The organism is Cohnella sp. WQ 127256, from assembly GCF_024519285.1.
Lineage (GTDB): Bacteria > Bacillota > Bacilli > Paenibacillales > Paenibacillaceae > Cohnella.
Genome location: NZ_JAMZCY010000013.1, coordinates 1 through 81,847, shown reverse-complemented (window position 1 = coordinate 81,847; position 81,847 = coordinate 1). Strand labels below are relative to the sequence as shown.

The window sequence follows — 81,847 nt, the reverse complement described above, 5'->3', positions numbered from 1 at the left end:
CGTATTAATTGTGTAATTGTTGGAGCTGGTGGTACCCGTACCTGCATTGCCTGCGAGATCGGCCACACCTCCGTTGTTGAGCGTGATGACATTGGTTGTATCATTGATGCCAGCAGTCGGCGTGAACGTCGCCGTCCATGTAACGCCGCCATCGGACGAACTGACAGCGCTCAGCGTGCCATTCTCGATCGTCAGGTCTGCATTCGTGAAGCCTGTCACCGCTTCCGAGAAGGTGATCGTCACCAGTGAAGTCTCGCCGGTGATCAGTGACGCGTCGGCGACCACAAGTGTGGCCGTTGGCCGAACCGTATCGATTGCATAATTGTTGGAATTAGTGCTACCCGTACCTGCATTGCCTGCGAGATCGGACACACCCGTGTTGTCGAGCGTAATGAGATTAGTCGCATCTGTGATACTAGCAGATGGTGTGAACGTCGCCGTCCACGTAATGCCTCCATCGGACGAACTGACAGCGCTCAGCGTGCCATTCGCGATCGTCAGATCTGCATTGGTGAAGCCCGTTACCGCTTCCGAGAAGGTGATCGTCACCAGTGAAGTCTCACCGATGGTCAGCGACGTATCAGCTACTACAATGGTTGCCGTTGGTCGCGACGTATCGATCGCATAATTATTGGAGTCGGTGGTACCCGCCCCCGTTTTACCTGCGGCATTCTGCACACCCGTGTTATCGAGCGTAATGAGATTGGTCGCATCATTGATGTTATTGGTTGGCGTGAATGTCGCCGTCCACGTGATGCCTCCATCGGATGAACTGACAGCGCTCAGCGTGCCGTTCGCGATCGTTAGGTCAGCATTCGTGAAGCCTGTCACCGCTTCCGAGAAGGTGAACGTTACCAGTGAAGTCTCTCCGATTTTCAGTGCTGAGTCAGCTACCACAATGGTGGCCGTTGGCAAAATCGTATTAATTGTGTAATTGTTGGAGCTGGTGGTACCCGTACCTGCATTGCCTGCGAGATCGGCCACACCTCCGTTGTTGAGCGTGATGACATTGGTTGTATCATTGATGCCAGCAGTCGGCGTGAACGTCGCCGTCCATGTAACGCCGCCATCGGACGAACTGACAGCGCTCAGCGTGCCATTCTCGATCGTCAGGTCTGCATTCGTGAAGCCTGTCACCGCTTCCGAGAAGGTGATCGTCACCAGTGAAGTCTCGCCGGTGATCAGTGACGCGTCGGCGACCACAAGTGTGGCCGTTGGCCGAACCGTATCGATTGCATAATTATTGGAATTAGTGCTACCCGCACCTGCATTGCCTGCGAGATCAGCCACGCCAGTATTGTCGAGCGTAATGAGATTAGTCGCATCTGTGATACTAGCAGACGGCGTAAACGTCGCTGTCCACGTGATGCCTCCATCGGACGAACTGACAGCGCTCAGCGTGCCGTTCGCGATCGTCAGGTCTGCATTAGTGAAGCCCGTTACCGCTTCGGAGAAGGTGATCGTCACCAGTGAAGTCTGACCAATTGCCAACGCCGTGTTGGCTACTACAAGAGTGGCCGTTGGCCGAACCGTATCGATCGCGTAATTGTTGGAGTAGCTGGTACCCACCCCCGCTATGCTATCTGCGGCATTGTGCACCCCCGTGTTATCGAGCATGATGAGATTGGACGCATCATTTATGTTATTGCTTGGCGTGAATGTCGCTGTCCACGTTATGCCTCCATCGGACGAACTGACGGCACTCAGCGTACCGTTCTCGATCGTCAGATCTGCATTTGTGAAGCCCGTCACCGCTTCCAAGAAGGTGATCGTTACCAGTGATGTTTCGCCGATTATCAGCATATTGTCGGAGACCACAATGGTGGCCGTTGGAGACGCAGCATATGCTATACCACTTGGTTTTAAAACCAGCAGCCCTGTCAGGATGGATACAATTAGAAAAAGCTTTCCTATTTTCTTCGTAAAATACAAATGAATCTCCCCTTGTCCTTCTACTATTGAATTGCAAAACAAACTAATAATCTCAAATATTTACTGAATTTACTTAATATAATCTCTCCTCTATTATTGTTCCTTACACATTACGACAAAGATCGACTATCGCATTTCCTCAATGATAGAGCACTCATAGCAAAAGAAACATCCCCCGTTTGGGGGATGTTTCTCACCTCTTGATGAATATACGACCAACTTCCCTTGATAGCTATCCATCGTCAGGTTACTGGCATGAAATGGCCGAGTAACCTATACATCTTTGAGATCGATCAATATTAGCTTCTATGAGATTAATCTGTCCCTTGCATTCTATGAAATAGCGACTCTATGTAGAAAAGTGATTCCCTTAATCGTAATCACCGGTATAGTTAGCAGTCGTTTTATAAGCTATCTTCGTCGATAGCTCTGTTTGGGCAGTTACTTTTACTATCCCAATCGATGTCAGCCTTCAATCCCTCGAGCAACGCCCACATAGGAATTAACGTACTTCCCTGCTCTTCTACTATCGGCACATCTGCCGTGACACTTTCACCGCTTCTATGTTCATCCCGTTACCGCTTTCTATTTTCTTCTTTATTGAAGATCATGAAATCCCATTCCTTGTAGGAGTGAATTGGATTGGATGAGGTGCTTCACCTTCTGTAAGGTATTAGGTCCTTTGGGCGTGTGACCGTTTCGATTCAGCAAAATCCATCTGAGAATAGCTATCGCTTCATAAAGCTCGAGCTCTTCCTGTGGAATAGGGATTGCAGATAGATAAGCAGAGCGAAATAAATCGGCATAACGCTCAGGTATGTATATCTTCTTGAGGATAAGCGACCACGCGAAATCATATCGCGAATCCCCTAATTGCCCGTTCGTCCAATCGATTACGGTATATCGTTCATTTTCTTCTACAAGATTCCCTAGATGGAAATCGCCATGAATCATTCGATCTTGATTGATATTAGTCATTCCTACTAGATGAATTAAGACTTCGTGTAAATCTAGATGCCCACTTATCCCTGGATAAAAGTAATCGACGAAATCAAATTTTGGGAGCTGTAGGTGGCTCAATTCTACAACGTCGAGCAGATGTAATTGTGATAATAAATTCGCGATTTCCTTCATTTTCCTGTCATCTAATTGATTAACAGACGTTCCGTCATAGGATGTCAGTAACACGGTATCTTCGTTCGAATTTATCCCCCATCCGATAGGCTTGGAGACCGATAGTCCTCGTTCATTAAGAGCACTCAATAGACGAAATTGAAAACGAACATCAGGCTTGGACGCTTTACTCCATACCTTGAGAACATAGCTACCGTTTTCCTCATCGTTTAACCTAATCACCTCGGCTTCAAATCCTTGCTCCATGGGGTGTGTGGTTAAGGCGTCTCCGCGACTTAGTAAATCAGCCATCCTATCATTTTGTTCGATCCAATTGATGATTTTCAAAGGGTAACCCAGTTCAATCACTTCCTCCAGTTCGATTTTCATATACAAAATTATACACCACAAATGGAAAATTTTTATAGGCATTAAATCAGCCTGTCTCACGTGCTTATTGGCTGGCATTTGGCTACTTTCGAAGAAATAAGCCTGCCTCACGTGCTTATTGGCCGGCATTTAGCTACTTCCGGCGAAATAAGCCTGTATCACGTGCTTATTGGCCGGCATTTAGCTACTTTCGGCGAAATAAGCCTGTCTCACGTGCTTATTGGCCGGCATTTAGCTACTTTCGAAGAAATAAGCCTGCCTCACGTGCTTATTGACCGGCATTTGGCTACTTTCGGCGAAATAAGCCTCTCTCACGTGCTTTTTGGCTACTGCAAGCCAACCTTTAAAATAAGCAGTCCCTAATCCTCAGAATGATATACATTCTGTTACCTATAAAAAAGGATTATTCCTCAAGCAGCTCCCACTCCGCCGCTTTCAGAATAACCCTAATGTTTACTTACTCATCTGTTCCAACATCTTTAGTAGAACAGTGACTGCTTCTGTTCTTGTTGTTTAGGCATGAGGATTAAAGCGTTCGTGCCTGTTCCTTCTACGATACCAAGCTTCTTCAAGGCAGCCACTGCGCCCTTCGCCTATGACGGAATATCTTTGTCATCCGCGAAACCAGTCGTTTGCGATTCAATCGCTAGCTCGAGTGCACTTGCGATCATCACCGCCATCTCCGTGCGTGTAATCTCTGCATCCGGACGGAAGGTACCGTCCCCATAACCTTTAATAATACCTGCTTGTACCGCTTGAGCGATTGCATCCTTTGCCCAAGCTCGGATTTTCGCAGAATCTATGAAGGTCAGCGTTGCTTTCTCCCATTCACAGACGACAAAAATGGAACAGATTCAAATCGTTTCGTTATATTTTCTAAGCAAAGTGTACCGATTCGGGCGAATATGGTGAGCTTCCCGCAAGCTTCTCTGCAGCAGCTCTTCATCAATCCCTAAATCCTCCGGCAAAATGGGACCGCCAACCTTCTTTAGAAGCGCCCTTATCGTATTCCCATCAGGGATTGCTTCAATCTCATCTATTAGAGTCTGACGATGCTCATCAGGAAACAGATCCGGGGAACGACTAGCTAGCGAATGGTAATGCTCAGCGATCTGCGCACAGGCAATACCGACTTTGGCACCGTGTAAAATTTGTCTTCGACCTAGGCGCAGAAACTCCATCTCCCAATAGTGGGATAAATGATGCTCCGCACCGGAAGCCGGATGCGAGTGTCCAAGTAACAGCATAGCAAAGCCCGATTCCAACAAAGCCCCTGTTAGAATACGAATGCCTTCTGGACTGCGTTGAGCGATTTCATCCACGTTGTCCACGCACTGCTGAAGCGCGTTAGTCGTCATCTCTGCTACGACTGGGGAATAAATTTCGCCCCCAGCTAAGCTACCAAACTTCCAATCGAACAACGAAGTGTATTTGCCAAGCATATCGCCAAAGCCCGCCGCCACAAGAGCTGCTGGCGCCTCAGTCAAGATGTCCAAATCTGCGAAGATAGCTGCAGGACCAATGGCTTGGATCGTGATTTTGTCCCCATGAAGCACAAGTGGCGCACCCTTTGAGTTAAAGCCATCAACCGACGGTGCGGTAGGCACTGAGATGAATGGAATACCGACAGCGTAGGCTGAGAAACGAGAAATATCGTGCAGCGTTCCTGAACCGACTGCAACAACAGCTTCCGCGGAAGTAGCCTTTAGGCTCAGGATCAGCTGGATAAGCGCTGCTTCATCCGCAATGACATCTCCCTGCTTGTCAGGTGAGATCTGTGTATTCTGAACAGCAATTCCCGCTTCCTCGATGAGCCCTTGCAGCTTTAGACCGAGGACAGCATTGGTATGAGCATCCGCTGCTATCGTGATTTTGTTAAATCCAGCTTCTTTCAAGAACGGGGCAACCTGCTGAATAGCACCAGATTCCAGAACTACGGGTCCGATTTCAAACGACTGAAGATCGAATCCCTCAATTCGCGATGCTGCCTCCATGATTTTCGTACGAATCGTTGTCATATGGTTTCCCCATTTCATTCAAGATTAGCTTTCAATTCATAGAGAGACTCCCATATCCAATCCGGCTGATCAGAGGCTTGAGCCACATCATCTAAGCTCGACGAGCCGCTAAGCACAAGGGCGGTTCTCATTCCGGCCTGCTTGCCGAGCTGGATATCCGATGCCATACTGTCACCGATAATGAGGCATTGCTCCGCCGCTAATCCAAGTTGTTGTAAGGCAGCGTTAGCCATATATGCTGAAGGCTTACCCATAACGAGTTCAGCTTCTTTTCCAGTGGTCGCAACAATAGCTCCAATCATGCCGGCAACATCGATACATTCACCATCATCACTGGGAAATGATTTATCCGCATTCGTCGCAATAATCCGGGCTCCGTGACGAACCGCACGAAACGCATGATTAAGCTCTATGTAGGTTAAATTCTCATGCAGAGTAATGACGAGCCAGTCCGATTCCTCTGGCTTCTCTGCCAAAGCTACGCCCACGGAAGACAACTCTTCTCTGAGTCCCTTATCTCCAAGCACCCAAGCGCTGTCTTCTGGATGAGCTGATTTCAAATATTGTGCAGTCACTGTTGAAGTAAGTATGATTTCATCAATAGAAACATCCATGCCCATATCGGTCAGCTTTTTGTAGCAGGTAGCTCTCGAAATGTTTCCCCGATTACTTAAGTAGACAACCCGTTTCCCATTCGCTTTCAACGCAGCGATTGTCTCCCTCGCTCCATCAATAGCTTGATCTCCTCTATATACCGTGCCGTCCAAATCTAGAATAAACCCTTCAATATTGTCTAGCATAGCTGTCGCTCCCCTCGTCTTCCCTCCTCTTTATTTTCTTATCGATTACTTTCACTTGTCAACGATTGTATGCTTTTATTACCGTTTCCATATACCATCAAATGAAGGTTCATTTGTTGTTATATGGTTGCCGCTATTCTAATTTCTGTACCCCTAATTTTCCCCAAAAATTCCTTACTTGCACTAGAGTCCGTAATGAGTGTGTGAATGTCCTTCATCTGGACAGAAGAAGCAATTGATCTTCGACCGAGCTTCGTATGATCTACTAGCGCAATTGTTTGGTGCGCATTAGCTGTCATCAGCTTCTTTAATTCTGCTTCATATAGGCTGAAGTCGGTCATCCCTTCTTCTATACTCAAGCCTTCCGCAGAAGTGAAGAACAAATCCGCATGAATCCCCTCCAGAATGCCCCTCCCAAGTACGCCTTCAATTGTCCGTGACCCCGCTCGAAGCACACCGCCAATCAATATCACATTAATTCTAGGATTCTGATTGAGTACCATCGCTGCTTCAAGTCCATTCGTAACTACTGTTAAATAATCGTGGTGCACCAAGCCCTTGGCAAGCTCCAATACAGTCGTACTAGCATCCAGAAGAATACACTGGCCTCTCGACACTAGACTTACCGCTTGTTGTCCTATCGCTAGCTTTTCCTTATGATTCAACTCACTACGCGTGGAATGATAATACTCCTTGGATGTTACTTTCGATCTTGCTAAGACTGCCCCGCCATGCGTTCTCTCGAGTATCCCTTCTTCTTCGAGCATTCTTAAATCCGTTCGAAGTGTTCCCTCTGATACTTGTAATTGCACGGCTAACTCTTTCACGACGATCTGTTTATGTTGTTGGAGTAACTCCATGATTTTGTCTCTTCTTTGCGAGGCGAACATCTATTTTTCCTCCAGCACTTTTTCTCATAATAGTAACATACATCAACAAACGATGATAAACACTCGAGTTAACTCTCAAAATACACAAAAAAAACAACGGAGTCTCAGCCTGTGAAAGCTGAAATCCGTTGTTTTACACCACACATCACTATATTAATGTGCACCCTTATACTCTTTGAAAGTAGGATTGTGCCCGCACACCATAAGTCCCTGACCCCAATTGACATGTACGTCTTCTGTTGGCGGATCTTCGGGATCGCGATATTGGACCAGCACGTTCCTTCTTGGACGCTTGCTGCGATTGACGTCAGAGCCATGAATCGTAAGGTAATTGAAAAAGAGGACATCGCCCGCGCTTGCCGGACATGGTGTTCCCATCGAAATCGGATATTCCTTGTGGTTCAAATAGTGAGAGCCTACATGGGGGATCGGCCCCTCTAAGTGTGTTTTGGGAATGACACACAGACACCCATTTTCCATATCCGAATCATCCATGTGAATACTGGCGGCCAGCATCGAGTGATTCGCATGCGGGAAGTAAGGATGGTCTTGATGCATGGGGAATGCCGCGCCGTTTTCTGGAGGCTTCACCAGCATCTTGGAATGGTGGACTTGTACATTGGGGCCAATCAGCTTCGTCAAAATAGCAGCCATATTAGGATGACACAATGCTCTCGTAAAGACAGCATCATGATAGTGAACATCATGAAACCCCTTCAGCACCAGCTTCTTCAACTGCTCCGGAGGCAAATAATCCCCTTGCCACGTGGAGCTTTGATCAAATTTCGATTTGGCAGCACGTTCGATAATGGCATCCGTTGCAATCCGCATTTGTTCAATCTCTTCCTTATTGAATACACCCTTCACCAGCAAATACCCGTTCTCGCGATAAAAATCTGCCTGTTGCTGTGTGATCATATTTCGAACCTCCCTATATTGATGGATAACATCCATAATGCTATTGTAGAGTGGAAAATATATCCTGTATTTGGTCTGATCAGTCAGGCTCTTGCACTTTTCGGACATCTAAGCTGATAGCGAGGGAGCAAACCAATGGATTCCGACAATATCGTCAGGAACTATTCTTACTTAAACGACGTCGCTATGCAGATCGACAATTCGTCTGCATCCTTTCAGGTTCACTATTGGGGAATTAACCCTAACCATCGTGACAATCCTGTTCACAAACATTCCTTTTTCGAAATCTGTTATGTGTTAGACGGAGAAGGAACTTATTTGGATCAGGATATGATATACCCTTTACACAAGGATACCCTGTTCATGTCAAGACCTGAAGTCATCCATCAGATCCGTAGTGAAAAGGGGATGTACCTTCTATATGTTGCTTTCGAGCTTGATGAATTTCGATCGGAAGAAACGGTTGTACGGTGTTTCCAGCAGCTTGCGAGCTCGGACCGCATCGTACTACACGATGCGGAGCGTAATTCTTCGGCGCTAGCTTGGAAGTCCTTACTCGAATATTTTAAAGCGCCCGATCCGATGGCTAGACCATATGTTAGAAGCGCTGCGATATCCCTATTACTCTCGTTTTACTCAACCTTTAAATCTCATCTTCCATCTTCGGAAATGCTTCCGACTAGCTATAAGCCTTCGGCGCACATTATGAATCGAGCCATTCGATTTGTTAATGACAACCTGGCCCAATCGCTAACCTTAGCTAAGGTCGCCGATTATCTTCACCTCTCCAGCCGTCACCTTTCTCGCTTGTTTCACAATGAGCTGGGGATCAGTTATATCGAATACGTCCAACAGGAAAAGCTTCGTCGAGCCGTTCACTTCTTGAAGCACTCTACCCTTTCCATTCAAAAGATCGCTGACCAAACGGGTTTCAATAGCGTGCATTTTTTTACAAGATCATTTTCCCGGAGAATAGGAATTCCCCCCGGCAAATTCCGGGAGGAACATTCGAATTAATGAAAGCGCGAATGAGATGGACGGTGCTCGGCTTATTTAAGCATGCTCGGGTCTTTGAGCAAGCCAGTCCACAAGAGTGGCCACTTTCTCGGGGGTTTTATAGCTTCTTGCTAGGAAGCCCGCTCCGTGATTCGGCATCGGATCTTGATCAGTTGGCTGATAGCGTAAATCTACACTCCAACGGACTTCATCCGATAGATTCGGCGTAGACATGTGCAGCGCGCGATCGTTAAAGAGGATGGCGCTTCCTTCTGGAACGGGCAATACGACGGTTTTCGTTTTCCCTAATTGGTCTTCACGCAGTGCCGTATACCCTGTTCCCGTTAACTGCTCTGCATGCCATTCCAACAAACGCTTGCGATGGGTTCTCGGTTTGATATGCAGGCAACCATTGATTTCATTCGCATCTACTAACGGAATCCACACCGTAATGACGGGATTCGAATTGGCGTCCGGCCAATACGATTTGTCCTGGTGCCAAGGCACAGCACCAGCGGCAACCTTTGGAATCTTCGGCCGTACGTTATACACCGGATTCGAGAACAATTCTCCCCCGATCAACGATTCGACGGCATCCAATATTTTGGGTGTGCTCATCAAATGGAAATATCCCGGAATGCGGTCTCTCCAGCTCCTTCCGTACTTCAGGAATTCTTCTGCGGTTAAATCCTTGCACAGCTCCGCCAAGCGATATTTGAAGGGGCGATCCTCAAGCTTGTCGATAATTAATCCTGCGTTAATCAGTTCTTCCGCAATCGCGCTCACCTTTTCGTTCATCGCTTCTCTCGCCGGAGCAAGTTCCTCATGGGAAAGCAAACGAGGCAAGACCAGGTAACCCTCTTCGTTATAAAACTCGACTTGCTCTTTAGTCAAACTTCCGGAATGCGATTGAATAATCACCGTATCATCTCCTGCAATCGAATTTTTTGCTAATTAAAATTTATCACTTATGCGTATTTTCGTATTTGGTTTGTATTTCGGAAATTGATCAATTATTCCGATAAATAGTACACCCAGACGTTAAACGTGATATTCTGAAATCAGCAAAAAAAAACGAGAGGCGCTGACCATGGCCATGCAGCTTTCGCCAGAGTTTCAACCCTCGATCCGAGGTGCTCATTACTATGACTTCCCTAAAGGATCGAATGAAACAGAATCGACAAGATACGGTTATTGCTATGCCTTCCATCTCATTAAGAGCGGTAAAGGCAAGATTGCGATATCCGGCAAAACTTATACGGTTAGAAAAGGCGACCTGCTTTACTTCCCGCCTTCTCTTAGGCATTCCTTCTACTCCGATCCGGAGCTGCCGCTATCCAGCTATAACGTATATTGCGAGTTATGGTTGCCTGCTCCATCGGATACGCATCGCCATCTCGCATGGAACGTTTCGGATTTCGATCCCACTTATCTCACTCGGATGAATCCCGATCCCGCAATCGATCGACTTCCCTTCCATTTCCCACTTCAGAACCATGAACCGATGATTACCTCGTTCGAACACCTCGTCAATCATCATCAGCGATTTCAGCCGCTTTCCTCCGAAATCGCGGGAAGCTTGCTTAAAGCATTCGTATTGGAGTTTATTCAACTCTCGCAAGCTACGTTTCTTACCGATTATCGTATCAAGCCGATTATCGATCTTATTAACCAAGGAGCAAATGAGGAAAGGGATTATGAGACTTGGTTGTCGTTAAGCGGACTTAGAAAAACGCAATTCCATGATTTATTCAAGAAAGCGACAGGACTATCTCCCAAAGCCTTCTGGACAAGGGCAATCATGAAGCAAGCCGCGGTTGCTCTAAGAGAAAGCAATCGTTCCATCACGGAGCTGGCAGACGACTTGGGATATTCGTCAATTCATCACTTCACGAAACAATTCACGGCTTTCTACGGTGTACCGCCTTCGGCCTTCCGATATACGAGTACATAAGGCGAAACCGTAATGACATGAATGGTTACATATCCCATTTGCGATAAGATGGACTCGAGCTTCTAACCTCTTGCATCATATCTGCTAAGCTTTTCCCCTCTTCCCTCATGTCGTCAACGTAGACATCCGCTCTAATGAGTCCCTTGTGGAGAATAATGGCGCGGTCGATCACATTTTCAATCTCATCGATCAGATGCGTGGTAATGAGCAACGTCTCGTTGCCCTTCAAACCGGACATCATATGTTTCAGAGAGTCGCGTCGCGCGAAAATATCCTTCCCTACAAACGGCTCATCCATGAAGAGATACTCTGCCTTCTTGGCTAAGCCTGCGGTAATCTCCAGCTTCATCTTCTGCCCTTTGGAGAACGTTTTGATTTTCCGATCAGAGGGTAGCTCGTATAATTTTATCAATCTATTGAAGTAATCGAGATCAAATCCAGGAAAAAATTCGGCAAGAAACTGAGCATATTTCAAGGGTGTCAGGTCAGGCAGAAAACTACCCTCTTCCGTAATGAAAGCCATGCGTTCAAATTGTTCAATATTCGGCTTACCTTCAATTGTAATTTCACCATTTTGTAGCTCACCGATGCCCATAATCGCCTTAAGCAAGGTCGTTTTCCCGCTACCGTTCTCCCCAAGAATCCCTACGATTTCCCCTTTATTGATCGTCAAACCGTTAATATAGAGCAAAGCGTTGCTCGTCGGAAACCGCTTATCCACATATTTCAACTCGATCATAGACGACCCCTCCGTATCCCAGACCTATTCGATTGCCACATTCGCAATATACCTGTAATCCATCCGCGAGTAACCAAATCCGCTCTGCGTAGCGGGCATGTTATACGCTTGTATGTTATCTTCATTCATATCGGACATTAGCACGCCCTTATAGATCAGTTTCGAATGCTCATACACATAAATGTACAGATGCTTCGGAAGCGCGATATCATACGCCAATCGAGATGATTCAGACGCCGCCTCTCGCAACGATTTGATGACATACAGCTTGCCATTTCGGTAGCTCATATATGAAACCCCGCTGTAGGAATCTTCTTCACCATCATCGAAAACCGTATTCGTCGTATCGACAACCTTAACTCCGTCGGAGAAATCAATGCTTATAATCGTCCTATTCAATCGATTTGGCTCTGAAGAGCCGCGAAGAAAGCTTAACGTTAACATTTTGCGATCAGGGTCGCTATTAGCCACATAGTTTTCCCTATAAGTGACTGCATCCGTAGGCTTCTGAATGTCCTCTCTCGCAGGCAGGTAGAATTTTGGAATAGACGCTTCCCCTAGCAGTTGTCCGCTTTCGTGATCGTAGCTTCTGATGAAGAGCTTGTTGTTTTCCACGGATAGCAGCACCAACTGTTGGTCTACTGCCTCAAGCCCAAGAATTTCAATTCCCGTCTGACCGTCCGGCTTCTCAGCCTTTAGGTTAATATCGACGATTTTACGAGGGGTGTAGGCTTCCTGATCCACGACTGACCTGAACCCCCACTCGTAAAATTTAAGCTCATATATCCCACTTGATCCGGTGAAATAGGGGGATACGGGAACCGTATAATATACTTTGTCCCCAACCTTCGCCAAGCCATACTCCGGTAGGTTCGCTAAAGTAACGGAGTTATTTACTCCTTCAGGATTTTTATAAGCGATTGACGGATTGACCTCAGCATTGCCCATCGGCATCCAGAAACCCTTTATGATTTTACGAGATGTGATGTTGTACGTGGAGGGATAGTTCTCAACGTTATATACCATTCCGTCTCCCGTTTTCTTACCCCCGAACACATTCAGGTAAGCGTCGGTCCATTGTGGTTGGTTGAATATTTCCGTATTTGCGTGGAGCTGTCCCTCTTCCAAGCGAAATAGAGTACGGTGAGCTCCATCTCTCAGTTCTCCGCTGATCGTCACATCTTGAATCGCTTCCTTACTGCCGATCAAATCCTTGATCTCAAAAGCTCCGTTGTCTTTTGACTTATACGTAAATATGACCATTACGGTTAGGATTGCTAATGCCACAACAAGCATGGGAATCGCAGCGTGTGCTTTTAACTTTTCCATATCATCTTCCTCCTTCCCAATGAGATAGCTATGCAACAGCGCCTCTTCTTAAGATGCGTAAACTATGCCAGACGAAAAATCCACTAAGCATGAATAGAGAAGCGCTACTCACGTACAAGCTCTTAAGCTCGTTATAATTAATGTCCTCGTTCATGCGATAACCGATCACATTAATCGTAATCCAGATTGTAGCGATAATGGCGGCGAGCCCGTAAAACTTTCGGCTCCGCTCGCAGAGAGCACCGTAATAGATGCCTGTCGCAGCGACTATAAGTATCCCGAGCGAGGACAACATCCGACTGAAGCTTAACGGTAACAATAGACGGAAATATTCAGAACGAATCATCGCTAGAAAAAAACCGTTATGCATGATGAATGCTCCTTCACCATAGCTACCTACCTTAGCCGCATAGAGCGCATAGCCGAGACGGATACTGATCAACTGGGATGCAAGAAGCAACAAGAGACTAGTCATGAATACGAAGAGCTTGCTTAAATACAATGCTTCTCTCTTCACCGGAAGCGTCAAATACGTATAGATGCTCTTGCTGCCCCAATAGTCCGCGTACACTGTCTTCAAGAAAAAGGCACAAACCAATACAACAAAAAAAGTAAACCACATCGCACTGCCAGAGGTTGCATAGAGATCCTCAAAGCGTGCGTTCACCGTATACTCATTGAAGCTATTCAATTTATCTTGCAAAACAATCAGCGGTGTAATAATGGACGCCAAGCACACAATCGCAATGAATACGATCCACTTAGCGAACTCGATGTTGATCAAGCGGTATAAGCCTTTCATTTGATATCAGCACCTCGATTGTATGATAGGTATAGTACAAGCAATCCAAAAAAAATTATTCCCACTGCTCACTTATCAACTCAACAACAGTCTTGAAAGACAAATTGATTTCTTTAGCTGAATTAATGAAGGATTGGACCAGCTCCCAGGTCAGCTCATCTTCAATTCGACTGAAAATAGCCTCATCGACGTAGAGCACACTTCCTTGCGTACTGCTGGTACGCACATAACCTTCATCTTCCATAAGCTTAAATGCCTTCTGCACCGTGTTCGGGTTTATGCTCAACTGTGCGGCTATTTCCCGCCTGGACGGTAACTTATCGCCGGACACTACCCTACGCAATAGAATTTGCCGCTTCACATATAAGGCTGCCTGCACATAAACAGGGTCCTTATGATTTAGTTTCAGTTCATAAAAGCTCAACACACCATCATCACCCGCCTTATGCCTCAATTGTATTATGATACTAATACAATGTAGTTGTCAATCCTTGGTATATACCCTTAGCATTTCGCCTATGTACATACAACCTTCTATCTCAACGCCAAAAAGCTGGCATCTCTACCAGCTGAGCTAAGAACCTGTATGAGACAATAGGGGTGCTAGTTAACCTTAACGGTATCTATCGGATAGTTCTGCCAGTTTACTAATAATGCTATTTTCATAGTCACCCTCTACAGCTATACTCTCGGCACTATATTTCTCCAGTTCTGAATGGTTACCGATCCTTACTGAATGAAGAGCTTCTTTGAACATACTAATATCATTAGCATCATTCCCAAAAACGATAAATTCTTTTTCTTTAAATCCAACTCTTTGCAGAGCACTCCATTTATGAATGTTTTGAGGACTGACATCCAGAACATCCTCATTGACATGCTGATGAACCACACAATCTAATGAAACCAATTCCTCAAACATCTCCATCCTATTCGTACTGGATAAAATAAGTATTTTCACAATACGTTCCAGGGATTCAATAGGGACCTTGGCAGCTAACTTCAAGGGATCAACATTATTCAAAATAGGATGATCTAGCGCTCCTGTGTAAGCATAGTCCCAATCGCTATCAATTAGGTAGGTAGCTTGATATTTTAGGATAAGCCCCTTAATGGCTTGAATTTGAACGTCTGTAAAAGAATTCACATGTACACTCACACCCTTAGCGGATACAAGTGAACCGTTTCCTCCAATTAAACAGAAGTCGTGGAACTTCTTATCAAGGACAGGGAGCATGTCCCGGATTGGTCGAGCTGAAGCAAAAACAACCTCATGCCCTGCCTCTATAAGTTTTTCTATGCTTTGTACCAATCTATCTGAGATCGGCTTTCCTTGAAAGCAAATCGTTCCATCCAAATCGAAAACAAACTTCATAATCGTTGTCCTCCTGCTATATCAAATTTCAAATTTCATATGTATGATTCCTAGCAAAATAATATCATAATCTGTACACTGCCTTAACTCCCCTTACATGTCAAATTAGCGACAAAAAGGCTTCGAATACACCATATCATACGTTACAAGAAAAGGTTCAGTCGCCGTCACCAAAAAAAATTAACAGCCCTTTCCGAAATATTCATCGGAGAGGGCTGTCTGCAATCTGAAATGATAAGAGCTTATTTCTTCGTTCAAATCCTTGTTAATCTAATCGCCATGAATTGTCTTCCTGGTAGCTCGATCCGGAACGTGCCCTCGTAGCTGCCTGGAAGCTTCTCGATAGTCATATTCCAAGTATCGATCACTTCGACTTGATATCGGGTTCCCATCTTCCGGTTAATCATCCGGAATTTCGGCTGGTTAAATCCGAAATAGTACAAGTAGTATTCATCCTTGATTCCCGCGCAAGGCGTATCCCAGTCTGACGGAAGAGGATTAAGCACGCCTCCCGGGCTCTCTTCGGTAATCTTTCGCAGGAAAGCGATTCGATCTGGACTCGTACCCGTAAGCTTGCCACCCTTGGACCACCAAAGTACTTCTTCTGGATTGAGATACGTTTCCCCGTGTCCTACGTATCCACCGCGAATCGCACCCTCCCAGAAGCGGCGAGTCATCTCTTCTCCGGTAATATTGCCCCAGCCTTGGTCGATATCGCCCTCATATCCGCATTCATCGATCACGATCGGCTTTTGCCATTTTTCCCGCCATTCGTTCGTAGCTTCGGAGGTTTTGTAGACGTCAACACGTTGAATACTGCAATGCGTGACCCATGGTTTGCTGAAATCGTAGAAGTTGAAGCAATTATGATTGGAGATCAAATGTCTAGCTGGATCATTCTCCGTCACTATTGCGGCAAAACGCTCCCAATCCACGTCTTCCTTTGACCACATCAGATCATACTCGTTCGCTAGTGACCACCATACGTTCCGATAAGCAGACAAGCGGGCAACAATATAGCGCAAATAACGGTCGTCAGTCGCCGGACTCATCTCCGAAAAGCCCCAACGATCATAAGGATGGAATAAGATCAAATCTGCTTCGATTCCCAGCTTACCAAGATCAGCAATCCTGTTCTCCAAATGTCTGAAAAACTCTGGGTTGAATTTAGAATAATCCCAGCCCTCGTCCATGGAACCCTCAAACGGGTTGTAGTCAGGCTCATTCAGGTTAAATAGGTAGGATTTCGGAAACACACACATCCTCATCTTATTGAATGGGGAAGCCTTTAGCGTTTCTAATGTCTGCTCTTCCAATTCATCGCCTTGATTTGTCCAAGCGTAACATGTCGTTCCAACGGGAATGTAGGAGGTTCCGTCTTCATAGGCAAAATGAAAAGTATCCTTCACCCGAAGCGGCCCGTGGTTGCCCGAAGAGGGCTCGATGCTGTGGAAAGCACCCTCGATACCGTCGAGTGATCTGGCTGTGCTATAAGTCCGGAATGTCCAAGCTCCCTTGGTATCGGGCATGAAACGAATACGATAAATTCCCTGACCATCGTAGAAGCCCGCCACATGGATAGAACGGTCCTCCAGATAAAACTCGGCGCCAAGAGAAACATCCGTGAATGGATTACCGTGAGCGGGACCCTGTAGCTCAATTTCGTACACACCCCATTGCTCTACCTGAGCAGGTGCATGAACGGTAGCAGAACCTGAGGCGACGCTGTCCAATTCGTATTCGACCGAAGGTATAATGACTGGCTCTGCTTGTTGGACTTGAGGGTCGACCGGCAACAGAGTCAATTCGGCTATTGTTTCCTCCAGCCAGTTCGTTTGCGACAATTCTTCTTGATGGAACTGATAAAACTTTTCCAAAGACAAGCTCTTCATGAGTGACACCATATGCGGAGCCGAAGTGAGCAAGCTTGGAATTCGGCGAAGCAAAATCTCTCCGGTCGCTTCATTTCTCAATAGAATGCCAATACGAGTATGTCTAGTAAATGCCATTAGAATTTATCCCTCCACCTTATCCGTTCAACTGTTTGAGTATTTCATCCAGATCTTCTTCTGTCAGCGCTCCGCCACTGAAACCAACTAGACCTCTAAGCGGCATATCCTTCATCATGGCGGCCATCATTTCAGATCCCTCGCCCTCTTCGGAAGCCATGGCACCAAACGGGGTTTGGCGGATCCAATCTCTTATGATTGCTTCCCCTCTAGGATCAGCGGACAAGTCCCCCACTGTTGAATTGCGCGAATAGATACACTTAACAACTACCGTCGATTGTACTTGGAGTGTACCTTTCAGCACGATGTCCTGCGAGGAGCCTCCGACCCCAATCTCGAAATCTCCCGTCTCAACATGCCAGTCCTTTAGACCAACGTTGTAATAGGCGAAAGAGCGCTTATCCAGCGCAAACGATACCGTCTGCGTCTCTCCGGGCTGAAGATCAACCTTCGCGAAGCCTTTCAGTTCTTTAACCGGCCGGATCACTGAGCTCTGTATGTCATGCACATATAGCTGAACGATTTCCTTGCCTGCGCGGGAGCCCAAATTTTTCACGTTCAAGCTCACTGTAACTTGCTCATCGTCACGAATGCTATTTTTGTCGATAACCAAATTGGAGTATTCAAAGGTCGTGTAACTTAAACCAAATCCAAAAGGGAACAGCGGCTCGATGTGTTTGGCATCGTAATAACGGTAACCGACGAATAAGCCTTCCTTGTACTCGACAAGATCGCCTTCACCCGGGAAGTTAAGCTGAGATGGATTGTGCTCAAGCCGCTGTGGGAATGTCTCCGCCAGCTTGCCGCACGGGTTGGCATCTCCAAATAGCAAATCTGCAATCGCACCGCCCAATGCTTGACCTCCGAGATAGGCTTCTAGAACTGCCTTGACACTTCCGAGCCATGGCATTTCGATTGGAGCTCCATTGCTCAAGACAAGAACAATGTTGCTTTGCATTTCCGCTACAGCCTGGATCAGCTTGATCTGATTGTCTGGAAGACGAAGATGACTCCGGTCGAAGCCTTCCGATTCATAACGATCAGGCAATCCTGCGAAGATCACCGCTATGCCCGCTTGAGCAGCAGCCTGCTTCGCTTCCTCCACAAGCCGTTCGTCCGGTACATCCGATTGCAGATCATATCCCTGTGCGTAAGTAACTTTCGCACCGCTTCCTGCGGATTTCATGATCTCTTCCCGGATATCCTCCAGCTTGGTTGGCTTGATATGGGAGCTTCCTCCACCCTGATAGCGTGGTTTGACCGCAAACTCGCCAATCACGGCAATATGCCCTTCCTTAAGCAGCGGCAGAATATCGCCCTCATTCTTCAGCAGCACCATGCTTTCCCGCGCTACTTCACGAGCGAGCTGGTGATGGGCTTGCATATCATACGATGCACCCGTTTTTTTGTTATCTACGGCCATGAAAATTATGTTCAGCAGACGCTCGACAGCCCGGTCCAGCTTTTCCTCCGAAAGCTTGCCACTGCGAACAGCCTCGACGACTTTGCGATCACCAGCTCCTCCGCTTGACGGCATCTCTAGCTCGAGTCCAGCTGCTAGTCCGTCAGCGCGTTCATTGACCGCACCCCAGTCGGAAACGACGAACCCTTCATGACCCCATTCGTCTTTCAAGATGTCCGTCAGCAAGTATTCATTCTCGGACGCATAAGTTCCGTTCACTTTATTGTAGGAGCACATCACCGTCCAAGGCTGCGCTTCCTTCACGGCAAGCTCGAAGCTGGCTAAATAAATTTCCCGCAATGTCCTCTCATCGACGACCGAATTCCCGGTCATACGGCGATGTTCCTGGTTGTTCGCGGCGAAATGCTTGAGCGAAGTGCCAACTCCCTGGCTTTGAACGCCTTGGATATGGCTAGAAGCCATACCGGAAGACAAGTATGGATCTTCAGAGAAATATTCGAAGTTACGGCCGCAGAGCGGCGAACGTTTGATATTGGCACCTGGTCCAAGTAAGACCGCAACTTCTTCCGCTTGACACTCTTCCCCAAGCGCAACACCGACTTTGCGTGCCAAATCTCGGTCCCAAGAGCTAGCAAGACCTGCAGCCGAAGGAAAACAAGTTGCCGGTACGCTATCGAATAAACCAAGATGATCCCCTGATGCCCGCTGCTTCCGTAGCCCATGAGGACCGTCGGTGAGCATGATCGACGGGATGCCCAGGCGCTCGATCCCTTTCATATGCCAGAAATCCAGACCGGAACACATACCGGCCTTCTCTTCCAATGTCATTTGTGCAATTAAGCCTTTAATGTCCCGTGCCATAGGTGCACCTCCATACTTAATAATTGACTTCGTAACTAAAGCTGCTAGGGTCCGGATAATAAAGTCCCTCCCTCGAAACAGGCGTTTCGAAGAAGGGAGTCTTCATTTGTCAGATTACATTGCGATTATTGGATGTTGTTTTCCTTCGCCCAAGCATCCAACTGCTTCTGTTTCTCAGCAATGATCTTGTCGAGACCCGCAGACCTCAGCTTGCTCAAGAATTCATCCAGCTTGGCCGGATCAATCGTGCCGGATTCTAGCCCTGCTTTGTACTGATTATTTACGTTGGCAACAGCAGCCACTTCTGTTTTCACTGGAGTAGCATCAAACGAGAAACCGAGCGCTTTCGAGAATGTTGACGCTGCGTTGAATGCTTTCGTTTGCTCCCAAATATCCGGCGCCGTTCCTTCCCATACTTTGGTCAGCGCATTGTTGCCCACTTCCCACTGGTTAAAGATGTAGTTGCTACTGCCTTCCGGCGCTTTGATGAGGTTGTCGCCTGCGGATACATAATGTTTACCTTCGATGCCATTGGCGATCAGGTTCGCAATGTCTTTGTCCGTGTAGAGTAGATTCAACAATTGGGCAGCACGATCCGCATCCTGCGTATTCTTCGGAATCGACATCATAAACCCTGTGCTCGAGTCGGAAGTGGATATCGGTGCCACAAACCGGACAGCTACTATTTCATGCCCATTGACTATCGTTTCCTGGGCTTCAAACCCCGGCTTCATGTTAGCAAAATAGCTGAAAGCTTTGCCCGCATTCATCAAGCTGTTGTTCGATTCTTGCGACGTCGCCGCATCCGGCATTATATAGCCAGCCTGATACCATCTTCTAGCTAACTGCAATGCATCCTTGTACATCGGCTGCTCGTAGAGGTTAACAACTTTCAAATCCTGGTTGTTAACCATGATTACTCCTGGTGTATCACCCATCGCGTCAATGTATCCCCGAACGATTTCAGATGCTATCGTGTTCGCTTGAGAACGTTGAACGATCGGGTAGATGCCTGGCTCATTGTCCTTGATCGTCTTGAGGATCGGATCTAAATCTGCGTATGTTTTAACATTGTCGAAGGTCAGGCTGTACTTGTCCATTAAGTCTTTTCTTGCCGCAAAACCGTGGTCGGCTGCCGTATCCCGTACACTCGGTACGCCGTAGCTTTTGCCGCCCACCTTAGTCGCGTTAAAAATATTCGGTTCCATCGTATCTTTAATGGTAGGGCCATATTTCGCAACAAGCTCATCAATTGGAAGTAATTGCCCTTTGGCAACTTGTGAGCTGAAGTTGAAGAAGGAGGAGGTAAGGAGCAGGTCGAGCGGCTCGTTTCCGGCAAGCATCAGGTTCACCTGCTGTACCCATGCACCTATATCGATCGGCATCAATTTAACTGTTGCGTTGATTTTCGCTTTTGTAATTTTACTAATCTCATCTTGTACGAGATTTACGTCCTTCATGTTTCCTAACCCGATAAAAGCAAGCTTTAATTCCAGCTCTTTTTCGTTGTTCGGACCTGAAGCAGTTCCTTCTGACGTAGCAGTGCTGCCACTAGCGGCGGGCGAGGATGACTGACTCGAGTTGTTTGAATTACCGCAAGCAGAAAGCACTAATGACATGATCAGTACAACGGAGAGCAGGAGTATTGAGACTTTCGACTTTCTTGGCATGTGTATTCCCCCTAAGTAAAGTTATTATTTCATCTATACCAACCGGGCCCGAGGACCCGAGAATGGTCTACTATTTAACAGCGCCAATCGTAAGTCCTTTGACAAAATACTTCTGAAAGAACGGGTAAATCAGCAGCAGAGGTAATATCCCGATAACAGCCATGGCCATCCGAACAGAATTCATAGGCATACTCGCTGTCACGTTCTGGCCTCCCAGGTTGTTCTGCTGGAGGAACTGAATGTTGACCAGCATTCGATTCAGCAGGTTCTGAATACTGAACAGGCTCGGTTCCGTGACATAGATAAGACCGTTAAACCAATCGTTCCAGTAGTTGATCGTCAGCATGAGACCGATCGTTGCCAGAATAGGCAAGGAGAGCGGAAGCACCATGCGGTAGAAGATCTTGAATTCAGATGCTCCATCGATATAGGCTGACTCGATAATCTGAACAGGAATGGAGTTGGCGAAGAATGTCCGGATCAGCAGGATGAAAAATCCGTTAGTGAGTAGTCCGGGCACAACTAGAGACATCAACGTGTTCTTCATCTCAAACACTTCCGTGTAGATCAAGTACGTCGGCACGAGTCCTCCATTAAACAGAAGCGTGAAGAACACGAGGAAGGAAAGGCTACGACGCATCGGCAAGTCATTCCGGGATAAGGGATACGCAAGCAAAGCGCTGATCACCAGTCCGACGAATGTACCCACAACAGTGACTACAATGGTAATGCCGTAAGCATTGAACATAGCCGATTTCTGATTCCATAGGTAACTGTAAGCCTCTAAACTGAATACACTCGGCCAAATTGAATATCCGTTGCTAATGATCGAAGCTTCCTCCGTGACCGACGACATGAAGAGTAGAAGGAAAGGGAACAAGCACAAGGCGGCAAGAACGATGAACACCGAGTGGACAAATATCTGATTCATTTGGTTTTTCATAGCATTTCCCCTCTTTCGGTTTAGAACAAGGCATTTTCCTTGTTGCGTTTGCTGACGATGTAGTTGGACAACAAGACCAATATAAATCCGACCATCGATTGGTACAGGCCAGCAGCGGAAGACATTCCGATATCTCCAAGCGTCATCAAGCCTCGGTAAACATAGGTGTCGATTACGTCCGTAACCGGTTGAAGCGGACCAGAGTTAAGTGGAACCTGATAGAACAAGCCGAAATCAGAATAAAAAATTCGTCCGATCGCAAGCAACGTCATGATTGTAATCGTCGGCATAATCAATGGAACCGTAATGCTACGAATCTGATGCCACTTGCTAGCGCCGTCGATCGTGGCTGCCTCGTAGTACTCGTTGTCGATCCCGATAATAGAAGCCAGGAAGATGACGCACAAGTAGCCGGTAGCTTTCCATAATTGGACGATTGTCAGAATATAAGGCCAATATTTCGGTTCAAAGTACCAAGAGATGGGCTCCATACCGAACATCGGGAGAATATTCATGTTCAGATATCCGTTTTCGGAGCTCAGCATCGAGAGAACCAGATATCCGACAACAACCATCGAAATCAAGAACGGAAGTAAAATGACGCTTTGATAGAATCGGGCTGCGAACTTACTTCGTACTTCATTTAGCATAATGGCAACTCCAATTGCCATAACCGTATTAAGGATGATAAACGACCCATTGTAGAGTATCGTGTTCCGGGTAATCGTGAAGGCATCATCCGTCTTGAACAAATACTCGAAATTCTTAAATCCAATCCAATCACTACCGAGAATCCCTTGAGCGTAGTTAATATCCTTAAAGGCGATAATCACGCCGAACATCGGCATGTAATTGTTAATAATTAGGTAGACGATTCCTGGCACCATCATCAAGAATAATGCCCGATAGCGTTTGATTTTCTTTAGTGTTTGAACCCATCCTGTTTTCGCCATATGAAGCTTCCCCCTCTTCCTTGCCTTTCGGTTATGTTCTCATTCTAAGGGAGTACAGAGGAGGACACTTACCAATAATACGACTTCTCATTTGTGAAATTCCGACCTCTTCTAAGTCGTAAGTCGTATAAGCAGGAAAGCCGACTCCGTAAATACGGAATCGGCTTCTTTCCTTAATTGAGCTGAGACCGCTTGCGGTAATCGAGCGGATTCAGTCCCGTTGTTTTCTTGAAAATCGTCGAAAAGTAGGACAAATTCGAGTAACCGGAAGAGATCGCTATATCACTGATCGATTGACCCGTATTGACGAGAAGCTCCTTCGCGTGATCAATTCGACTCTGTTGGAGGAAGTCCGAGAGCGACATCCCCGTTTCCTTCTTGAAAATTCGCGTCAAGTAGTCTGGATTCAAGAATACATGGCTTGCAATATCTTCGCGGGAAAGGTCTTGCTCTCCGATCTTCTCCGCAATGTATCTTTTAACTTTGTCCGCAACAGATAGATTCTCCTCGATAGAATGGATATGGTTCATCGCGACTTCTACGATAAATTTCACCCATTCCTGCAAGGCTGTCAAAGAACGAAGGACGGATTCCGGCTTGTCGGTGAGCAGGTTGTGGGAAAATACCTGATTGGCCTGGAGTCCCTTGGACTGGAGAACGAAGTAAATCATTTGCAGAAAATCCTGAAAGAACGAATGGACGTCCTGCGCATTAACCTTACTCTCGAGCTCCTTCCATGATTCGAGATAGCACGACACTTGCACCCTTAATTTGTCTCGGGCCCCCAGCTTCATCCATTCCGCCCATTCAGATAGCGGAGCCAGTTGAAACTGGAACCCGCTCTTCTTCGAATCACTCAACAGGAATGTACGATTGATCTGTGTCACATTATTCTCTTCCAGCCGTTGCAATGAATGTAGCATTCCGACCAATTCATGGAGCTTTACCGTTTCACCGACATAACAGCTGATATCGCAAAATAAATACTGATTACAATTCCGGATGAAGGAATCGCAGTTCTCACGGAGCTCGACCTTATCCGAAGGCGTATCCACAGGAATGACTATGAGCAGTGAATCATTGTACACAGGGATAATCGCGACTCCGTCCGCCTTTTTCATGACTTCTTCCAGAACATTGCGGAGGGCATACTCCATAATCCGCTGATCCCGCTCCGACAAATCCTTATACCAGCGCTGAACACGTGTGTAAATGGGCAGGAATCTACCATGCTCCGGATAAGAGAACCCGGCACTTTTCATATGCACGCTTATGGACGCGGGATTCGAAGGAATCTTCAGTTGAATCAGATCTTGCCACAGCCTGTCCGCTACAACAGGCTTGTGGGATTCCCATAACTGCCGGTAGTGATGGTGAATTTCCTCAAACGAACGAAGTGTCTGCTGCTGCTTCATTTTGCCTAGTGCTTTATCAATTACGGTTTCCAGCTCTGAATAGTCTACCGGCTTAAGCAGATACTCGAAGCTATTTAATTGAATCGCCTGCTTGGCGAAGGAAAAATCGGAATGGCAGGTCAGGAAAATCGTCTCCGTTTCTGGGTAATTAGCCTTTACCCAAGCCGTTAATTCGAGTCCCGAGCCCTGAGGCATCTCGATATCGCACACCATCAGGTGAATCTTCTGATTACGAAACACCTCTTGGGCTTGCATCAGACTATGCGCCGTATGAACCTCGTCAATAGCCAACTGGTCCCATTGCACCCCAACCTGTAGCCCTCTCACGGCATGAACTTCATCATCCACAATCAAAACATGAAACATCTATCTCACCTCACTTCTTCATCTATAGGAATCCCAATCCTTACGACCGCTCCATGATCAGGCTCATTATAAAAATCAATTGACGCCCTATCCTGATATAGTAGTCTAAGCCTTCTTCTCGCATTCCAAATGCCTATCTGCTCTCCATTCTCGCTGGCCATATCCTCCGTATCCAGCGCCAACCACTGCAGCACCTCATCTGAAAATCCAGGACCGGTATCCTTAATATGAATGAGGAGACGGGAATCTCCTCCAATTTCTTCCACCTTATCTATTTCTACCGAAATATGAATCGGATTGTCCATGTTGACTGCATATTTAATCGTATTTTCCACCATAGTTTGCACAATAAGCGGAGGAACCTCCTGATCCATGAAGGGTTCGGGCTGGTCGATCTGATATTGGAATATGTCTGGGAACCTAAGCTGCTGAATCCGTAAATAATTAGCCGTATGGATCAACTCATCCCTCAGCGGTATGAAATACGAATTGCTACGAAACATAAACCGAAAGTAAGAAACGAGGCATTTGCTCATTTCCTGAATGAGAGCGAAATCTTTAACCGTTGCTAGATTATATATAATATTGAGTGAATTGAGGAAGAAGTGAGGATTGATCTGAAGCTGCAAATGCTTCAGCTCCGCGCGCTGATGATTCAGCTTTTCCTCATACACGTTAATTTTCAGATCATGAATTTCTTCGATCATTCGATTGAACGTCTCATTCACGATCTCGAATTCAGTTGACGTAGGCTTCTGCTCGATCCTCGATTCCCAGTTCCCATCTCGAAGCTTGCGCATGGCCATGACGATTCGTTTGACCGGCTTCAAGAAAACAGTCCTCATCATGAAGAAGAAGATCAGCAAGAATAGCACCGCTGCAAGGGTGATGATGGATGAAATCCGCTGAAGATAGGGCAGTTTCTGCAGGATCGTGTTCTCGGGAACGAGTGCGACCAGATTGAAATTGCCCTGCGTCGAATGCTCACCCATGACGAGGTAGGTGTCCTTCCCTTGTCCCGTCATCGCATAGGATTCGCTGGGAAAGTTCAGGTCGAGTTCCTTGTCATTAATGAGGTCCTCATGGCTGATCGGCTCCGATTTGTCCGTCGTGATGAGAGCGGCGCCAGATTCACCAAGGTCGATGAGATTCAATGGCACCATTAATTGATTACTGTTGATCCAGGCGCCCATGTAGACATTACCGGACTTCAGTAGATGAAACAAATAGTTATCCTGCTCACCTTGCCAGACTTGCCAGTTGGAGTAATCGTTGCCCTCCATCCCTTGCTCCAGCATCTTCATCATCTCTTGGCGCGATGCTTCACGTTCTTCGAAGCTACTCTGATTATTCCGAGTCACAATGAGCTCGTTATTGAGTGCTGAAAAGACGAAAAACGATTCGAGGATGGGGTAATACACCATATCATCCTTCAGGGTATTGAACATGCCAATTTTAGCAATCTGGTATCTGTCTTCGTCACGAGACTTTGCAAATTCCAGATCCAGTACGTTCAGATCACCCTCCAAGGTGTTAAATAAATACTTGTCCACTTCCTCCAAATTACGGTCAATCTGATCTAAATATAGACTAAGCATATTTTTGTTGGACTGCGCTACCTGGTTGCGGACAACTTCAACAGAATAGAAATTATTAATAACCAGCATGGAGACAAGTGGTACGAAAATAACTAGAACAGTAGCAATAAACTTGAAACGTAGCGAATTCAGATAAGGTTTTATCCTGCGCACGACTCGCCCATCCTCCTTTGAATCCACTTTGAATCTTGCACGTCCTAGCATTATATCTCATATTTCTCTTTGTCCACATAGGGTAAAGGTAGTAAAGAAGCTGTCCCATTAGAAAATCTTATGGGCAGCCTCTTTGCATTTCTATGAATCATCGTTTTTACAGGAATGACGTCGTTAGTCGAAATTTAAGAAACGAGAATGAGGAGCACGATTGCTGTGAGCAATGGTACGGACATAGGATCCCTTATTTGCTCAAATCTAGACCTTTTGGGGCATTCTGACCTTAATAACGTCTCTCATGTCCGCACCGCTTATATTTATCTGTGCGAGCATCCTGAATGACGCCGTTCCAATTCAGTCCATATGCAAAATCGTAAGCGTGTCCCCTCGAATCCACATATACTTCCAAGTCATGTGGCACATCTTCCCATTGCTCCTCCACACTCTTCATGTTTGCCGGCATTTGGAATGGAAGCATCCCCTGTGGCTCGAAGGCTCCTGCCAGAATATCGAGAATCGCCTGATCCTGAACGCCGAAATGAGCAACGATCACATCAGCTACGGGCTCAAATTCCGCCACAACCGCCGGGTTCGATAACAATAGGGACACAACGACCGGCTTGTCTTTCATCGAACGCTTTGTTTGCACAACCGTATCCAGATCAGAAGCGTTCGAGACGGTAACTGTTTTGCCTCGATAAGAACGATTCAACACATCGCGCGGATCTCCGGCCAGACTCGTTTCACGAGCATGCTCTGCAGTATAGGGACAGTATTGAAGACTGATTGGCACATAACCGTTGCCTCCTGCCTCCACGTCCGCCTTGCTGTAGCCCTTCGTCGAGCGGGGACTTTCGATACATACCAGTGCAAAATCTGCTTTATCTGGCTGATCGGTCACTTCGAAGTATTTCTTCACGACTTCTAGATTGATCGGATATTGCTCAGAAGGTGGGATCGGCATGCCCATCCAGTCCGTATCGGCAGGTAGTGATCTCTTAGGAATGTAAACCGTTTGCTTCTTCGCTAGCGGTAACACTTGCTCGTTCTTCAGGAGCACGATCGATTTGAGCTGCGCCTGATAACCGGCCTCCATGAAAGCGGGGGAACCGACCTTAGCTACGGTATCTTCAACATGGACATAGGGATTCTCGAACAATCCCAAGCGGAACATATTATTGAGCAGACGTACAGCCGATTGCTCGAACCGCTGTCGCATGAATACTTCGCCATGCTCTTTGACACCGATATTGTAAGCTTCGAGGACAGGACCAACCTCATTATTGCCCCCAAATTGATCAACTCCGGCCATGAGAAGCTTGTAATGGCGTTCAGCAACAGTGAAGCCTTCCTCTACCCCCCAGCAGCGTCCGCCAGGGAACAGCTTTGTAATGTCCCCGCCTTCATCGGCTGTAATCCCCCAGTCCGTGCATACAACTCCGTCGTAGCCGTACTTCTCCCGAAGCAAATCGTTGATAAGATAAGAGTTATAGGAGTTGCCGACATTCTCTCCGTTGTTCGGATCTTGACCTACAGATATCGTGTAATAAGGCATGACGGCTGATGCCTTCCCCGTCTTTCCTGACAGACGGAAAGCTCCTTCCGTAAAAGGAATCAGATGTTCTTCGAAGTTATTGCCCGGGTATACAGCGTATTTGCCATAGCCAAAATGTGCATCGCGGCCAGCTTCACCCGAGCCGCCGCCTGGCCAGTGCTTCACCATCGCATTTACGCTATCATAGCCCCAGCCGTCGGCGATTTCGGCTTCCCCTTCCGAGGTCTGGAAGCCGTCAACATATGCCCGTGCCATATCTGCCGCGAGTTGAGGATCTTCCCCGAAGGTCATGCCGAAACGGAACCATCTCGGATCCGTAGCGATATCCACCTGCGGTGATAGCGCGGTAGCAAGACCAAGCGCGCGGTACTCCAAAGCTGCGATTTCCCCGAATTTCCGAGCAGTTTCTGGATCGAAGGTTGCTGCAAGTCCCATGCTCTCCGGCCACATAGAAATCGTTCCTCCAGCTCCCGCATTGAACTCTTTGGACGTATCTGAGCTATGGCGTGGATCCGAGCTGTTGTTCGCGGGGATGCCTAAACCAATGCTTTCCGCATAAGCTTGAATATTGTTGTTCCAGAGCGCTGCAGTTTCCGGACTCTCCACACGGGTGATCAGAATATGACGAATGTGATCGTCTGCAACCAAAGCAAGCTGTTCATCGGACAGATCGGCTGGAGCAGCCCCACTAGCTGCAAAATCTTTGCCGCCGTAGTGCGCCGGGAACCAGCCCATGTTGCCAGGAATCGCTTGATGACTGCTGTACAGCATCAAGCCTGCGATCTGCTCGATCGTCATTCGTGATGCCAGGTCCTTGGCCCGCTCTTCCGGCGAAAGCCTCCAATCCTCATACGGATCTATTTTACCGTCATGGTTATGTTCCTTGAAAGCCAATCCATCCACATACACAATTCGAACACCCGAGGTTTCGGAGTAGCCCAGCATCGGTCCTTGCTCATTACGGACATATCGCACTTTGATTTGTTTTTTCGTGTCTCGCATAGGTTTCCCCTCCTGTAACGCATCGACAATCTGATTACTCGCGGATCAAGAGTAGTTCTTCAAGCATCGCCTCATACTGTTCTTTCGAAATCACGCTACCCATCGGGCCATTCGCGGCATTACCTAGAGGCCCGTTACTCATAAATCCAAGATTGTCCGCAAATCCTGGAGCATGGCGATCCAAAATTTGCTTTGCCGTCTCCCATTGCACCAATTCCACCAATCTCATTCCCTCATCATAGGTACGATAGGAAAAATTCGGTCTCGCATACGTAAAGCTATAGCAACCTGAGCCTATCTCCACCCGTACGTTATCTAATTCTTGCTCGTAAGACAATATACCATCAGCTATCGCGAGATTAGCTCCTCCGACTTGAACCTTATCTGCTAGCGCTCCGCGAAGCAGGATGGATGCTGTCGTGTTCGCCGGCACCGTCACGTTGACTTCCAATAAATCCTCCTTGAATGCCCAACCGGATTCGACAATCCCATACATCGACTTGAACGACGCCCGGGCATAGCTCAGCTTGCCTCCCGTGAAATCTGGCTCCACCACGATCCGCTTATACCCTGGCTGATCAGATTCTGGCGCAAGTCCGGCGATTCTGCGATACATCCATTCCCCAACAGCCCCATAGGCATAATGATTGAAGGAATTCATATCATCACTCCAGAACGAACCATCGGGCTTTATTCCGTCCCAATGCTCCCAAATGGTTGTAGCCCCTTTAGATACGGAATACAACCAAGAAGGATACTTCTTCTGTAGCAGCAGCTTCACCGCAGTTTCGTGGTAGCCGTTGTCTGACAAAGCAAAGCAGAGATACGGTGTACCTACAAAACCAGTCGACAAATGGTAGCCATTGTCCACGATCATCTCATTCAAATCACTTGCGATCCTCGCACGATCCTTCGGCTCCACCAATTCGAATACAAGTGCGATAATATGCGCAGTCTGCGTCTGAGCGGCAACCCGTCCGTTCGGTGTAATGAATTCATCTCGGAAAGCAGCCGTGATGCGTTCGGCCAGTTGTCCATAATAAGCTGCATCTTCAGTGAGTCCTAACACTTTGGCTGTATCACGGATAATCCGGGTCGATAGTGCAAAATAGGCTGCCGTTACCATAGGGTTAGGAGTGGCCCCCATATAACTACCTTCCTTAGCATCCAATGCGAGCCAGTCGCCGAAGTGGAAGCCTGTGTTCCAAATGTGCTCATGCTCACCTTGGGAGCGGATGTAATCCACCCAGCCTTTCATGCTGTCGTATTGCTCAGCAAGAAGGCGTTTGTCCCCTAGACTGGTGTAAACCGCCCATGGAATCACAGTAGCAGCATCACCCCATGCCGCAGACGAATAACCTTGAATAATATTGGGAACAACGAACGGAACGCTTCCATCCTCCAATTGGTCAGCCTTCAAATCGCGAAGCCATTTCGTGAAAAAGGATCCACCGTTATAGTTGAACAATGCGGTCCCTGCAAATACCTGCGCATCTCCCGTCCAACCAAGGCGCTCATCCCGTTGCGGACAGTCCGTCGGCACATCGAGGAAGTTCCCCCGCTGTCCCCAAACGATATTACGCTGCAGCTGATTGACCATAGGGTCCGAGCATTCAAAATCACCCGCCTGTTCCATGTCGGAATGAAGCACTTCACCGCTGAATGCATCTAAGATCAAACCTTTTTCTTGGGCAGGAAATCCTTCCACCTTTACATAACGGAATCCTTGGAAAGTAAAATGTGGTGCGTACGTTTCCGTGCCTTTTCCTTTGGCAATATAAGTAACCAACTGTTTAGCTGTCCGGATATTTCCCATATAGAAATTGCCGTCCTTGTCGAGCACTTCGGCATGTGTCAGCTTGATCGACGTACCCGCGGGAACTGTAACGGACATGCGGATTCTACCTACCATATTTTGTCCCATATCGAGAATAGTGTCTCCAGCAGGGGTATGAATAACGGCTGTAGGCTTCAATATTTCCGTTACCCGCGTTGGCACGTTTTCTTGAGCCACCAGATTTTGCAGCGGAAGGTCTATCTCAGTGACTGGACTCCAACAATGGTCGTCAAACGCCGCTTCGCTCCAGCCTTGCGACTCACTAAGAGCATCGTACGTTTCACCGTCATAAATCTCGGAAAACAGAATGGGTCCCAGCGCCGCCTTCCAATCTGTATCGGTAGCAACAAGCTGTTCAGTCCCGTCCTTGTAACGAATGTGTAGTTGGATCAGAACGGCTCTCCGGTCACCGTAATGGTTAGATTTGTTATCCCAGCCCAACCGACCTTTGTACCAACCATTCGCCACCATCGCACCAAGCGCATTGCCACCTTCATGAACTAGCGATGTCACATCATAAGTCTGGTATTGAAGACGTTTGTTATAGCTAGTCCAGCCAGGTGAAAGCACCTCATCACCGACCTTATTCCCATTCAAATACAGCTCGTACACGCCTGCCGCAGTCGCATATATACGTGCTGATTGTACTGCCCCGCCACCCGTCTCGAAGGCATGACGCAGCATGTAGACCGGCTCTGCCTTCGGATCAATTGTCTCAGAATCCGGCGTGATCCACTTCGCTTCCCACTCTTGCGGTTGAAAGAACGCTGTCTCCCACCATTCAACCTCACTCCAATCGGACTCGCGACCGAATTGATCCCATGCCTTTACCCGGTAAAAATAGCGGGTTTTTGGCGTCAATTTCGAACCCTCGTAAGGAATCAGTAACGATTCAGCCGACAATACTCGCCCACTGTCCCATAAAGGTAATATAAAATCCGCAGCCTCAGCGGCCACTTGAATTTGATAAGCTTCCTGAAGCGTTGCATTACGGTCCGACTCCAGCTTCCAACTGATTCGTGGACGGGTTACGTCTGTTCCAAGCAGGTTTGTCCGATATTCCGCAGTCAATCCATATACGCAAAGTGAACTCATGTGTTAATCTCCTCTACTCACCATAATAGATGCTCTGTTCCACCATTCTAATTCTATTTTACCGGACGGATTCCGAAGCTAGCTTCCATTATGACGACCAAAGTTTTAGTTTTGCCGACCATTCCTCTAGTGCGTGAGAGGATCGACTTAGTAATGGGCTTCCTATCACCTATAGTCACAACTAAAAAAACTCAAGCCAATAATTCAGCCTGAGTTTCACACTACATCTTCATCTATTTGCTATCGAGGATATCATTGAACACTTGTCCTTCTCCATCTATTTGAATGATTTTAAGGCGACTCGTGTTTTTGATAAATATTGTCTTGTATTGCTCTTTACCGTCTTGATCAATAAGGAGAAGAACACGTTTGCTTTCGTTATCGGTTACCGTTCTGAAGGTATACTCTTTCTTATCGATATACTGAACAATCGTGTCGTATTCAGGCAATGAGGACATTTCCTCATGGAATGTACTTTCTTTCGCAGGCTGTTTGCTCTCCTGTACGACTTCTGTTTGTAAGGATGGCTGATTTTGTGCGTCACTGCTAATATCCGCTTGATTACGATTACAAGCTGTCAGCATTATTGCAGCTGCAACTAAAGTTATTACCGCTTTGTTCATCATTTCTGTCATCTCCAGTTGTATAGCTCCCTTTACCTACATAGAGAGCTGATAACTATTCTTTCACGCTATTCAATACGCTGAGTAATATGAGTTCGCGCTAAGCTGGATTCCCTCACGATCAGTCTTGGCTCGAACTGCACCCTCTCATACAGCCCTTTTTTCTGCTCATGGATTCGCTGCAGTAGTAGCTCCGTCGCCACCTTCGCGACTTCCGCTCCCATGATGGACACTGAGCTGATCTTCGGAGTCGTGATCGTACACAATAAGTTGTTATCGACCCCAACGATAGCGATATCCTCGGGTACACGAATACCCAATTCTTTGAAGCGATTGAGTAGCCCCACCGCGACCATATCATTACCGGCATAGATGGCATCCGGCATATGAGTCAGATTAACAAAATAATCCGCTGCTTTAGCTCCCGTCTGCAATGAGAAATCATCCCCAAAATAGACTAATGATCTGTCGATTTGGTCAAGAGCATCCTCATAGGCATAGAATCTCTCCTCAATGATATCCTTGGGAGCACCCGCATAGCCTATTCTCGTTCTACCAATGCTAATCAAATGCTCCATGACTAGCTGACCCTCTTGCGTGGAAAGGCTAACGATATCTGCCTTAATATCTGTATCTAATTTTTTTCCGTAGTTGATGATGGAGATTGGCAGCCTGGCTTTATTAATTAAATCTTTAAGGGTTTCAGGATACGCCAGTGGTAAAATGATGAGTCCATCCACGTGCAGCTTCTTCATATCACGCAGCAGTTCTAGCTCGGATCTAATATTCCCCAAAGTATTAATTTGAACGACACGATAGCCATAGTGCTTCGCTACCTGTTCGACTGAGTAAGCAATTTCCGGAATAAAAGCATTACGAATATCAGGTACAGCCAAGGCTATTTGTTTGGTTTGACGAAGCTTCAGGTTCTGAGCATAGGAATTAGGAATAAACCCGAGCTCCTCGACAGCTTCCAGCACCTTGGCCTTCGTCTTCGAGCTAATGCCACCCGAATTATTAATCGCTCTTGATACGGTTGCGATCCCAACACCTGCTCGTGCAGCTACGACTTCTATGGTCACTTTTTCATTTTCCAATGCCAGAACTTCCTATCTTTATTGAAATCGTTTCCATATTAGTATACTCAAACCTCATGTTTTTTACAATTCGACTGTCATTCTTGTTGAAGAAGCTTGTATTTTCTGGTCGAAAAAGTTGACTTTTTGTCTATTTCGTGACATAGTAGTTTTCGGAAACGTTTCCCGTATTATTGATCTATTTCCGAAATGAATGAGACTTTTTCGTATTCATACACTTCTAAGGAGCTGACACATATGAAAGCATTAAGATGGCATGGCCTTAAGGATTTGCGTTTAGAGAACATTGAGGAACCAACCGCTCAACCAGGAAAAGTGAAAATCAAAGTCGAATGGTGCGGCATTTGCGGCAGCGACTTGCATGAATACACAGCAGGTCCAATCTTCATTCCAGAAGGTTCTCCGCATCGAATTACTGGAGAAAAAGCACCTATCGTTATGGGCCATGAATTTTCCGGACAAGTCGTAGAAATTGGCGAAGGTGTAACCAAAGTAAATGTTGGTGACCGTGTCGTTGTAGAGCCCATCTATTCCTGCGGTACATGTGATGCTTGTAAAACAGGCTACTATAACCTGTGCTCCACAATGGGCTTCCTTGGTCTTGCGGGTGGCGGCGGTGGTTTCTCTGAATACGTGGCTGCTACAGAAAATATGGTCCACAAAATTCCAGATAGCATCTCCTACGAGCAAGGTGCACTTGTAGAACCTTCTGCAGTTGCGCTCCATGCCGTCCGTCAGAGCAAGCTCAAAGTTGGTGATAAAGCTGTCGTATTCGGTGCCGGTCCAATTGGTCTGCTTGTCATTGAAGCATTGAAAGCCTCCGGCGCAGCAGAGATCTATGCTGTTGAATTGTCCGCAGAGCGGAAGCAAAAGGCAACTGAGCTTGGCGCAATCGTCATTGACCCTAAACAATTCGACGTTGTGGATGAAATCCATAAACGCACGAACGGCGGAGCGGATGTCGCTTATGAAGTTACCGGTGTGCCTCCTGTCCTCACACAGGCGCTCAATTCAACAAAAGTTGGCGGGGAATTGATGATTGTCAGCATTTTCGAGAAAGAAGCGCCTATTCATCCTAATAATGTTGTGATGAAGGAACGCACCATCAAAGGGATTATCGGTTATCGCAACGTATTCCCTGCTGTAATCAGCTTGATGGCTCAAGGCTACTTCTCCGCTGAGAAGCTTGTAACGAAACGAATTAAGCTTGATCAAGTTGTTGAAGAAGGCTTTGAAGCCCTCTTGAAAGAAAAAAATCACGTTAAGATTCTTGTCAAAGCTGAGTAAGAGCAGTTATAAGAAGGCCTCGAACAAACAAAAAAAGGCGACCTCTTCTCGGTATTGAACCGGGGAGAGGTCGCCTTTTTTTGTTAAGGAAGTAGGATATGATGAAAATACTTAGATCCGAAAGGTCGTGATACTAATGAGCGTTAACCGCGAGTTGGCGGGGACCTCAACTTAGTTGTTGACTACCTAAGTAATAATAAAGCAATCAAGTTTAGCGCATATTCCCAATAATTGAACTACGAGATTCCTGCATCTTCTTTACGAAATTAGTCATGGTATCAAAAGCTTCGTTACGTTTGTTCGACAATGACTGTAACCTTAGCATGTCCATTTGCTGACTGTTACCAAGCGCATCAATCGATTGTTTTACAGTGTTAATATGCGTATCTACTTCGCTCTTCGTCTTCGGTAGTTCCGTTAATCCAGCAGCCAAATACAAGGATCTTAGATCACTTTGTTCTTTGCTAGTGATTGCTGTATTAGCTGGTGCACTCGCACCAATCCTGCCTTTTACTTGATATAATCCCGCCAGGACAGAATTCAATTTTGCAACCTGTTCATTTCTCGATTGTACATCAGCAATTTGCGATTTCAGTTGTGATTCTAGTAGCTTTGAGCGTTCCGCTTGTACCGCCATCAAGGCTGATTCAATATCCATTCCTTGAATATTTGCTGACGAGATATTACCTATCGTATTTTGCAAGTCCTCTCCCGTGATCGTTTTCTTCACCGCACTGTACACATCGTTGTTATACAACAGTGCTCCCCCTGCCAATACGCCTATAACAAAAGTGCCTAACGAGGATAAGATAAGCTTTCTGTTCATTATGAAATCTCCTTCTTTATTGTTTATTCGATATATACATCTTATTACATTTAGCTATTTCATTCTGTAACCATGGTTACAAAATGGGGGGGCTTTTTCATTCATTTTTTGACAACATCGGATTTAAGCTTCCATAGGATCGAGAAACGTCCCGCGTATCCTCATTCTAGACGAGGCCACTTCGTCCATCGATGCCCAGACCGAGCGCCTGCTTCAGAAAGGCTTGAATGAATTACTGAAGGGTCGAACCTCGTTCATCATCGCGCACCGACTGTCTACGGTAAAGAACTGCGACCGAATCATGTACGTGTCCGATAAAGGCATCGCCGAAAGTGGCTCGCACGATGAGCTTATGGCTCAGCGTGGTCGGTATTACAAGCTGTATTCAGCTCAGAAAATGGAGGCTTAGGCCTTCAGTGTAAATGGAACAACAAGCCCCCAATCTCAGTTGATTGGGGGCTTGTCCACATGAAATCGTCAAAAATTCGACTGGTTTACTTATACAATCACCTATTACGTTTCTTGTGGCACTACAATCGTTTAACACCTTACATGCTTGCGTTTGAAACCCAGTCGCTCTTTATCTACTGCCTGTTGAATATTATTGGATGCGAGTAGGAACTTGCTTTTTTTCTTATCCTGTTTGACTTCTACTGGGCCTACTGCTTTGGCGGTCTCGACCGCCTTATCATGGAGCGGCAGATAAGATACCCCCACGGTGTAAATAAAACTATTCATCGCGTATTTAGCTCGTTCGGGACTATCGTGAATCGTATTTTCCACAGTATCAAGCAGATTGGCCAACTTACTTTCAGAAAATTCACTATCCGGACGATTACCCAACAGCCAGCAGTAACAACTCCAACCCGCGGACATTCGCAGCTCTTCTCCGCTTGCAATCCATTTGTCGGCCACTTCTTGCGCGATATCGGCTTCCGCCAAGGTTACCGCAACCACAAAATCGGACAGCATATAGAAATAAGCCCCATCAATCCAACGCTCGAAATCCGCTTCAGTCATGGCTTTCGGGTCTGCAATGATGCCGGCAAAGTACATGGCATCGTAGTTGCCTGTAGCGTAAAGCTCTTCAGCCAACGGTTGATTTATTTTTGTTTTTTTGAAAATGGGCTTCATTTGGCCTGTAGCCACACCAAAAAGCGGTTCGTGTGCGCCATTGGATTCGTAGATTTTCTTGGTACGTTCCTTGCCAAGAGCTTCAAGCTCCTGCATCACCATTTCTAAATTCATTGTGTAACACTTCCTTTTTTATGGCAGTTCAATTTTTATATCCCATTATACATCAACATCAATGACATCGCTTGATGCTACTAAGAGAATAGGGTTACCCTTAAGACGTTGGACCTACCGCCTTCAGAATAACCCTTCGTTTATTGCTTTACTAGCTCTTCACAATAAGGGAGCTTAAGAGGAATAAAATAATGATTCTTTTCTTAAGCGTCAGGTAATCGTAGAGAAAGAGCCGAAGCCTCTTCATGTCGTGTCCCCTCTCAGTTTGTTCGGTTGCGATCTCGTATATCAAAATACCCCTTTAAACGCAAAAGACAAGTCTTCGCAGCCTCCCTCTTGGAGAGCCGCAATTTCAGTGGAAATAGGTAACTATCCAGTGATTTTCGGGAAGCTCTCTGGCAGCTTGAATTGCTACAATTAGAAATAAACCAGCTATAGGAGGATTCCTTCATGTTTCCGTCCCTACCTTTTCTTAAAGACCGTCTAGCTCTCATTCTCCGCAACAAATTCACGCAAGGCTGTAATACTTCCGGCTATCTCGAGAAACTGGAACAGCTGCCCGACAGCTATGATGCTTATCTCGCCTTTGCCTCAAGCCTGTCGGACATGCCCATGCGCAAGGATTGGCCCTACATCGAACCCGACACGCTAGAAGAAATCCAGACGGAGTGCCACCCGGACAGGCCCCTGGGATCTGTAGGTTATATCGATTTGAAGGAGAGCGCCTCGCGTGTTGAAACCGCATTTCTAGCATCCGTCTGCGGCTCAATCCTGGGCAAGCCTCTTGAAATAGACCCGACGCTCCATGAAATGCGCGATGCATTTACCAAAGTTGGAGAATGGCCGATTAACGATTACATCACTGAACCGATGCTCCGCTCCCTTGGCAGAAGACATTGGTCCTGGCACGAAACCGAGCTGAGTCGAATTCGTCATGTCGTGCCTGACGACGACATCAACTATACGCTTATGGGCATGCTTGCGCTCGAACAATTCGGAGCCGAATTCACCAAGAGAAATCTTCGAGACCTGTGGATCAATCATATCCCACTCAGCACGACCTGGGGCCCTGAAAGGGTCATGCTACTTCGATCAGGTATAAGCTATTGGGAATATGACAAAAATTCGTTCGATCACAGTGTCATCGAAGCATGGCCCGATTTCCTGACACCGGAAACCGAGCTGTGCGGCGCCGCCATTCGCGCGGACGCCTACGGGTATGCCTGTCCCGGAAGACCGGCGCTAGCCGCGGAGTTGGCTTGGAGGGGTGCCAGCTTCACGCATCGGCGTACTGGCGTATACGCGACAATGTTTATCGCTGCAGCGATTGCGGCCGCCCAGGTTCTTGAGGACAGGCTTGAGATTGTCGATACCGCCTTGCAATTCGTGCCTCAACGCAGCCGCTTCCACGAAGCCGCCCTGGAATGTCGCAACATCGTCGCAGATGCAAGCAATTGGTTAGAGGCGTACGAGCAAATTCACCGTCAATACAACGAATCCCGTCATTGCCAGGTTTATCAAGAAGTCGGCACGTTAATAAACACTCTGCGGTTTGCAGAAGATGTCGGAGACGGGATCTGCAAGCAAGTCATGCAAGGCAACGACACGGACAGCTTCGGCGCGACGGCCGGTTCGCTTCTGGGGGCTTACTTTGGTCCTAAAGGGCTCGACTCGCGATGGATAACGCCGTTTCGGGACACTATTCATACAGGACTGGCTCTATTTCACGAGCAATCGTTATCCCGACTTGCCAAACGAATCGGACAACTGCCGTCCATCCTCCAATACGGTCGCCACAAGGTTCAGCCAAGCGAACTTTATGTTCACGAGAATGAGCAGTAAAAAACGAACATGGGCTTAACTCTGCACCAATCCATAGAGGAAAGCTCATAGAAAGTAAGCGTAAAATAGTCCCCATCTCTGATGAGATGGGGACTATTTTACGTTTACAGAGAAATAAGTTCTTCGTTTAATGGGAGGCCTAACCCTAATTTTACTTACTTTCCTGCATCCGCATTTTCAGGCATAATCAAACGTTGGACCTGATGTTCGGCAACGTGGATGACGACGTATTTGAAATGGCGACCCTTTTCTAAAAAAGCACCCATTCCCGATCGAAATGAGTGCTTCGTCTTATGGTTTCAAGTGCTCTCGCAGCATTTGCAGCTTCCTCGTATGAGCGCTCGAGATAAACTCGTGCCCGTGATAGCGATGGACCGAAATTTCCTTCGGGCATTGAAGATGATTATATGCGGCGAAGACGGTGGACGGCGGCGTCACCGTGTCCACTAAGCCGATGCATATCCAAGTATGGCAGCGAATTCGCGTCCCGATATTCATGATATCGTGGTAGGCGAGCGTCCGCCTCGCTTGCTCATCGACCTTAGGATCGGAGTAGCGCCGGAAAAACTCTCCGAACTCCTGATACGGCGTATCGAACGCGAAGTCGAGTATGCGCTCGAAGTTCGTGAATCCGGGATAGTCCGCGCATGCGACGATCGGAATCGTCGAGAAGGCTGCCACGGCTAGCGCAATAGCACCGCCCTGGCTCGTCCCGGCGACTCCGATCCGGGAGGAGTCCGCCTCCGGCAGCGATGCCAGCACCTCGACGGCACGAACGGCATCCAAGTAGACGGCGCGGAAATAGTACTCCTCCGGACAGAGGATGCCTTTGGTGAGCCAACCGTTCACGTGCCCATGGGAAGGCACGACGTTATCGACGCTTCCGCCCTGCTGGCCGCGGACAAGCATGTGTAGCACGGCATAGCCATGCAGCGCCAGATTGACCGTCTCGTGGATGTCGCCGTCGGGCGACCAATTGTAGCCGTGATAGGTAACCACCCCCGGCAAAGCTCCTTCCGCCGCGGTCGGCAAAGCCAGTAACGCCTCGATCCTCGCACCGCAAAATCCGGCGAAAGCGATTCGAAACACGCGCACCCTATCGCTCGGATACTCGACGGGGACTCGCTCCAACACCTGCAGCGGCGTTCGGCCCAGCTCTTCCAGCCCTCGCTCCCAGAATGCATCGAAATCGTCGGGCTTCGTTAACCGCGGCCGATAATTGCGTAATTCCTCCAAGCTCATATCGAATAGCTGCGCGATGTCCTTCCCCTCCTTGATTTACGCCAATACGACGAGTAGATGCGCCATTTGCTTCGGTCCGAGTTTCACAATCAGACATTGCCCGTCCATCTCTTCGATCCCGGTGCGGAATTGCTCTAGCGCGTCCGTCTGGCAAGCGGCTTCGATCATCCTGCCCGGGAATCCGATCCGGGCTTGCGTTTCGCCATCCGTGCAATTGCCCAATCGGATCACGATTCCAGAGCCTTTCTCGGAAGGTTTGACGTCGAAGATCCGAATACCCTCGTCCCCAACCAGCTCGATGAACCTCCCTGCTTCCTCCTGCGAGCATACAACCGCCGGAATCGAAATCACCGGCGTGACGGCCTGCATGGACTTCGCCATCGTCGCTGCCGGATCGAACTCTCGGAACGTCGACAACACATACGTAAAGGTGTTAAAGCCCGGTTGGCGAGCACGGAAATTCGTGTCCCAATAGTTGTTCATCGGCCACGCCAGCAACAGCGGATTGTCGCGGCGTTCCACCTGCTTCTGCTCTTTGCCGAAATGAAAGTCACCAACCTGCACGAGCGGCGCGTCGACGCAGACGAGCGTGACCCCATGCTCTTCGTCCGCGACGGAGACGCTCTTATCCACCGTCAAATAATCCCTGCATACTCCCGGTAGCTGCTGCGCATCCATTTCCGCGAATTGTCCCGCCGTATCATAATGGCAGCGCCACTTCTTCAGGTTCAGCGGGAACGCGAAATACGTACCTTCCGGGGTCGTAATATCTTCTTTAAGGAAACTAGCTTTCAGTTCAATATCGCCTCGGTCGCCGAATAACGTGATTCGCTGCTCCAGCTCCTCGACGCCCGGCGCCTCCCACTTTAGGAATAGCGAAGCACAATTCGCTCCTCGCTCAACCCGGCAAGAGATCAGCCGCGAATACGTCTGCCTTCTCGCTTTCCAATCGTGATTCCACACGCTGATTCCTTCGTTCCCCTTCGCCACGTCCCGCGGGAAAATGGCGTTGCGATCGTTCGGGTGGAACGTTGGATCTACGGTTTCCTGAACATATTGAAACAAGCTCCACGGACTGGAGAGATCGAGCGATTCCCAGTCGTTGTTCTTATCGAACAGGCTCGTGATCCGTCCGGTTATCGGATTGAAACGCAAACGGTGAAAAGGCGTCTCGATCCGGCCTTCCTCTACGACGACTTCACGTTCCCAAGGTCCTTCTCCGTTGATCTCGGTTTGGCCCGGGAACGCTTCAATCAAATCCGACGGTTCGGCCGGCTTCAAATCGCGAAAAGGGATTTTACGCCAACTGAACGGTGGCAGCTCGACGATCCCATAGCTTGTATGCAGCGGATTCCGTTCGTTGTTCATCAAGACATGTCGCATGCGATCCGCTGCCAAATGCCGTCCGGTTACCCTGAAGCTAGACGGGATTTGAATGTCATACTCGATCGGAACGGAAGAAGGGTTCGCCAGTAACAGCCCTTCGGGCTCTTCCGATTGCAGCGGATTGCCGGCCAGACGTTCCATTTGGGTGCCGAGCAGAAAGCCGGTCAAGCTGTTCGCCTGGTAAGCGTAATGCGCTTTATGCATCCATTGAATGTCGGTATTCGTATGATTCGGCTCGCTGATCGAATGAAACACGCCCCAGGTGTGCTCGTCGTACAGCATGATCTGCTCCCATGCTTGCTTCTTGATCCGATCATACGAAACATCGTCGATTCTCTCGAACGAATCCAGCAAGTCGACGGCTTTCATGCCTTGTTTCGTTCTGCGGTTCAGCTTCGTTTCCTTGGCCGCGCTTCCCGAACCGAAATTCCAGTAGTCAGTCCAATCTCCCGCGTGCTCCTGCAACAGGTCTTTCTTCGCGTTCACCCGCTCCCGCAATAGCTCCGGCGTAACGAACGATATCGATGGCTCGCGGCCTTCCGCGTTCCACTTGCGAATCAGCTCCGCAAGCTCGCGGTCGGGCGGATTGTTATCGTAGAGCGGAAGGTTCGTCGCGGTCAAATAGACGAAATCGAATGGATAATCGGGATTCGCTTCGATTTTGGCCAAATATTTCGCAAGCCCCTCCGCCATGACGCCCGTATCCATCGCGTTGACGTCACACACCTGGCTGAAAAGGGAATAGTGTTCTCCGTTAAAAGCGAGCAGCTTCCGACCGTCCGGCACTTGCCACTGAAACGCGCCGGGCCGAGCGAGCGGAAATCCGCCGAAATGGATGTTGATTCCCATAATGAAAAAGTCGATTCCGGCATCGAGCAGCAATTGCCCATAAGGCCAAGGCTGGCCGTTCACGTCATGGTGGATCGCCGTCTTCATTTCGATTCCGAACCGGGAGCGAAGCTGGGTGATCGGCTGCAGCATCCTAGTCATCTCTTCCGCCGTACACAGCGGAGTCGCATGCAGGAACGAAGCCGATAAGCTGAACTGTCCATTGTTCAAGTACCGCTTCATTCGCTCGACTTGCTCCGTGTTGGCCGTCTCGAGCCATAACAATACCGGATAGCTGGATTCGCACGTCCAACGGAACCGGTCTCGTTCCTCCCAATGTTCCGTAAGCTCGCACAATTGCAACGCTTCATCGATATATCTTTTATGCAGTTCCAACAAAATCGGCTGCGCGTGCGTGTAGCCGATATCCAGATGACTATGGTGCAAGACGAGTACTTCTTTAATTTTCGGCATTACTTTCCACCCCATGTCGCAACAATGGCCGCTGACTCCCTCCTTGTCAGAAGGCCAGCGGCCATTGTGCTTAATCTAGTTATTTAGAAGCTTTCCAAGCATCGATCTGCGTTTGCATTTCGGCGATGATCTTATCCATACCGGCTTTCTTCAGTTTGGCATTCATCTTCGGTAACGTTACATTGGGATCCGCGACTCCTGTAATGAGACCCGCATAGAATTCGTCGACTACGGATGCCGTTTGCGCCAGCTCGCTCTTCACGTCACTAGGGTCGAAGGAGAAGCCGAGCAGCTTAGAAGGAATCGCCGCCGCGTTCTTATCCGGACCTGCAGGATACCATTTCGGCTGCGTTTCGCTCGTACGGAAGGAGTTGAACATGTTGCCGTATTCCCAACCGGAATCCACCCAGTAGCCTGCGTTGTCGACTTTCTTGATCAAGTCGTCGCCGACTTTCGTGTAGTGCGTGCCTTCGATTCCGTAGCTCATCAGGTTGAACAATTCTTGATCGGCATAGAGCAGGTTGTAGAACATCATGGCTCTTTCAGGATCTTTGGACGTACGAGAGATTGCCGTCATCGTCGCGATGATAGAGCCCGTGCTCATATAGGGCTTGGAGAACTCGACCGCAGCGACTTTCGATGCGTCCCCGCTGCCGAATCTCACGGCTTGGTTAGCAGCCGAGTCCGGGTTAATAACCGTAAACGTAGACGTGACGTATTTACCGGCCAATTCGTCGGAGTTCGTGTCTTTCAACGTTGCCGCGTCTTTACGGATAATGCCTTTTTCATACCATTCGCGCATTTGCTTCAGGAAGCCGATGAATTCGGGTGTTTCGTACAGGTTAACGACTTGGCTCGTTTCGTCTCCGATACGGACGACTCCGGGATTTTTCTGAGCGAAATATTCCAAACCGAGCGTCGTGCCGTAGTTGCCCATGACGTCCGTGTCGCCTTTCAAGCTGAAAGGATATTTTTCCGGCTCTCCTTGCTTTACTTTTTCCAAGAACGGAGTCATGTCCGCCAACGTCTTGAATTGATCTGGCGTGTAGCCGTATTTATCCAGATAGTCCTTGTTGATCAGAACGCCCGGCGTTCTAGCCAGTACTTGCGTATTGATGATGGCGTATAGCTTGCCTTTCACTTTAGCGGCATCCCATGCGGCGGGCGGTACTTGCTTCAGGATGTCCGGACCGTGCTGCTGAAGCAGGTCGGTTACGTCGAGGAAAGCGCCTTTGTTCACGTTCGACAGGTAGTCGTTCGTCCAGTTGGACGTGAAGATCAAATCCGCTTTTTCGCCGGAAGCGGCGATCGCTTGCATTTTCTGATCGTAAGTACCCCAGTCGACCAGTTTAATGTCTAGGGTAGCGTTGATTTTTTCTTTCGTGATCTTGCTCATGGCGTCTTGAACGAGCTTAGCGTCCGGGAATACGCTCTGAGGCAAATACCACGTGATCTCATAAGGCTCCAGTTCGGCGGCAGGGCTTGCTCCCGTGCTGGCCGGTGCTTCCGAGCTTGCGGCGGGACTACTTGCCGCTTGCGATGGCTTCGAATCGTTGTTGTTCCCATTTCCGCATGCACCAAGCAGCATAACGACGGAAAGCATGACCGCTAGCGATACCGTTCCAAACTTCATCCCTTTTCTTTTCATGGAATAACCCTCCTATAGTCTATTTATTATCATCCGAAACCGGACCGATAATCTAGTAAAATTTTGTTGCCTTTAGCCTTTAATAGACCCGACCGTCAACCCTTTGATCAAATATTTCTGGAAGAAAGGGAAGGCGAACAGCATCGGGCCCGCGGCCAGAATCGCGATCGCCATTCGCGCGGATTCGGTCGGGATCGAGCTCATGTCGACACTGATGCCCGCTTGCATGTTCTTGGTAAGAAACTCGATGTTCGTCATGATTCGCTGCAAGTAATACTGGAGCGGAATGAGCTTCTCATCCTGGATGTACAGCATCGCCAGCCACCAATCGTTCCAGTATGCGAGAGCATAGAAGAGACCGATGGTCGCCAGAGCCGGCTTGGACAACGGCAGCACGATGCGGGCAAAAATTCCCCATTCCGAAGCGCCGTCAATCTTCGCGGATTCGATAATCTCGAACGGCAGCCCGTCCATGAAGCCTTTCATCAGCATCGTGAACCATGCGCTAACGCCGTAAGGAAGAATGAGAGCCCAGAGCGTGTCCTGGATATGCAGCACGTTCGTCGCGACGATGTACGAAGGGACGAGACCTGCGTTGAACAATAAGGTGAAGAATACGAAAAACGTCGTCAGCCTGCTGTACCGATAATCTTTGCGCGTCATGACGTAAGCGATGGATGACGTTAGCAGCAGGGCGAGTATCGTTCCCGCCGTCGTTACGATGATCGTGATCAAATAGGATTGCAGCAGAGCCTTCGGCGTCTGGAAAATATAGTCGTACGCGAGGAAGGAAGCTTTCTTCGGAATAAGCCTATACCCGTATCGCGCAATGTCCGCGTCGCTCGTCATCGATACCGAGATGACGTATAGGAGCGGAAACACGATCAATAGCGATAGGAAGATGAAAATCAATATGATCCACGGCTGATTGCCGGCTTTCTCTGCGTTTAATTTGCGCATTGCCTATCACCTCCGTCAGAACAGCGCGTTCTCTTTGTTGAATTTTCGAACGATCAGGTTCGTCGAGAAGACGAGCACCAATCCGACGATCGCTTGGTACAAGCTGGCCGCGGAAGCCATTCCTAGATCCCCGGTCACTCGCAACGAGCGGAATACGTAAGTATCTACGACATCGGTCGTCGAATACAGCATGCCGGCATCCCGCGGGATGAAGTAGAACAACCCGAAGTCAGAATAGAAGATGCGTCCGACGTTCAAAATGACGAGCAGCGTAATTAGCGGAACGATAAGCGGAATCGAGATTTTCCGGATCTGCTGAAACCGGGAAGCTCCGTCGATCGAAGCGGCTTCGTAATACGTCGTATCGATCGCGATCAAACCCGTGAAGAAGATGATCGCCGTATAACCGACATTTTTCCATAGGTAAGTAAGCGTCAGGATGACCGGCCAGTAGCCCGGTATGCTGTACCAATCCACAGGTGCAATGTTCATCCATTCCAGTGCTTTATTGATGACGCCGTAGGACGGGTTCAGCAAAATATAAGTCACGAAACCGATGACGACCCAGGATAGAAAATAAGGAAAGAACAGCACCGTTTGAAAGAGTCTCACCCATTTTCTCCCGAGCTCCGCCATTAACAGCCCGATTACGACGGAGCAGAAGATGCCGACCGCGATGAAGACGCCGTTTAATAGAAGCGTGTTCCTCGTAATGCGCATCGCGTCTTGGGATTGAAAGAAGAACTTGAAGTTGTTCAGCCCCGTCCATTCGCTGCCCCAAATGCCTTTGGCGTAATTGATGTCTTTGAATGCGATAACGATGCCGTACATGGGCAAGTAATAAAACACGAAGACGATGATGATGGCGGGCAAGCTAAGGAGAAATAAGCTTTTGCCTCTCCAGAAGTGTTTGCCCTCGTTGCGTAGCGCCGTCCCTATTCTCACCGTGATGGTTCCCCCTTTCGGCGATAACGTCCGCCGCTTTGTTTGTGATCCGAGCATACGAAATCGGGCGGCTATCTGAAAACTGCTCATTTTTGAGGGTGTCAAAAATACACTGTACGAAACGCAAATGTTCGGAAATCGGACTGCACTTTATTAAAAAAAGTACCGCCGACACGGGGTCGGCGGTACTTTTTGTCCGAAAAGGCGAACTATTGCGATCTTTTCTTGGTCATATATTCTCTTGGCGTCATTCCGAAATTTGCTTTGAACAACTTGTAGAAATAACTTTCGTTCTCGATGCCGACCCTGCGCATAATGTCTTGGATGCTAAGCTTGGAATTTTCCATCCATTCCACCGCTTTGGCCAAGCGAACCTGATTGATATATTCCGGAATCGACATACCGAAATGCTCCTTGGCAATTTTGCTGAGCTTGTAGGCGGACAGCCTCAGCATATCGGAAATGCCGGTCGCCGAAAGTCCCGAGTCGAAGTAGTTGTTGTCGATGATCTCTTTAATCGTATCCGCCGCTACCCTGTTGCCTTCGATCGCGCCTTCGTTGCCTTCGAGCCCTATCGCGCCGATCGCCTCTAGCAGATTTTGTTCGAACCGTTCGATCGTCTCTTCCTCGTATAGCTCCCGGTTCAGCAATCGTTTCGGTATGTTGATTGGCTCCTTGCGGGTCCGGTTCATCTCGTAGATCGCTTTCTTCAAGTGGTGCACGACCTGCATCCCGACGAGCATAATATCGGTATATTCCAGCCGGCGGATTTGGCGGAACAATTCGCGGAACTTCTCCTCCGTTTTCGCCGGATCGCCTTTCTTGAACGTTTCGATGAATCGGCTTTCCGTCTCCATAATTTGTTCGATATCGGAATCGCCCGTCCGTTCGTCGATCATCGACTGCGTCATCACCGACATGGGACCGTACACATATCTGTATGCGCTATTTGCGAACGCATGGCTGTACGCGGCGGCGATCGCCGTATATTCGGCAACGGGCGCGCTGACCGCTGCGGTGAAAGTAATTCCGTAATGGCGCTGGATATAGGCTTGAGCTTCTGCGAGCAAGAGCGCCACCTGCTGCTCCGCGTCCTTGCGATCGTCCGAGTTGAGCAAGATCGTGAACGAATCGTCTTTCATATCGACGGTTTGAGCGATGAACGCCTTGGACAGTACTTCGGCCGTGACGTTCGCGATCGCGAACCGGAGCAACTCGCGCTCGGCTAGGCTTCTGCGCATAAACAGTTTGTAATCGTCGATCCGCAGTACGCCGACAAGGAACGGCTTCTTCCTAGAAAGCGAATCGCCGAGCTGTTTTAACACGTCGTCAGCTTCGGCTACGCTCATGCCGAAGCTGTCGACGAGCAATTTTTTCAAGAAATACAGCTTCATGATAATCGTATTGTTGTTCTTCTCCAGATGATATTCGTACAGCTGCTCTTTGGACTGCCGGTAGACTTCCGTCAAATAAGCGAATTCGTCGTGCGCGCCGGAACGAAGTGTCAGATCTTGCGCGGAGCCGCCCATCGCCGTCTGTTCCATCAATCTGCGGACCGGCGAATAGATGCCCCGGGTGACGGACAACGTCAGCAGCAGCGCTCCGATGAACACGGCACCCGTAATGAGCAGAATCGTATCCAGCAATTGCTTCAGATTAGCGTAAGCTTCCTTGTACGGTCTAGCTTCGAGCAGCGTCCACCCCGTATTCTCCAGGTGGATGTACGAGATAATGTACTTCTCGCCTTGCACCTTCTTCGTCAGGAAGCCCGAAGCGACGCCTGCCGTCGCGGATTGCCCGGCCTCCGATTGCATGTACGCCTCGCGAATCTGGACGGCGAACGGATTCGAAGCGACCGGACCTGGAGGTTCAGTTTCGATCAATTGCTTGCCGCTGTCCAGGATATACAGGAAGCTGCTAGCACCGGAATCGCTTCCGTTCAGCGCGCGAATGTTGTTGACGAGCCAGTCCAGCTTAATGTTGAGAATAACGGCGCCGTCCATTCCGTTCTGGGAATCTACGTTCTCGTACATGATATAACTCAAGACGGTCATATATTTCGGATCGGTTCCGTCGGATACTTTCAGCTTGCGCACGATTGCTTTTAAAGTAGGGATTCTGTCATACGAGCGCAACGCCTGATCCAATTCAGCGTCTTTATGAAACAGGTCCCCGAAAGTGGAATAGTAGACGTTCTTATAGTTGTTATAAATATAAATAGAGTGCAGGAACGGATTGTTCGCGATAATTGTGGCGTTCAGCTTGTTGATCGTACTCAGGTGATCGTATGTTTCGTCTTCCTTTAAATACATAAGCGCCTTGATCTCGTTGTTGCTATAAGTGGATAACGTCAGATTGCGGATCGTCGAATCCAAGTAATCAATATTGTATTTCATCTGCGACAGAATCTTCTGACTGTTCTCGTATTCGCCTTTGAACACTTTGCGTTCGACGCTATAGTAGATCAGCGCGGAGAAAGAACATACGATCAACAAAATAACGCAGGCGATCCATAGGAAAATTCTCAGCCAATATTTCTTCTCTCGGAATAATCGCGGGAATCGCATCTTCAGCCCCACCCTATGTCAGCTTCGTGTCTATGTCCAACGGAACTTCCGTAATTGATCTCGGCCTTGCAAATACTGCCCGGTACGGAGAGATGTTCTTTACCTTCTAGCAAGTTCATGAGCAGGTTAGCCGCCGTTCTTCCCATATCGTAAAAAGGTTGATTCGCACCCGTCACGTCGAGCTTAAGCCTTTGATTCAGATTTAGCGCATCGTAAGTGACGAGTGAAACGTCTTCCGGCACGCGGATACCTAGCTTGCCGAACGCAGCGATCGCCGCCTCGGCGATTTGGTCGTTCGCGGCGAAGACGGCGGAACAGCCCGTCTCTTTGATCTTGGCTCCCGCGACGTCCGCGAATGCCTCGAATTCATCCTTGAAGTCCTCGAATTCGGTCGGGATAAGCACGTCCAGGTGCTGCTCGAATAGGATCCCCGCATCCAAATAAGCTTGCTTCATCCCAAGCAATCGCTCATGGAACGTGCTCAAGTCCGCGTTGCGCAGAAACAAAATCCGCCGATGTCCTTGATCGAGCAGCAGCTTCGTCAGCTTATAGGCTCCTGCGATATTATCGCTCGTCACGAACGGGATATCGCTGTCGTAGGGGTGACGGTCGAGGAACACGACCTCGATGCCGCTCTCCGTCAGCCCTTCGCATATCCGGCGACTTCGTTCCTCTTGTTTCCGGTCGAAAATCGGACTGAGAATAACGCCGTCAACCCGCTTGGCTGTAGCGCTTTCCACGAACGACTCCAGCTTATCCAAGCTTCGATCGTCGCTAAAACCCAGCAGATGGAATCCGTGCAGGTGCAGCACGTTCTGTATTCCCCGCAGGGCATTCGCCCAGAGCGGATTCTCGATTCCGATCACGGATGCGGCAATGAGTCCGGTGCGGTGATCATTGCGAAGGGAGACGACGCTGTTGTTGATGAACGTCCCCCTTCTATTATCTCGCTTCAACAACCCGTCGGCGCACAATTCCTTGATCGCTTTCTCCACCGTGTTGACGCTCGATCGATAGGATTTCGCGAAATCGCGACTAGAAGGCAAACGCGTCTCTCCTAGCCATTCCCCTTTCAGGATTCTCTTCTTAATGTCATCTCTAATTCTAACGTAAGGATAACTCGACATAGAAGAAAGCTTCGTCCTTTCTAGTCTATCTATGAATAGATCGACTATATTACACCTGTATCATCTGTGTCAATTTAGAATCAACAAAACCGCGTGGCATCAAACCAGGCTGAATGCTTTTACAGATCACGGGGATAGGAGTAGAATACAGGTATTCCTTCAAGTCATACAAAAAAGCAGTGATGATCGAGTGAATCCGACAAACGGAACCCTGAAGAGAAGAACGAATTTTCTGCTGAACAAGTACTTCACGGGAAATTCAATGGATTACAAGCAAATATTCGGGATCACCTTACCTATATTAGTGGATACCACATTTATCGTCCTGATGAGCATTTTGAATACTGCGATGATCAGTTCATCGGGCGTTGCCGCGATCAGCGCCGTTAGCACAGTGGATACGCTCAATATTTTCATCGTCAGCGTGTTTATCGCCGTAGCGACCGGAGGAACCGTTATCGTCGCGCAGTACAAGGGTAGCGGGAATCGCAAAATGGTCTGCCGTGCCGCCGCGCAGGCAATCATGGCTGTGACCTCCTTCGCGCTGTTGCTTAGCGTCATCGTCATTCTCTTTCATAATCAAACGCTGGACCTTTTGTTCGGCAACGTAGATGACGACGTATTTGAGATGGCGACCCTTTTTCTTATAGGCAGTTGCATTTCGTTTCCGTTTCTGGCCGTGCAGCAGGCCGTCGCCGGAGTGTTGAGAGGCGTCTCCGAGACGAAAGCGAGTCTGGTTCTCTCTCTCATTATGAATCTCTCCTATCTCGTTCTAAATTTCGTCTTCATCAAAGGCTTCGATATGGGAATCATCGGACTCGCGATTTCACTAATCGTAGCCCGAGCAATCGGCGCGGTCGCTTCGATCGTCTATTTGCTCAAGTATAACCATACGCTGCACTTCACCCTGAAGAGGCTGCTGAAGCTAGATGTGGGCATTCAGAAAAAGATGATGTTCATCGGACTCCCGTTCGCCGCAGAGCAGATGTTCTTCAACGGGGGAAAACTGTTAACGCAAACCTTTATCGTGCAGCTCGGCACGTTGGCTTTGACCACCAACGCGATCAGTAACTCCATCTCGATGCTCCTTCAGATCGGGGGTAGCACGCTGAGTGTCGCGATCGTGACGGTCGTCGGCCAGTGCATCGGAAGCCGGGATATTCAGGACGCGAGGAAGTTTATTCGCTCGTTCATTTGGCTATCCGTCATTCTCTTTCTCTTGCTCGCCGGCATCATTCTGCCTCTATTCCCGTTACTGGTGGACTTGTATGCTGCGCCCGACGAGATCGTGCCTTCGATCTTTAAGCTCGTGCTGCTGATCTCCATCGCGCAGCCTATCCTGTGGGCGCTCAGTTTTATTCTGCCTTCTGCCTTGCGCGCGGCAGGCGACTCGAAGTTCACGTCGATCGTTTCGCTGCTTTCCATGTGGCTGTTCCGGATTATCCTCGGTTATATTCTGGGCATTACCCTCGGCATGGGGATTATCGGCATCTGGGTCGCCATGGTCGCAGAGTGGGGCGTGCGCGGAGTAATCTTCTGGTGGCGCTTCAAGGGCGACAAGTGGTATAAGCATAAGCTCGTGTAGAAAACTGGATTTCTCATAGGGTTCCATTCATAGTCGAGCCCATTAACGAAATACCTCAAATGCCTAAAAGCCCGTCCCCCGAGGGGACGGGCCTGTTCCGAATCAATAGCGTTTCATGAGATGAGAATGCCAACTTCGACTTAATCCACCTGCAACGAGTAAAATTCAATCCCATCTTGCTTCTTGGAATTCTGATATACAAAATCATAGAAGTACCAAATGACAGTGTCACCTCGAACAAGCGGTAACATATTGCCCGGTGAACGCACTCCTTCTAGCTTTTTCGGATTTTTCAACAGATTTCCTGCCCCATCGATTACCGCATAATACAAATCCGTTTTGCGTTCAGCCGATTCGGTCCATAGCACTACGAATTTATTATCGTTGATTTTCACAAGATGAGTTTCCGTTATCCGCACATTGGACTTTACCGGATGTTTTGTCAGCCAGACGACTTTCGCATTTGTATCTTCCTTCAAAGCCTTGGAGACTAGACCAAGAAATAAATTGCTAGTGTCACTCTTGCCATACTGTTCAGTGAGCGAAACGCTGGAACCAACCAATATATAGTTATCATTGGATACTTCCAATCCGCCTAACTTCGCTCCCGTGTAGTTGTCCCCAATTTTTCCAGGAAACTTCAATACCTCAATCTCATTGCTTATCTCGCTGTTCTGCTCGACTTGCAACACGATCGCACGGGGATAAGCATCCCCGTGGTCTGCATAGACGATCCGATCTCCATCATAACGAGCATAAGTAGCGAACGAGTGGCTTACGTGATTGATCGGCCATTCTCCCCCCGAGTACAGCAGCTTCATATCCTTCATGTCAATCTGAAAGGTAATATTGGATTGATGGTTCAAGCCATCTCCGGTTAAGTACCTTTCTCTTGCAGAATGAATGACTAGCTTGCCATCATAACTGTCCATCGTTAAGTTACTTGCATGAAAGGGTTCCGTTACATACACATCCTGAATGTCCAACTGCGCAACTTTTACCCACTTATTATCGTATTTGACGATCCGATATATCGGCTTACTATTTGACTCTTCACTATTATACTGTCCGTATATCACATAATAGTATCCGTCTTCTCCAACATGAGCGCCTCCGAAATCCGTAAGCTCAGTGGGGATAACTTTCGCACCCGTCTTAACCAAGCTTAACGAAAACTGCTGAATTTTCATTTCATCTCCGTCATCTTGCAACAAGCTTATAACTCCGTTATTTTCCAGCAAATAACGATTAGATACTCTGAAGAAATTGGAGTATTCATAATCATCTGTATCGCTCGATTGCGACTTGCTAGCTACTGCGACCGACACCTCCGGATTCGTAAAAATCCTTAAAATGTTGCTGCCCGTCTGCCATGCAAATTGCAGATCCAGTTGTTTAGAAACAAAGCTAAGCGGAATGTACACATTCCCCCATTTCATTCGAGCGGGCACTTCCATGGTCACGGCTTGACCATCTACAGTTGCTTTAGCGCTGTTCACTTGAACTCGAATAACCTTACCTTTAAGCTTGACCGTAGCCGCTTTAATCTTGTTATCCCACTTATAGGTAGCATCTACCGCCTCGAACAAAGCTTTCATTGGAACTAACTTAATCCCGCTCACCGATTCAACCGGAACATCCCGATCGAGCAGCTTATCGTTGACACAAATTAAGGTCGATTTTTTCTGATCGGGTAGATTGGAATAATCAAAAGTGATGTTCTTTCCATTCCGATCGATCGCACCACTAGGTCTATCACGCCTGGCTTCATTAGCTTCAATAAAGCAATTACTATCCACTGAATACGCGGATGTGTTCTGATAGGGCAGAATGCCAACGAAAATTGCCACAATCATGAATACCGTTAGTATTTTTTTCATCATGCTAAATCTCCTCATGTCATGTGCTATATTACTCTCAATGGTGTATATCGGTTAGAAAGAGCAATGCGTTAACACATTACCTGGGATGACCGAACGACCATAGTGTCCAAATACTTCTTAATCCAGTTAGCAATTTGGCTTCTACTGGCTAACTTGTACTTGTCGATAATCTGATATTGCGACAATCCTCCCGTTAAGTAATCCTTGACCGCTTGAAGTTTAAGCTCCGCGGAATAAGTTCGATTGCGGTCTGAATCTCAAGCCCCTCGTACCCGTGCCGCTTGCCTGATCCGTAACGTAGTCTGAGACATCCTGATATTACTTACAGCAAATAAAAAAAAGGGGCTGTCTCAAAAGTCTGATCGGACATCAGATCCGTTATTTGAAATTTCAATAGGGCTTTAGGAGTGAAGCGGACATGAGAGCCTTTATTAAGGAGTAATAGCCCCATAATTCAATGATTTAATGCAAATAACGGAACATATGTCCGTATCTATCGAAAATAGAGGGGATTTGTACAAATAAGGGATTGTATGTCCATAAGTAAGTCTATGCTCTTGGTGTTAGCAGGCTTGTGTTAGCTCCGTTTTTCTTACGGTTTTATAAAGCTTATTTCACGTCATGCGATGTAAAAGAAAGAAGCTGCTCAAAAGTTTTCACCTTTGGGACAGCCTCTTCACCAATACATCTCGACTTTTACAAATTGCTTAAATCAGACTCGATTTTTGCAATAATCTCTGTACCACAGTTGCAACCTCGGCTCGGGTCATATAACCCTTCGGTACTAGTAAATCCCCTTCTCTCCCAAATACGATGCCAGCCTGCACATTGTCCGCAACGCTGCTTCGCGCCCATGAGGACACTCCGGTCGCATCTTCGAATGGGTGAAGCGTTGCGTCTGCCGATTGATCGAGCAGCTTCTCTTTCAAACCGGTGATCGACATCGCTTTGGACAAGATAACCATGGCCTGTTCTCTCGTAATTTTGTCATTCGGTCGGAAAGTGCCGTCATCCAAGCCGTTGATAAGCCGATGCGAATAAGCCGTACTGATAGCGCTGCTATACCAAATCTCCGGCTTCACATCCGAGAATGGCGATACTCCATTCTCCAGCTTAAGTCCTAATCCGCGTACGATTATGGCTGCAAATTCGGCACGGGTGATTTCTCGGTCGGGATTGAACATGCCGTTACCCGTTCCGTCGACGATCATCCGGGATCCCATGTCGTTAACTGCGTTTTTCGCCCAATGGTTCGCCACATCGCTGAATTCGAGCGGATTCCATACGATCGCATACGTGCTGTTGGTCAAGCTGTTGATTTGGGCCTCATACTTCCCATTGATATTTCGGACCTTAGTCGGTACATGACGTACTGCCCCATCCTGCTCGACTACAACTCCTGTCGTAATCTTGCCTGGATCAACCCCATCCGGAATCGCAATCGTTCTTTCTACATAAGCGTCGAACTTCGTTACTTCAATGATCTTATCTCCATAAGCGATTATCACCGTAAAACTCAGCGGCTGGGCGACAAGCGTTAGTTGGCCTTTGGCTGCCGCGTTCTCCACAACCTTCAACGTATCCGTTGTCGGGACGGCGATTTCAATCCGCACTTTAATGTCTTGTAAAGCTATTAATTCACCGGCCTGCTCGGATATCGCTCCGATATTGAATTGTCGCGCTGGAAGCGTGTACGTCGCATGATCGGTTTTGAACTCCAGAACGGCTTGCTTGTCCTCCATGTCCTTCACCATTTGACCGTTCAGTTCGCCAACGACGATATCGAATTTTTGGTTGATCGGAATTGTGACTACGGCATGCTGCCCTTCCGCCGCGAGCCTCTCATGCAGCTTTTTCTGATCCACGACCACCGTCATTAAGGTTTGATTGTTTCGCTTTGAGATCGTTGCGGTACCCGCATTCTCGACTTTCCCGTTAACAAGGATATCCACGCCTGAGTTCGTATCGCCTGATGCCGTTGGTGCAGTCGGCTGAGATGGCGTAGAATTGCCGTTGTCGCCGGATGGCGGTGCTATCGGAATGATTGCGTTAGACTGTGCGGAAGCTGCGCTTGTCCCCGCGCCGTTGATCGCTTTTACGGTAAAGGTATAACTTGTTCCATTCGTCAATCCTGTGAGCATAATCGGACTTGCTCCTCCGATCACGACCATATTTCCCGGCGAAGCAGTCACTTCATATCCTGTAATCGGACTTCCGCCGTTATCGATCGGAGCCGTAAACGTAATAACAGCTTGTCCATTACCGGCTACTGCCGTCACATTAGTCGGCGTTCCTGGTAAGATTGACGGAGTCACGCTGATTTGATTCGAAGCCGCGCTCAAGCCCCCCGAGTTTTCTGCTTTTACGACAAAGTAATAGGTAATGCCGTTGACCAAGTTCGGTACGCTATAAGTAGCAGAAGTTACAGTAGCAACCTCGACCATGCTGGCTTGGCTCGCATCCGTTGCCATGTAAATACGATAATTCGTCGCATCCGATACTGTATTCCAGCTCAGAGAAACATGACTGTCTCCGCCCGCAGCCACAAGACTCTGTGGATTCGCGGGAGCATTTGGCAAGTTCACGGCTTGCGTAACAATAAATGTTACAGGTGTCAGTTGAGCCGCGGATACTGTGACCGTTGCTGTGTAGGTGCCTGCTGGCAAACCGTCTCTTGCATGGATATCAAAGCTTGTCGATGCGCCCCTTGTTAAAGAGGTAGAGTCTAGCTGCGTCATTACAAAATCATTGGCATTCGTACCGCTAAGATTTACAGACAAGTTGTTCAAACCGACGGTACCCGCATTCGAAATCGTGATAGATTTAGTTTCCTGCGTTCCTGAAATGTAACCTTGAGTAAGCGCCTTTAACGTCTGATTCCCGATTGCAGCGATTGAATAGATAGGAGCTTCGGTAACCGTAATGACTGCTGTTCCTGCCTTGCTGCTGTCAAAAGCCGAGGTGGCTGTAATCGTGTAATCCTTCGGCGTTGCGTCCGCTGCGACAGTAACCTCGCCCGTGCTGTTCACTGCAACTTTTGTAGGGTCACTGCTTGACCAAGTAACCGTCTCATCCGCCCCGCCCACAGCATCTACTGTGACTTCTAGTTGTTTGCTTGTTCCTTGCATCACGCTTTCCGTGCTTGGGGTCACAATGACGCTGTTAATAGCCTGAGCTTCGACGACTGTGATGGTAGCTGTTCCTGTCTTGCTAGCATTATAAACCGATGTGGCTGTAATCGTATAATTGCCCAAATCGGTTCCAGCTGCTACGGTTACTTTCCCAGTGCTATCCACCGCCACATCTTCGTCGCTAGTTGACCATGTAACAGTCTCATCCGCTCCGCCTGCCGCATCTACCTGAGCGGTAAGTTGCGTACTCCCCCTTCGTGCAACACTTACGCTGCTCGGGGTGACGATGACGCTTCTAATCGCCGGAGCTTCGGTAACCGTAATGACAGCTTCTCCTGTCTTGCTGCTATCAAAATTCGAAGTCGCGGTAATCGTATAATTCTTCGGCGTTGCGTCCGCTGCGACAGTAACCTCGCCCGTGCTGCTCACTGCAACTTTTGTAGGGTCGCTGCTTGACCAAGTAACCGTCTCATCCGCATCTCCGACCGCATCAACCGTGACATCTAATTGCTTGCTTGTTCCTTGCATTACATTTTCCGTACTTGGACTGACTGTAACACTCCTAATTTCCGGGGCTTGCGTAACCGTAATGACTGCCTCTCCTATCTTGCTGCTATCAAAATTCGAAGTAGCGGTAATCGTATACTGCTTCAGCGTAGCATCTGCTTCGACAGTTACATTACCGGTGCTGTCCACTGCAACTTTGTCGGGATCGCTGCTTGTCCACGTTACCGTCTCATCCGCGTCTCCAACAGCGTCTACCGTGGCTTCCAGTTGTACGCTATTTCCTTGCGCCACATTCTCCGCGCTTGGATTGACGGTGACGCTATTAATTGCCGGCGTTTCGACGACCGTAATCGTAGCTATTCCGACTTTACTGCTATCGAAAACCGAGGTGGCTTTAATCGTATAATTGCCCAAATCCGTACCCGCCGCAACGGTTACTTTCCCTGTATTATCCACGGCTACGTCTCCGTCACTCGTTGACCATGTGACAGTCTTATCTGCTCCGCCCACAGCATTTACCTTGACTTCGAGTTGCTTTACTCCTCCTCTGACAATGCTTACACTGTCTGGAGTGACTGTTACACTGTTAACTCCCGGCGGTACTGCAGTAACCGTAATCGTGGCAGTTCCATATTTACTCCTGTTTACCGTCGACGTTGCCGTAATCGTATACTGTCCCGGAACAGCATCCTCTGCCACGGTTACTTCCCCTGTATTGCTCACTGTTACCTTGCTGTCATTGCTTGTCCATTCGACCGTCTTCGCCGCTCCCCCTACCGAAGCTACTGTTGCCGTAAGCTGTTCGCTTTCTCCCTGCTTCACGCTTGCCGTGGCTGGGCTGACAGTTACGCTGTTAATGGCAGGCGGCGCTGCCGTAACCGTAATAATAGAGGTACCGAATTTACTACTATCAAAAGTTGACGTTGCCGTGATTGTATATTGTCCCGGAGCGGCATCCCCGTCAACGAGAACTTTCCCGCTGGTGCTTACCGTCACCATTCTGTTTACGTCGTTACTCTTCCATGTTACCGTTGTCGCCGCTCCTCCCACCTCATTGACTAAGGAGACAAGCTGTCTCTCTCCTCCTTGCACCACGTTTGCTGCGTTCGGGCTTACCGTTACGCGAGTAATTGAAGGAGCAACAACCCTAACCGTGGCGGTTGCAAACTTACTGCTATCTACCGTCGAAGTTGCCCTGATCTCATATTCTCCCGGGGTGGCATCTGCCGCAACCGTTATTGTCCCTGTTTGGTCCACTTTCACTTTATTGTTAGCATCATTGCTCATCCACGTTACCGTCTTCGCTGCGTCTCCTTCCGTAACGACTGTCGCTATAAGCTGATCGGATTTCCCTAGGAAAATACCTATCGAGGAGATATTAAAGGTTACACTTTTAATTGCAGGCGGCAACTGTTTCGCAACTCTAATTTGATTTGTATTTCCACTTTTCTCTTCCCATGCTACGAACAGTTGGTTGTTTAGCACGGCTGCATCTGGATAAAGTGCAGATACTCCAGGATTTACGTTCAATCCGTTAGGACCGCCCCCATCAGCGCTCGTCCAGCTCGTACCATCATATTTTTTAGCTCGAATATGCAAGTAAACAGTCGATGCTTTAACTTCTTGCCATATCACATATAAATGATTGTTGAATACAACTAATTCTGCTTGAGCTGCTCTGAGTCCAGCGTTTATGTTTAATCCATATGGACCACCGCCATCAACGCTTGTCCAAGTGGAGCCGTCATACATCTTGACCCGAATTTGATAATCTAGTCTATCGATATTATTTTCTTCCCATGCCACATAAAGTTTTTCTTTATATATTGCCAATGAAGGCTCGACTGCTATATTTGAAGGTTTGATATTCAAACCGCCCGGGACTCCATTGTCTAGGCTCGTCCAATTTTCTCCGTCATACATCTTGCCTCGAAGGTGATAAGCGCCTGAATCAATTTCTGACCACATCACATACAAAGCGTCATTAGATGCAACCATGCTAGGAGTGGTGGCGCCTTTGTTGTTCAACCCTGTTGACCCCTCCTCCTCAGCGCTAGTCCAATTGCTTCCATCAAACTTCTTGACTCGAATCTGCCCGTTTTCAGACCATGTCGCATACAAAGCATTGCCGAGAACAGCTAGACTAGGAGCAAAGGCAGGTATGGCAGGATCTACGTTTAATCCGTTTACATTTCCAGTGACATCCTCCCAGACTAATCCTACGTTGGAATATTTACTGATCCGGATTTTATCCGCACCTTTATTATCGTAGGTACCCAGTTCTGTCCATGCAGCATAGACAGCACCGTTGAACACGGCAAGAGTAGGGTTGCCTGCCGCTTTTTCAGGATTGAAGTTTATACCGTTCGGACCGCTGATATTATCCCAGATATTGTTATTATTATTATACTTCCTGACGTGAATTTGATTAACATTTTTTCCGTTAACATTGTTCGTTTCCCACCATGCCGCATAAATCTCATTGTTGAATGCAACTATGGCAGGATCATTGGCTGCTCTGCTGGTGTTCACATTCACCCCGGTTGCTCCGCCGCCATCTACAAAAGTAAAGCCTCCAACCGATGCCGAAGCCATACTTCCTCCTTGGAAAAATAAAGGCATCGTCAACACAAAGGCCAGCAATAGATGTACCGTTTTTCGGATACTACCGTAGGTTTTGCTTAATTTCAATTCCGGGATCAATTGTCATCTTCCTTTCGTGGTCGTAGTCGTACTTCCTATGTCCCGCATTTTCCACCCATCATATCGGATCGCACCTTAAAAAAACCTTAAAAATCGACAATTTTCCCCATAAAGAAACAGGCCCCCTCGTAAAAACGACGAGAACCTGTTACGCCAATCAGGACAGTCCGTTAAACCCGTGAAGCAGGGATGAGCATGGAGACTTTCGTACCGCGTCCCGGTTCGCTTTCCAGCTCAAGCGAAGTCCCGTATTCGTATTTCAGCCGCTTGTTAATATTCCGCAAGCCTACCCCTTGAGCTTCGTCCCCGTCGGTTCGTTCAAGCAACGTCTTCAACCGACCGGGCTCGATTCCCACGCCGTCATCGGCGACAATAAACCGCCAGTGCCCACCCGATTGCTCCGCCGTGATCGTCACTGTGCCGCCCTCCATACGATTGCCGATACCATGACGAATCGCATTCTCGACAAGAGGCTGCAACAGAAGCGGCGGCATACGCAAGCTATAAACAGCCTCGGGGAGATCGTACTCGAAGCGAATACGATCTTTGAATCGGGCTCGCTCGATTTCCACATATGTTCGAATGAGGCCGAACTCTTCTGCAAACCCGATGCGTTCCTCCGCGTTGCTGAATCGGAAGCTTCCTCGCAAGTAATCGGCTAGATCGGCAATCATTTTCCGCGCCCGTTCCGCATCCGTATAACTAGATGCCACAATACTGTTCAGCACGTTATATATAAAGTGCGGTTTGATCTGCGATTGCAGAAACGCCACTTCCATGTGGACCGCCCGGCCGAGCGATTCCTTCATCGCGAGCAGGCTGCCGATTCTTGCCTTCAGCTCTTCCAGATCGAACGGCTTAGGCAAGTAATCGTTCGCTCCCGCTTGGAAGGCTGCCACCTTATCCTGCGGTTGACTAGCTGCTGTTACCATTAAGACGGGCAGCTCCAGCAACGAATACCTTTTGCGAATTTCCTGGCACACTTCATACCCTGACTTGCCCGGCATCATCAAATCAAGAATGACGAGATCCATTTTTCCCGATCGATGAATCTGCTCCAACGCCTCATAACCGTTCTTGACCGCAATGACGTGATATTCTGGAGTCTGAAGCGCATCCAGCAACACCTTGAGGTTAATATATTGATCGTCAACGATGAGTATCGTATGCTTACCGCTTTGATTCGCATGATATGGCGTAGCGAAAGAATATTTAGCCTCTTTCGATACGAAAACGCTCCCGGGATCGGACGTCAACTCTTCTTTTGCTTGATTTGCTATGGGAAGCGTAATCGTAAATGTGGAGCCGACGCCCAGCATGGAAGCAACCGAAAGCGTGCCGTTTTGCAACTCGACCAATTGTTTGGCAATCGGTAGCCCTAATCCGAAGCCGCGGTGATTATCTCCCTCAAGCGACTTAAACGGTTCAAAAATGAATGGAATGTCTTGGGGTTCGATGCCTTCTCCTGTATCCTGCACAGCAATTTCGAGCCTGCCTCCATACTCCCTACCGGTAATGACAATCCTTCCGTTCTCCGTATGCTTAATCGCATTGTCCAGCAAATTTCCAATCACCTGGCTCAGGCGGATTTCATCGGCTAAAGCAGAAGGCAACTCCGCAGGCACATTATTCACCAGTTGAATATGATTTTCCGTGCACAGATACGAATAAAAGCGCACTTGAACCTCCACGACAGAACGAACGTCGATTGGCGTCGGAACGATCCTCAGTTCGCCCTGCTTCAGCTTGGATAAGTCCAAGATATCGTAAACGAGCTGCGAAAGCTTCCTCGTAATGTCGGTAACCAACTGAAGCTTTTCCCGTTGCTCGGCAGTTGGCGGATGCGCGGCATCGTCCAGCATCGAACGGGAAATATTCATCACGCCGTGAAGCGGCGTCTTGAATTCATGCGAGGTTCGGGCCAGAAAATCATCCTTTAACTTGTCCGATAATATCAATTGCCCGGACAACTCCTCAATCCTGCGGAAAGCGTTCGAGAACCGGAGAGACATTAGCAGCGCAAGCATCAGCAGAACCAGAAAGGGTTCAATCGGCGCAAGCGAATAGATCGGCACGCCGAAGTAAACGTTCATATTCTGATTCATCACCAGCGCGTTCAATGCCATTGCCGCCACGGCCAAATACCCGCTGCCCGCTACTCTGTGCAGGGCCGTATAGACGAATACATACGTCGCGTATAACAACGAGAAAGTAACGTAAAGAGACGTCAATTGACGAAACGGCCCTGTTGAAAGCTGGGAGGCGAAGCCAATGTTCAACACGGCGAGTATCGCGCCTACGGCCAGCCCGCTTCGAGTAAGCCACTTAAAGCAATAAGGCCGGAAAGCGGTATAGACATAAAGGAAAAATCCAACGCCTACGCCAACTGTCGAAACCATCTGGATGCGGAAATAAAGCCAAAACGGAAACGGGCCGACCGCATCGAATAGGACTCTCTCGCCGCTGACGCTTGTGAATGCAGCGATAAATAAGCAAACAACCCCAAATACCGCAAGCGATAAATCGTTTCTACGTTGGGAAAATAGTCCAATAAAATACAATCCCATGATCAGAAAGGCGGTTAACGCGATCCAATCATGAGCCGTCGCTCGATCGCGAAGCCCGGCAATTTGCTCGGCCTTGCCCAAGAGAAGCGATTCGCCGATCCCGCTGCTTACGTGAAATTCATAGTTGGCCACCTGAACGAGAATTTCATTCCAGCCCGGCTGCAGCGTGAAGTAGCTGACATACGGTTTGTTAACCGCTTGGTAATGCTGCTTCTCGGCCGGTTTCCCGCTTGAGCCGACGACTTGGCCATTGACGATGAGCCGATTGGAAATTAGGATAGAAGCGGTTTTTAATCCATACACCGAGCTTGCATCGCCAATCTGGACCCGCAGCCGATAGGTCCCCATGCCGATCGTATCCATTTGATTGGACCATGAACCGGGGACCTTAATGAACGTAGGCGTTAATCCCCCCGAAGCGGCGGATGAGCGAGTAGGCTGCTGGGTAAACAGTAGATTCGGATAAAGCTCCCATTGCCCGTCCAGCCGAACGACTCCGTCATCACCGAATTTCCATGCGGTTAAATCCATGACCCCGTTCGCCGCTACAGGCATGGGCTTTTTATGATTAGAGAAGTAGGTCAACAGCATCCCATAGGTTGCAATCAACAGAGAGAACGTGATAAGCGCTGCCGCAACTTTTTTTCTCATCGGACTTGCCGCTCTGTCTTGTCTTTCGTTTGTTCGAATAGCCGCAATGTCTCTTCCTCAAGCCCTGCTCCTAATTGAAAGAGAACCGCTTGTTCCAATTGCAAACAAGCCCGATAAGCCTCGTTTCGATTACCCATGCTCAGATGCAGCTTGATTAACTCGCGACCGTCAATCTCGGAATCAGGGGCAAGCGACAATAGGTTTTTCATGCTGTCTACCGCAAGCGCAAAATTGCCCCGACTTCGAAAATACGCGTACCATTTACGAAGCACTCGGACATAGGAGGCTTTAATCTCCAGCTGTCTGGCGGTGGCCCAACTGAAATCGCAAGCTTCCATGTATTCGCCTGTGTACTTCCGGTTCATTTTGTCGTAAAACTTCTCATCCATTTCCTCTTCGGCCATTGCGTTGCTCAGCAACTGCTCAAATTCAGTTACATCGACCGTCGGCCCATCCATTACAGCTACGAAACCTTGATCTGCTTTCCGTATATGTATCGCAATATGATTTTCTGTCAAGGTTCTCCTTAAATAGGACAAGCACGTATATAAATAGGTTTTCGCTTTGTTCAGATCGTACCCCGGCCATAACGCCTCAATGATCGATGCGGTATTCACAGACTTTCCCGCGTAATGGATCAGAAACGCGCAAAGCTCCTTTTCCTTCTTCGTCTTCCATGTAAGCATCTTGCCCGCATCGCCCGACAATCTAACATGGAAGCCGCCCAGACAATAAACCGTCGGGGTAATGCTCGCGCTCTGACGCATCTGATTGACAGACTCGGGTAACGATTGTTGAATGCGCGCAACCGTGTTTTGCAATCTATCTATCGTTAACGGTTTCAGCAGGTAATCGGTAGATTGAATTTCAAAAGCTTCGACCGCGTATTCCGCATAGGCCGTCGTGAATACGATAGGTATTTGCGGAATCATGCTCCTGATTACTCTGGCAGCTTCCGTGCCCTTCATGCCCGGCATCTGGTTATCCATGAACACTGCATCTACAGCGGAATTACCTAAAGCTTCAATCGCTTGAACCGGATTGATATACCTGCCTACTACCTTGACATTCCCAATTTGTCCAAGCAAAATTTCCAATAAATCCAGCGCATCTTCTTCATCGTCAATGAGCATTACACGAATCATCGGCTCTCGTCTCCTTAAAGCTTATAGTAAGCATTTCCCTTTCTGCACGGAGAACACAAATTCAAATATTTACTATAAATCCGATTGATATAAAAAGAAAGAGCCTCGCGAAAAAAGAGCGCGAAGCACAACATAATCTTGAACCTGATACCTATCCCTGTTTTAAGTGCCCGAGAATATTACTCGCCACAAATCCGTAACAATTTGCCCATTGTGCATCATTGCCCAATGGGCAATAATGTAATTATGAAAAGAGGTGAGCGCTTAAGCGTTATATGATGAACAATCAAAGCCTACGCCATATGAAGAGGGAAGCAACCGCGACTGCGCTTGCCGATGCAGCGTATGCTCTTGCGCTGGAGAAGGGGATGGACGGCTTCGTCGTCGAGGACGTCGTTCAGCGCGCAGGTTACTCTAGAAGAACATTCGCGAACCATTACTCCTGTAAGGAGGAAGCGGTAGCGGCTGCGGCTGTCATCTTTCACGGCGCCGAAGAAGTTCAGGATTGGATTGAAAATCTAAACGAGCATATGATCCCGCTAGATATTCTGTACCATTTAATGAAGCTGCAACTAACCGCAGAACATCTCGGGAAATTACAACAGCTTATGTCGTTGTCGAAGGAGTATCCGACGCTTAAGCCTTATATCCTCAGCGCACTGCGTCGTTTGCAAATAACGGCCCAAGAAACGTTAAGCGAATTATCCCATGACCGATATCCCGCAGGGTACACCCATCTTCTCGTAGGCGCCGTTTACGGCGCAGTTCTGCCTTTGCTTGATGGCAGCCTGAACGTCCTGTTGCCAGTTCAATCCTCCACTGAAGCTTCGAAAACCGATACGTTCGATCATTATTTGGACACTATGTTCAGCTACTTGCGCAACGGATTCTAACTCGAGTAATTTCCACATGCAAAGGAGAAACATTAACGTATGTCAACTTTCCTGTATAGGTTAGGTAAGTCTGCCTATTCTAAACCATGGTATTTCATTATTAGCTGGATCGCGGTCTTGGGCGTTGTGCTCGCCATACTTGGAGCGAACGGAATACATGTCAGTTCGGATATGAAAATCGAAGGAACCGAATCGCAGAAGGTGTTGGATCAGCTTACGGAACAACTACCGGAGGCTTCAGGCGGACAAGCTAGCATCGTTTTTAATGCGCCGAAGGGCGAACGCCTGGACACGCCAGAGCGTTTGGCCTCTATTAACAAAGCCGTTAATGAAATATACAATCTTGACTATGTCATTAATGCGATAGAATTGACCGCAGAGGCCGGAGCCTCGATGTCCGGTGACGCACAAGAGAATGTATCCGCACAAGCAAGCTCAAGCGAAGTTCCTCCGTATGGCCCTCTGATCGTGAATGGTGCCCCGGTACCTGGCGTAATGCTTGCATCTGATGGCAGCGTTGCCTTGTTCCAATTCCAATTTACCGTTCAGCAAATGTCACTGCCCAAATCGGTTCCCGATTCTGTAATCGAGGCCGCTATGACTGTCGAACAGATGGGCATTGCCGCATTGCCTAGCGACTCGTTATCGGGCAAGCCTGCTATTGGTTCAACCGAAGCGATCGGTATCGTTGTTGCCGCCATTGTACTGTTCATTACACTGGGTTCGGTTGTCGCGGCAGGTTTACCTCTTTTGACTGCATTATTGGGTGTAGGAATCAGCGTCGGAGGAGCGTATGCCTTCTCGAAAATGTTCCATATGACCGATCTCACGCCCGTTCTGGCGCTTATGGTCGGGCTTGCCGTCGGAATCGATTACTCTCTCTTCATCGTTAACCGGCAGCGCCGCATGATTCTTGATCAGCGACTGAGCGCTCGGGAAGCCGCAAGCAGAGCGGTCGGCACCGCCGGGAGCGCCGTATTTTTTGCCGGTTTAACCGTTATTATTGCGTTATGCGGCATGCTTGTGATAGGAATCGGCTTCTTGTCCGCGATGGCGCTTGTTGCCGCTTTGGCCGTCCTCGTCAATGTTCTCGTTGCCCTAACCCTGCTGCCTGCTTTGCTCGGTCTGGTAGGCGAGCGCATCTGCTCGGCTAAAGCTCGCTCGAAGAGCGGCACCCAAGCGAATAATGTGTCTCGGGGTCTCGCGCATCGCTGGGCAACCGGAGTAGCGAAAAACCGCTGGGTTATTATTGTTGGCGTCATTGTCATATTGGGCGCAGCAGCGCTTCCCGTCACCAAAATGGAGATGGGCATCCCTTCCGGTGCTACGGCGAATCTGGACACGGCATCAAGACAGAGCTACGACGCGATTTCGGACGGTTTTGGCGAAGGCTTCAATGGTCCGCTCCTCCTTGTCGCCGAACCCAAAGGTGCTTCGGACACCATCACGCCAGAAGCACTGGGCGGGCTGGTTCAGGAGCTCCAGCAGCATGACAAGGTTACGCTCGTAACACCGATGGGCGTAAGCAAAAGCGGAAATATGGCGATTATCAGTCTTATTCCGAAAACAGGACCTACAGATACAGAGACCAAAGCACTCGTACAGGAGCTCCGAGCCCCTGATTCAAGCTTGGCACGGACGTATGATATGTCGATTGGCGTTACCGGATTTACCGCAATTAACATCGATATGTCCTCGAAGCTGGCTGAGGTATTCCCGCTCTATGTCAGCATCATCGTCATCCTTTCGTTGATTATTCTGCTGCTCGTATTTCGCTCGATCATCGTGCCGGTCAAAGCGACGGTCGGTTTTCTTCTCAGCGTGCTCGCCACATTCGGGATCACTACCGCCGTATTCCAATGGGGATGGCTTCATTCCCTCTTCGGCTTTGACACCGGCGGACCGCTGCTCAGCTTTATGCCGATCATGGTTACCGGCATTCTATACGGGTTAGCGATGGACTACCAGGTGTTCCTAGTCAGCTCCATGCGTGAATCTTACGTCCATGGACATCATGGAACGGAAAGCATCGTACACGGTTACAATCAGGCCAGCCGCGTAGTTGTAGCCGCAGCCGTCATTATGGTATCCGTATTCGCTGGCTTTATTTTCGCTCATGATATCATGATCAAACAGATCGGTTTTGCATTGGCAATCGGTATCCTTATTGACGCCTTCATCGTCCGCATGGCACTCGTCCCAGCTGTCATGGCAATCTTCGGCGATAAAGCCTGGTGGCTGCCGAAATGGGTGGATCGCATGCTTCCGAATCTGGATGTCGAAGGCGATAAGCTGCTTGCCGAACTGAAGCAACAGGCAGACTCAGCCGACATTAAGACTAACCCTCATCAGGCATAATTTGTAGTAGAATAGCTAAAATAGAAACGCCGGAGAACTTCCCTGTCCGATAAGGGGTTCTCCGGCGTTTTTTATCCGTATACAGAATAAACCTATCTCGTTATGCGAGGCATGGATTAGCTCATTCTTCGGTAAACTTAAAGCGCATCTATGATCATTTGGAAAAGACGCAAGTCGTCCTTATAGTCCACAGGTGTTGTCCTACCCGATCACTTTGCTTTCCCAACCATTGCGGCCCAACTTTTGTAGTCGTGAATAGCCATTCCGGCATAACCGGCATACCGAGACAGCTCTTGATGTGCGGTTTGCAGCTCTTGCTCCATGAACTCTGCGCTCTTGGAATAGAACGAAACGCGATCGCCTTCCGAGCTTTTAGCGGTTTCCACGGCAACGATCACTTGCTTGTTAAAGATGGAGGCTTCTCTAAGCGTGGCGTGGGCATTTTCGACGATCCCATTGTTCCCTAAAGCATGATTGCGATAATCCATGATCACAAGGCTGTCGAACTTCTCCAATAGCCACGCGCTAAAGCTGTATTCGGTATTGGGTACCTTAACGGTATGAAGCCAATAAGGGACATCCAACGCGATCTTCAAGCCGCTTCCTCTTGTTTCCTGTTCAATAAATCTCAAATTATGTACCCATTCATCAAGAATCATCTTAGGCTTTGTTTCCCATTCGGCTAAGAGATAAGGTTCAATATCAAAATGCAGGCCATCAAAGCGTTCTTCCGCTTCCACGGACGCATTGTATTCCAGGGTCCATGTAATGAATGCTTTAATTTGGTCCTGATTTGTCTTAAGAGCCCATTGGGGACGGCCTCCCAGAGCCTCCACTCTAATTTGTTTTTCTTTAGCACTTCGAATGAAATCTTCATATACGTGAGGCGCAATATCCCTATTCATCTGAAGGTAAATGGCCGTCACATCATGATCGCTTGCAAAGCTTAGGATTTGATCTCGTTCCTTCTCGATGATGCGACTATCCCAAATCCACGTCCCTTTGGGAATTTTCCGTGAAGTCGTCACGACGGCCAGCTTGCGTTTCGCATCCCATTCCACTTGAGCTTGAAAGAGTTCGCCGATCAGCCGAAGCGGAATCATCGTACGATTATTTTTGATCACCGCCGGTGGATCGACCGTTACCGTCTTCCCATTCACTAGCGCATCGTTGTGGCCTAGCGTTAAGCGGATCGTTTGGTCTCTATACGAAAAGGTCACCTGGTTGAGCTGACCGTCCCATTTCATCTTTGCACCCAACTTTTCGGATACGAATCTTGCCGGTACCATCGTACGGTTGGATTGGCGATCGACATACGGAGGTTCATCCGGGAAAGCCACATTCTGCCCATCCACGACGACTTGGACTTGGACTTGGACTTGGACTTGGGATGCGGCAAGAACAGCAGGTACGAAAATAGCTGCGCCTAGGCCTATAATCAGAATACAGATTAGCCATTTACTCATATCCTGCTACCTGAATTCCAATTCTTCCGTAATGACCTCAACGATATGATCTACAAAGCTTGCAAGCTCCTGCTCATTCGGACCCTCTGCCATGACTCGCACAATCGATTCCGTGCCTGAAGGGCGAACCAGCACTCTTCCGCTCCCGCCCATCCTATTCTCTACCGACCTGATGGCTTCTTCGATTTTGACGTTCCCTTCCAGCTTCGACTTGTCCTCCACTTGAACATTCACCAGAAGCTGCGGGTACTTGGTCATGCATTGGGCAAGCCCGCTTAGCGGCTCGGATTGGGACTTCATCACATTCATCAGCTGGATCGCGCACAGCATGCCGTCTCCAGTTGTATTATAATCCAGCATCACGATATGACCCGACTGTTCCCCGCCCAGGTTATATCCGCCTTGTACCATTTCCTCCAATACATAGCGATCTCCGACTTTGGTTTGTTTGGCTTCCACTCCGTTTTTATCCAGCGCCTTGTAGAAGCCCAGGTTGCTCATCACGGTAGAGACCACCGTATTGTTCTTCAACCGATGGTTTTTCTTCATGAATTCAGCAAGGATATAGAGGATATGGTCCCCATCCACGATCGTTCCCTTCTCGTCGACGGCAATGAGACGATCCGCATCCCCATCGAAGGAAAGGCCCAGATCGGCCCGATGGTGCAAAACAGCCTTTTGAACCGCTTCAGGGTGTGTAGAGCCGCAGCCTTCATTAATATTCAACCCGTCCGGTTGATGGGCAAGCACCACCGTGTCGGCACCCAAATCGCGGAAAAGCTGGGGCGCGAGCCCCGATACCGCCCCATTGGCGCAATCCACGACCACCTTGAGCCCTTCGAATCGTTGATTAACCGTCGACTTTAAATAGGAGAGATAAGCTTGTCCACCTTCGGGATCATCCTGTACAGCACCCACATCGGCGCCAATCGGGCGAGGAATTCGATCTTCATCCGTATCCAGGAGCGATTCGATCTCTGCTTCCATTTCATCCGACAGCTTAAATCCGTCGCCTCCAAAAAATTTAATCCCGTTATCCTCCACAGGGTTATGAGAAGCAGAAATCATCACCCCTGCATCCGCCCCCCTTGATTTCGTCAAGTACGCCACGCCTGGCGTAGAGATGATTCCTACACGGATAACATCTGCACCGATCGATAATAAACCTGCAACAAGAGCCGCTTCCAGCATTCCTCCCGAAATGCGGGTATCCCGGCCTATTAAAATGTTAGGGCGCTTCCCTTGCTTATTCCGAGTCAACACATATCCACCTAATCGACCTAAACGGAATACCAATTCAGGACTTAACTTCCCGTTTGCTACGCCGCGTACCCCATCGGTACCAAAATATTTCCCCATACGTATCATCCTGTCCTTTCGTCATTGCGGGCTGGATTCCGAGGCTGCTTTCCAATTTTTGTAGTCATGGATGGAAAAACCCTGATACCCGGTATGCCCCCGCATGAAAATATGGCTCAACTGCATTTGCCGATGCAAGCTAGAGGCTCCCTTTCCGAAAAAAGTGACGTGCTCCCCCTCATCCGTAGGAGCCGTTTCCAGTCCTACGATAACAGGTTTGCCTGCTCTGGTTCCTTCTCTGATCATCGGCAGAGCATTTTCGATAATTCCGTTCTCTCCGATGGCGAAGTTCCGGTAATTCATGAGCACGACGCGGTCGAGCCGATTGATCATCCAAGCACCCAAGTTCCCGTCATCGCGGGCAGGAATCTTATGAATCCAGTAAGGAACATCGGCCGATACCCGCAAGGATGCATCCCGCTTCATCCTGTCTGCCAAATACGCCACGTTCTCCATCCATTGGCGAACGACATCGTCACGATCCTCTTCCCATTCCTCCAACAGATAGGGCTCAATGTCCATGTGGATGCCGTCAAATTCAGCTTGATCGCCCACAGCACTTTGATAGTTTTCCATCCATCCAATAAAGGAGTCAATTTCCTGCCGATAACCGGTTAATCCCCAGGTCGGATCTCCTCCCAACGCCTCGACTTCAATCCCTAATTCATGCGCTTCCTCGACAAAGGCTCGATACGGTTCGAAGTCTTTGGATTTCCGGTCGATGTGCAGGAAGATCACATTCACTCCTTGCTCTTCGGCAAAAGCGAGCATATTGTCTTTGTCTTTCGTCAACGTCGTCGTATCCCATATCCAGGTTGCCATAACAGGCGGCTTTTCGAATTTCCATTTCAGCAAAAGAACCGTTGCGATTACCAAGCAGGATACAACGGCGATCAGGATAATTTTAAGATATGACACCTTTCTTGGAGCTTGGAGCTTAAGCGCCAACAAGAACTTTCACATCTTTTTGATGAATTCCGGTTCCCAGCCTATGAATGTTATCCGCCTTGATATCCACAAAAGCATTGCGCGTATCGATGATCGGTACTCCCATCTCCGCCAGCTCATGATAGCTGAAGCTTCGATGGTTCGTGATCAACACCATGCAATCATATTGAGTGAAAGCATCCGTATCGTATTTTACCGAATGAACGATGTGACCCTGCTCGTCTTTGAACGAAGTGGCATACGGATCGTAATATTCGACTTTCGCTCCGCTTTTTTTGAACAACTCATAGATTTCCAAGCCGGGAGATTCGCGCAGATCGTCAATATCCGGCTTATAGGACATGCCTAATATCAAAACTTTTGAGTTGCGGATCGATTTTGCATACACATTTAACACTTGTGCCGTGTTGTTCAACACATACTCCGGCATATTATCGTTAATCGATTGGGCCAATTCGATAAACTTGCTATAGAAACGGAATTCTTTGGCTTTCCAGGATAGATACATCGGATCTAGAGGAATGCAGTGACCGCCGATTCCCGGCCCCGGATAGAAGGACATGAATCCGAACGGTTTAGTAGAAGCTGCTCGAATGACTTCCCACACGTCTATGGCCATTCGATCGCACATCATGGCCAATTCGTTGACGAAAGCGATATTGATGCTACGAAACGTATTTTCAAGCAGCTTCGACATCTCCGCCACTTTAGGAGAAGACACAGGGACGACGGTTTTGACCACGTTGTTGTAGAGCACTACCCCAAGTTCTTTGCATTTCTCGGTCGTTCCGCCAATGACCTTGGGCGTATTGTACGTATTGTAGTTGGAATTGCCCGGATCCACTCGTTCTGGCGAGAAGCAGAGGAAGAAATCCCGGCCTACCTTTAATCCCAGAGCTTCAAGCTCGTATTCAATCAGTTCTTCCGTCGTTCCAGGATACGTCGTGCTTTCAAGGACGATCAAGGCTCCTCTTTTGAGATATTTCTTGATCTCATTCACGACGCTCACGATGTAAGAAGTGTCCGGATCCTGGTTATCGCTCAATGGAGTCGGAACGCAGATGCTGATCGTATCCAATTCCCGAATGATTTCGAAGCGGTTCGTCGGCACGAACTTTCCGCTGCCCACGGCATCGGCCACCACGGAGCTTGGCACGTCTTGAATATAAGACTCACCGCCAAGAAGGAACTCTACCTTACTCTGGTCCAAATCAATGCCATAGACGGTAAATCCGCCTTTCACCATTTCCATCGATAACGGCAAGCCGACATACCCCAGACCAACGACGCCTACCTTTGCCGTTTTATTTTGCAGATTTTCTTTTAAAATGTTGTATGTCATGTTTATCCGCTCCTCGAATTTACAAGATTAATGGTTTCCGGTCAGTCTTTTGATCTTCCATTCCAATTCGGAGATCGACAGCGGCTTGGTCACGTAATCGGCAGCCCCCGACTCATAAGCGCGACTCATGCTTCCCGTGAGCTGCTTGTCCGTCAGAACGATCACCTTGCCTTCATGCGAATCCTTGCGCTGTATGGTGCGGATGAGTTGGTACCCATCTAGGATAGGCAAATTCAATTCGGTAATGACGATGTCCGGCATGATTCGAACGAATGTATCGTAAGCCTCTTGCCCGTCTTTGGCCTCGTATACGCGATACCCCTTCAGCTCCAGTCGGATCTTGATGAATTCGCGAACGAGATCGTCGGGATCAGCAATCAGAACGGACGTCTCAGCATTGGCCGCCGTGAAGAAATGAATGTCATCATCGTTCCCTTTGCTTTGGATCACCTGTTGAATGAAATCCGCGATCGCAGACTCGGTCGGCTTTCCACTCTCCGGAAAGCTGGATACCCTCAATTGCCCTTGCAACAGATGCTGAGTTTGGAGAAAATCTTTTAAGACGAGAGACGCATAATGAGTACTGCCCAAGGTCCCGCCGTCCAATACAGCACACAGCACCTGATTCGGAGCGTCATAGAACAATTGCACCGGAAGAAAGGCAACGTTTTTACTTATAAGCACTTTCGCCTGCTCGAGCGTTTTGGGGTTCATATTCGCGCATGGAGCCAGAATGACTCCGCACGGGGCGTTCTTCTTGTTGGCCAAATGAATGTATTGTAAAAGCTGTAGCGTGATTTCCTGAATGCTGTTGCGAATCACAATGGCCATATTCTCCACTCCTTTAATCGATATCCTGAATGTTATTTATTGAAATTGGTTCTAACCATCGTTCCCCATGAATTATTGTTGCGGAAATAGTCGACATGTCCCAAAAACCTCCACAGAACGCCGACTTGACGATAACCGAGAAACATGAGGAATGAGTAGAGTATCATTTTGTTGAGATCACTCAGCTTGGGATAACGACTAAAAGCTTTTTCCTCGATATACAATGCACCGAGGCTAAGAATGAAAGTAGAAAAGAAGTTCACCAGCAAAAAGACGGCGACCGTTTTCCAATCCGACATATTCAGCAGCCAATACCCGATCATGGCGAGCAAGCCGCTCAAACGGATGTACGGGTTCAACGTTTCGAACAGGATATTATATGGAAGCGTTAAAAGCCCGAACACTTTGTAACGGGGGCGAAATACCACATGGATTCCTTCTTCGATCATGTTCTTCAAGTTGCCGCGGCCCCAACGCATTCGTTGGCTGCTTAGAATCCGGTACGTATCCGGCGCTTGCGTCCAACACACAGCATCCGGACAAAAGCCGACCTGATAAGGGATTTTGTTCTCTAGGCAATAACGGTGCAGCTTGATGACGATATTCATGTCTTCCCCAGGGTATCCGCCACGGTAACCGCCTACGGCAATTACTTTATCCTTCTGAAAAACACCGAAGGCGCCGGATACAATGATCAATCCGTTAATGGAGCTCCAGCCGATCCGACCGCCTAAGAAAGCTTTGAGATACTCTACGTTCTGGAGAGCAGGCCACCATTGTTTAGGGAATCTTATATTTTTAACCATTCCGTCTTCCACCGTGCAACTGTTAAGGATTCGAACATTGCCCCCGACCGCCACGGTCTCTTCGGGATTTTCCATATACACTCTGGCGATTCTTGTTAGAGCATCTTTCTCCAATAGCGAATCCGCATCGATCGTAGAGATCAACGAATGGCGGGAAAGGTTGATCCCGGCATTCAAGGAGTCCGCTTTCCCTCCGTTTTCTTTATCGATGAAATACAAGTTCGGGTATTCGGGATTGTGATAATAGCCTCTGACTTTTTCGGTTTTAATCTGTTTTGCAACGATAGGCTTGATTTCTTTCAGTTGAAACTCTTCGATCATGATTTTGGCCGTATCGTCTTTGGAGCCATCATTCACGACGATGACCTCGTATTCCGGGTAATTCAAGGCCAATAAGGAGCGTACATTTTCTTTAATCATTAACTCTTCGTTATAAGCCGGGACTAACAGCGACACCGGCGGTACGTGTTCAGATCCGGATAGCTTCTGCAAGCGATTATATCGAATCCCTCTTTGAAGAGGGAACGTATTCCGAATCGATAGACCGAAGATCAGGAAATAAATGAAAGTAATCGCCAATGCATAGTACATGGAAAAGTAGCCATATCCTAATAGGAAGTCGCGCAAGAAGTTTGCGGCTTGTTGCAAATAATATTCCAGCATCCTCATTTTTCGGTGCCCTCCTAAACCTGTAAGCTATACAACCCGATAGATTCGTTTGTTCTTGCCGATCGTTTTCTCGTAATAGTAAACCAACGAATTATATCGCGTCAGTTGGTCAAGGTCATGGAGCTGTAACGAAAGAGATTGGATCTGTTCCTCAATAAGCATGTGGAGGTATTCCCCTTGTTGCGACCTTCTTACTTCTGCGGCGACTTCGCACAATTCGGCGATTCCTCTTTCTCCAAGCAGTAACAGCCCTTTTGCGCTGGCCTCGGATACTCGCATGCTTTCATCCAATAATGCGTTTCTCATGACATCGATATACGTCATCAGTTGCAGATCGGCAATCGCTTGAAGCGTGAGAATGCGCACTTCATCCAGCGGATTCTGAAGCAGCTTTTGAACGACGTTTCGGGGAATAAAGTGAACGGATTTCAGATAGATTTCCACGGCTTTAGATTGAATCGTTCTGTCCGGGGAACCGATGAGACGATAGGCAGCCGATGCGACCGTCGGCTCGGTATAGTCTTTCAATCCGCACAATCCGATGTGTATGAATTCATGGCTTTCCCGTTGAATGAATTCGGTAAATAGTACCCCATGGTCGATATCCGCTTCTTTAATCATGTCGACCAGCAAATCGTAAAATCCTTTGTTATGCCTCAGAACAATCTGCACCATTTCCTTGACATCCCGTTCGTCGCGAGCGCATTTGGCGATCGAACGGGCGACGACGAAGAGGGAAGAATTCCGTCTGTGCGTTTGGAGAAACTTGAGCAAAGCCGGAACGGCTTCCTGAACTCTCATGCAGCCTAAGTGATACGCCGCATCAACTTTCACGGAATAAGAACCTTTTTCCAAACGGTTCAGATGAACTTGCACCAGTCCCAAGCGTTTGCAGAGCTCCATGCATTTGTCACGAGCCGTTCCGGTAAAGTTCTCGATCATATCGTTCAACTGTTCTTGCATCACTTCTTGTTCCACTTGGTTCAATGAAAACGGCGGTGCGTTCAACGGTTCTTTTCCTTCTATATGGACTAGTACATAAGTGAGGTAATCTTTGATTTTGACCTCAAACCTGTGTTCCATTCTGGTTCTTCTCAACTTTTTGATTTTCATGGCATACACCACGACGGCGAATCCTACATTAAGAATGATGAGAGCATACAGAAATTTGATCGCCACTTCGATGTTGATATACACAAATAAAACCCTTCCTTCCTGACTACTCAGATATCGGTTGATTCACCGGTTGATTGACTTCTTGCATTGCTTTTTGCATGATATCGTAGCTTTGTTTTGGGCGTTCCACATACTTGACATCGATATCCTCCCACCTTTGCCAAGTGTAAAGTGGAAGCTGCGATACCGGGTAAGGGTTGTTGCCTTCGAGTCCAATGACTTCCTTCGAATCCTTGCGGACGATCCATGGAACAAGGCGTACACCCTCGACTTTCACGGATTCGAACTCTTTCGTTCCGGTATCTTCGTAACTAATGGCGCTGAGCGAGCTAGGATCGCTGAACCCCAGTAACATCCACGGAATACGAATTTCCAACACGTTGCCTTTGGTCTGCCACATCGCCTTTGAATTGTAGTTCGGATCTTGCGGATCGCTTGTTCCTCTCAGCAAGTCTCCTACTCCGATGTCGCCGAAGGGATGGTCGACGCGGGCATCCGGATGTTCAAGCAAATAATTCACGACCAATTTCCATGGATTGAAGAGTCCGCTATCGTCCTGCAATTCTATTGGATCATAAGCCAATATTTTCGATAGCTTACCGTAGAATCGGGTATGGAAGTCATAATTGGAGGCAATCATCATCTGCCCGGTATCCTCGTTATTGAGTTCGATCAACGTTTCCAGTCCTTCGTCCAGAGTCTTTCCTTGGAGCTGCGGCGCATGACGATTGCCACCCTTTAACGTATCGAATCCCAAATAGATGGAATTATTAGAAAAATCTAAATATTCGGATAATTCTATCGAGAGGTATAAATACCCTTCATCGTGCGTGGCCCATATTTCATTAAAACCTTCGATCTTTAGATCAAGCTTAGTCTTATCCCCCTCATCGAGCTTGTCCCAGTCCGAAGCATCTCCGTCAATGTGAATCACATCATCTTTACTTGGATACATGCCGAGTACCCCAAAATGAGATTCATTCGTGAGCGTGTTATACCAATAAGCCCGTCTGTCAGGAATGTCGTAGTGCATCGTGTTCCAGGTTTTCTTAAACCACTCGTCCTGCCACGTAAACAAGATCGCGCCAGAGTATCCTTCCTGATGGATCTGACGGAACATATCCGCATCTATGTCCCCTTGCGTCTTGTCGTCGTGCCCTCCCTGATTACGCCCCAGCATTCCGGTGTGGGCAATGCCTTGCGAGGCGGGAACTCCGAACTCGGTAATCATGATCGGCATCTCGTCATGGTATTTCTTCAACTTGTTTAGATAGGTTTTGTAGCTATCTATTTCCCCTTTATCGTTCTTCATCGTCTGATACGATTTGTCGAAGGTAAAGAAGTCCGGGTAATACGGGTACACGTGATAGGAGGCAAAATAACCGGCGTCCCAATCTACGGCTGCGACATGCGTCGGATCGACGCTGACCATATCTTCGGCAACCAATGGCTCACCCGGATGTTCGAGCGGGTCGGTGGTCACCCAGTTCGAGAAAGCGATCGGATGCTGCCATCCGTGTTTCGCTTCCGTTACGGCCGTGATATCGACCATCTCGGCCAACCATTTTTCGAATGGACTCGCTCCGGGTTTGCTTTGGAAATGTTCTCCTTTATAATCAGCGACATCTGCATTGCTCTTATTCGTTTTATTAACCATCACAGGATCCCACTCCGTACCGACGATCCAGCTCATGAGATAGGGCCCTGCATTAAAGACGTAGTTCCCGCTGGCTTTGCCGGAATGCGCCTCGGCTTTAAGATCGATATTTCCGTATACCGCTTCTACAGCCTCTTGAATTTCTTTTTCAAACTTCTGTTTGACCTTCGGATCAAAAGCGTTCTGACCTGCGATCAATTGTTCTTCCGGACTCCATACCCCTTGAATGAAGAAGAGCGGGTTATCCGAATGCTTCGCATTATATCGGACCAACGATTCGTAAAACTCCGGCTTCAGAATCGTGTACACACGAATAACGTTGGCGCCCATCTCTTGAATCATTTCAAACCATCTCATATAGTCGTCTTTCGAAATCTCAAGCTCGCCGGGGAAATGTCCGGGAACGGCAGCTCCCATATTGACCCCTTTGGCAAAATACGGGCTCCATAATTGATTTTGAAATTGTTCGATTTGGGTCCCGTTCGTTTTGAATTTCACCTTAACGCCATTCCCTATCTCGGCGCTTTCTACCTTAGCAACAGGCGGCATCAACCAATAAACGATGGCTCCGCCCACAATGACAACAATAAGTCCTAATTTGACAAAGCCACTTCTGAAAAACTTTTTCATTGCCATCTTCCTCATGTGTGAAATCTAGTTGTCGGTCTAGCAGTTGCATTTCTAGCAATGGAATAACCCATTTGGAGTGAGTCCATATTAGATCAGCTAGAGGCCGCTGTATCATTCCGTGTGTTGCGGCTCCAATACTGTAGCACAACGCGACAACCAAACCCAAGCCTTTCCGTCATTAATAATTTATTAGAACTTTAATAATAATTGAATAAATGTGCGGCAGTCATAACCGGTCTGGTCTCATTAAATTGTAATTAGATCAGACTTTTTTAAGGCAGAAGCTTGGCTCTCAGAATCCGTTTCATAAAAAAAAGGGCCCAGCATTGTAGCTTGGGCCTCTCGGAAGTACTGCGTTATTATTCAATCAGATGAGTCAGGATAACCCCCTTCATTCACGATATTCTTGAGGAGTCATGTTCGTAAACGTCTTAAACAGCTTAATGAAATGCGGCACTGCCTGATAACCTAAAATATGGGCGATCTCATAAATCTTTTTGTCGCTGCTGCGCGGCAAATACGAGGGCCAATTCCATCCGATATCGCATAATATATTCGCTCAAATTGTTTTAGAGACCGAATGAGGACGCTCCGAACTCGTTGAGCAGCTTTCAAACAAGCCTCCGAATCCCTACGGATTGGAGGCTTGTTCTTTGTGCTTTGTTGGACGTACGAAATTAAATCAGGTCCGACTTTTGAAGCAGCCGCTCAATAATCGCCGCTACCTCAGCTCTAGTGATGAGCGCTTTAGGATCGAGCACAGATTTGCTTTTTCCTGTAATAATACCTGCTTCTACGCTATCGGCTATACCGCTTTTTGCCCACTCTGAAGCATCGGCTGCATCCGTAAAAGAGCGCAATCTATCTTCTATTGAATTCGCGGCAAGGTTTTGTTTGAGACCTGTGATCTCCATCGCTTTGGCGATAATGGCCATTGCTTGTTCACGCGTGATCTTGTCATTCGGGCGGAAAGTCCCGTCTTCATAGCCGCTGATCAGGTGATGAGCATAGGCCGTATTAATCGCGCTGCTGTACCAGTCCGCCGCTTTCACGTCTTTAAAGGCGCTCGTATCATTTTCCAGTTTCAATCCCAATCCCCGAACGATAATGGCTGCAAATTCCGCGCGAGTAATATCCCTGTCAGGATTGAACTTACCCTCCCCTGTACCGTCAATGACCATGCGCGAACCCATGTTATTGACTGCTTTTTGGGCCCAGTGGTTCGATACATCTTGAAATTCGAGCGGATTCCATACAACGGCGTAAGTGCTATTGGTGAGACTGTTGATCACGGCGTAATACTTGTTTTCATTTGCAATGACTTTAGTCGGCACATGCCTAACCGAACCGTCAGCTTCAATAGCAATGCCTGTCGTAACCTTGTTACGGTCTACTCCATCGGGTAGGGCAATGATGCGTTCTACATAGGTGTTAAACCTCGATACATCAACGATTGAACCGGCATATTCGGCTTTAATCGTAAAGCTAAGCGGCGGAGCAACAAGGGTAAATGTTCCTTTAGCTGCCGCGTTCTCCACTACCCTCATCGAATCCGTCGTTAGCGCGGCAATTTCAATCCATATCTTGATGTCTTTCAGTGCTGATGGATTTCCGACTTTGTCGAAAATCGAATCCATATCAATTTGTTCTGCAGGGAGCGCATAAGTGGCATGATTTGTTTTGATTTCAATAATGGCCTGCTTGCTCTCCATATCTTTAACCATTTGACCGTTTAACTCGACAATCATGACGTCGGGCTTCGAATTCACGCGAATCGTAACCCGTGTATTAGACCCTTCTGCGGCTAGTTGTGCTTCTAATTTCTTCTGGTCAATGGTTACTGTTGTCACGGTTCTATCGTTTACTTTCGTTGTTGTTGCGGTTCCCACATTCTCTCCCTTGCCGTTAACGAGCACCAATACGTCCCGATCAGCCGCTTCAGGCGTCAACGGTGTCGGACTGCCGCTGCCGCCGCTGCTCGATGATGCGCTCGGAATGGCGACATTAGACACAACCGATGATGTACCGGATCCTGCACTATTAATTGCCTTCACGGTAAAGGTATAGCTTATTCCATTGCTCAAACCCGTGAACGTAATCGGACTTGCAGTTCCCGTCATCACCACGTTTCCCGGCGAAGCGGTTACTTCATAGCCCGTAATCGTACTTCCGCCATTGTCGGTTGGGGCCGTGAATGTTATAGTCGCTTTCCCGTCTCCAGCAACCGCGGATACAATTGTTGGTGCAGCAGGAACCGTCACTGGCATTGCGCTTACTTCATTGGAAGCGGCGCTGTCACCGCCCGGATTTACCGCTTTGACTGCAAAATAATAAGTCGTTCCGTTCGTTAGTCCTGTTACATCGAAACTATACACGGAGCCGGATACCGTAGCTGACGAGACGCCATATGTTCCGGATGTTTCACTCAGGTATACCTTATACCCTGTAGAGCCCGGAACTGGATCCCACGTAAGCTTTACTTGAGAATTCCCTGCTATGGCTGGCTGTAATACCGGTTGTCCCGGAGAAGGAACTTGCGGCATTGCGCTTACTTGATTGGAATATGGACCTGCCAAGCTGCCATTGATCGCTTGGACTACGAAGTAATAAGTCGTTCCATTGGTTAACCCATTAATATCCGTACCATAGACGGATTGACCGACAGAAGCGACTTCTACTCCATAAGTGCCGGAAGCGACGCTCTGGTAGACTTTGTACCCTGTAGCATCAGGTACTGGATTCCATGCAAGACTAACCCTTGAATCTCCTGCAACGGTACTGGTTATGATCGGTGCTCCCGGTATTGGATTCACCGTCAGCGACGCGATGTTCGACGTCGCGGCAGGCGTTGCCAAGCCGGTGGCAACAACCCGGTACAAATAGCCGTTCATTCCTGCCGTTGCTCCGGTGATCGTCAATGTCGCCGTCGTTGCTCCGCTGTAAGGCGCTACATTGGAAATATTCGTAAAGCCAGTGCCTGTATCCACCTGCCATTGGTAACCCGTCGCATTGGACGCCGTCACGGAGAAAGTCGTGTTCGCCCCGGCGGCAATAGTAGAGGCGCTCGGGTGGCTGGTGATCGACGGCGGCGGGTTCACCGTCAGCGCCGCGCTGTTCGACGTCGCGGCAGGCGCTGCCAAGCCGGTGGCAACAACCCGGTACAAATAGCCGTTCATACCTGCCGTTGCTCCGGTGATCGTCAGTGTCGACGTCGTTGCTCCGCTATACGGCGCTCCATTGGAAATATTCGCAAATCCAGCGCCTTGATCCACCTGCCATTGGTACCCCGTCGCATTCGACGCTG

The 81,847-nt window shown here is 48.2% G+C and carries 54 protein-coding genes and 3 pseudogenes; 8 read left to right on the top strand and 49 right to left on the bottom strand.

The genetic code is table 11. From position 1 onward, the window contains the following. The 8 genes and pseudogenes from M1K58_RS28105 to M1K58_RS28080 all read right to left on the bottom strand — a co-directional run. On the bottom strand, nt 1-1,932 hold a 1,932-nt coding region (locus tag M1K58_RS28105; protein ID WP_256762233.1), incomplete at its 3' end, for an Ig-like domain-containing protein. A 404-nt stretch (nt 1,933-2,336) separates the two neighbouring features. After that, nucleotides 2,337-2,477, bottom strand: a pseudogene (locus M1K58_RS29810) (hypothetical protein); the annotation flags it as partial. A 52-nt stretch (nt 2,478-2,529) separates the two neighbouring features. After that, entirely contained in the window at nt 2,530-3,435 is a 906-nt protein-coding gene (locus tag M1K58_RS28100) for a phosphotransferase (RefSeq protein ID WP_256762232.1), read from the bottom strand. Nucleotides 3,436-4,028: 593 nt separating this feature from the next. Beyond that, nucleotides 4,029-4,223: an S-layer homology domain-containing protein gene (locus M1K58_RS29805; RefSeq protein ID WP_372339222.1), complete on the bottom strand. Its 195-nt coding sequence runs from the start codon at nt 4,221-4,223 to the stop codon at nt 4,029-4,031. Between the two features lie 66 nt (nt 4,224-4,289). Then, a complete protein-coding gene (locus tag M1K58_RS28095) occupies nt 4,290-5,453 on the bottom strand; it encodes a sn-glycerol-1-phosphate dehydrogenase (RefSeq protein ID WP_256762231.1) in 1,164 nt (387 codons plus the stop codon). A gap of 14 nt (nt 5,454-5,467) precedes the next feature. Continuing rightward, nucleotides 5,468-6,253, bottom strand: a complete 786-nt coding sequence (locus tag M1K58_RS28090; RefSeq protein WP_256762230.1) for an HAD-IIA family hydrolase — start codon at nt 6,251-6,253, stop codon at nt 5,468-5,470. A gap of 119 nt (nt 6,254-6,372) precedes the next feature. Further along, complete coding sequence (locus tag M1K58_RS28085; RefSeq protein WP_256762229.1) at nt 6,373-7,143, bottom strand: DeoR/GlpR family DNA-binding transcription regulator; 771 nt, start codon at nt 7,141-7,143, stop codon at nt 6,373-6,375. A gap of 153 nt (nt 7,144-7,296) precedes the next feature. Beyond that, nucleotides 7,297-8,061, bottom strand: coding sequence for a phytanoyl-CoA dioxygenase family protein (locus M1K58_RS28080; RefSeq protein ID WP_256762228.1), 765 nt, complete (start codon nt 8,059-8,061; stop codon nt 7,297-7,299). Between the two features lie 135 nt (nt 8,062-8,196). Between M1K58_RS28080 and M1K58_RS28075 the strand changes: the two genes are divergently transcribed. Further along, nucleotides 8,197-9,078, top strand: a complete 882-nt coding sequence (locus M1K58_RS28075; protein ID WP_256762227.1) for an AraC family transcriptional regulator — start codon at nt 8,197-8,199, stop codon at nt 9,076-9,078. 36 nt (nt 9,079-9,114) lie between these two features. Here M1K58_RS28075 and M1K58_RS28070 read toward each other — a convergent pair whose 3' ends face one another. Beyond that, nucleotides 9,115-9,978, bottom strand: a complete 864-nt coding sequence (locus M1K58_RS28070; RefSeq protein ID WP_256762226.1) for a phytanoyl-CoA dioxygenase family protein — start codon at nt 9,976-9,978, stop codon at nt 9,115-9,117. Nucleotides 9,979-10,147: 169 nt separating this feature from the next. On the opposite strand from M1K58_RS28070, the gene M1K58_RS28065 reads away from it, so the two are divergent. Beyond that, complete coding sequence (locus M1K58_RS28065; protein ID WP_256762225.1) at nt 10,148-11,011, top strand: AraC family transcriptional regulator; 864 nt, start codon at nt 10,148-10,150, stop codon at nt 11,009-11,011. Nucleotides 11,012-11,036: 25 nt separating this feature from the next. Here the strand turns inward: M1K58_RS28065 and M1K58_RS28060 are convergent, their stop codons facing one another. From M1K58_RS28060 to M1K58_RS27985, 16 genes are all read right to left on the bottom strand, one after another. Further along, nucleotides 11,037-11,750, bottom strand: coding sequence for an ATP-binding cassette domain-containing protein (locus M1K58_RS28060; RefSeq protein ID WP_256762224.1), 714 nt, complete (start codon nt 11,748-11,750; stop codon nt 11,037-11,039). Nucleotides 11,751-11,774: 24 nt separating this feature from the next. Continuing rightward, nucleotides 11,775-13,079 carry a hypothetical protein gene (locus M1K58_RS28055; protein WP_256762223.1) on the bottom strand — a complete coding sequence of 435 codons (1,305 nt, stop codon included), beginning with the start codon at nt 13,077-13,079 and terminating at the stop codon, nt 11,775-11,777. Nucleotides 13,080-13,107: 28 nt separating this feature from the next. Beyond that, nucleotides 13,108-13,881: a hypothetical protein gene (locus tag M1K58_RS28050; protein ID WP_256762222.1), complete on the bottom strand. Its 774-nt coding sequence runs from the start codon at nt 13,879-13,881 to the stop codon at nt 13,108-13,110. A 55-nt stretch (nt 13,882-13,936) separates the two neighbouring features. Further along, a complete protein-coding gene (locus tag M1K58_RS28045) occupies nt 13,937-14,308 on the bottom strand; it encodes a GntR family transcriptional regulator (RefSeq protein WP_256762221.1) in 372 nt (123 codons plus the stop codon). A gap of 186 nt (nt 14,309-14,494) precedes the next feature. Further along, on the bottom strand, nt 14,495-15,256 hold the full coding sequence (locus M1K58_RS28040; protein WP_256762220.1) for an HAD-IIB family hydrolase: 762 nt from the start codon (nt 15,254-15,256) through the stop codon (nt 14,495-14,497). A gap of 254 nt (nt 15,257-15,510) precedes the next feature. Next, on the bottom strand, nt 15,511-17,265 hold the full coding sequence (locus M1K58_RS28035; RefSeq protein ID WP_256762219.1) for a DUF5605 domain-containing protein: 1,755 nt from the start codon (nt 17,263-17,265) through the stop codon (nt 15,511-15,513). 19 nt (nt 17,266-17,284) lie between these two features. Next, the gene (locus M1K58_RS28030) at nt 17,285-19,549 is read right to left on the bottom strand and encodes a beta-glucosidase (RefSeq protein WP_256762218.1); all 2,265 of its coding nucleotides are present in this window, start codon (nt 19,547-19,549) and stop codon (nt 17,285-17,287) included. 125 nt (nt 19,550-19,674) lie between these two features. Then, on the bottom strand, nt 19,675-21,219 hold the full coding sequence (locus M1K58_RS28025; RefSeq protein WP_256762217.1) for an ABC transporter substrate-binding protein: 1,545 nt from the start codon (nt 21,217-21,219) through the stop codon (nt 19,675-19,677). Between the two features lie 70 nt (nt 21,220-21,289). Further along, complete coding sequence (locus tag M1K58_RS28020) at nt 21,290-22,162, bottom strand: carbohydrate ABC transporter permease (protein WP_256762216.1); 873 nt, start codon at nt 22,160-22,162, stop codon at nt 21,290-21,292. Nucleotides 22,163-22,182: 20 nt separating this feature from the next. After that, nucleotides 22,183-23,115 carry an ABC transporter permease gene (locus M1K58_RS28015; protein WP_256762215.1) on the bottom strand — a complete coding sequence of 311 codons (933 nt, stop codon included), beginning with the start codon at nt 23,113-23,115 and terminating at the stop codon, nt 22,183-22,185. 173 nt (nt 23,116-23,288) lie between these two features. Continuing rightward, nucleotides 23,289-24,896, bottom strand: a complete 1,608-nt coding sequence (locus M1K58_RS28010) for a response regulator transcription factor (protein WP_256762214.1) — start codon at nt 24,894-24,896, stop codon at nt 23,289-23,291. A 5-nt stretch (nt 24,897-24,901) separates the two neighbouring features. Further along, the gene (locus M1K58_RS29800) at nt 24,902-26,647 is read right to left on the bottom strand and encodes a sensor histidine kinase (RefSeq protein ID WP_256762213.1); all 1,746 of its coding nucleotides are present in this window, start codon (nt 26,645-26,647) and stop codon (nt 24,902-24,904) included. Nucleotides 26,648-26,930: 283 nt separating this feature from the next. Beyond that, the gene (locus tag M1K58_RS28000) at nt 26,931-29,204 is read right to left on the bottom strand and encodes a glycoside hydrolase family 3 protein (RefSeq protein WP_256762212.1); all 2,274 of its coding nucleotides are present in this window, start codon (nt 29,202-29,204) and stop codon (nt 26,931-26,933) included. Nucleotides 29,205-29,238: 34 nt separating this feature from the next. Beyond that, nucleotides 29,239-32,136, bottom strand: a complete 2,898-nt coding sequence (locus M1K58_RS27995) for an alpha-L-rhamnosidase (protein ID WP_256762211.1) — start codon at nt 32,134-32,136, stop codon at nt 29,239-29,241. A 233-nt stretch (nt 32,137-32,369) separates the two neighbouring features. Continuing rightward, nucleotides 32,370-32,762 (bottom strand): hypothetical protein, encoded by a 393-nt coding sequence (locus M1K58_RS27990; protein WP_256762210.1) that lies wholly within the window; start codon nt 32,760-32,762, stop codon nt 32,370-32,372. A 65-nt stretch (nt 32,763-32,827) separates the two neighbouring features. Next, complete coding sequence (locus M1K58_RS27985) at nt 32,828-33,856, bottom strand: LacI family DNA-binding transcriptional regulator (protein WP_372339221.1); 1,029 nt, start codon at nt 33,854-33,856, stop codon at nt 32,828-32,830. 237 nt (nt 33,857-34,093) lie between these two features. Between M1K58_RS27985 and M1K58_RS27980 the strand changes: the two genes are divergently transcribed. Continuing rightward, on the top strand, nt 34,094-35,143 hold the full coding sequence (locus tag M1K58_RS27980; protein ID WP_256762209.1) for a 2,3-butanediol dehydrogenase: 1,050 nt from the start codon (nt 34,094-34,096) through the stop codon (nt 35,141-35,143). A gap of 211 nt (nt 35,144-35,354) precedes the next feature. On the opposite strand, the gene M1K58_RS27975 is transcribed toward M1K58_RS27980, so the two are convergent. Then, nucleotides 35,355-35,969: a hypothetical protein gene (locus tag M1K58_RS27975; protein ID WP_256762208.1), complete on the bottom strand. Its 615-nt coding sequence runs from the start codon at nt 35,967-35,969 to the stop codon at nt 35,355-35,357. Nucleotides 35,970-36,120: 151 nt separating this feature from the next. On the opposite strand from M1K58_RS27975, the pseudogene M1K58_RS27970 reads away from it, so the two are divergent. Continuing rightward, a pseudogene (locus tag M1K58_RS27970) lies at nt 36,121-36,378 on the top strand (ABC transporter ATP-binding protein); the annotation flags it as partial. A gap of 131 nt (nt 36,379-36,509) precedes the next feature. Here M1K58_RS27970 and M1K58_RS27965 read toward each other — a convergent pair. Then, nucleotides 36,510-37,217 (bottom strand): DNA alkylation repair protein, encoded by a 708-nt coding sequence (locus M1K58_RS27965; RefSeq protein WP_256762207.1) that lies wholly within the window; start codon nt 37,215-37,217, stop codon nt 36,510-36,512. Nucleotides 37,218-37,667: 450 nt separating this feature from the next. Between M1K58_RS27965 and M1K58_RS27960 the strand changes: the two genes are divergently transcribed. Next, nucleotides 37,668-39,059 (top strand): ADP-ribosylglycohydrolase family protein, encoded by a 1,392-nt coding sequence (locus M1K58_RS27960; RefSeq protein ID WP_256762205.1) that lies wholly within the window; start codon nt 37,668-37,670, stop codon nt 39,057-39,059. A gap of 291 nt (nt 39,060-39,350) precedes the next feature. On the opposite strand, the gene M1K58_RS27955 is transcribed toward M1K58_RS27960, so the two are convergent. The 7 genes from M1K58_RS27955 to M1K58_RS27925 all read right to left on the bottom strand — a co-directional run bounded on the left by M1K58_RS27955 (nt 39,351) and on the right by M1K58_RS27925 (nt 50,236). Next, nucleotides 39,351-40,301, bottom strand: coding sequence for an acetylxylan esterase (locus M1K58_RS27955; protein WP_256762204.1), 951 nt, complete (start codon nt 40,299-40,301; stop codon nt 39,351-39,353). A 36-nt stretch (nt 40,302-40,337) separates the two neighbouring features. Continuing rightward, entirely contained in the window at nt 40,338-42,989 is a 2,652-nt protein-coding gene (locus tag M1K58_RS27950; protein ID WP_256762203.1) for a glycoside hydrolase family 38 N-terminal domain-containing protein, read from the bottom strand. A gap of 79 nt (nt 42,990-43,068) precedes the next feature. After that, nucleotides 43,069-44,637 (bottom strand): DUF3502 domain-containing protein, encoded by a 1,569-nt coding sequence (locus M1K58_RS27945; protein ID WP_256762202.1) that lies wholly within the window; start codon nt 44,635-44,637, stop codon nt 43,069-43,071. Between the two features lie 72 nt (nt 44,638-44,709). Continuing rightward, entirely contained in the window at nt 44,710-45,597 is an 888-nt protein-coding gene (locus tag M1K58_RS27940; protein WP_256762201.1) for a carbohydrate ABC transporter permease, read from the bottom strand. A gap of 15 nt (nt 45,598-45,612) precedes the next feature. After that, nucleotides 45,613-46,542: an ABC transporter permease gene (locus tag M1K58_RS27935; protein ID WP_256762200.1), complete on the bottom strand. Its 930-nt coding sequence runs from the start codon at nt 46,540-46,542 to the stop codon at nt 45,613-45,615. A 209-nt stretch (nt 46,543-46,751) separates the two neighbouring features. Further along, entirely contained in the window at nt 46,752-49,109 is a 2,358-nt protein-coding gene (locus M1K58_RS27930) for a helix-turn-helix domain-containing protein (RefSeq protein ID WP_256762199.1), read from the bottom strand. A 2-nt stretch (nt 49,110-49,111) separates the two neighbouring features. After that, nucleotides 49,112-50,236, bottom strand: a complete 1,125-nt coding sequence (locus tag M1K58_RS27925; RefSeq protein WP_256762198.1) for a GntR family transcriptional regulator — start codon at nt 50,234-50,236, stop codon at nt 49,112-49,114. 190 nt (nt 50,237-50,426) lie between these two features. On the opposite strand from M1K58_RS27925, the gene M1K58_RS27920 reads away from it, so the two are divergent. Then, nucleotides 50,427-51,821, top strand: coding sequence for an MATE family efflux transporter (locus tag M1K58_RS27920; protein WP_372339220.1), 1,395 nt, complete (start codon nt 50,427-50,429; stop codon nt 51,819-51,821). Nucleotides 51,822-51,961: 140 nt separating this feature from the next. Here M1K58_RS27920 and M1K58_RS27915 read toward each other — a convergent pair whose 3' ends face one another. The 5 genes and pseudogenes from M1K58_RS27915 to M1K58_RS27900 form a co-directional block, all read right to left on the bottom strand. Then, nucleotides 51,962-53,704, bottom strand: coding sequence for a copper amine oxidase N-terminal domain-containing protein (locus M1K58_RS27915; RefSeq protein ID WP_256762197.1), 1,743 nt, complete (start codon nt 53,702-53,704; stop codon nt 51,962-51,964). A gap of 68 nt (nt 53,705-53,772) precedes the next feature. Next, a pseudogene (locus M1K58_RS29795) lies at nt 53,773-53,913 on the bottom strand (transposase); the annotation flags it as partial. A 498-nt stretch (nt 53,914-54,411) separates the two neighbouring features. After that, nucleotides 54,412-60,045 (bottom strand): Ig-like domain-containing protein, encoded by a 5,634-nt coding sequence (locus M1K58_RS27910; protein ID WP_256762196.1) that lies wholly within the window; start codon nt 60,043-60,045, stop codon nt 54,412-54,414. A 170-nt stretch (nt 60,046-60,215) separates the two neighbouring features. Further along, nucleotides 60,216-63,263, bottom strand: coding sequence for an ATP-binding protein (locus M1K58_RS27905; RefSeq protein ID WP_256762195.1), 3,048 nt, complete (start codon nt 63,261-63,263; stop codon nt 60,216-60,218). Next, nucleotides 63,260-64,408: a response regulator gene (locus M1K58_RS27900; protein ID WP_256762194.1), complete on the bottom strand. Its 1,149-nt coding sequence runs from the start codon at nt 64,406-64,408 to the stop codon at nt 63,260-63,262. The genes M1K58_RS27905 and M1K58_RS27900 overlap by 4 nt, the downstream gene beginning before the upstream one ends. A 275-nt stretch (nt 64,409-64,683) precedes the next feature. On the opposite strand from M1K58_RS27900, the gene M1K58_RS27895 reads away from it, so the two are divergent. Then, nucleotides 64,684-65,301, top strand: coding sequence for a TetR/AcrR family transcriptional regulator (locus tag M1K58_RS27895; RefSeq protein WP_256762193.1), 618 nt, complete (start codon nt 64,684-64,686; stop codon nt 65,299-65,301). 39 nt (nt 65,302-65,340) lie between these two features. After that, entirely contained in the window at nt 65,341-67,659 is a 2,319-nt protein-coding gene (locus tag M1K58_RS27890) for an MMPL family transporter (protein ID WP_256762192.1), read from the top strand. A 209-nt stretch (nt 67,660-67,868) separates the two neighbouring features. Here the strand turns inward: M1K58_RS27890 and M1K58_RS27885 are convergent, their stop codons facing one another. The 10 genes from M1K58_RS27885 to M1K58_RS27845 form a co-directional block, all read right to left on the bottom strand. Further along, nucleotides 67,869-69,125, bottom strand: coding sequence for a copper amine oxidase N-terminal domain-containing protein (locus tag M1K58_RS27885; RefSeq protein ID WP_256762191.1), 1,257 nt, complete (start codon nt 69,123-69,125; stop codon nt 67,869-67,871). 6 nt (nt 69,126-69,131) lie between these two features. Further along, the gene (gene glmM, locus M1K58_RS27880; RefSeq protein ID WP_256762190.1) at nt 69,132-70,484 is read right to left on the bottom strand and encodes a phosphoglucosamine mutase; all 1,353 of its coding nucleotides are present in this window, start codon (nt 70,482-70,484) and stop codon (nt 69,132-69,134) included. A 21-nt stretch (nt 70,485-70,505) separates the two neighbouring features. Further along, the gene (locus M1K58_RS27875) at nt 70,506-71,402 is read right to left on the bottom strand and encodes a hypothetical protein (RefSeq protein ID WP_256762189.1); all 897 of its coding nucleotides are present in this window, start codon (nt 71,400-71,402) and stop codon (nt 70,506-70,508) included. A gap of 19 nt (nt 71,403-71,421) precedes the next feature. After that, nucleotides 71,422-72,774: a nucleotide sugar dehydrogenase gene (locus M1K58_RS27870; protein WP_256762188.1), complete on the bottom strand. Its 1,353-nt coding sequence runs from the start codon at nt 72,772-72,774 to the stop codon at nt 71,422-71,424. 27 nt (nt 72,775-72,801) lie between these two features. Continuing rightward, the gene (locus M1K58_RS27865; RefSeq protein WP_256762187.1) at nt 72,802-73,605 is read right to left on the bottom strand and encodes a response regulator transcription factor; all 804 of its coding nucleotides are present in this window, start codon (nt 73,603-73,605) and stop codon (nt 72,802-72,804) included. A gap of 32 nt (nt 73,606-73,637) precedes the next feature. Continuing rightward, complete coding sequence (locus M1K58_RS27860; RefSeq protein ID WP_256762234.1) at nt 73,638-75,038, bottom strand: glycosyltransferase family 2 protein; 1,401 nt, start codon at nt 75,036-75,038, stop codon at nt 73,638-73,640. 69 nt (nt 75,039-75,107) lie between these two features. Then, a complete protein-coding gene (locus M1K58_RS27855) occupies nt 75,108-76,277 on the bottom strand; it encodes a HEAT repeat domain-containing protein (RefSeq protein ID WP_256762186.1) in 1,170 nt (389 codons plus the stop codon). A 22-nt stretch (nt 76,278-76,299) separates the two neighbouring features. Further along, on the bottom strand, nt 76,300-78,543 hold the full coding sequence (locus M1K58_RS27850) for a hypothetical protein (protein ID WP_256762185.1): 2,244 nt from the start codon (nt 78,541-78,543) through the stop codon (nt 76,300-76,302). 391 nt (nt 78,544-78,934) lie between these two features. After that, nucleotides 78,935-79,060, bottom strand: a complete 126-nt coding sequence (locus M1K58_RS29790) for a helix-turn-helix domain-containing protein (protein WP_372339219.1) — start codon at nt 79,058-79,060, stop codon at nt 78,935-78,937. 160 nt (nt 79,061-79,220) lie between these two features. Next, nucleotides 79,221-81,847, bottom strand: a 2,627-nt coding sequence (locus M1K58_RS27845; protein WP_256762184.1) for an S-layer homology domain-containing protein, incomplete at its 5' end; no start/stop codon positions are given.

What these genes read in the sequence shown, in the direction of transcription:
- M1K58_RS28100 (WP_256762232.1), bottom strand. Translation starts at nt 3,435, where the DNA reads ATGAAAATCGAACTGGAGGAAGTGATTGAACTGGGTTACCCTTTGAAA.
- M1K58_RS28095 (WP_256762231.1), bottom strand. Translation starts at nt 5,453, where the DNA reads ATGACAACGATTCGTACGAAAATCATGGAGGCAGCATCGCGAATTGAG.
- M1K58_RS28090 (WP_256762230.1), bottom strand. Translation starts at nt 6,253, where the DNA reads ATGCTAGACAATATTGAAGGGTTTATTCTAGATTTGGACGGCACGGTA.
- M1K58_RS28085 (WP_256762229.1), bottom strand. Translation starts at nt 7,143, where the DNA reads ATGTTCGCCTCGCAAAGAAGAGACAAAATCATGGAGTTACTCCAACAA.
- M1K58_RS28080 (WP_256762228.1), bottom strand. Translation starts at nt 8,061, where the DNA reads ATGATCACACAGCAACAGGCAGATTTTTATCGCGAGAACGGGTATTTG.
- M1K58_RS28075 (WP_256762227.1), top strand. Translation starts at nt 8,197, where the DNA reads ATGGATTCCGACAATATCGTCAGGAACTATTCTTACTTAAACGACGTC.
- M1K58_RS28065 (WP_256762225.1), top strand. Translation starts at nt 10,148, where the DNA reads ATGGCCATGCAGCTTTCGCCAGAGTTTCAACCCTCGATCCGAGGTGCT.
- M1K58_RS28060 (WP_256762224.1), bottom strand. Translation starts at nt 11,750, where the DNA reads ATGATCGAGTTGAAATATGTGGATAAGCGGTTTCCGACGAGCAACGCT.
- M1K58_RS28055 (WP_256762223.1), bottom strand. Translation starts at nt 13,079, where the DNA reads ATGGAAAAGTTAAAAGCACACGCTGCGATTCCCATGCTTGTTGTGGCA.
- M1K58_RS28050 (WP_256762222.1), bottom strand. Translation starts at nt 13,881, where the DNA reads ATGAAAGGCTTATACCGCTTGATCAACATCGAGTTCGCTAAGTGGATC.
- M1K58_RS28040 (WP_256762220.1), bottom strand. Translation starts at nt 15,256, where the DNA reads ATGAAGTTTGTTTTCGATTTGGATGGAACGATTTGCTTTCAAGGAAAG.
- M1K58_RS28035 (WP_256762219.1), bottom strand. Translation starts at nt 17,265, where the DNA reads ATGGCATTTACTAGACATACTCGTATTGGCATTCTATTGAGAAATGAA.
- M1K58_RS28030 (WP_256762218.1), bottom strand. Translation starts at nt 19,549, where the DNA reads ATGGCACGGGACATTAAAGGCTTAATTGCACAAATGACATTGGAAGAG.
- M1K58_RS28025 (WP_256762217.1), bottom strand. Translation starts at nt 21,219, where the DNA reads ATGCCAAGAAAGTCGAAAGTCTCAATACTCCTGCTCTCCGTTGTACTG.
- M1K58_RS28020 (WP_256762216.1), bottom strand. Translation starts at nt 22,162, where the DNA reads ATGAAAAACCAAATGAATCAGATATTTGTCCACTCGGTGTTCATCGTT.
- M1K58_RS28015 (WP_256762215.1), bottom strand. Translation starts at nt 23,115, where the DNA reads ATGGCGAAAACAGGATGGGTTCAAACACTAAAGAAAATCAAACGCTAT.
- M1K58_RS28010 (WP_256762214.1), bottom strand. Translation starts at nt 24,896, where the DNA reads ATGTTTCATGTTTTGATTGTGGATGATGAAGTTCATGCCGTGAGAGGG.
- M1K58_RS28000 (WP_256762212.1), bottom strand. Translation starts at nt 29,204, where the DNA reads ATGCGAGACACGAAAAAACAAATCAAAGTGCGATATGTCCGTAATGAG.
- M1K58_RS27995 (WP_256762211.1), bottom strand. Translation starts at nt 32,136, where the DNA reads ATGAGTTCACTTTGCGTATATGGATTGACTGCGGAATATCGGACAAAC.
- M1K58_RS27990 (WP_256762210.1), bottom strand. Translation starts at nt 32,762, where the DNA reads ATGATGAACAAAGCGGTAATAACTTTAGTTGCAGCTGCAATAATGCTG.
- M1K58_RS27980 (WP_256762209.1), top strand. Translation starts at nt 34,094, where the DNA reads ATGAAAGCATTAAGATGGCATGGCCTTAAGGATTTGCGTTTAGAGAAC.
- M1K58_RS27975 (WP_256762208.1), bottom strand. Translation starts at nt 35,969, where the DNA reads ATGAACAGAAAGCTTATCTTATCCTCGTTAGGCACTTTTGTTATAGGC.
- M1K58_RS27965 (WP_256762207.1), bottom strand. Translation starts at nt 37,217, where the DNA reads ATGAATTTAGAAATGGTGATGCAGGAGCTTGAAGCTCTTGGCAAGGAA.
- M1K58_RS27960 (WP_256762205.1), top strand. Translation starts at nt 37,668, where the DNA reads ATGTTTCCGTCCCTACCTTTTCTTAAAGACCGTCTAGCTCTCATTCTC.
- M1K58_RS27955 (WP_256762204.1), bottom strand. Translation starts at nt 40,301, where the DNA reads ATGAGCTTGGAGGAATTACGCAATTATCGGCCGCGGTTAACGAAGCCC.
- M1K58_RS27950 (WP_256762203.1), bottom strand. Translation starts at nt 42,989, where the DNA reads ATGCCGAAAATTAAAGAAGTACTCGTCTTGCACCATAGTCATCTGGAT.
- M1K58_RS27945 (WP_256762202.1), bottom strand. Translation starts at nt 44,637, where the DNA reads ATGAAAAGAAAAGGGATGAAGTTTGGAACGGTATCGCTAGCGGTCATG.
- M1K58_RS27940 (WP_256762201.1), bottom strand. Translation starts at nt 45,597, where the DNA reads ATGCGCAAATTAAACGCAGAGAAAGCCGGCAATCAGCCGTGGATCATA.
- M1K58_RS27930 (WP_256762199.1), bottom strand. Translation starts at nt 49,109, where the DNA reads ATGCGATTCCCGCGATTATTCCGAGAGAAGAAATATTGGCTGAGAATT.
- M1K58_RS27925 (WP_256762198.1), bottom strand. Translation starts at nt 50,236, where the DNA reads ATGTCGAGTTATCCTTACGTTAGAATTAGAGATGACATTAAGAAGAGA.
- M1K58_RS27915 (WP_256762197.1), bottom strand. Translation starts at nt 53,704, where the DNA reads ATGATGAAAAAAATACTAACGGTATTCATGATTGTGGCAATTTTCGTT.
- M1K58_RS27905 (WP_256762195.1), bottom strand. Translation starts at nt 63,263, where the DNA reads ATGAGAAAAAAAGTTGCGGCAGCGCTTATCACGTTCTCTCTGTTGATT.
- M1K58_RS27900 (WP_256762194.1), bottom strand. Translation starts at nt 64,408, where the DNA reads ATGATTCGTGTAATGCTCATTGACGATGAAGAAGATGCGCTGGATTTA.
- M1K58_RS27895 (WP_256762193.1), top strand. Translation starts at nt 64,684, where the DNA reads ATGATGAACAATCAAAGCCTACGCCATATGAAGAGGGAAGCAACCGCG.
- M1K58_RS27890 (WP_256762192.1), top strand. Translation starts at nt 65,341, where the DNA reads ATGTCAACTTTCCTGTATAGGTTAGGTAAGTCTGCCTATTCTAAACCA.
- M1K58_RS27885 (WP_256762191.1), bottom strand. Translation starts at nt 69,125, where the DNA reads ATGAGTAAATGGCTAATCTGTATTCTGATTATAGGCCTAGGCGCAGCT.
- glmM (WP_256762190.1), bottom strand. Translation starts at nt 70,484, where the DNA reads ATGGGGAAATATTTTGGTACCGATGGGGTACGCGGCGTAGCAAACGGG.
- M1K58_RS27870 (WP_256762188.1), bottom strand. Translation starts at nt 72,774, where the DNA reads ATGACATACAACATTTTAAAAGAAAATCTGCAAAATAAAACGGCAAAG.
- M1K58_RS27865 (WP_256762187.1), bottom strand. Translation starts at nt 73,605, where the DNA reads ATGGCCATTGTGATTCGCAACAGCATTCAGGAAATCACGCTACAGCTT.
- M1K58_RS27850 (WP_256762185.1), bottom strand. Translation starts at nt 78,543, where the DNA reads ATGAAAAAGTTTTTCAGAAGTGGCTTTGTCAAATTAGGACTTATTGTT.